Source organism: Rickettsia endosymbiont of Cardiosporidium cionae, from assembly GCF_015476335.1.
Taxonomy (GTDB): domain Bacteria; phylum Pseudomonadota; class Alphaproteobacteria; order Rickettsiales; family Rickettsiaceae; genus JADHZC01.
This window is the reverse complement of sequence record NZ_JADAQY010000002.1, coordinates 144,578-250,385: the sequence shown is the minus strand read 5'-3', so window position 1 is coordinate 250,385 and position 105,808 is coordinate 144,578. Positions and strand designations below refer to the sequence as shown.

Genomic DNA, 105,808 nt, shown 5'->3' with positions numbered 1-105,808 from the left:
AGCAGAAGGTAGGAAAAGAGAAGAAGCAAGGCAAAATGTAGGCCCGGAGAGATCAACAAGCTCAGGCTCAAATTCAGACTCAGGCTCAGGCTCAGAATCAACCTCAAGAAATAGAGGTTCAGACTCAAAAAATGACAACAACTCAGGCCCACAACCAGGCCCAGAAAATGACAACAACTCAGGCTCAGAATCAACCTCAAGAAATAGAGGTTCAGACTCAGAAAATGACAACAACTCAGGCCCACAACCAAAAAATGACAACAACTCAGGTTCAAACCCAGACTCAGGCTCAGAAGCAGAAGGTAGGAAAAGAGAAGAAGCAAGGCAAAATGTAGGCCCGGAGAGATCAACAAGCTCAGGCTCAAATTCAGACTCAGGCTCAGGCTCAGAATCAACCTCAAGAAATAGAGGTTCAGACTCAGAAAATGACAACAACTCAGGCCCACAACCAGGCCCAGAAAATGACAACAACTCAGGCTCAGACTCAGAAAATGACAACAACTCAGGCTCAAACCCAGGCTCAGGAGCAGAAGCAGAAACTAAGAAAAAAGCAGCAGAAGAAGCAAGGAGAGCAGAAAGACAGAAACTAGCAGAAGAAGAAAAAGCAAGGCAAAGGAAAGAAGCAGCGAAGAGTGAACTCAGGAATAAATTATCGAAAGATGGTTCTGAAGGCAATATAAAGAAAAAAGATAGAAAAAATATTCAACTATTAGAAAAAGCCTTATCAGAGAATAATGGAGCAAAAACTAGATTAACTAAATTAGCTGAACTGATATATAATACAGAGTTGGATGCAGAAGAAAGATTGGCAATCCTAAGAAAGGCTCAAAATATATCTAGGGAAGAGTCTTCTCTAATAGAAAATATTAATGAACAATCCCTAGTGACAAGAGAACGTATGTTGGTGACTTCTGTAGCATCTAGGTCATTCATCTCATATCAACTAGCCGCAGCCAATAGAGCATTATTTAGTACAAAAAATATCCATAATGATGGCACAGATTATAAAAATGGTATTTGGTTCAAGCCAACATATTATAATGCAACACAAAAACAGTTTAAAAATGAATCTGGATATCAAGCTAAGGGGGTAGGTGTATCCTTAGGGTTTGATCACAGCTTCACTAGGGCTATGCTAGGGGCAACTGTGTCTTATATTTCAAAAAATGTAAAGTATGATGATCTAAAAAAAGGAGATAAGTCTAAAATCAATAATATATTATTCTCTCTATACGGCAAGCTAGATATTACTGATAACTTATTCTTGGATTCTATCGCAAGTTTTGGATTAATTAATGTGAAAAAAGAAGAACAAGATATAGAAAGTAAAATAACTAATAATGATAGCGATATCCTAATTTCTGAATATAAAAATAGAAAGCTTTATTCAATAGAGTCAATGCTAGGATATAACTTTATAGGAGATAATTTGATGTTTACTCCTATGATTGGTGCAAGATATGTACATATCAGTGCTGTTAAGTATAAAAATTTGAATAGCAATTCAAAAGATGAAGCATCTGTAAATAATGTTAAGGCATCAAATGCACTATCTGGAATATTTGGATTGAAACTACAATCAAGGCAAATAGAATTATCTGAGAACACAGCATTTATACCGGAAGGACATGCTTTCTTAGATTATAAATTTACTAATAAAGTGGGGCCAGCTCAGATATTGATGGATGGAGGAGAATTGTTAGATAGTAAACCAGAGGATTTGAAATCAAAGATAAGGTATGCCATAGGGCTTAGCGCTAACCTAATATATAAAAATACAAATTTTGCTCTGGGATATGATATAAATTTCAATAATAAAAAATATACAGCTCATAAACCTTATCTCAAAGTTAGATTTAATTTCTAAAGAAATGACAGGGTCTCACGACAGGAAAGATAGTTAACTATTTTGGGTGAGTAGTTAAAACATATATTCTCTGTTATAAGTATATCTCAAACGAGACTTATGCAAGAATTATAGTAAATGATCTTTCCTTCTCCTCACCCCTTTCTGCGATCATCAGTAAGCAGGCCCTGTGATCTCTAAACAATATATGGTATTAACTAGGCTTTTTATTTATATAACTTAATACAGAAACATTTTTAGTATTTCTATTACTATAGAACCCTTCTTCTAGTATTCTTTTTTATATTATTTGATTCGCTATCAGATTCGTTATTACTTTTGTTGTTAGCTCTTTTTTTATTTTTATCCTTCAATTGCGTTGTCTGCTTCTTACTAACTTTCTTATCATTTTGATTACTTTGTACTCCGTTTTCATAATACATATCCGAAACATTTTGTAGTGCAGGTACAGCTTTATTGAATTGTGAACCTAACTTAGTAATACGTGATATTTTTTCTATAGAAAACACATCTGACATAGACATACTATCAATATAAAAATTAAGCTTTACTGAATATTTATTTTCGATGAACGATATTTCAGTACGTTTACTATTTAGTATATAAATGATAGTAGAAGAATTTGTAAAAATATTTAATATTTCTATAGAATCTAAATATAGTTCATGTTCTATAGTACGGAAAATCAACATAGCATTAGCATCATCTGCTCTTACTATACCCTTACCGCTACATTGATGACAAATTTTAGAATTATTTTCAAGAAAAGATGATTTAAACCTTTGTCTAGACATCTCCAATAGCCCAAATTCACTAATATTTTTTATCTGGATTTTTGCTTTATCTTCTCTAAATAATTCACGTAAAGATCTTTCAATAATTTTCTTATGTTGTAGATCATACATATCTATAAAGTCAATTACTATCAAACCTGATAATTGCCTAAGTTTCACTTGTTTTGCTATTTCTTTGCTTGCTTCTAAATTATTTTTCAAAGCCATTTCTTCAACATTACGTTCTGAAGTATCTTTACCAGAATTAATATCAATTGCTACCAGTGCTTCTGTAGGATTAATCACGATATATCCACCAGAAGGTAAGGTAACCACTGATTGGTATAACTTTGATAACTGCTCTTCTATACTAAATTCTATAAATATAGGAGCATTAGAATCATATTTGGTTATACAATTAATTTTATCTGGCAATATATCATTCATATAGCTTATAAAATCATTATATACCTGATCACCTTGTATGATAACTCCACTTACATTGTAATTTACAAGATCCCTTATAGTTTTTAGTAAGATATTATCATTTTGATATATAAAACATGGAGCATCAGATTTTAGCGTAACACTTCTAATATTATTCCATAACTTAACAAGATACATATAATCCCGCGCTATATCAGCAGATGACTGTGTAAAGGCTGCAGTTCTTGCTATAATACTAGAACATTCTTTATCTTCATTAGAATTAAGGCTATCTATTATATCTTTAATTCTTTTTCTTTCATCTATATTAGATATCTTCTTTGAAATACAATTATTACTTTCTTTATTAGGCATAAACACGCAATATTTCCCTGCTAACGATATATAAGTGCTAAGAAAAGCTCCTTTATTACCACGTTCTTCTTTTATAACTTGTACAACTATTAAAGAACCTTTTTTTATAACATCTTGTATAGAGTGATTTTTCTGATAATCAGTTGTAATATTTTTATTTTCCATAATAATATCATGATCAAAACCACTTGCTTCTATATCTATACTTGGCGCAATATTATTCTGTACCATTGAATCAATTTCATTAACATCGATATTTTCAATATCTGGTAAGTTATTATTATTAGATAAATTATTATCCAATTTTTTGAAATCAATATTATTAGCTGATAATTTCTTATTTCTTAAATATGCTATCTGCTCTTGATTATTCACTAATATATTGTAATAATCAGGATGTATTTCACTAAAAGGTAAAAATCCACTTTTTTCATTACCATAATTTACAAATACTGCTTGTAATGAAGGTTCTACCCTGCCTATAGTAGCTAGATATATATTCCCTACTATAGATCTATTATCGACTTGTTCAGATTCAAAAACTTCAATATTATTATTTTTATCTAACATTACTACACGTATCTCTGTAGGAAAAGCTGCATCAATTATTATTTTTTTACTCATAAATAAAATCCCATAAATTAAAATATAAAAAAAATAAATTTTTTACTAAAACTATTTGCTATGCACTACTTATAGCGCTATATAATATAGATTTACATAAATTTAATATAAACGCTATATTCAAAATGATATCTAATTAAAGATGATCAAAATGTAAATTTAATGATCAAATTAGAAAAAAGAACAATTAAATCATCCAATAGTTATATCATATATCCACAATTATAACATTATATGTTGTAAGATTTTTTGATGGATATCTTCTTCACTACAATCATTACAGTCAATTTTAATAATCCTAGAAGGATATAAATTGGCAATTGTTATAAAATTACTATGTATTTTCTTATAATATTCGATACCTTGAGCATCAAACCTGTTAACATTTCCTAAATTTTGTATTCTACATTTAACACGCCTATATGCAACTAGTGGATCTAGATCCATTAAAAATGTTATATCTGGTATAACTGGTTGATTATTAAATTTTTCATATAATTCGGTATTAATATACGAAGAATCACTTATTTCTAAATCATCCAAGTTACATTTCATTAACTCCTGATGTAACTCATACACTTTATTTAACAGAAAACAACCATTAGAACTATCACTATTATAACAGGCAGTAGAATCAACGAATCTATCACAAATCACAGATATATCTGATAACAAACTAGGTAAAACCTTCTTATGAATATGCTCATATCTTGCAGCCATAACAAGCATTATCTCGGAAGTTTTTAAAAAATTATAATTCAAAAATAACTTTCTAATATCCTCTCCAGAATCTATACCTCCTATCTCCCTAGTAAGAATCGCCTTCACCTTGTGATGTAATAAATAATTATATAACAACCTAGATTGGGTAGATTTACCACTACCCTGACCTCCTTCAATAGTAATGAACGTCGGCCCATTATTTAATTTTATCATATTACATTTTATATAACATATACTTACGATTATATTACATTATCAATCTAAATTAATAAAAATATATGCAAACTATATCTAACATATTAAATAAATAAGATCTTTACAAACTCACTTAATGGATTATAGTTTATATTATCTCGGTAACAGCTATATTATATACTTTCTTTTATCAATTTAATAAACAATAAACAGATATTTTGATAATATATACCTAAATTGTTAAAAACTCTAGCTAATTAGAATATTTATAAATATATTAATATCTACTTTAAGTTTATATATTAGATAATCTAGAACATAGAATTTAATAATGTGAAAAATAGATCTATCCAGTAAACATAATTAACAAATAAAACATGATAAAAATTTATACAGATGGTGCATGTGCAAATAATCCAGGCCCTGGAGGATGGGGAGCATATTTAGAACTTGATGATAAAACGACACTCAAAATATCTGGATATGAACTCAATACAACAAATAATCAAATGGAAATCACTGCCGCTATTGAATCACTAATGCAAATTAAAGAATCTTCTAACATAATAATTTATACAGACAGTAAATATCTACAACAAGCAATGACAAGCTGGATATATAAATGGCAAAAAAATAATTGGTGTAAAAGCGATAACAAACCAGTAAAAAATATAGAGCTATGGAAAAAATTAATATTACATACAAAAAAACATAATATAGAGTGGATATGGGTTAAGGGGCATAATGATAATTACGGAAATATCAAAGCTGATCAACTAGCTGTTACTGCTAAAGATATTGCAATACAAAAACTCCGTAATCAAGTAGCAAAAAATAATACTGAATATCATACTGAACATGAAACTGCATTTAACTAAATAGAGCAAATTATCAAAAAAACCTAGGATACAATAAAACGTTACAATAAAAATTTATTATATGCTAAAGCTTATTGACTCTAGCTCTATGCCTTCCCCCTTCAAATTTGGTACATAAAAATTTATCTACCATTGCAGCAGCATTATCTATCGAGTTGATACTTGCCCCTAACACTAAAACATTTGCATCATTATGCAACCTAGCCAACTCTGCCATTCTCAAATCAAAACATAGGGCGGCTCTAATTTCAGAATATCTATTTGCAGCAATCGACATACCAATACCGGTATCACATATCAATACTCCAAATTCTACAACTTCATTAATTATCTCATCCCCTAACTGCTTAGCAAGGTCTGGGTAATCTATTGGTTCCTTATTATGGGTACCTAGATCCAAAAATTGCTGTATCTTATAACCAAATCTAACACTGGTAAATCTTCTTATAATCTCTGTTTTTAGATCAAACCCTCTATGATCATTTGCTATTGCCAAATTATACTGATTCATATTTTTTCGCTTTGCCTTTAACTAAAGATTCATATAATATAATGCTAATAACTTTTACACTTGAGTACACTTCTATTCATCACAGAAGCTAATTATAACAATGTCTAAGATTACCCATATTAAGGAATGTAAACATGATTCACATGAAATTTACTACATTGGCAATAATATCCTTCTCCATATTAACAGGATGCATGTATGGGATCCAAGAAGCACCCATAGTACATCATAACATTAAAATTTCAGATAAGATAGATAGATATGAGCAAAACAAAAAAAAAATAGTACCCAAAGATAATAATATTAGCAATAATCTATATGATACAACAACTAATGAGAGCAATATATTTGAGCTAGGGAATAATATAGCAAAAGAGATAGATACAAATATCATTTACCATGAAGTTCAATTCGGTGAAAATATAGAGTCAATAGCCTCAGAATATAATCAAACCGTACATGATATAGCAGAATTAAACCAGCTTACTCCTCCGTATATATTAAAAGAATTACAAATACTAAAAATTAATTTAGATAACAATTTTCCAGTAAATCAAACATCAGCAGATAAAAATCTTTCTCAAAATAAACAAAACATTCACGAACAAAATATTAATAAACAAAACGTCAAAGCAGAGTCTGTAAAACAAAAATTAATTAAGCCTGTGAATGGAGCTATCTTATCAGCATTTGGAGAAAAAACATCTTATGGTGTCAACCCTGGTATAAATATATCTGCTAAATCAGGTACTGAAGTGAAGGCCGCTGCAAGCGGTAAAATAATATATGCTGATTTTGATGCTACCTTTGGCAACTTAGTAATTATAAAAATAGATCATGCAGATATAGTGCATATATATGCACATTTACAAAAAACTAAAGTAACTATCGGGGATATAGTCCAGCAAAGCTGCCTAATAGGCTATGTAGGCAGCACAGGCAAAGTTAAACAATCTCAGTTACATTTTGGTATTAAAGAAAATAAAAAATCAATAAATCCTACAAAATATCTAAAATATAAGTAATTTGTTTAAAATAACAAATTCTTACTATTATTGCTATAAATATTTATAGCAATATCTTAAAGATCAGTTATATATAGGTGTTTCGTGTTGTGAATCGCCACCCATCACTTCATGATCTTGCTCAATGTCAATGGTAGAATGCTCAAATAACTTATCTTTTATTGCCAAATCCTGATTTTGATTATCTTCATTATTCTGAATATTAGTTACCATTTCATCAATAAAAACAATAAAATCTAATACAAGATTGATAACAGTCAAAACTTTTTGGATAATTACATAAGCAGCTTTTAGAATATTCATATTATTAACAATTTAATATTAATTAGATAACGAGTTAATGTTATATTTATTTTTAATTATTAGCAAGAGTTATTTTTAAAAATTTTATCAAATATATAATCAAAGATTTGACATTAATAAAAATAATGTTATTATCCGTTCTTCTAGTAGAAATTTATATGTCTATCTGATAACGAGTTAAGGTTTTATATAGAATAGTTGATATGTACCAGAAAATTTGTTACCTATCTAGCTGAATTTATTATTAAATAATATGTTAGGTTAACTCATTTTTGATCAGGGCCTGTAGCTCAGCTGGTAGAGCACTTGACTTTTAATCAAGGTGTCCTGGGTTCGAACCCCGGCAGGCTCACCACATATTTTGCATTGAATTTTAGTATAACTCTATAACCCATAGATTTAATTTACTCAGTAATCAAAAGGATCTAGTATCTTTGCTGTAGGAAAGTATTTTGTAATGAGTGATTGATGATGTCTTAAAAAAATCAATTTGATATTTGCTCCAGCATCTTGTGTGAAAAAAATTTTGGGACCTATTTTATTTCTGAGTTGTAATATCTTCTGTATATACTTTACAGTACCTGCTGTAGAATACATAATGCTTGGCTGAGAGGTAAGCATCGTTGCATGCATTGCTAATGAGTTAGATTCTACTATCTTACCAAACTCTACAAAATTTTGCCCTATTATCATATCTTTAAGCTTTACTACATCAAGCTCAGTCTTATTGATCCAAGCCTGATAAAATGGAGAAGTATTCACTGTACAATGCATTGCATTTCTAGAACTAATATTTTTTTTTGTAGTGGTAATTACTAACAATCCCATCATTAAATCATCAAACTTATAATTTAATGGTACAGCAAAACTATCCATACCATTATCATCTAATCCAGAACACCACTCTACAAATCCGTAATACACAGATCTAGAGGCACTGCCACTACCCAACCTGGCAAGTATTGATAAATCTCTACCTAGCAAACCCCAATTAAGTAATTGGTTTAATGCTAATATTATCGATGCGTATATAGCAGAAGATGAGGCTAACCCTGCAGAAATAGGAACATTAACTTTCAAAGTTAGCCTAAAATATATCGTATTACAACCTATAGTATTAAACAATGATACAAAATTCATTAAATTCTTACTCCAAACAGCATCGGGTAAAATTTTTTCATTATTAATAAAAATTTCGTTACATAGTAATGAAATATTAGTAGAAATACTTGCATGAGATCCATAGCTTGGTATGGATAAAGATATACTACTGGTATATGCTATATTTAATTCTGAATCTTTTTTCCCCCAATATTTACATAATGCAATATTAATAGGTGCAAATGCTTCTGCATAAAAATCTCTGTTATCACGAAATATTGAACAATGATAATGATTCCTTAGAATATATTTGACTACATCTATTTTATTCATAACAAAATCCTTTAAAACAGACTTCTACTTCCTGAGAAGATAATTTCAGTAAGTCATACTCCAATATGATATCTGGTACATCTTGAATAACAGCAATAATAGAATCTCCCATACCAGAGCCTGAAATTTTAACACCACATACATCAGGGTTTGTAGATAATCTATCAATAAGGTGGTTTATTAAACCTGTACTAAGATTTAGTGAATTCATAATACCTTGTTGAATTTTTAATATTCCACCCACTTGTAACCAATTTTCTTGCGCAATAAAAGTAAAACATTCCCCTACCGATATATCAATGGTATTATATAACTGGTTAATAATATTTGGATATCTTAGATATAGTTGTTTTACTCTGGATATCACTTCAGTAGTGAGTGTCTTGTATCCTGTATACACCAGTAGGATAGGTATTTTTTTCTCTAATTTACCTAATATATATGGAGGATTTTGTTGATACATAATAATACCTCCATAAACAGCTGCAGCTACGTCTGCTCCTGAAGACATTTTTTGCACTTTATTTACTATATATCTTGCCTTTAAAAATAACTCCTTACGAAAACCAATATTATAGTTAAGGTCATCCAATGAAAGGCCATACATAATACCAAAGTTAATAAATTGTTCTAACACAGCAACAGTTGCAACTGTAACTGCAGCAGAAGAACCCCATCCTAATTGGTGAGAAAAATCTGCAGTAATTATCAACTCAAAACCCCTAACCAACTTTTTTTGATAATAACTAATAGACTCAATAACAAATTTGAAAGATTGGTTACATATAATTTCTTCAATAGTAAATTCTACACAACCAATACTTGATTTAATAATAATTCTTCTATCGGATCTTGGTAATAACCTAACGGTGATTCTTTTATTGATTGAAAAAACTATAGCACGCTTATTATTTAATACCGCATGCTCTCCTAATAACATTAAATTAGCAGGAGCAGAAGCTTGGTAGCATTCCATATATCAAAACCATATAACATTTAATTTATCATCTAATACAAACGAGCTTTTTTATAACTTAGTTAGGGTCACTAGTGTATCAAAATTTTCTTAATACACTCACCAAATTATGCAGTGAAATTATAAACTCCTTTAGCTACAATAATATTAGATAAATAATATCTGTATTGGTATTTTGTAACAAGATCTGATATATCAACATTAGATATAACCAATACTATACCAGCACCTACACCACGAATAGCACCAGAACCAGAAATTTTTGCTGCTCCTCCTCTAGCCTCTATATCAGAGATAAAATTCTTGACCTTATCAGGCACTACTCCCAAATTAACTAATAATTTATGATTTAACTTCAAATACAATAGTAGATCTTTTAAGTTATTGTTAACGATACTATAATCTATTAACCGAGTAACATTTGCAAAATCTTGCCAAATAAATTCAACACTACTAAAATTACGATTGACAAAATCCACTGCCTCACCTGTAGTGTTATAAGACATACCTGTATTAATTATCAAAATATTTTTTATGATATCATAACTGTTTCTTTCATATATTTGATTATTTTCAATTTTAATATATCCTCCATGTATAATGGACCTTATATCCAACCCACTAGAAATACCATGCTTTAAATCTTCAATTTTTCTTGATAAGTTACATATTTGATTTTTATTAATCGTAATATCAAAAAAGCCATATAATGAATAAACTACACCCAATATTAACGATGCAGAAGAACCCATACCAGATTTCATCACAATCTCTGAATCAATTACAATATCAATATTGCATTCTAGGTTCAAATTATGATATTTCAAAAACGATCCAATTATATACTGACAAAATTGGCAATCAGTTTCTAGTACCATATCTATACATAACTCAGACTTTAGAAATCTGTTATATCTCTCATCAATTATACTACATATTGAGTATAGATCTGATAACCTAACACTAGACTTATAACAAAGATTGATAAAATTAACATTTATAACAGGATCTAATTTTTTAGATATATTGGTAGAGTCAGATGACTGCAATATATAAACCTTAGTATAGCGTGCAACAGCTACCGTAATAGCTGCGCCTCCATATAGGGCGGAATATTCTCCAGAAATTATAACTTTACTAGGAGATAAAGAACATGTATTACGATAATTATTATGATTTAAATACATCATTAATTTAAGATTTCATATATACGTTTATGCTCTCTGATTTCAGCAAGCCGAGCACTACCTGAACTATAACGATCTAATTTTAGATTTTTTTTATCTAAAAAAAATAAAGAATGAGACCTATAAAAATATTCATATTGTTCTACATTAATTTTAACTCTCTTATTGAACATATCTTCAATAGAATTTATATATTCTTTATTAAATATATCCTTGTAATTTTGACTGATAATACCACTAAAAAATTCAGCTATACAACCTGAACCATAACTATAAAACCCTACCCTATGATTTGCTAAATCCTTACTGTTAGCATTAATAATTAAAGATATCAAGCTTAAGTATAAAGATGCAGTATAACAATTACCCACGATACTGCTATATTTAATTACAGGTAGTACAGAATCCTTCACCTGAGATTCTAAAAAATTTCCGATCTTATTCTTAATATTATCCTGAAATAACGAAATATGAGCTTTTTCTATCAAATGAGGTACCGATACATGATAGCAAAACCACTGGTGATCTGATAAAGCACGTCCAGAAATTTTTGAATATTCTGACCATGTATATTTAAGTAATTTTAGATATAAACTACAAGATAATTTACTATTAATAATTGAATAATCTAAATAATTTGGCCTCCAGAAATCCATTTTATCACTTGTATAAAAGCTACTTTCTCTTTCTATTGAAACCAACTGAGGGTTCTGTGATATTATCATTGCAATAGCTCCACTACCTTGAGAAGACTCACCTGTACTACCAAGCCCGTACCTAGAAATATCAGAAGCTACTACTAAAATTTTTTTATTTTGTGCATGATTATTACGCAATATCTGCAATGCCATCTGAAGTGCAGCAGTAGAACTATAGCATGTTTGTTTTAATTCTAATACTCTACACTTACTGGATAACTTAAGTAATCCATGCAACACATTAGCCGCTGATCTGGCTTGATCTATAGAGCTTTCTGTTGCAAAAAGTAGTAAATCTATATTGGCCTTATCTTGTTCACTCAGTATTTTAATGGCTGCATTATACCCCATAGTCACTATATCTTCATCTGGCGGTATAACAGACATAAATAACTGACCAAAATTATTAAATATCTTGGGATCTACTGACCTAGCAAATGCTAATAATTCTAGTTTCAAACAATAACCCGGAGTATAAAAACTGATCGTATCAATGCCTACCCTAGGAAAACCCAAACTATTCATAACAGTCTAAAGTGGTACTTACCTCTGGAAATCAAGTTATTTTGATAGCAATCACTGCCAAAATAACAAGGATAGAATATATATCACTATAATCTAAACAAGTCAAACTAAAAACTATTTAATAAATGCTGACAAATATAGCAAAACATGTTAGATTTTGTCCATGAAAAATATATATGATCTTTTAGGATACATAAATAAATACTTACTAGTATTCACTATTAAATAAATTTAATAAACCACAATGATTATACAAGATAGTATCAAATTAGCATCTGCCACTTTATTATCCAGAGCTCTAGGGTTAGCAAGAGAACTTTTCATAGCAGCAACCTTCGGGACAAGTTTAATAGGAGATTGTGTGAACTTAGCATTTAGATTACCTAATCTATTTCGTAAATTATTCGGAGAAGGCGCTATGTCTGCTGCATTTATACCCTTATTTAACGTGAAGATATCCAAATCTATCTCGGATGCCAGAAATTTTTCTAGTATTGTATTTATACTATTACTAAGTATCTTGATAATTTTTACTATATTACTAGAATTAGTAATGCCATATTTTATTTATCTTATTGCGCCGGGTTTTACAACTAATCCAGAAAAATACCATTTGGCGATATTATTATGCCGTATTACTACCCCTTATGTCATTTTCATATCTATCGTGGCATTATTTGGCGCTATAACAAATTCATTCGGAAAGTTCTTACTATTTTCTGCTACACCAATAATAATGAATATTACAGTTATTACTATCACCGTAATAATGGGAATATTATACCCAAAACACTATTCGATAGCTACTGCATTAGTCATATCTGGTGTACTGCAATTAATTTTTATGAGTTATTGTCTAGGTAAAATAAAATTTACTATAAATCTGCCTTATATATTTAGCAAAATAAATGATTACTATAAAAGATACTTTAGTAATAATAAAGTAGCTACTACAGCTACTACAGCTACTACAGCTACTACAGCTACTACAGCTACTACAGCTACTACAGTAGATTCTAAAACAGTAAACACTGATAAAGATATTAAATCTTTACTAAAAAATTTAAGCTCTGCTACGATGAGTTCTGGATTACAACAAATAAGTTTATTTATTTCGCAATCCATTGTAAGTTTTATACCAGGAGCAATATCTATTTTGTCTTACGCGGATAGATTATTCCAATTACCTTTATCAATAATAGGGGCAACGCTTAGTACTGTTCTTCTTCCCCAATTATCCAGAATATTTAGAATAGATAACATAATAAATGCCAACATGTTAGGAAATAAAGTAATTAAAATTGCCATTTTATTCTCCATGCCATCAATGTTAGGAGTATGCATAATATCCAAACCTATAGTTCATACTATATATGAAAGAGGCTTATTTACTGCTAATGATACAGATAATGTACGCCTTGTATTAATAATCTCTATGATATCTTTACCGATGATGGTGGTATCAAAAATACTAATGACTATATTTTATGCTTATCGAGATTTTAAAACTCCATTAAAAAACTCCATTATATCAATTATCGTAAATATTGCAGTAAGTATCACTCTGATCACAAAATTAGGATATTTAGCAATACCTGTTGCTGCGATTTGTTCTTCAATAGTAAATTTAACAACAAATTATATCACTTTATCCCGTCAATGGCACTTCCAAATAGTATCCTCTACAAAAACTTTATTCAGGAAAGCAATATTCGGAAGTATGCTAATGTCTGGCTTTACTATAACTATGAATTCATACTGTGAAGATGTGATTTATGATAGTAAATTATCTGTGAAAATTGCTGCATTACTAATGACAATAATATTATCTATTCTGGTATTTATGATAATATCTATATTTCAAGGTACACATAAAATGGTACATAGAAATGAGGATTGAGGATTGAGTTTCTAAATTAATCTGTAAAATGCATAATAACAATTATACTAAAATACCTACAAAAAATATAGGTCCTATAAATATCTCTGGCCCTATTGTTAGAGAAAAAATTATAGTACCTCTGGCTACATTTGAAACTCCTTTGTGGGCTTCTGTAAAACGAGGAGCTAACATATCCAATATGACTGATGGCATCAAATCAGTAATATATAAAAATAGTAATATGACAAGGTCTGTACTACTAGAATCACATAGCGTGGATTACCTAATTGAAACAGCAAATAAATTAAAAAATTCTAAACAAGAACTCAACAAGATATCTAAAAATACTAGTAATTTTGTAGAGTTAGAAGATCTATATATTGAAATTGTTGGCACCTTAATATACATAAGATTCAGTTTTTATACAGGAGATGCTGCAGGACATAATATTTCAACAAAAGCATCAGATGCTTTATTAAAATACATACTAGAAACATATACAAAATTACAATATGTATCTATTAGTGGCAACATATGCACAGATAAAAAAAATTCTTGTATCAACGGTATATTAGGTAGAGGTAAATATATAATATCAGAAATATTAGTGCCAAATGATATCTGCATTAGTCAGCTTAATACCACAGCTGAACAGATAGTTAATCTAAATATAAAAAAAAACTTAATAGGAAGCATTTTAGCAGGCTCAACACGGAGTGCTAATGCACATTTTGCAAATATGTTATTAGCGTTTTACCTAGCGACAGGTCAAGATGGCGCAAATATAATTGAAGGTTCTCAGGGTGTGACATACGCCAAAGTAACAAATGATAATAGTTTATATTTTTCTGTTACCTTGCCAAATTTAATTGTAGGAACTACTGGCAATGGAAAAGATTTAGAATATGTAAAAAATAATTTAAACTTATTAAAATGCATCAAGACACCCAGTATAGGAGAATCATCTATCAGACTTGCTATAATAGCTGCAGCAGTTGTACTATGTGGAGAATTATCTTTACTAGCTGCACAAACAAATCCTGGCACATTAACTAGGAGTCATATGTTATTAGAACGTAATAATAGAAAATCTTAAACTGTAATAAAAAGACATTTAGTAATATATGATATATTGACCAATTACTGTCTATTTTTTTAAGATAAAATTATTTGACACAGACCAAAATACATAGTATTAACATCTGGTACCTAGATATTGATCTAACTAATATACGTTTGTTAGATTGTGCTAAACTATGTTGAACTAAATATTGTTGCTAGCATTTTTAATAATGTCGATATGCCCGCGTGATGAAATTGGTAAACATAACGGACTTAAAATCCGTAGGACTAGTCCTTGCCGGTTCAAGTCCGGCCGCGGGTACCACAAATTCTCAAAATTCTACAATTAACAGATAATTTTTAATTAACAAAAAGTAAAAAAGTATTAAATATTTGTTGCAAAAAATATGTGTATACAGTATAATCCGTACTGTATTAAGCAGTTCGAGGTCCGATTTTTTGAAATATATATAAATTAAGTATTAAATTTATGGCACGTAAAAATAGTTATATACAAGAAATAGATAAGTTCATTGGAGAAAAAATCTATTCTTTAAGATTGGCGAAGGGGTTATCACGTCAACAATTAGCAAAAATGATAGAAGTAACACACCAACAACTACAAAAATATGAAAAAGGCTTAAATAGAATTTCTGTAGGCAGGTTAATCATGATATCAAATGCTCTGGAAGAACATTTTAGCCATTTTCATGAGGGGATAGATAATATGAGTTCACATCCAGTAGCTACTAAGCATCAAAGAATGTGCATAGAAGTATCTAGAAATTTTATGAAAATACCTAACCCAGATCATCAAAGCGCAATCAATAGTTTAGTCAAGTCTTTACTAAAGCCCCCTTATAAAGAATAACACAGTTTATAGTTAGCTCTATAAACTATACAATTCAATTTCCTACATATCGAGTTTTTGTTAAAAAAAAACAGACTGTAAGAGATTGTTATAAATTTAGTTGCGATATACAATTTGAATTATTAAACTAGTGCTAGTGTACATATTAGTATAACATAAGCTATAGACGCCGGTGTTAAGGTAAGTTGAGAATTGGTTGTTTGGTAAAATAATTAACTACATAGCAATAGATATTTTCATATACTCCTATCAACTCTCTTTCTGCAGATCACATATTAAGTGATTATAGTAATTGATTAATACTAAGTACTTGCAGATTATTGCTTTATAATATAGATTTATTATCAGTATAATACATGCTGTATGGATTATGCTCAAATGAGATTTTTTTCACTAGAAATTAGGATTAATATGAGAAATTATAAAGATTTATCCAAAATAATACACCCGGATGGATATATATTCATTATTATACTTGCTGTTATAACTTTGATACTGTGGTCAATGAGCATAGTATTGGGTGTAATATGCAGTACAGTTACGCTATATTGCGCATATTTTTTTAGAAATCCGGATAGAGTAATACCAATTAATCCAGGGCTAGTAGTAAGCCCGGCTGATGGTATAATCCATTCTATCCAAAGTGTAGAACCCCCTTGCGAACTTTCCGAGATAATAGATACAGAGACAAAAATGATTCGGGTAAGTATTTTTTTGAATATCTTTAACGTGCATATAAATAGAGTAGCTATAGGAGGTAGAATACTAAATTTACGTTATAAACCAGGAAAATTCATCAATGCCTCCCTCGATAAATCAAGTACAGATAATGAAAGACAATCAGTGGTAATAGAAACTAATACAGGACAAAAAATTATTCTGGTACAAATAGCAGGCTTAATTGCTAGAAGAATTATATGTGACCTTGAAGAAGGTAATGAGGTACTAACTGGGCAAAGATATGGTCTAATCAGATTTGGTAGTAGAGTAGACCTATATTTACCAGCAGATACAAAAATACTAGCAGATGTTAACCAAACTAGTATAGCAGGAGAAACAATAATAGCAGACCTATGTTCTGAACATATTAGCTCTGATAGAAATTTTGATATAAGATAATTTTAAGCATTCATTGCTATATACACTGATGAAACGTAAGAAACCTTTAATATTATACTATTTATTACCTAATATATTAACAATACTAGGGTTAATAATAGGAGTAAGCGCAATTAGATTTGGATTAGAGAGTAAATGGGAAATTTCAGTATATTGTACAGTTATTGCAGCAGTTATTGATGGGATGGATGGTAGAATAGCTAGAATATTAAATGCATCCAGTGAATTCGGTGCAGAATTAGACTCTCTATGTGATTTCGTTAATTTTGCTATTTCTCCAACCCTAATCATATATTTATGGTCATTTCAGCAATATGAATTTAAAATTTTATCATGGTTATCAATGATGATCTTTATAGTATGCATGGCAATAAGATTGGCAAGATTCAATGTTAAAGATACTAGAAAAAATACTCTGAATAATAAAACTGTACAAATATTTTTGACAGGCATCCCAGCACCTGCAGGTGCATTATTAATTTTAGTACCTATGATGCTAAATTTTGCTCTATATAATGTAAGAAAATATACATTATTCATTGACATATATATCATATGTATAGGCTTACTTTTAGCAAGCAAAATACCCACGATATCTATAAAACATATCAGAATTAATAGAGATTCCATTTCAACTTCTATGATGATAACTTCTATAATAATAATAGTAACTATTATATACCCATGGTATGCATTACCAGTGATAGGAGTTGTATATCTATTAACCATACCATGCTGCTACTACTTCAAAAAAAAATTAATCCTTAATTAGTATACATAGTTAGCATATATGATCTAGTTCAACTAGGTATCTCTAAATATTTTATTAACCTTAAATTACTTATTTTTTCTATGATTTGTTCATTTATCCATTCAGGACAACTATATTTTTTGATAATCCAATCATATAACTCCATATCTGTACAAGAAACTATAATATCTAAATCCTTTAATTCTGCGTAACTCATATTTTCTAGAGATTGAAATACAAAATTTTGTAATATAGTCTCTGTTTCCTTTGTACCTCGATTAAGGACCTTATAAATAATTTTCTTTTTTAATAAAACTTTATCCTGAATATTTATCATGAATTGCTACTATAAATGGTTTATATAATAATATATTATAAACTCTTGCAAAAAATACATTTTATAACTATCATTGGTCGGTGATTAATATTGAATCCGTAGGTGTTTTTTCTGAACATTTGGGTAAAATGCTTTGTTACTAACAATATATGAGATATTAGTGTATGTCCAGCGCAGATAAAGCATCATTAATAGAAAATAATAAAAATTATCACATCAATCTTTGGAAAACTGTACAAAAGGATTTAACAAAATCCTTTGGAAATAGAGCTTATCAAAACTGGTTTAGTAAGATATCTTTTTACGAATTCTCTAGCTATCGGTCTGTAATTCTATTCGTGCCTACAAATTTTATAAAGGATTGGATCAAGTCTCATTATCTAACTGAAATACATACATTATATAATGAATACGATATTTCAGTTAAACATGTAGAAATAATTGTAAAAAACAAACTATCAAATATACCAGTAAATATTTCTAGTATAGAGGAGAGTGAAGAAAATATTCATGATTCTTCCCCACAAATGGAATTGGTAAAACAAGTCGATAAAAATACCATCCAAGATAATGTAATAGATAAACAGAATGAGATATCTGTGATAGACGACTCTATATCATATTTAGACCACAGATTTACTTTCAAAAATTTTGTGATAGGTAATCCTAATGAGCTCGCATATTCAGCATCATTAGCTGTTGCAGAATCTAAAACAGCTATTGCAGAATCTAACCCTCTGTTCTTATATGGAGGGGTAGGATTAGGGAAAACTCACCTGATGCACGCAATAGCTTGGCATGTACATACAAATAATAAACAACGTAAAGTGTTATACATGTCAGCAGAAAAATTTATGTATTGCTTCATAAAAGCATTGAGAAATAAGGATATTGTATCCTTTAAAGAAGAGTTCAGATCTGTTGATGTCTTAATGATAGATGATATACAATTCATATGCGGTAAAAACAGTACTCAAGAAGAATTTTTTCATACTTTTAATGCCATTATAGATAATAATAGACAAATTGTAATTTCCTGTGATAGATCTCCTTCTGACTTAGATAACATAGAAGATAGAATTAAGTCGAGGTTAGGGTGGGGTTTAGTAGCAGATGTACATAGTACAACATATGAACTTAGGTTAGGTATATTACAATCTAAAATAGAACAAATGTGTTTACATATACCTCAAAACGTAGTAGAGTTCCTGGCTGATAAAATCACTTCAAATGTTAGAGAACTAGAAGGAGCTCTAAACAAAGTGATAGCCTACTCCACTTTAGTGAAGAAAGAGATAAACTTAGATAACACTAAACTAATACTAAAAGATCTATTAAGATCTAATGAAAAAGTTATAACAATACAAGATATTAAATCTAAGGTAGCTCAAAGATTCAATATTCAAGCATCTGATATTAAGTCTGATATTACAAGATCTAGAAAATATTCAAAACCAAGACAAATAGCAATGTATTTATCAAAGCACCTTACTTCTAAGAGTCTTGTAGATATAAGCAGAGATTTTGGCAAGAAGGATCATACTACAGTAATACATGCCATTAAAAAAATAGAAAATCTGATTGAAGTAGATTGTGAATTAAGAACAATAATTGACTCTTTATCAACAGAATTACAAGGAGTTTAATAATATTAATATATGATCAACATATCTCTTAATAAGATATACACGCACTCAATACTAATGAATCCGGAGCATGAAAGAAGCTGTTATTGAAAAAAATAAACAAAATATCCCTGGTGCTAGCTGCATTGTAGGTAGCAAAATACTGTATGCTGCATTAAGTTTTATGAATCTTGTTATTGAAAAGAGAAACATACTGAAATCCCTACAATATATAAAGATAAAATTATCTAATACCACTCTAACTCTAGAAAGTACGGATATGGATATCTACTTATATAATGAAATTGAAGCAAAAATTATCAATGCAGGATATTTTTTAGTACATTCTCAAGTCCTACTGGATATTTTAAGAAAAGTAAATACTCAAGAAATAGAAATCAAACAAGATACTAATTTATCTAACATTCAGTTATTAACTAAAGAATGTAGTTTTAATTTATTTTCTTTACCCGTAGACCAGTTTCCTAATATTGACTATTACAGTCCAGACTATAATCAAATCATTGAAATAGGATCAGACAATTTGTTAAAAATAATATCAAATACCATCGCTTCTGTATCGTATGAAGATACAAGATATAATATCAATGGGATATTCTTGCACATATTAGATAATAAGATATTAAGCGCTTCTACTGATGCACATAGATTTTCGCTATCATCAGCTACCATTGACTCTAATATAAATAAATTTGAAATAATATTACACAGAAAAGCTGCGCATACATTATTAAAAATCCTTAAGGATATCTCAAAACAAAATATATCAATAAAAGTGTTTTTAGGTAAACATAAAATTAAATTAAATTTTAACAATTTTATATTGATATCAAAATTGATTGATGCGAAATTTCCAGATTACAATCATTTTATTCCTAATGATAATAATAACATACTCTATATTAGTTCTAAACTGATCTTAGAAGCTATAAATAGAGTTACTACTGTAGTATTAGACAATTTTTTAGCAGTAAAAATCATTATTGATAATGAATGTGTAATGATATCTGCTTCAGGAGAAGATATAGGAAATGCTACAGAAAAGATATATTTTAATGAAAATACAGAAAATATATGTAAATTCCAAGGTACAAAATTATCAATTAAATTAAATCCTAAATATATTATAGATATACTAGAAGTAATTAAGGATCAAAATATTAGACTTTGCTTTAAAAATTCATCATCTTCTGTGCTAATTAAAGATGATTCTGACAATATTTTTGTAATCATGCCACTTAGGGGATAATTAAATTCTAAATCATAAATATAAAAACATATCCTTTATTAATAAATTCTATTATATCTGTTGTTTAGTTATTTTGTTTTTTTTGATTTTCTTAATCTACTAAAAAAATCTTTCAGTAAAATGGATGCCTCCTCTTCTTTTATACCAGAATATATATTAGGTTTATACAAGCAATAGTCTGTATTAAAATAACCAATATTACTCTCAATAGAGCCTTGTTTAGGTTCTAATGCTGCAAAATATAAATTTTTCAACCTAGCTTTAGAGATAGCTTGAGAACACATGATACATGGTTCTAAAGTCACATACATACTACATTCAGTGAGATATTTTTGTTTAAGTTTTCTTGAAGCAAAATAGATAGCTAGCATTTCTGCATGAAAAATTGATACATTATATGACTCTACTAAATTATAAGACTTAGATACAATTTCTTTTGTATTATTATTAACTATAATACACCCTACGGGGACTTCATCCTGATTCATAGCATTTCTGGCTTGCTCCAAAGCAAGATTCATAAATTGAGCATTAAACATAAAAATTCTCAAATATAAAAATCATCACCTATTCTACTATGTGAATTAAAAATTTCTGCTAAATTTAGTATTAAATATTTTCACGATAATTCACATTAGTTTCCACTCCTACAGGATCCTGATGAATTATGATTTCTGATGATGGAAAAACTACTGTTAATTCTTCTGAAATTTTATCAGAGATATCGTGAGCTTTACGTAAAGACATATTGCCATCCATTTCTATATGAAATTGAATAAAAGGCTTATTGCCAGCATATCTAGTTTTTAATTCATGCAATCCTTTAACTGCGGTATATTTGCCTATAATTTTTAATATTTTATCCTTATCTTGCTGCAAAAATTCTGTATCAACTAAATTAGATAAAGATATCTTAAATAACCTATATGCAATCCACATAAAATAACAAGCAATAATTATACTAGATACTGAATCAATATACCAAAAATCACTACTAAAATTGAGTGAAACAATGATAGCAATATTAAGAAATATATCTGAAGCATAATGTACCCTATCTGCAGCAATGACATTAGACTTAGTAACTTTGTGTACATAACTTTGGTAAACTACCAATATTAAAGTTAGTATCAAAGATATATAAGTAAGTTTTAATCCTACATCTGTATTATCTAAATAAAAAGCTTCTTTCACAAATAAAAGATTTTTAAAAGAAATAAATAAAATTAATAAACAAGAAGTAAGAAAAAAAATCGATTGAGAAAATACTGCTAAATCTTGAAATTTATTATGACCGAACCTGTGTTTATCATCTGGGGGGAGCAAAGATATACGTACTATAATCAAATTTATACAAGAAGTAGAAATATCAACAGCTGAATCTATAAGGGAAGTAAGAACAGATTGCGAATCAGTGATAAACCAACTGAATAAACGAATTATCATTATGAGAACTGCAACAACAATAGAAGCGTAAGAAGAGAACTTAATCAAGTAATTTTGTTTTAAAATATCCTGCATGGTTTGTTGTATAAATAAAAAATTAGTGCTACTCAATCTTTATGATACTGCTAGCTAATGCGCAAAGCTTATTCTATAAATTGGATTTTTTTTAATTAAGAATCACAGTATTTACTAAAATCTAATCATAACATACCAATATGAAATTTTTACTAATAATAATATTTACTACCATCAGTTCATGCTATAATATGAATTGCAAGAATAATCAAAATAGATTTGACGACATAAAAATAACAGATACCATACATCCTAATTTAAAATTTAAAAAAAATACAGAAAATAACAATAAAGAACAAGCTAAGCGATATCTAATGCTCAATACAAAAATTGGGCAAAAAGCTGGTTACTTCATAAATAATAAAAATCACTCAATATATATAACAAATACTAATATAAACAAAATCATAGAATACACTCAATATGCTCTTGAATTCCTCCCACAAGGACAATCTATAAAATATTACTATTTTAATCATAACTATGTTATAATCACCGTCGCTGAAAATTTTACTAAACATAGTGAATCAAAAAAAACTCACTGTAGAAGATACATACAAACCATACATGATATAAAATCATATCAACTACGTGCCAATGCTTGTCGCCATAAAGAATGTAATTGGCAAATAGAAGATGTTAATATAAAGTAATAGCTAAATTTCTATCAAAAGATCTATGAATTTACAACCTATAATTAGATTTAAGTCTCTGTCCAAATATTTTGATCAAAAACTTATATTAGATAAAATCAATATAGATATAATCCCAGGAGAAATCACAACTTTAATAGGGCAAAATGGTTCAGGTAAAACTACGATAGCAAAAATTATTCTAGGATTAGAAACATCATATTCAGGAGAATTTTATAAAAAAAACAACTTGAAAATAGAATATCTACCACAAAAATTGGATATGAACTTCAATATGCCAATTAATGCAAAAACTTTGATTAAAATATTAACAAAAACAAATCTAGAATTATCTGATGAATTACTAAATTTTATATCTTATAAAAAAATTAAAAATCAAGATTTATCAAAATTATCTGGAGGAGAACTACAAAAACTTTATCTACTATGTACCATAGTAAACCAAGCAGACCTAATAATACTAGATGAACCTACACAATATCTAGATCTTACAAGTCAGCAAAATTTTTATAAAATTCTAAAAAACAGGAAAGCAATAAGTCAAACTTCTATACTGATGATTTCACATGATTTATTTACAGTAATGAAAAATTCTGACCGCGTTATTTGCCTCAATAAACATATTTGTTGTAGCGGAAAACCATCAGAAATGCAAAATAATTTAGATTTTAAAAAAGCTTTATCCGAGATAGGTATGTATATTCATGGACATGATCATGAACACTAAATAATTCAGAAACATATATTATAACTAAACTTCATATCTATCTATAAAAATGTTAATTATATTTTTTGTATCTCTTTTTGTATCAGGAATCATGGCATCGTTAGGGTGCATGGTGCTATGGAAAAGATATATATTTTTTGCAGACGCACTATCACATGCTAGCATGCTAGCTTCTGCTATCACAATTATTTTGGATATATCTTTGATATATACTTGGCCATTCATTGCAACAATTTTTACTATTGCGATATTTAAACTAAAAAATTATTCTGATAAAAATATTGCAAGTACCTTTGTGTCAGGGATTATGGTATCTATAGCTTTATTACTTGTATATCGGTATAAAACAAATATTACATTAAGTAGTTTACTATTCGGTAATATTACATCTGCAAATAGCAATGATTTAATAATATTGATGTTACTATCATTTGTAATATCAATATTTTACATATTAAATTATAAAAAATTAATTATCACAGTAATCAGTAGAGATATAGCAATATCTAAATTTATCAATGTTAATTTATTAGAAATAACATTTCTTTTACTTTTATCATTTGCAATACTAATTTCTATGAAAATTGTAGGATCCTTATTCACAACAAGTATTATATTAATCCCTTCAATGATAGCCAGGTTAATAGCTACTTCTCCAAAATCTATGATATTTATATCAATAATTTTTGCGCTGTTTATGAATTGCATAAGCATTTATATTTCACTAGCTAATAATATAAACTTTGCTCCTATTATTGTAATAATTAGTTCAATTACATATATAATACTAATAATATTTAATAAAATAAAATATAAGTATAATTTATACTCAACTACAAGATAACTTTAACAGGTAATTGATATTTACTAATTAATCAATATTTTAACAATTGTAAAAATTTTTAATGAGTTTAAACATGGTATTTGCGAATAGATTGCTCAGAAATAAGTGCAAAAAATGGCTAAGAGATATAAATGCTGAACATAATTTACTAGCTGAAGATTTAATCTTACCCGTATTTATTACAGAGGGTAACAATATAAAGCAAGAAATCAAGTTTATGCCAGGTATATTTAAAATATCTATAGACAACCTGTTATTAATAGCTAAAGAGGCAAAAGAATCAAATATAAAAGCTTTAATGATCTTCCCTAGTATAGAAGAACATCTAAAAGATACTGAAGGCAGTGAAGCATATAATAACAATAATTTATCATGCAGAGCTATAAAAGCTATTAAAAATTCAGTCAATGATATAGGGGTTATAGCAGATATAGCACTTGATCCATACACATCTCATGGGCATGATGGCATATTATTCAATGGACAAATAGATAATAATAAAACAGTAGAAAAATTGGTAAAACAGTCTCTCACATTGGCAGCTGCAGGAGTTGATGCTTTAGCACCCTCCGATATGATGGATAATAGAGTAATCGCTATTAGATCAGCTCTGGATAACCTTGGATATGACAATATCAATATATTTTCATACTCAGCAAAATATGCTTCTAACTTTTATACACCATTCAGAGAGGCAATAAATATTGCAAAAAATAAATATTTATCTAAGATGACTTACCAACTAGATATAAAAAATTCTAAAGAAGCTATCAAAAAAGCTATCTATGATACGAATGAAGGAGCAGATGCAATTATAGTAAAACCAGCAATTTTTTCACTGGATATCATACACAAAATACATAACACAATCAATATTAACACCTGGGCCTACCAAATAAGTGGAGAATATGCAATGTTAAAATTTACCGCTATGGAAGGAGTATTGAAATGGCAAGACGCTATGATAGAATCGCTAATATGCATAAAAAGAGCAGGAGCAAGTTGTATAATAACGTATGCAGCACTAGAAGTAGCCAAATATCTTAATGATAATAGATAGTGATCATAGCGTTAGATTCACTCACTGAGGATTAACAATACAAGAATCAATAATATTATTTACTGAGGATTAACAATACAAGAATCAATAATATTATTTTGGTTAACAATATTATTATCATTAATGTGTGGCATATTAATATCTTGTTTAATTTCTTCTTTGGTATCTTTGCTATTATGCTGGTTATGGTTAATATCTGCACTAATATTATCGTCAGGTAACACTTGCATAGACTGGGCTTTATAAGCTTTTATCTCATTTTGTAATGAATCAATTTTCTGCTGTAAAATTAAAATTTTTTCTTGAAGATGATCTTTATTTTTTTTATCTTTAACCTCCAATTCATTATTATCACTATCTATCAGATTCCGATACATATCATTATAATATTTGGCGCTCTGCTCAGAAGGGGATTTTTCTAGCTCCTCCTCGTCTTCAATATCATCATTTTCGATATCACGTTTACTCTTAACATTATGTTTAGCTGCATCAATGTATTTTTTATTATATAAAGGTAAACGCTTATCTTCAGAACTGATAATACGTTCAGGATGAACGAATCTCAATGCCGAAATAGAACAGGATGAAAAACAACATAAGACACAGAAATATAAAACAAATCTTAGGTTCATTACTTGCCTACAAAAATCAAGGAGATCAATAATAGATTGTAATATAATACAGCATGATTTACAACTAATCTCACTAATAAGCTTATAATTTATTTCATATATTCTATAATATGGCTTACAAAAGCCTCTTTTTGAGAATATGATGCGCTCAACAATTTTTTTGATGCAGATACTAATAACTCTCTATTACACATTAATTCGTATATCTTCTTAGCTAAAATATCTGGAGTAACAAATTCTTGATTATAACACCAAGATGCTCCCTGCTCTGACAATATACTAGCATTATGGTATTGGTGAGAGTTAGTAGATGTAGGCAAAGGTATAAAAATTGTTGGTAACCCTAATGTTACCAATTCTGCTATAGTAGAAGCTCCTGCACGAGAAATAACTAGCATAACACTAGGTTTAGAATAAATTTGATATATATCTGTAAAAAATTCCTGTATATTATATTTGATCTGAAGATTTTCGTAGATCTTAATTAGCTTTTCCTTTTCTCTATTATTCCTGACTTGTTGAGAAATTTCTATCTGAATAGAACTGTCTATACTGTATAAATACAATAATGTATCCGGTAGTAAGGATGCAAATATACTAGCTCCCTGACTACCTCCAAGTACTAAAATATGGAATATTTTTGAATCAAAATTAGCTTTTTTAGGCAATGATATAATTTTATTTCTTACTAAATGCCCTACATAAAAATTGCGATCCTTATATTGATCAGACATATTACTCACGTTTGTATATGCTAACCCTATCATTTTTGCAGAAGATTCAAAAAATTTATTAGCCTTACCTAAAATCGCGTCAAACTCATATAAAACTATAGGAATAGCTAAATATTTACTAATAAACAAAGCAATAAAACTAGCATAAGAACCAAAACCTACTGTAACATTAGGCCGATAATGCAAAATAAAAAATAATGTTTTAAAAAAAGCTATAAAATTCACTGCAACTGTAGTTAATAGCTTAAAAAAATTAGAAAAGTTAAATAACACCCTAATAACTTTAATATGAATTTTATTATGCTGTTGAAGTTTTTGATCTAAGTATTTTATACACCGATGATCTGTAAGTAGGTATATCTCTATATCATGCTGTAATAATTCTTCAATCAATGATATGGCAGGAAATAAATGCCCCCCTGTTCCACCAGCAACCAATAAAATTCTTTTCATATTAATGAATTTAATTTTGATTTTGCGTAATATTACTTCTTATGTGAGATATAGCGTGTTTGGTTAATAACCTACCCTTTGAAGTACGGCTTAAAAAACCTATTTGTATTAGATAAGGTTCTATAAAATCTTCTATAGCATCTTTTTGTTCAGATAAGCCAGCTGCTATAGTATCCACGCCAACAGGCCCTCCTTCATAATTATCATAAATAAATCTCAGATATCTAAAATCATTTTTATCCAACCCCACCTTATCTACTTCAAGATAATTCAATGCCATGTCAGCAACAGATTTATCTATAAAATCTTTCTTATACACCAATGCAAAATCTGCTGTACGCTTCAGTAAACGTAGAGCAATTCTTGGAGTCCCCCTTGATCTCAAAGCAATTTCTTTTGCAGCATCTAGATCTAAAGCTATAGAGAAGATTTCAGAAGATTTACAAATTATCTTAATAAGATCTTGATGATGGTAATAATCTAATCTTATCGGAATAAAAAACCTATCTCTTAAAGGATTACTCAAAAGCCCTAATCTTGTAGTGGCACCTATCAGAGTAAATCTATCAAGATCTATCCTCAAAGACCTTGCAGAATGCCCCTCACCTATCATAACATCCAACACAAAATCTTCCATAGCAGAGTATAAAACTTCTTCGATATTAGTATTTAACCTATGAATTTCATCTATAAATAATACATCGTGATTGCTAAGATTAGTTAAAATTGCTGCTAAATCTGCTGCTTTAGATAAAATTGGGCCAGATGTAGTTTTCAAATTAACACCTAATTCCCTAGATACGATATGAGCTAGAGAAGTTTTACCCAATCCTGGAGGTCCATATAACAAAATATGATCTAAAGATTCAGACCTAGATTTGGCTGCGCTAATAAATACCGATAAATTATGTTTAATATGATTCTGACCAATAAAATCAACCAAAGTTTTAGGACGTTGAGAATAATTTTTATCCTCATTCATCTCTTGTTGAGGTAAAATATTTCGCATATCACTTGCCTTTTAATGCTAACTTAATCAAATCTTCGAGAGATATATCTTTATTCTGGATAAATAATTTATGAATTACACTATGAGCAACATCAGCTTGCATACCTAAATTTGTCAATGCAGATATAGCGCTAGATAGCATTGTCATATCATGTGGGTTAATAGAAGCCACTTGTAAATTAGCTGCAATTTTTGGATTTGATGGGGTACTTACTGCAAAACGATCCTTCAATTCTATTATAATTCTTTCTGCAAGTTTTTTACCAATGCCAGCTATATCATGGAATATTTTTTTATTATTAGTACTTAATGCATAACTAATTTCTTCAGGTGAGATAGAAGATAATATGTTTAGACCCATTTTATTACCAACTCCTTTAACAGATGTTAATAGCAAAAAGCTATATTTTTCTGAGAAGTCATTAAAACCATATAAATCAAAATTTTCATCTCTGATATATGTATGTATAAATAATATTTTCTCCTCATTCAATACAAGATTAGCCAAGGTTTTACTAGAACAAAACACCATATAACCAATTCCAGAAACATCCAAGATCAGATGATCTGCATATACTGAATCTACTCTACCTACAATCTTGCCAATCATATTTGATACAAAAATTATCTACAATCCTGTAATATAACAAAATATTATGTAAAAAATAATAACCTAATACTTTAATATTGTATATATAATTTACATACATTGTTTCTATAATAGAACAGTATAATGTATATACTAATCATTATTATTAATATTTTGTTCATTATTTTTTTTTACGATAGTGGATCTTACTTTTTGATCATAATCCTTAAATATTTTTGGAATATTTATCTCTATTTTTTTATCCCTATGTGCCTTTACGATTCTTTTACCTGCTTCTAAATTAAACCCTTTATTAATTTTATTACTACCTAGAAATTCTGGTAGATCCATATAATTTACAGATGTGGTTTGATTGACTGCATTAATCATCTTTGAATCCCTATCAATAGGGATTTCACGTGATTCTATATTATTCTTGTCAATACTAGTGTCTGACGATGATTTATCTCCTCCTATACCTCCCATATCAATACTAGTGTCTGACAATGATTTATCTCCTATACCTCCCCTATCAATACCAGTGTCTGACAATGACTTATCTCCTCCTATATCCTGCATCATCTCAGTTTTAGTCAGATCTTTATTAGTAGAAACCTTTATCGATTCTGTACTGCTTACATTTTGTATTGTTTTACTTTTATCATCTTCAAATATTTTTGGAATATTTATCTCTATTTTATCCCTATGTGTCTTTACGATTCTTTTACCTGCTTCTAAATTAAACCCTTTATTAATTTTACTACTGCCCAGAAATTCTGGTAGATCCATATAATTTACAGATGTGGTTTGATTGACTGCATTAATCATCTTTGAATCCTTATCAATAGGGACTTCATGTGATTCTACATCACCACGTACTTTCTGAGCATTTGCATTATTATCGATAGGGAATTTCGACAACTCTACACCACCACGCGCTTTCTTGGCATTTGTATTATTAGTACTAGGTTTTTGTAATACTGATTTATTAGAATTTGGTTCTGGTATTCCCTCCATAATTCTACTCCTGCCTCTTAATTTATCAATTACTCCACGTTTAAAATTATTTTTAGCTTTTAAGAATTTTTTATAGATACCGCTAGATCTAACATTATGAGATATAGTTCTTTCTGGATCAGAGGAGGATATTACATTTGATAATGCATTTGCTAAAAATCTTGCAGATTTTACAAATAAGTATAACAAAAATATACTAAAATATATTTTAAATATACCATTCCAATGTAGAAAGTTACCTTGATGAAATTGCTCTATTCTATATTGATCATTAGGATTTTTAGGGTCAAGAAATGGTAAATCTGGATATCTCTTATCTATACACTCATATGGCGCACAAAATATTTTATCTCCAGTAACAGAAGTCTTCACATGAGATATAGGAACAACAATATCTGAAGTTTCCTTAACGAAATCTGATGATTTATAAGGTAAAGGATACCAATAGTGAATAAAAGGTAAAAGAGAAAATTTACATACTCTAAACCCAATTGAACTGTAAACTTCTTGCACTACTAAATTTGAAATTAAATAAAAACCTGTAAATAATACAATAGGCTGCAATGCATACATTACTAAATATTTTATCCAATTCATAAATAAATCACGAGTTATACTGAATAAAACACATGAGATAAAAATTGGTGCCATAGTAATAGTAATAGACATAAATATCAAAGATATCGTATATTTATACATAGCATCCATGAAAATCCACACTATTAATATGAATGCTACATATAGTGCTATAATGTATATTATCCCTGCTGCATTGACAAATATCAAAGCTTGCAACCTAATGGCTACGTTCTCTGAAAATATAAAGCCAATCACACCAGAATCTGATATCCCTCCAGCATTAAAAGATGACACCATAGATATTATCCATTCTACACCTTCTGTAAATATTATTAAGAGTTTATTATAAAAAAAATCCCAACTCTCATTAGTATTGACTAATAGTGATAATGCAGCAATTTTTATCAATCTCATTACTAGATCTTTATTAGAGATATCAATATTTCCAATAAAATATAACAAAAATGTCCAAATAACATACAGAGTAATCAATATTGTTACTAATCTGGTATATTGAATATTATTAATAATTCTGTTATATAATTTGTGCACAACACCATCTTCACTACTAAGTAGAAAATTTTTTATTAATAAAGCTACTCCATTATAATCCTGTGAAGCGGTTGTATCACCCACTCCAGATTTGACAATAAGACGATATTTACCAGAATTAGTATCATAAAAATTACTAAAAAATTTAAATAATAAGCTACCTTGTTTGAATCCCTTCATTTCCTTTTTTGTATAATAAATACCAGAAACTTTATGAAGTTTAGAGCTGCGACTATTTGGATAATTAAAAAAATTATATTTTTTATTGTCCAAGTTATATAAATAAAATATCTTAAATTGGTTACTATTTGTACTATTGATCTCATAAGGAGATAACCCCCCATATAATCCTAACCCATCAGTGAATAAACATAATTTATTCTCTAATCCAATATTACCACCCAGTGCAATAGAATTTGTTATAAGGTTACATTTAGGTAATGTTTTACAAAATTTCGATAAACTACCATCAGCATTCATATAGCTTCCATACCAACTACACCAAGCTGAAACTTCTGTATTATTATCATCTTTATTATAAGAATTAACAGTAATAACTAGTGGAGCACCATTCAATACCAATCCATTAGGTGCATACCACGGCATATATTCTGATGAATATATCATATGATCATTCAATACTGTGGGATATTGTGCATTCACATCAATATATTTATATTGACCAAAATCTTCAGCATCTATGCACGGCTCATAATAACAGGATTCTAATAGTAAAAATAATATTAATATTATTAACTTAAAATATGACATATAACCGAAATTAACCCTTATTCCTCATATTATCTACTTACCTTGCTTATCACATCGTCAACCACGGCTGCATTTTGCATTGAGGTAATAACAGTAACGATTGATCTAGTGTACTCTGGTAAAACGGATGATATTTTACCAAAAATATATATAATGAATGTTGATAACATAATATCTATGTAATTTATGTACAGCATATTTGCGTTAATAAATTCTTGAATAGTACTAGGAGTAGTAACTATAGGTTGGTATTGTATATATTGTTCATGCAAAATTGCTATCCCAGCAACATTGAGCTCCAATGGATTAATTGACAATTGTTGTGAAGAAACCGCCTGGTATAAAAATACTGATATATGCTGTTCTAAAAATAATAAAAATAGCATGAGTATTATTGCATTAAGCATAATAGCAAACATGACCCCAAACCAATTTGATAGCATAATTTGTGTATGTTCAAATAACATAAAAACTGCAAAAAGTGGAAATAACACTATCAATACAGACAAAAATAGAAAGGATAATGTGTAATTTACTATAACGCGCAATACAAGAACTAAAATACGATACATCGAGATAATTAGCATAATAGTGGTAAAAAACATTATACTAAAAAGCTGATATATAAGTAATTCAAGTACGTATGGATTCAAATATTTACTCAATATTAAATCGATCCAAGAAAAAGGATTACTTGAATCTACCAATTGATCACTATTTACTATATTAATAATTAATTGATTAATGGATTCAGTAAATATACGAAACAAATAGTTATTAAAAAAATCCCAACTGGCATCACTAACTAAAGTTATAATAATTGCAATTTTCATAACTCTTATTGCCAAATCTTCAACTGATATTTCTACACGTCCCATTAAAAATAATAATCCGTAAATTGTGATATATAATATTAAAGTAGTATGTACAATATTCTTAACATTATGATTGCCTATAATATAGTGATACATGATATTTGTTACAGAACTTAACTGCTGTATTAAGGACTGGATTATTGGGTAAATCATATCTTGAAAAAAGCTACTTGCGGTGTAATTACTTAAATTAACTACGATATTACCTGCTATATTGCCATTATCTTCTGCATTGACAACCTTTAGCCATATATTACCGGAAGTAGTAGCATTAATTGTATTTTGGTCTGCAGTTAATATTGTACCTACTACATCATCATCGGGTGGAGTATCAGAAATACTATATGAAACTTGATAATCATTATTAACTATTTTGTGATATATATCCAATTTCATGATATACCCTCCAAAATGCAAAAATTTCACATGATCTACTTGATTCAAACGTAGTCTCTCATCAAAAAAATTAATATTTTGACCAGCTAAATTCCAATCTGCAAATAATTGAAAATAATCTTCTGCTGAAATCATACCAGATATTGGCCTAGAATTATCAAGATCAAAAATCAATGTCTTATCAGAATCAATTTTATTATAGTGAAAAAAAGCTCCTATATTAGAACCATTCCAGTGATTGATAGGAAATTTTTCATTACTATCTTTTATTACATCACCACCTAAAATAATTTTCATACCTTGCCCATATTTATTAATACATAAACCAGAACTTCTATTAGTACATTCTGGTATATTTCTAGTATTTGGTATAACAATTTGATTATAGGAAGAATTTTCAGGCTTTGTAGTGATTGGGTTCCCAACCAATATATTATATCCTATATCTGTTCCAATGATTCCATCTGGTATAATTTCCGGACAATGATCAGGCAGTGTAATATAACCAGTAACCCTATTTCTACTATTATGAATAGCAGCTATAGATTTATTAGTTTTACTAGTTTTTCTAGGAAAACTCTCAATATTCAAACATCTAAAACATAATGCATCATCCCCTAAATCCGCCATATCTTTACCGGTATTTGATGCTGTACACACATTACTACAGTAAGAATTATTGATTTCATCAGGAGTAATAATACCCCTATTACATACATTACAAGGACCTTCTATATTAAATTTTTGATTAACTGTAATAACATTATCACCAGCGTGATCTAATTTTTCAGAATTAGAAGAAACAGAGTTATTTTCATGTAGGACATGTTTTAAAACCAATTCTTCATTATCTGCTACGTTAAATTTATTATAATCTATATGCCATTTTCTTACATATCTACATTGAGCAATATTGATTACTTGCCCTCCAAGCAGTCTATTAGTTATTTTATGCCCTATTATACTACCCAATGCAGTATCAAATTTTAATGTATCCGGATGCACTACACGAAATAAGTTAGGGAATAACTTTCTAACTATAGACCAATTTTCTATTAACCAATCCCAATTACTAATAGTCCAATTCTGGCTACCTGTATATTCTGCTTGCAAAAATGACCATAGCACGTGAGCATTAATATAATTCCAAATTTTACAACTATGTTGATTATCTCTACATGATTCCCATGTTTGAGATACTGTCCAATTGAACATATCTTTATACTTACTAAATGTAGTATCTGAAGCAATATAATAGGTATAACCAGTATTAGTACCTCTATACCTGTTAAAAGCAGTTAATATTTCTCCTGCAATATTTTTCCAACTCTTTTTAGGAGGAGTAACAGGAAAACTATAAAGATCTTCTGAATAAGAACCATAAACATCTGGTACCCAAAAGGTTGTAGGTATAGGAATAGCAAAAGGAGGAATAAACTCCCAAGCTAAATCAATGGTACCTCCACTATTTCTCGCTACACATTGGTACTGGTAAGCATTTGTTACTGATGGATCATAAAAATCTTCAACTTTTCTATCATAATATTGGTCAACTACAAATTTCATTTTAGTATTATGATCCGCCCAATTATCTATATCGATACCCAAGCAATTATAACAAGCAGAGTCACTTATATTATTTGTTAAAGTAGCTAACTCATTATCATTTCTAGAATCAGAGATTGAGTTACATGATGTACAATGTTTGTATATACTACTTAAATCTTCATAGGTGATTTTATGATGGCAATGTTTACCACTATCTTTAGCCCTACCAGGAATAAATAGCTTGTTATAATAAATAATACCTGACTTTAATATGTTCCTAAAATTAGGTTTAGCTACATAATTTTCAGAAGGTTCTATAGGTAAATTATCTTTCAAAGTAATTACCAATGTATCACCTTTAGTAAGTGGAACCTGATTAGAAACAGGCAAAAATGCTGAAGGATTAATTGTATCTATATCTTGCTTTTCTAACGCAAGTAAATTTCCAGCAAATTCCTCATATGAAATGTTTTTTTGGCTGCGTACTACCTGGGGCTTAGCAAATCTAGGATCTATACGAAATAATACATAATATGTTTCATCAGGCTCAGGGTTATTTCTAACCTGAGATATATCTTCAGATGGTAATTGATTTTTATCTAACTTAATCTTAACATTATTACCAGCATTTACATGTAATGTTGAATCTATCCAATTAGCGTTAGATACAGCTAATGAAATAACCTTGTTGTCAACTACCCCATACCCTGGTACAGTAAGGGTTGCAGGAGAAGATACTGTTTGATTATTAGTAAAAATATTAGTTGGAGAATCAATATTCTCAGCACTACCTAAAATAGTAAAATCAGTAATAACAAATATTATTATAAATAATATAAAGTAGATTTTGTTGTATCTTATTACTTTAAACATATTAATATTCATGAATTATTATCTTTACTATCTTTAGTATTAGATTGTAATTTTTTACTATTATCTTTACTATTTTTAGTATTAAATTGTAATTTCTTACTATTATCTTTAGGGAATTCTGTCAATTTATTATCAATGAACTTTCGTGGGGCATGATACAGATTTTTACTAAATTTATATAAATTACGCCCCACGTTATAAGATGTTTTCACGGTTGTATTATTAGCTTTAAAAGCCCTAGTTTGAATAACATTATAACCAAATATATTTTTTGTAGATTGATCTATAGAATTAACAGCGCTTCTAGCATAATTATTAATTCGCACTTTTTTAGACGTAAATTTTTCCTTCATGGATGCTCTAATATTAGAGACAGGCTGTGATTTCCATATTTTGTTACCTGCAAATTTTATAGCCTTGTAAGAATATATGGCTGTTGTATGTAACGGATGGCTTATCATATACCCCACAGCAGCATAAGTATTGGCAGTATTTTTAAGAGATACAGATAATCCTTTAGTACGTGATGAAAATCGTAAGCTCTTATCAGTGATAGATTTAGATAAAAAATTAGGAGTTAGCCTTGTTTTTATTGTGCTCTCCTTACCAGAGATTTTATTGAATATTTTTTTTGCTCCATATTCTATACCATATAACGAGCTCTCCACTGGCTTAACTAATTTTGCAGCAACATTACCAGCTATTTCTACAGATATTCTGCTAGCATTTACTATCCTGGCCCTTCTTCGCTTAGCGGACGACATAGCTAATGGGATTTTGCTTAATCCTACAAATGGAGCTTTTACTATTTGTGATGGACGTTTGATAATATGTGTTAAAAAAGCATTTTTTACATTACTAAACAAATCATTCCCATCATTATCTAACAGAGAATTGAGGGTATTAGAAATAAATCCAGTATATTCAAACATTACAACCCCTATCATGATCAGTGTTACTATTTCACCAAATGAAATATTCATTACATCTGTAAATTCTAATCCCCATGGCATGAATAACTGTAAACAAAATAATGGGTGGCCTGCTGTTATAAACTCTGCAATATCTACAAGAACAGGTATACCTAATACTATATCACTCAAATATATAGGGAGAGCACATTTAATACATACGCTATAACCTAGAATAGAATCTAAAAAATACATAAATAATTTCATTAACATAATCACCCCTGTAAGCATAATTACAGGTTCTAATATGTAATAGAAAATTCTATTGACCCAATTATAAAATAGAGATTTAGTAGTATCAAATAACAAAAATACTAAGAATATAGGAGATAAAGTTAATAATACTCCTAAAACAAAAATTGCTGCCAGATAAGAGACAATCACCTTAATAGAAACATAACTAACAATTCCGACAATAGATAAAACAAGCGCCACGTAAACTACTCCATGTATTCCTATAGCAAATAATGCAAAAATCTGTTTCCAAAATACTTCACTAAAAAATATTTGGGTAAAAATGCTTGTCAGAAAATCAAAAGGATCACCACCTGTCTGACCATTAATACTTTGTATAAGTTCATCACCTGCCTTAATTACCAAATCAAATATATATTTATTAAAAAATTCAAAAGTTTGACCACTTATTAATCCAGCTATGATAGCTATTTTACTGATATGGATTATTAATTCAGTAGTATTAATATTAACCATTGCAAATAGAAACATTACAGTGTAAACAATGATATATATTGTTAATATATTTTTAATATACAAGAAAAAATCGATACAATCAGAAGTAACCTCTTCTGTAGAAGTTACATCAGAATAACAGGTTATATTCTTAAAATAATTTCTTACGTTATGTTGTATTATATTAATAAAATCTTCTTTAAGGGGTTTAAATATTGATGTCACCGGATTCAATAAAGCAGTGTTATCACCCCAAGAGATAGCATACTCGCCTTCGCTGTGAATGTAGTTTTCTTCATCATTTTTGATTCTAAGAAAAATTTTACTATTATCATCAGTAATATTAATGGATCCTTTATTATCTGAGTTCAATACAGCGACATTGCCATTAATAGATGATGATATAAAATCTGTACTACCATGTTTTATAAGATATTCTATTTTACCATTATTACTTAATCCATCATCAATACCCTTTCCATTTAAACTCTGACATGTAGAATGCTGAACATATAATATATATCCTCCTGTATTTGCAGAATTATTATTATGAATATTATTAAGAAACTTTAACTGTAAATATTTATTACTAACTTTACTAACAGAATTCTCAATTGAATCTTGTTTATCAAAAAAAATAGGTATTTTACCTTTGATTCCAACAGTATCAGAAGAAAAATTTTTTGTAGTGACTATATCATACTCGCTATCATCCTTAATATTTATGGTATCTGAATCTGCAACTGTAAATAATAATCCTGCTGCATCATTTGCAGAATACCAAGACTTAATGCTATTGCTATAATCTGAACTATTAATTGTATCTTGATCATTCATGCAATCTAAATCACGTTTAAAATCCAGCTTATTTAATAGCTGACTCCATGAATAAATATATTGATCCTGATACGGGATAGGGAGTCTTGCTAATTCATTAATCCCTCCTGTTCCACAGCTTTTGATATAGTGCCCAGAGTACCTGCTATACCTTCCACACACCGGATGATATATAATTTTGTTATTAGTACAATCTGCTACTATCAACTCTTTATCAAATTCACTAATATAATGTACTTGGCTTAAAGATTTTTGATCTGGTTTTATATATACAGATATTAAATCATTTTTATTTAACTTTAATAAATTACGCTGAAGATTTTTTGCATCAAACACCAGTGATATTTGCTTATCGCTGCCTACTGGTGGTATATAGATTATATTACCATCTCTATCAGTATTGGTATTTGATTCCAAATTATTATTAGGCAATCTAGATCTACACAACCCTACTCTACCACTAACAGTAAAATCAAAAACATCTCCACGTTGAAATTGCTTATCTACATTCAGCCATTGCCCGTAATGAATAGGGTTGGCTTTAGAATCTGAAGATAAATCTTTATATAAGCCATTGGCTTTCAAAATTAGGGTACTATAGCTTAAAGATACAAATTCAGAATTTGTTGAACCATCCTTACCATATCTCATATAGCAAGAACGCCCATGAAAAATTAGAAATATGATTTGAAATATAAAAATCAATATTGCCCCAAGGAATACCAACTTATACAGGATAAGAAATAACTTCATGGCAACTACAATTATATACTTATTTACTATTCATCTATTAATTCAAATCTTAAAAAAACTTCATATAACCACCTCCACTCACACGCAATGCTAGGCCAGTAAATGTCTTAAATAAAATTAACATTACAATATTTAAGACAATAATCTTTAATATGTATATATCCAAAGATTGGTTATAGGATAATTTTTCTTGCTGCCAATCATATCCATGATAGTATCTCATTAATTGATACATCACACTTTGTTCTTTACAGACACTAATATCAGTATCTGGCAAAATCATTTCGAAACTGCTAAAATATTTAGTGATATTATTCCCTGATTGATCTACATTAATCCTATAGTCATGTTTAAGGATCTCACAATTTTTCATTAACTCTTTATTCTCGAATAGTAAAAAAAAACCAATAAAGGTAATAAATACTACTGGTTGCACAACAGCAGATATCATTAATTTTAACCATCCATTAAAATATTCCTTAGTTTGTTCAAACAATACCATTGGTATAAAAATAGGCGATAAATACCCGAGGACATAGATCGTCATGATTGATATAATATATATAGCTGTATAACTAAAAATTAAAAATAAAACAGAAGATATAAAAATCAATAGACCGATACAAAATAATAAGGTCTTTGTTCCTGAACGAAATGCGGCCCATATTACAGTAAATATATTAAAGGAATCTATAGTATTAATAGATATTGGCATATCATCGGAATCAGAATTTCTAGATAATCGCCTATCATCACTGACAGAATCAGTATTTAATTTTGCTAACCCCGATTCTAAAGCACCATCAAACATACTATGATTACCATAAATAAAATTTGCTCCTAAATAGTAAGAGATGATACACTCAAATTTATCCCATAATAGCATACCCTGATGTCCTGATTCATACTTGCTTATATCGAAATTACATAACTTATTATTATTAGATTGCATTGCAGTAAGAATTCTTGTAGTAAGGTAATTGGTAAGCTCAATCAACATTGGTAATACATGATCTATTAACGCATTTGCATTGGTGCTTTCTGATATATCATCACTAATACCAGTTTTGCCTATACCTATAGAAAGATAACCTACTAAAATAATTGTTAAAACAAATTTAGCAATTTCTGCAGTTGACATGTAATGATTTCTAGAATTTATATGTAACAAAATATTAATACCATAAATTATCACATATAAAATTAATGCTGCTTTAACTGCATATTGGATCCAACCTTGAAATTTATAAAAAGAATTTAATAAATAATCATTAGAAGAGCGTGATGATATTTTATCAACACCATCTGAAGAGATATCAACACAACCATCATATTGATAAAAACTATTGTATATAGATTTTACAAGACATTCCATGAATCTACCTATAGTGTTCAATAGGCTCTGGCTATAGTGATTTGTTCTATAACATTGTATGAAAGACTGGCCACATTTTGTACCCAACTCCTCAGTACGCAAATTATCATGCTTAATACGTGCAAACAGCGGTATATTGCCATCTATTGTTGAGAGCACAATATAGCTACCAATAGCATTAGAGATATTTTTAATATATCTTTTCTCTAAGACATTACCATTCATACTAGAAATATGATCTAAATCTAAGACTTTAATGTCAATAGACTGATTTTTGTTTAATACATGTATATCACTATTACAATATTTGTGTCTATCTTCAGTTGGTATAAACTGATTATATAAAGCATCCCCTATAGTATTTTCAGAAATACAAAAAATAAATTTTTCATTATTACCATTAGTACAATCAGCCTGATCATTAGCAAATATTAGAATTTTTGGATAAATATTTCTATATGCCAGATCAAAACTCTGATAAACACTAATTAAAGGTCTTTTACAGATGACCATTTTTTCAGAATTCAAAGCAAAAGAAATAATATGGGAATAAACTATAGCTGATACAATCACTATATATTTAGTCATAGAAATATCAAATTATCACTATCATCAAAAAATTTTTGAATTGGTATGATATATATTATAATATTAATTATTAGTTAACTATTTAATTATATATAAATAATCTAATATTTCTTAAGCTTGATACATCAAAGCCACTAACGAAAAGAAAAGATGAATAAAAATACTATGAGTTACAAAACGTAAAACTGCGCACCAAAAAATGATGCACAGTTCAGTTATACAGAATGGAATAGGATAAATTACCCTATAAAACACTATTATAATTCTATTTCCACTACAGGTCTGTTAATGTTGTAGTATTTAAATTCAAGCATGCACTGTCGTCTTGACCAGTAACCGCAACTTGCGTGAGGCAATCTTGAACGGTAGTATACTCAACATTCTGGGAGTAAGAATTATCAAATTCCTGATTAGTAACAAGTTCCTGATTAGGAAAATATCTGTCAAAGCTTTCAGAAACAGCAGGCATTAAGTCAGATACCATTAAATGAACTATATTAAACAATATTGAAACAATATCATTTAGTTGTTTGTTATTACGATTACCATGCTCTTTTGTTATTTCAGATGCTATTCCGGGATTACTACAATATGCAGTAACAATTGCATCACCATTAACTTCTTCTACTTGCTCCGCATTAACTGACATATTATTAAACTGTTCTATGTATTCATCTCTTACATTTATACCGAATAGAGAATTAGAAACCTTAGCAAACAACAATTTCATACGAAAATACTGAGTATCGGTATTTTCAATAAGATTATTAGTAATACTCTTAAGAATACTCTTACTATCAGTATTAAAACCAGCACATAATATCTTCAACCATTCATCGGTATTATTATACAAAACGCTTTTACCTAATTCACTATCATTTATGAGAGATTTCGATTCATTAACAAAATGATATAATGTACTGAATTTGGTAAAGTCTTCAGCAAGAATATTCTTTAGAGATTTACTCAAAATAAATAATTTTAATAAATCACTTACTATATGATACCCATGAGTAAGATCACCTTCAACAAATTGCATCTTAGTCAAGATTTGTACACTATTACCAGATAAAATCTCAAGTGTTTTAAAACAAAATCTTTTAACGTTTTCTCTAAAATCATCCAAATCTTCTTTAATATTATCTAGAGAAACCTGCGAATCTTTAATAAACGCTGCATATAATTCCTGTAATATTTTACTGTTTTCATTAGAACTGATATGAAGGAGTTGCTCAGTCATCCCTTCCAAAATGGATTGATTCCAAGTAACTTGTGAGTTTATGATATCAGAAGGCTTATATATAAAATCTTTAAAAAATTCACTCAAACTGGAAATAAAAAAAACAGTTCGCAAAGCTGCTTGATAACAATGAAATTGAGCGTCAAAATAATATTTCATTGGAGAAATTGAAGGGTCAGGCAAAGTTTTCTCCTTTATGTTGGTCATTCTTTTAATATTTTCAAAGTTTATGTAATCGTAATTAAAACACTGACCACCTTGATTATCATTTACAAAACAATCATTATGGATATCCATCTGGTCACCATAAAATTGCTTCAAAATGAACATCATCATTGCTTTATATTGATTAACAAATTTTTTTTCAGTAATCCCTTTCTTTGACAGATTCTGGGTTGGTGTCACTGTAGTCAATTTATTGAAACATTGCCTAAGAATATCCAAAGGATAGGAATATACTTCTTTATACAAAGCAAAGTATGATTTCTCAGAAATCATAGTAAACTTAGTACTTAAAAATTCTTCATCCTGCAATGGCAGTACGTGCAAGAATAAGAAATCTAATAATGAAGATAGTCTAAAACCTGAAGCAACTCTGTTATCCCCTATAGCACTTTCTACAGAGTTTAATGCTACTACATCTGATGTATTAAACGCCCGATTTTCTATATTACGAAATAATTCTTTAATAGTAGATATCATATCAAAAGTTACATTGAATGGCTTAACATAATCAACTACTCTAGCAAGTACTTCCCCAATTGGAAACAGTTCTTCAGATAATGAGTTTATAGAATAACTCTTGTTAGTATTCTTTAATACTTTGGCATAATCAATGTTAGAAATAATACCATATCTCAGAACATGTGAATTAAAGCTAAAAATATTTTCTTGCATAGCGTCCTGATACCTGTCCGCGGTATACTTTAATCTCAAATACATATCCTCCATTATTTTTTCATATTCAATAAATCTGTTTTTGGCTTCTTGATTAATATTGGCATTTTGCGTTATACAACGGGCTATTTCACTTACTAAAGTTTGCAAATTTGAAGTAGAAAACGATATATCAACTTGAGCTTCAGATACTTCAGCATTTTGAGGACTTTTAGGTATGTCACTAAACACACGTATATGATTAGCACACCTCATAACATTCCCTAGATCTGCTAAATTCACTATGTATTGAACGTTTGATGATTTTAAAGCCTCTGTTAAGGATGCAATTACCCTCTGGTATGCATTTTCGATATTATCATTACTGCTAACCACTTTAATTGATCGATCTACTTCATCTATCAAAAAACTTACAGCTTGATTTTTTAAGTTATGTATAATAGAAGAGTAATTACTACTTGCTACAAAGGATATACTATTAGTACTATCAATCACATTTATCCTATCTAAAACAGCCAACCTGTCGTTAGTTTCAGTATTTGCAAGAACCAACCCTGCTCTTGCAGTATTTCTAACAACCAACTCTCTGCTGCTTGATGTAGTACTACTTGAGCTTTGTCCATTTACAGTATTTCTATTATTTCCCATAACACACCTTTATTGCATTAATATTAATAAATATTAATTTAATATATCATAATAATATATTAAAATCTAGTAATAAAACTGCAATAGTATGTTTGAAAGCAGTATACCAATTTAATTAGAAAATACTTGTTATCAACATATATTACTCTATAATAAGCAACACTGGAGTTAACTGCTGACTCTAAGCGCATTTGTTTTAATCACATAAGTGAAATAGTTACTGTATTAGAAAAAAAATAAAATTCAGCAGATACAGATTCTTAAGTATTACAAATTTATCTAAGTAAGACGTTAATTGATGCTTCTATCTTTAGTATAATCGAGCTAAAATCAATAAAATATATGTATAAACCAGTAGAAATAAGATATCTACCATTAATACTCGCAATATCATTAATTCCTCCCTGTGTTGAAGTAGATATTTCTGTCCCAAGCTTTGCTGTAATGTCCGAGTATTTTAATACGTCTGATAAAATGATTCAAATGACCATGTCATTAGATTTTTTAGGATTTTTCATATCTAGCATATTTATTGGCCCTATTTCTGAATCATTCGGTAGAAGAAAGATTATGATAATTGGTAATATCATAATGCTGTTAGGAGCACTAGGCTGTGTATTTGCTGAATCTATTACAGTATTATTGATATCTAGGTTTATAGAGGGGTGTGGTTCTAGTACATCAACAATAATAACATTCGCAATAATAGCGGATATATATTCAGGTAGAAAATCTACACATATAATAAGTCAGATCAACTCATTAGTACATGTGTTTACCGCAATAGCACCTATAATAGGAGGTATCATTAATGAATTTATTGGTTGGAGAGGCAATTATTCATTTATAGCTATTATATCATTCATCTCGTGCATAATACTTTTGATTGCACTACCAGAAACCAAAAATATATATAAAAGATTTTCAATTCAAGAAATGCTAAATGACTATAAATTATTATTCCTAAATAAAAAATTCATATCTACATCCCTAATAATGTCTATGTATTTTTCGTCATATCTGACTTTCATATCTTGTGCAACATTTCTATATACTACCACATTTAAACTTTCTACAATACACTATACCATTCACCAAGCTGTAATAATACTTGCATTTTCTTTAGTAAGTATATATGTAAACACTGTAGTAAATTACTTTGGAGAAAAAAAAACAGTAATTTATTCTACAATACTAACAGTAGTGTCATGTCTTGCAATGTTATATTTAGGCATAATTGATATACAACAAGCATCCTTCATCACGGCAGCTATGGTAGCGTTTTCTGCTGCTGATGCAATTATATACCCAATTCTTTTAACTAAAACCTTAGAGATTGCTCCTAGTATCAAGGGTACAATATCGTCATCCCTATTCACGCTACGAGCTCTAGTTTCTGCTATATTTGTTATAATCACTGGATACTTATACAATGGTACCATGTTAACGATTGCATTAGTGATATCATTAGAGGTTTCAATAATTACATTTTTTATATTGATTACCTTAAAAATCATTTTATTTGAGGATAAGAAATAGTATAATTCTCAGAAGTCTAAGAACATAATAGATATTGGTTATTTAATGAAAAAGCAAATTGTTTACTCAAAATTTTTATCTCGTATATTGGCAGTATCTATAGATCTATTAATTTGCAATATGATAACGCTAGTGCTAATGAAGGCTTTTGCTATAAATTACGAACCAAAAATTACTGAATATATAAATAAGAAATATTCACATGATACTAACAAACATCATATGTTAGAAAACATGTTATCGAACATTGATATAACACATATAGTACGTGAAACTTTATTCAATATTATGTTAAATATGTCAATATTTATGCTTTACTCTGGATTGTTTTTGATGTATTTCAGTACTACTCTTGGAAAATTGCTTTTTAATATGAAGATATTGGATGCTAAGAACTATAAAAACACTACTAAAGTTCAATGTATGAAGAGGATAGTAATGTATCCTCTATTTTTGATCAATATATTTGTAATGCTTTATGATAAAAAAACACAAGGGCTACATGATAAATTTGCTAACACAATAGTTGTACAAAGATAAATTTCTTAAATAAGCAAATAGTATAATATTGTTTATTCATATAATCCGTCTCACAAGAGTTTAATTAAGTAATGTTGGATATATTCTATACTGTTCTACCGATATTTTTGATAGCATTTTTAGGAAGTGTTATAAAGAGAAACTGGTTAAAATCTGATGAGTTTTGGCGAGGTCTTGAAAAGTTATCTTTTTACCTTGTTTTTCCTATGGTTCTTTTTGAAAATATTCTGAAATTATCTATATGCCCTTCAGAAATAACAAAATTAATCATATCACTGATGATATCTGTACTAATAATTGCTGCAATACTTATGTTACACAGGTATAAAACTGGTTACGATAAAATACAATTCAGCTCAGTATTTCAAGGATGTGTCAGATATAATAATTATATTCTATTCGGTTTAGGCACAGCATTATTAGGAGATGAAGGTTTAGCTATTATATCTATAATAGCTCCATATATGGTAGTATTCGTTAATATTTCTGCCATTATTATGTTTAATTTTTATACTATGAATAGTCACATAAATAAGAGACAGCAATTATTAGTAATAATACGATCTATCATTACCAATCCTATGATTGTATCCAGTTTAATAGCTGTATTATTCTTGTATTTTGAAATTGAAATAAATATTGGGATCAAAAAAACTATAACACATATAACAAATTCTGCATTGACAATTAGTATGATGGTAATAGGAGCAAGCCTAAAATTTAAAATTAATAAAAAATATTATAAGCAAGTAATATGTACATCATTAACAAAATTATGCTTGTTACCCATCATTACGTATATTACTATGAAGCTGATGTCTGTGAATGGTATAGTGAATCTAGTAGGATTGCTGTTCAGTTGCATGCCGTGCTCTAGTTCTGCTGTCATTTTATCTAGACAATTAAATGGAGATGTAGAAACTATGTCATCCACTATAACATTTTCTACCATATTTTCTATTTTCTCATTATCAATCTTACTATATTTATTCAGGTAATTACATAATGCAAAACCTAAATAAAAGTAATTCTTTTTACATTACTACTCCTATATTTTACGTGAATGATAAACCGCATATAGGACATTTATACAGTTGTATAATTGCAGATGTAATAGCTAGATTGATGAGGATGCAAAATAAAGAAGTATTGTTTTTAACAGGGACAGATGAACACGGACAAAAAATTCTAAAATCTGCTACTGAATCAGGGAAAAAGACTTATGATTTTGTTACAGAAAATTCAGAATTTTTTAAGAAATTAACCAAGGATTTTGATATAACAAATACAGATTTTATCAGAACAACAGAAGAAAGACATAAAAATACTGTCCAATCTCTTTGGAAGAAACTTTTAGATAACGGAGATATATATCTCGGAAAATATAAAGGATGGTACTCCCTAAGAGATGAATCTTTTTATAACGTAACAGAATTGGATAATAATGGATTGGCTCCTACAGGATCAACAGTAGAATGGTTAGAAGAAACTAGTTATTTCTTTGCATTATCTAAATGGCAAGATGCATTAATTAAGTTTTACGACAGTAATCCAGATTTTATTAAACCTAAACAATACATGAATGAAGTAAAAAATTTTGTTAAATCCGGGTTAAATGATTTATCAATTTCTAGACTAAAACTAAAGTGGGGTATAAAGGTCCCTAATGATATCAGTCACGTCATATACGTGTGGCTAGACGCACTTACAAACTATATATCTGCTTTAAACTATGGTACAGAAGATGCATCATTATTCTATAAATATTGGCCAGCAAATTTACATATAATAGGAAAAGATATACTAAAATTTCATGCTATCTACTGGCCAGCATTTCTTATGTCTGCTAAAATAGCACTGCCTAAAACAATATTTTCTCATGGTTGGTGGACAAATGAGGGGCAAAAGATTTCTAAATCTTTAGGTAACGTCATTGATCCATGTGAATTGTTAGAAAATTTTGGTATAGATTTAGTTAGGTATTTCATGATAAGAGGGATTTCTTTAGGTAATGATGGAGATTATTCTAAAAATAAAATACTCTTAATGAATAATACAGAATTAGTTAACAAGATAGGAAATTTAATTCATAGAACATGCGTATTTGCATATAATAATTGTAATCAAGCTATACCAGAAATTCTAGAATATAGTATTACAGAGATATATAACAAAGAATTACTAACACAAGTAGGTAAATATTTATCGAATTTGGAAGAACTAATTACAAATTATAAAGTAGATACCATATTAGAGTATATACTAGGAATTGTTGAACTTGGTAATAAATTTATAGATAATAAAGAGCCTTGGAAATTAAAAAAACATAATAAGATTTCAGATATGAATTTGGTGATTTATCAATTGTTAGAATTAATTAGATGTGTATGTATAGTGATGCAAGCGTTTACTCCAAAATTTGCAGAAGTAATATTGAATCAGATATCAGTCCCAAAAAATGAACGCAAAATACAACATCTAAATTACAAATTTGCACTGAAATATAATACAAAAATTTCTGAGCCTCAGATTATTTTTCAACGGCTATAAACTCAACTTGGTAATATAAAAAGAAGATTCGTGTTGATAATTCAGTGCGGAAATAACTTTGTTATTAACATTGCTTCTCTATAAAAAATAGAAACATATGATTCATATCTTAACAGCTAACCAGCATATTTTATTGTTAAATAATAGAATAATTGATGGATGAATTTAAAACTTCTAAATTAAGAGCTGCAGTAAACTGCATAACATGAGCAAACAAACTGATAACAATTTTTAAAATTCATGTTACAGAATATAGATTCTATATCTTTATCATTCTTCATATTAAAGTAAAATTAAATCTTATATATTATGCATATTATCACTGATATACAACAAGCGCTAGATGATGATTTACAAAAAATCCATACTGCTATGTTGAATAGTTATAATCTGAAAGAAGAGTTAATCAAATCCATAGGAGAACACATAATAAATTCAGGAGGTAAAAAAATAAGATCTATCCTACATATACTTACATCTAAAATGTTTAACTATGAAGGATCAGATCATATACTAATAGCAGCAGCTATTGAATCAATGCACATAGCAACTCTACTACATGATGATGTAATAGACGAAGGTACTGTAAGGAGATTCTTGCCTTCAGCAAATATAATCTGGGGGAACAATGCTAGCATATTAGTAGGAGACTTTTTATTAAGCCAATCATTCAATTTTTTGGTTTCAACTAAATCAATAAAAATATTATCTTTATTAGCAGAAACTTCTTCTATTATCATAAGGGGTGAAGTACAACAATTGGCAAAGCTACAACTAAAAGAAATGTTAGATAAAGATGATTACTATAAGATTATTCAGTCAAAAACTGCTCAATTATTTAGTGCTGCTTGCGAAACTGGATCCATTATTACAAAACAATCAGAAAAACACCATGATATTATGAAAACCTATGGCCTATTACTAGGGATGATTTTTCAAATTACAGATGATATATTGGACTATTGCGGTGAAAGCTCAGATATTGGTAAAAATATAGGACAAGATTTCAAAGAAGGAAAAATAACATTACCAATAATTACACTATATCAAATTGCTAAACCTAATGACAAAAAAACATTGTTAGAAATAATGTTAGAAGGTAATAAATCAGAGGTTGATTTGCGATGGGTTCAAGAAAAATTATATACCCTGAAAATTAAAGAAACAATTCATAATAAATTAACTCTTATGAAGAATCAGGCAAAGTCTGGTATCAATAAATTAAATATCAATGATGATAATATATATAAACAATACTTATTACAAATTGTAGACTACATCACTGATAGAATCTACTAAACATAAAACACCCAATAATTATACTTTAGTGAGTCTAGCCCATATTGTATTCTTAGCTATATAAAACACTAAAGTAGAGATCATCAAATACAAAACCACCTTTAACCCTAAAGATTTACGATGTTCCATTTCAGGCTCAGCAGCCCACTGGAGAAAAATAGTTACATCACGCGCCATCTGTTCTACTGTTGCATTTGTACCATCAATAAATTTCACCTGATCATCCATTAATGGCTCTGGCATTGCTATTTGTGATCCTTCAAAATAAGGGTTATAAGATAATCCTTCACTCAATATATAATCTTTTGGAGGTTCAAGATACCCAGTCAATAATGAGAACAAATAATTTGCTCCATCGGGTCTAGATTTTACAATGAGTGACAAATCCGGAGGCAATGCGCCATTATTAGCCATTTTTGCTGCCTCAGCATTCGGGAATGGTGGTACTATTCTATCAGATGGTAAGGCACTTCTTTCAAACATTTCTCCTGTATCATTAGGGCCATCAATAATTTTATAAGACTTACTTAATGCTGATATTTCATTTTCAGTAAAACCTATATCTTTTAAGTTACGATAATATAAATAATCTAATCCATGACACACAGAACAAACCTCAAAATACACCTGAGCTCCCCTTTGGGCAGATTGCCTATCAACACTACCTAAAACACCTTCAAAAGGCCAAACCACTCTTTTATTTGGTAACATTTTACTATCACCACTATTACCGAAACTATTGTTAGCACTACAAATTACTAGTAAAATCACTACAAAATTAAAAAAAACTCTATTGCACACAACATAAAATCCAATTATTTTATAATAAAAACACAAATTAAATATATCTTACTCAAATAAATGTTCTATATTTTTCTCACTATAAGAAACAATAGGTAATATTATTAAGAAATGAAAAAAATAATACGCAGAAGCCAACCTACTAATAAGTATATAAGGTTCCTCTGCTGGCATGCCTCCAATATACCCTAAAATCAAACAATCTAATAAAAAAAACCAAAACATCCACCTATATATTGGCCTATTACTAGTAGTTCTGATTTTTGATTTATCAATCCAAGGCAGAAAAAATAAAACTACTATACTACCAAACATAGCGATAACACCTCCTAATTTTGAGGGTATAGCTCTTAATATTGCATAGAACGGTAAAAAATACCATTCAGGCACTATATGTAAAGGAGTCACCATCGGATTAGCAGGTATATAATTATCTGGATGCCCCATTAAATTAGGTTGATAAAACACAAAATATGCAAATATCAGAAGATATACACCAAAACCAAAAAGATCCTTCACAGTGTAATAAGGATGAAATGGTATCATATCTTTATCATCTAGTTTTTTACCGGTAGGATTATTAGAACCATGTGTATGCAACGCCCATATATGTAGTAATACTAAAAACACTAAAATAAAAGGCAGTAAATAATGTAAAGCAAAAAATCTATTTAGTGTAGGATTATCAACAGCAAACCCTCCCCAAAGCCAAGATACTATACTTTCACCTATTATAGGAATAGCAGAAAACAAGTTAGTGATGACAGTTGCCCCCCAATAACTCATTTGCCCCCAAGGTAAAACATACCCCATAAATGCGGTTGCCATCATAGTAAGAAAAATAATTAATCCTATATGCCATAATAATTCTCTAGGAGCTTTGTAAGAACCATAATAAAGCCCCCTAAGTATGTGCAAATAAGTAGCAGTAAAAAACATTGAGGAACCAACTGCATGTGTATAACGTATTAACCAGCCATAATTAACATCTCTCATAATTTTTTCAACGCTCAAAAACGCATGATCAACGTGAGGAGTATAATGCATAGCTAACAATATCCCTGTAATAATCTGTATCACCAAACCAAGACCAGCAATAGAACCTAAATTCCACATATAATGCAAATTCCTGGGAGTTTTATAGTGAGTGAAATGCTCTAAAAATGAGAAAATAGGCAAGCGATAATTGATCCATGCAATAATTGAGTTATTAGCCTTTTTATTAGTTACTGCACTAGATTCTCTTAATCCCATATTTGCAAGATTATTATTTTTATGATCATCAGCCATTTTAACCAATTCTAACTTTATTATCATTAATAAAATTATACGGAGGTACTATTAAATTTTTAGGTGCAGGACCTTTTCTTATTCTACCAGAGCTATCATAGTGTGAACCGTGGCAAGGGCAAAACCATCCTCCCATATAATCCCCCTTATTTGCTACAGGTATACACCCTAAATGGGTACATATACCTATTACAATCAACCATTGACTATGGCCTTCTTTTACCCTATTGCTATCATATTCCGGATCAATCAACTTATCTAACCTAGATATCTCTGCCTCATGAATTTCAGATTTTTTTCTATGCTTAATAAATACTGGTTTGCCTTGCCATTTCACCGTTAAACTCTCTCCGGCAAGGATACTAGATAAATCTACTTCTATTTCTGATATTGCTAATATATCTGCAGCAGGATTCATAGAATCCACTAAAGGCCAAATAGTACAAAGAGCCCCTATAGCGACCATGCCAGTAGCTGTTAATACAATAAAATCTCTTCTATCTAACTCCATATACAATAATTATTTTAAAAATAAATCAGAATTAATAATTGATTCAGTTTGAATAAGGATCATTTGAAAGCTCATTTTCTTGTTTTTCTAACAATTTGTTAATTGATTCAGCAGATATTGCCTTATTTATTAAAGAATTAAGTTCTTTTTCTGAATCTGATTCCACATATACAGCTGGGTTATCTAGACAATAAAAAAAATCATTCAAATTCTTAATTTTAGGAGTGCAATAACGCGCAACCGATTTCGCATAACTGGTAACAGAGTATAATTTACCAAAAATATCACCTAATATCCCTGTTGTCTCTAACCCCTTAAAAACCCAAAACACTACAACAACTGCTGTTACCACTACTACGATATACCATTTGGCAAATATACCAAATACAAAAGACACCATAGGATTTTTAAAAATCTTAGCTATGAATGATATAATATAACTTATTATGGACACGATCAAACTATATTGCAGACACTTAAATAATTAACCTACCTTCACACACTGGATATTACCATATTTCTCTAACTTAGCACATATAATTATAGTAAACACAAGTTAATTTTATAATGTTATATGTTATAAATATTTTTTATTAAATAACTAGAACCAACTAATGCTATTGGTATAGTAATCATACTACTACTAATAATAAGTAATAGATAACTTAACTTATCACTATCTATTAGTATGCCTGATAAGATCATATTTGGTATTAAAATAGGGATAATAACAAGTGAAACATAATTTTTTCTACCAGAAAAATAACATTCAATTGAACTGGATAGTAAAAATAGAGAAATAGTTACAAAAATCAATAATACTGATATTACATATAAAATAAGGACCTTATATAAAGTAAAAGAAAAAACCAAATAAAAAAACAACATATATATAAAAAAAGCAACAATATTATATAAAGATAATACAATATACTTAGATATAACTATCTCTATAGGGGTAAAATGAACCATTAATAACTCTAAGCAACCATCAAGAAACTCAGTTTTTAACATATTTTGTAAATTAAGAAACAGCATCGGAATAAACAGTATAAATAATGCAGTGATCAATTCCTCTAACCTATCAGGAGTAATTATCAAAACCGATGCTACAGAATTGAATAATAAAAATATTCCTAAATATATCGGAGTATTATAGACACGATATTGTAATTTAAGATCATGTCTGATCAATACAAATATACTAGGCATACTACTAGGCACACTACTAGGCACACTACTAGGCACGATACCCACCAGAAAAAATAGTATTTAACACAAAACCTAATACACTTCCATGTTTCAGATATTCTACTTCTATTTCAGTATAAATTTGTAATACCACAGGTAACTGTAAAAGTTTTTTATTATTATGACTAATTACACATAATGCTTCATGATAAGGTTTAATATTGGAATTTAGGTTCATAATACTAATATCTTCTTCACCTAATAATTTTAGATCTTGCCATTTTACATTATCCTTAAACTGTATTGGCAACACCCCCATCCCTATGAGATTTGATCTATGGATCCTTTCAAAACTCTCTGCCACTACTGCTCTCACTCCAAGTAATTTAGTACCTTTAGCAGCCCAATCCCTAGAAGAACCTGTACCGTATTCTTTACCAGCAAAAATTATCAGATCTATATTGCGCGACTTATAATCCATCGCAGCATCATATATTGAGGTAATCTCTTTAGTAAAATGATTAACCGTCATACCTCCATCAATATTTTTGCATAATTGATTTTTAATTCTCAAATTTGCAAACGTACCACGTACCATAACATGATGGTTTCCTCTACGGGAACCGTAAGAGTTAAAAGCCTTAGCATCTATATTATGGTTTAATAAATAATCTGAAGCAGGAGTACCCGGGCTAATAGTACCAGCTGGAGATATGTGATCTGTGGTTACAGAATCTCCAAATAATGCTAAAATTTTTGCTTGATTTATATCACATAACTGTGATGTGCTACTTGCAGAATCAAAATACGGAGGGTTAGCAATGTAATTACTGGATATATCCCATGGATATAGAGAACTGCGTTGTACAGTTGCATTATTCCAACAATCATCACCATCAAATATCTTATCATATTTAGTTTTAAACATAGAACTAGTGATATATTTTGCTATATATAAATCAATATCTCCTTTATCTGGCCACAAATCACTTAAAAATACGTTATGCCCTTCTTCTGTCATTGCAATGGGCTCATCTAATAAATTAATAATTTTGCCAGCTAAAGCATAAATCACCACTAGTGGAGGAGACATCAAGTAATTAGCACGTACTAAAGGATGTATCCTACCTTCAAAATTTCTATTTCCTGATAATACTGATGCTACTACTAACTGCTGTTCAGTAATCAACTTGCTAATTGAAGAATTCAGAGGGCCTGAATTACCTATACAAGTGGTACATCCGTAGCCTACTAAATTAAACCCTAATAAATCTAAAAATTTATTTAATCCTGACTTAGATAAATAATCGGTAACAACTCTTGAACCTGGTGCAAATGATGTCTTGACCCAAGGCTTAGTTGTTAAACCAAGCGATACAGCTTTTTTAGCTACTAATCCTGCAGCGATCATTGCAGCGGGGTTAGAAGTATTAGTACAACTAGTGATAGCTGCTATAACAACACTACCATCTGATATAGAATGATCATCATTTTCAATTTTACATTCAATATTTTGTAAATTATTAGATTGTTTTGTGATTTGTGTTAAAAAAGCATCGAAATTTTGCTTGATATTATTTAAAGGCACTAGATCCTGAGGCCTAGTAGGGCCTGCTGCTACTATATCAACATTTGATAAATCTATTTCTATTATATCAGTATAAAGAGCTTCCACACTGTCTGATAACCAAAGATTTTGTAACTTAGAATATTCTACTACAATCTCTATATCAACTTTATCTCTGGCAGTAGAATCTAGATACTGAATTGTTTCCTGATCTATTGGGAAAAAACCACAGGTTGCTCCATATTCAGGGGACATGTTTGAAATAGTTGCCCTATCCGCAGCTGTTAATGTACCAACTCCGGGGCCAAAAAATTCTACAAATTTCCCTACTACTTTATAATTTCTTAATATATTGGTGATGCTCAACACCAAATCTGTAGCTATTACGTGCTGTTGTAACTTCCCTATTAGTTTAACTCCCAATACTTCTGGCAATACCATAGGCAATGGCTGGCCGAGCATAACTGCCTCTGCTTCAATACCTCCTACACCCCAGCCGAGAACAGAGAGCCCATTTACCATCGTAGTATGGCTATCTGTACCTACCAATGTATCGGGATATAAGGTTTTTTTATCATCATTATCTACCCAAATAGTTTTAGCCAAATATTCAAGATTGACTTGATGACATATCCCTGCACCAGGAGGAACTACTCTAAAATTTTTAAAATTCTTTTGTCCCCACCTTAGAAATTCGTATCTTTCGCTATTACGTTTGAATTCATTTTGGGTATTAATATCAAATGACTTTATACTAGCATAAGAATCCACCTGAACAGAGTGGTCAATAACTAAATCTACTGGTACTACAGGATTTATTATATCAGGATCCCCACCTAATTTTTGCATAGCTTCCCTCATAGATGCCAAATCTACAATAGCAGGTACTCCTGTAAAATCCTGCATTAGTACCCTGATAGGCCTATACTCTATTTCTTGATTAGAAGATCGATTTTTGATCCAATCTCTAAAAACATGAAGCCGAGAAATATCTGTGCTATTCCTGACAATATTCTCAAATAAAACTCTAAAAGAATAAGGTAATTTTAAAATACTGAAACCTGCATCTGAAGCGGCTTGATTAATATCATAAATCACATAATCCTTTCCAGATATTTGAATATTTTTTTTATATTTATTACTACAAAATTTATCCATAATTAAAATGATATTTCTATTATACTACATGAAGATACCCATAACTGAGCAATATTACTAATAAATAATAACATATAAGTAAAGTTATATTTAAGATTTCAGATATTATTTCTTATATACCAACCAATGACTGTACAAAATCTCTTATTACAAAAGATTTCAGGTCAGTATATAATTCACCCATAGTAATAAAATACACTGGTAGTCCGAAGTTATACATAATTCCAATAACAGAACCTGCTTTAGCTGTCCCATCTAACTTTGTAATGATTAAACCCCCAATATTTATACAATCATTAAATATACGTGCTTGAATAACTGAATTTTGTCCTATACTACTATCTATCACCAACAGCGATTGAAATTCAATATTATCATCAAATTTTTTGGCTATACGCCCTATCTTAGATAATTCATCCATTAAACTAGTGTTATTATGCAATCTACCAGCGGTATCTAAAAACAGTATATCTGTAGAATCAAGTATAGACTGGGATATAGCAAAATGTGATATAGAGGCAGGATCTTTATGCTTATCTGAGGCGGTGTAGATGCCGATATTAAAGGATTCTAAAGAAATAAATAACTGCTCAACGGCAGCAGCTCTAAAAGTATCACAAGCAGCTACTGCAACTTTTTTACCTTCATTAACATATTTATGTACCATTTTTACAATACTACTGGTTTTACCACTACCATTTATTCCACATAATAAAACCACATTAAGTTTAGAATTATTCAACAGAAACTCCTTATGCTGAGGATATAAAATATCTTGAATAACATTAGATAATTGTAATTTAATAAAATTTGGATCCGACTCTGCAGGTATTTTAGATTTCTTAATTTGTTCTATTATATAAGAAGACATATCCACACCAACATCTGATAAAATCAAAATTTCCTCCAATTCTTTTAGTGTATTCTCATCAAACTTAGAGTGTCTAATAAATATTTTATCAATTTGATTCCCAATACTATTAGCTGTTTTACTAAATAGAGTTTTTAGACCAGATAAAAAATTATTCATTAAAATTCTTTGCTAAATTTTGTTCTTGGTATTTCTGTAGTAAACCACTAACAGATGAAATTTTAAAATTATCCTCTAAGATATTAGTATCTTTGAGTAATATATTATTGTTAACCATAAAATTTACTAAATTCTCTAGCATAGGATTTTTATTGAGTAATGATTTCTGTAACATGTATAGTTTATCCTGAGAATTAGTTTTATAATAGGCAATAGCCAAACTTAAAATATCTTGCTGATTTTGAAATAAGTTAGTATTAGAAATCATCTTATCGAAATCTTTTTCTGCTAAAGCAATATACTGAGATAATTTATTCGACTGAAATAGAGCAATTTTTCTTAGATTATTTGCCTCATCACCATATATGTTATGCAACATATTAAACATATCAGAATATTTTTTTAAATATAAAAAGTTATTTGCCTTCAACAAAATACGTTTTTGATGTTCACTAAACCTAATATTTTCTAAATCAGTTATATTAAGCACAGATATTGATTCCTCATACTTTCCTAATTTAGTTAATAACATAGCTAATTGATTAGCTTTTACAATTTTTTCATTACCCTTTAGCCTATATTTTATCTGATGCATTAATAAATTTGATGCCTCTGATAACAAGTCAAGCTCTATTAATTTATCTATAACATTCATTACTATTCTATCTCCTACTGAACCTATAGGGCTTAGGTCTTTAAATTCATAAAATAGCGCGATAAATTTTATGTTGTCTATTTCTTGAGTAAAACGATCAAATAAAAATATTTTTTTAAACAATTCTTTAGATTTATGATCTATCTCTGAGAGATTTTTTGTATTAAAAAACATTTTCATCACATACTGATAGGTCCTCAAAGAATTGATAAAATCACCCTGATTCTCATAATATCCTGCTAATGTAGTCAATATATCATATTCTAAATCTCCACCACGCCACGATAATTTGATACTATTAAGTAACTGAATAGCATCTTTATAATTAATAACTTCACTAATAACTTGTTGTTTTAATAAATCCAATTTTGCCTTGATAACAAAAAACTGAGATTTATCTCTTATAATAATATTCTTAAGCAATTCTTCATATTTTGATAATTTTTTTTTAATTAGTTGAGCACTCCAGTATAATACAAAATCTGTATAATAGTCAGTATTTGGTTCACGCACAGATTTTATAACATTTTCTAGAGATTTTAATTGATTATTATTAAAGTAGTAACGAGCAATGTTCGAAATCATAACCCAATACAGATCATCTGGGTATATATTAATAATGCTATAAAAACTAGCAAAATCCACTATTTTTGGACTGTGCTGATATAGTAAAATATTATTATACTCTGACCATAATTTAATTTCAGGAATATTGTTTGTATATGTACTGTCTAACAAAAAACTATATTCTAGTTTAGCCTTATCATAAATACCTACTATAGAATAATTAACTGCGGTTAAAAACCTTATATAAAAATAATATTTGTTATTTTTATCCAAATCTGATTTTAATAATAGCAATGTAGATAAAGATTCATGATATAAAGAATGCTTAAAAAAGAATATCGCAAGTAATAAATGCCTGTATAATCTTTCTTCAGAGTTTTTCGCGAAAGCTGCTGAAGCCAATAGAGATGATTTTTGGTTATTGAAATTTGATACATCTAAATTAGAGTCTAAAAATGCTAAGTTAGTAATTTTAGTATTATCAAACCCAGGAGGTAAAATATAAGATTCACCATAACTTGAAGGTGCAGGTTTAATAATAAATCCTTGATACTGTTCATCAAATATAACACTAACATCATTTCCGTCTATTACTACCCCAGATACAGATGGCAGAACCCTAAAATCCAATAAATTCAACACCTTATCAAATCTGTATTGATCCTCAGCAAATGTTATAATATTCAGTGTATCACCAACATCCGGATCTTCAAACTTCACTATGTCATAATTATATTCATGATTTTTACTTTGAACTAATAAACTATTCATATCATCAAGCTGAGTAGCGGACATAATATTTGCATTACTGACTCTTTCACTAAGGGATAAAACGATACTCAACCCACTGCCATGCTGGGATTTTTTCTTAATGAGCTCAATATATTTATAATCCTTATTAATTTCCAATCTAAATACTGCTCCTGATTCGGAGCTAACTCTAACAGAATTCTTTATGACATTGTTAGTAGGAATATTGAAATTATCTTCTTTATTTAATACTATCCACAAGTACTTATCTCTGACAAAGGCTGCAACTTTAGCATCTGAATTATTAGTAATATCCAGAGTAAATGGGCTGCTATTGTTTCCTATATTTTTAGTAATATTGCCTTTATCAATATTTTCTATATTACTAAACTGTTTCAATTTTTCTTTTAAAATAGTAAATTTTACAGCTGTAAGTCTTTCTCCATTTATCGTAGTATTATATTTTAACTTTGTAGTATCAAAATTGAATTTTATGCCGTTCATATCTGAGGTCGTAGTGATACTATAAATGTCACTAGATGCAGATAAAGAAGAATCTAACACTCCATAATTAATGACCTCACCTGCATCAGCAATAACAAGATTTTGGGAAACATTAATATCTAAATTTTTATCCTGATTCTCATGATGAATAATAAAAAAAATATCATTACCTGAAGCCTTAATTTCAACCCGAACATTAAATGCAGCATACGCATTAATGCAGAGTATAATAAGAAAAAAGAATAGACTTGTGGTTATTTTAAACATTTATCACAGGACTCATTTTTATACCAATAGTCATACCCAATAAAATCACCAACTTAAAATCTTCGACTCATTACTACAAAAATACTAACATAATCATTATTAAATCAAAAGCTATTCAAATATAAGTATAAGTAAAAATAATTATTTAGTAATTTTATATATGTAACATTTTATGTTGTATCATTGCATCTGTAAAACCTAAAAATAATGGATGAGGGTTCAGAACTGTACTTTTCAATTCAGGATGAAATTGGGTTGCAACAAACCAAGGGTGATCTCTTATTTCAATTATTTCCACTATATTATTTTCAGTATTCATACCAGCAAATACCATACCATATTCTTTATACAATTTTAAATACCGATTATTAAATTCATATTTATGTCTATGCCTTTCATAAACCAAATCTTTTTTGTAACATAAAGCAGATCTGGTATCAGCAAAAATCTCACAGTTATATGCTCCCAGCCTCATATTAGATTTTAATGATTGTATATTGGTAGTATTTTCAATAATGTCAATTACAGGAGTTTTAACATCCGGAAAAAACTCTGTAGAGTGACTATCAGCTAGTTTAATCACATTTCTACTATATTCTATTATTGCACACTGCATACCAAGACATATACCAAAAAATGGTATATTATTAACTCTAGCAAATTTTATGGCATTTATTTTACCCTCAATTCCTCTATAACCAAAACCTGAAGCTACTAGTATACCGTCCAATCTAGATAATGCATTATCTAGATAAGCATCTTCTTCACATAATGAAGAATCTAAATACTGAATATTTATTTTACACCCTGTGTAAGCCGAGGCATGAATTAATGATTCACGCAGAGAGATATAAGCATCTGACAATTCTACATACTTCCCTATTATTCCTAACTTTACATCATATTTAGGATTTTCTAACTTTTGAATAAAATAATTCCATTGTCGTAAATCAGGTTCTGTAATATTGCAGAAATTGAATTTTTTTAAGATAATGTAATTCAGATTTTCTTTTAGAAGCAGTATCGGTACTTTGTAGATACACTCTGTATCAATTGCCTCTATCACATCTTCAATATTCAGATTACAGAATAGTGCTATTTTTTTACGTAATTCTAAAGAAATACATTGAGATGCACGACAAACCACTATATCAGGCTGTATACCATAAGATAACAAAGTTTTGACAGAGTGCTGAGTAGGCTTGGTTTTTAATTCTTTAGTAGAACCCAAATATGGCAAAAGAGTTAAATGTATATTTAATAAATTTTTAGAAGTCAACTCCAATCTAAACTGTCTCACTGCTTCTATAAAAGGTAAAGATTCTATATCTCCTACTGTTCCCCCTATTTCGACTATAATGATATGATTATCATCAGTATCATTACTCAGAAGTTTAAAATATTCCTTAATCTCATCAATAATATGAGGAACAACCTGTACAGTTTTACCCAGATAAATCCCTTTCCTTTCCTTTGCAATAACATTTTGATAAATACTACCTCCAGTGGTATTATTGGCATAACTAGTTGTGATATCAAGAAACCTCTCATAATGCCCCAAATCGAGGTCTGTTTCCATACCATCATCAGTGACATAACATTCTCCGTGTTCATATGGGTTCAACGTCCCAGGATCTACATTAATGTATGGATCAAATTTCTGAATAGCAACTTTATAACCGCTGGATTGCAAAAGTTTCCCTAAAGATGCAGCAACTATTCCCTTACCTAAAGAAGATGTAACACCACCAGTTATAAAGATATACTTACTCATAATTTTATACTACAAAATTAAAACAGATATAAAACAATAAAATACTTACTCAGAAACAAATAGAACAAAATTCTACAGCGGTACAAGATTATAAGTACTAAATAACAGCATTGAATTGCTATAAAATATAAAAAATAATGCAACATCAAATAAATTGATTGCAGCTATTAGACTCAAAATAACAGAACACCAACACCAGCAGCTCTGTACTGGTTAAAAAACAGTACTACTACTGTATAATTTTTATCAAAAATAAAAAAAACACTATCTATTTTGTAACACAATAAATGCAGAACCAGACTCATATCTCACATTCAGTAGTAGAACTCTATAATCTTTTTTATTTACTATATCTTTAAACTCCTGTACGTTAGCAACGTTTTTCTTGTTAACAGATGTGATAATATACCCTTCACGCAAACCTAAACTCCAAGCGACTGAACCCTTAGCAACTGATGTCACAAAAACCCCTTTAACATCTCTATACAAAGGATGAGAAGAAGGTATATTTGAGATAGAAACACCTTGTAATAAAGATATATCCATATCAGAGTATGTCTGAGAATCATTTAATGCTTTATCTATTTTTACATCAACTTCTTGATATCTTTTATTACGTAGAAATCTAACTCTAATTTTTGCACCAACATCCTTAAGACTAACCATACTTTTCAGCATAGAAACGCTTTCTATCTGATGACCATCTACACTGACAATTATATCCTCTGCTGCTAACCCTGCTTTATCTGCGGGCCCGTTTTTAACTACACTAGAAAGCAACACTCCTCCACTCGCTAGCATTTCACTAACTCCCATCTCTTTTTTCACTTCTGGTGTAAGATCTTGGATCAACACACCTATAATACCTCTACTTACCCTACCATCTCTTACTATTTGCTCATAAACTGACTTTACAATATTGATTGGAATAGCAAAACCTATACCACTACTTCCGCCACTCCTGCTAGTTGCTATGAGAGCATTAATACCAATTAGCTCGCCTTCAAGATTAATCAGAGCCCCACCTGAATTACCAGGATTGATCGAAGCATCTGTTTGTATAAAATCTTCTATACCTCCTAGCCCCAAATTTTTTCTGCCCAAAGCACTTATAATTCCTGAAGTCACAGTATGATTAAGACCCATAGGATTGCCTATAGCTACTACAAAATCTCCTACTTCTAATGCTTCTGCATTACCAAGCTTAAATGAACTCAATTTACTACTATTCACCTTTAACACAGCTATATCTGTTTCTTTATCTGAACCTATTGTTTTAGCATTTAGAGTCCTTTTATCCTGAAGTGTCACTAAAATTTCGTCTGCATTATTTACTACATGATAATTAGTAACTATATAACCTTTATCACCATCTATTATTACACCTGAACCTATACTCTTAGTTTCTCTAGATTGAGGAATAAAATTTTCTAATCCTTCGAAAAAATTCCTAAATATAGGATCATTGAACAATAAATCATTCTTATCTATCGCTACCTTGCTGGAAATAGATAAGTTAACTACTGAAGGTAAAACATTTTTTAAAATAGGGGATAAACTTTTAGTACCACTAGGTATAACTCCAGAGAATGCAGAAACACTAAAAATACATAACAAAACTCCTATTAACAAAGGAAAAACGGGATACCAAATCACTTTACTCAAATTTAATATATTCTTCATTCTATATCAATATCACTTTATAATTAAAAATTCCTCACAAAACCAATATAAGGTAGACTAGTAAGGGCACCTACTCACCAAGTGAGTATATTAATAAGAGGAGATGAAATCAATAAAATATTGATTTTTTATCACTTATATCTAAGATAAGAGATCTTAGTAACAATAGAAATTTAAATTACTTTATTAGTTGATAAAAATATGGCTCATAACTCAATATTATTAAAAAAGGCATTAGAATTGGGTAAGCAAACTATGCAAAATATTGATTCAAGAGCTATTGATACAGAATTAATTTTATCAAATGCTATAAAAAGGCCACTGGAATTCATTATCACAAACCCTGGCTATGAACTAACTCCGTTGGAAACAACAAAATTTCTTTCGATGCTTAAAAGGCGTATAAAATATGAACCAATGGCCTATATATTAGGATATAAGGAATTCTATAATAGATTTTTTTTTGTTAATAATAAAGTTTTAGTGCCTAGGAATGATTCTGAAATTCTTATAACATCCGCTATCAACGAGTATAAAAAATATTCAAATGACCAAGAAATAAAATTATTAGAAATAGGTACAGGTTCAGGAATAATATCGATTACCCTAGCTCTAGAACTACAAAATCAGAGATTAAAAATTACTTCTACAGATATAAGTAATAAAATATTAGAATTAGCTAAAAAAAATGCTAGATATCATAATACCAAAAATATTCATTTTATAAAAAGTAATATTTGGCAGAAAATAAATAGTGAAAATAAATTTACAGCTATCATCACAAATCCACCATATGTAGCAAGAAACGAAAAGAACTTAATGTCAAAAGAAACAAAACTATATGAGCCTTCAAATTCTCTATATGCTAAAAATAATGGAATATATTTTTATCAAAAAATAATATCCAAAATAGATTTATATCTACAACCAAAAGGGTTGTTATATTTAGAGATATCGTTTAATAAATTAACTACGATACTAAAATTATTGAAGGAATATAATCTAGAAATATTAGATATACTATATGATATACAAAACCATCCAAGAGTTATCAAATCCCAATTAAAACTATAAGATGGCCAATATATAATCTAATATTAAATACAAAAATTACTGCTGCTCAAGATCTTTTTTAAACAATGCATTAACTGTTATAGCTATTTTATCTCCTCTAATCACAACCTCTCCTTTACCTATAGCTTTATTATTAACATATATATCCACTGATTCTCCAACATTTCTATCCAAAACAATAGAAGAGCCTTTAGTTAATTGCAAAATTTTGTTCAGACTCATTTTAGTGGAGCCCAAAACTGCTGATAGCGTTATTGGTATATCATAAAGAGACTCCATATTTAATTCTTTCCTTTCATCTTTTTCATCCTGAGATTCATTAACTTCATTTTGTACTGAATCTATTGTTTCTATTATTTTTTTTTCCATATATTTATACTTATTTTATTCATTAATACTATTAATAACCATCCATTATATAAGTGTTATTAGCTGTTTTATAACATTTTCAACAGCTGATGTTAATTCATGCTGATTATACCGAAAAGATACACTAGAACACTTTACATCGATATTACCAACTTCCTGAGATACATCTGTGCTAAGCACAATGCTATCTTTATTGTTTAATTCACTAAAATTTAAAATTTCTTTAAATAACTCATAATTCACAGGATTCACACAGATTGAGACTTGACGCTTTTCTTGAATTTTATCTAATTCCACAGCAATATACTGATTAAATATCTTATTAAAATCTACAGGTAAAATCAAATTTAATTTTTTTACCAGTATTTGCAAAATAGCAATAGAGAGTTCAGTAATTTTTGGTACTATATCATTTTGAATATCCTGATTAATAATTAAGTCAAATTTTGATTTAAGCTCTTTGATAATAGAAAGTTTGACTTCTAAAGATTCAATAATATTCTCATAGTGATATCTTACTCCTTCTAATTCTGCATCATGTTCAGATTTAGTTATATAATCTTCTCCAGTTTTTTTTTCTTCATTTTTTTCAGGTAAAAGATTGTTAATATCTTGCTGATCAATATTATCAATTTTATCATATACTACATCACCATCTGCTACATTGGCATTTGTTACATCAGTATTTTCAGTATCTTTTTCTGTAGGCAGTAACTCACTAATATTGAATTTATCTACCATACCACTATCTGATTCAACTAACTCAGAATCCAAAATTGATACAGAAGAATTATTTAAAAAGGCAATATCATCCAAAACCTTACTATATTTTATAAGTGAATCGCTTGCTACTCCAACTCCACTACCAGTAACACCTGAACAGCCCTCTGTAACACGCTTTGATGAATCATCATACTTCTCCTTATTGATATTTTGTTTATCAAATTCTTCTAACAATTGATATAATTTTTTCATATTGTCAATCAGCACTTACGTAATAAATTCATCATCACCAGCATTCATCATTACTTCTATTTCACCACTATCTATTAAGGATTTAGCCTGTGCTACTAATTCTGCTCTTGCACTATCTACTGCTTTTACTCTAATAGGGCCAAGTGTCTGAATTTCTTCTTCTATAATTTTTGCTGCCCTCTGAGACATACTTCCAAGTATTACTTGTTTTATTTGAGTTGTAGCCCCCTTGAGTGATTTAACTAATTTGCTTCTATCAAATGACCTCAGTAACACTTGGATATACTGGGAATCGATTTTTACCAGATCAGCAAAAGTAAACATTTTATCTTTTACTTTAAGCGCTGCTTCTGGTGTAATTTCACTCAATATAGACATAAACTTATCTTCACTATTACGATCCAACTGATTAAAGATCTCTGCGAGCATCTCAATGCTATCGCATTTTTGTGTTTTACCTATACTATGGATAAACTCTTCTCTTAAAACACTCTCTACCCTTTTTAATGTCTCTTGTTGTACAGAATCTAGATTCAGTATCCTACTAAGAATATCTGATACAAAATCGTCTGAAAAATAGCCCATAACTTTTGATGCATGCAATGGAGAAATCTTTGACATAATCAGCGCTACTGTCTGAGGATGTTCTTGCATACAATAGGTAGCAAGAGATTCTTCACTAACATGTGATAATTTTTCCCAAGTATTCTTACCTCTAGGCCCTCTAATTTCTTCCATTAGATGGCTTAGTTGATCTTGATTCAAGAATTTTTTTAATAATCGTTCTGTAGTATCAAGGTTTCCTAAAAAATTAGAGTCTGTCACAAGTTCATAAGCTAACTGTTTTAGCAAATTATCTACTATTTCATTGCTAACCTTACCTAAATTAGACATAGCATGAGAGACAATTGTAATCTCATCATCATTCATATAAGAAAATACTTTTATTGCATTATCTCCAGATAAACTAAGCATTACAATTGCAGCCTTCTGATCTCCAAGTAATTGGAGCACGTTATCTACTTTAACCACTGGTATATCACTTTTTTTATAGTTAATTAAACTTAAACATTTATAATATATCCAATTAATATATACGAATATGCAATTTTACTCAACATATGACTCATTAATTACTATATTAGTCTACTATATTAATCTTTATGAATCCATCTTCTAATAATATTTACAAGTTCCTCAGGATTATTACTAACTATATCATTAATTTTTTGTCTAATACCCACAAGCTGCTTACCCTCGGTGGTATTACTATTGATTTTTTCAGGAGACTGAGAAGAAACTCCAGAATCCTGCAACTCAGTATCTACATTTGTTTTCTTCTCTACATCCCCAGAAATATTACTACCAGTACTACTATTACTGCCGAATAAACCAATATTTCGCAATTTTTTTTCTTTTTCCAAAGGCCTTATTATCAGCGGCTTTATAATAAAAATAAACATCAACATTATAATAATTAATATAATTATATTCTGTAATAGCTTAGGTATCTGATATTTATCAACCCAATATTTATTATCATCTTCTTGCATTAAATCACTATTTAAAAATTGCATATTAATGACTTCAATTTTATCTTCTCTTTCATTACTAAACCCTACTGTGGCCTTGACTAAATTTTCTATTTTTCTTACTTCTTCTTCTGTTCTAGGTGTGTATTTTAATTCTTTGGTTTGGCTATTAGATTGATAAGTACCATCTATCAATACCCCAACAGATATTTTAACTATGCTACCAGGCTCAATTATATGATTTTTAATAGTCTTTGAAATTTCATAATTAGTTTGCTGATCACTTTTTTCAGTGATTGATAAAGATGAATTTTTATTAGAGCTCTGGCTAGAATCACTACCAGGTAAATTATTACTGACTGATATATCAGAAGCTTTAGATCCTTGTGAAGGATTCTGCTCTCTTTCATCGGTAGTTTGATTAGATCTAATAACAAAACCATCTGGATCATATATCTCAGAGTTAGTAACTATCTTATCAAAATTCATTTCCACTGAAACATTAGCCTTAACTTTATCATATCCTAAAATATTACCAAGCAACTCCTCGATATTATTCTTTAATCTGGTTTCATGATATATTCTAAACTGATTATTTTGTTCATTATTACCATTAAATGCTTCTGATCCTCCTGCTTTCAGAATTCTACCCTTATTGTCAACTATAGTGATGTTTGTAGATTCCAATCCTGGTACTGCTGTCAATATTAAATGGGTTATAGCCTTAGTTTCAGAATGATTAAGAGTATAATTATGCTTTAACTTTAACATAACTGAAACTTTGGGTTCCAATTTTTCTTTAGAAAACAATTCTCTTTTGGGGATTACCAGATGAACACGAGACTTTTGAACATTATCAAAAGCATTAATAGTTCTACTCAATTCTCCCTCTAGTGCCCTTAATAACTTAATATTCTGAGTAAAACTCGTAACAGATATACTATCTTCTTTATCAAAAATTTCATAGCCGACAGCAGCACTACTACTAGGTAATCCTAACTGTGCTAAATCTACCCTTATTGCTTCTACGTTACTAGTTTCGACATGAATAACACTATTATCCCTAGACAACCTATATTTTATATCTTTTGCACTGAGCTCATGCACTATCCTATTACTGTCCTGAGGGTCAAGATCATAATATAATAAAGAATAACTAATAGTAGAATTTGAGTAATATATTATTGTAATTAATATTAAAAAAAATACAACAGATATCAGAATAATCACCCTGATACTCAAATTACTCAATAAATATTTTACATGTTCATATGATGAAGAAAGCGACAAGGACATTTTAATTTTAATTGTAAAAGTTTAACAATCTAAACTACACAGATATTTATCAGTTAAATGCAATTTAATTTACACAAAAATTTATAAACATCTCATTGATTTATGCTATTAATACTATAAAATCAATATTTTTATTCTATCAAATAATATTAATTAAAATCTAACGAGCAGATTCACAATACTATAAACCCAATCTAAATAATTAAATACACTTATATCACAATCAAAAACTATATAAAACAGTTTAAAATTAACATGATCAACATCAACAATTATCTAAAAACAAAAATCACAATAAAAAATATAATAACATGAATAATTTTATCAACTAGCTGGCTTACTATAAATTATTTCAGATTATTTAACAAATTTTGTAAATCAGCAGCTGTTAACTTTTCGTAGTAATCATCATTTATTAATACTACTGGAGCATTAACACATGCTCCTAAGCACTCAATTTCAGAAAGAGTATATAACCCATCTTTGGATGTCTCGTTAAGCCCAATACCAGTGATTTTTTTACAAATATTTGTTATATCAGATGAACCTCTTAACCAGCAAGGTGTAGTACTACAAATTTGTATATGATACTTACCAACTGGTTTAAGATTAAACATAGTATAAAACGATACTACTTCATAAACACTGATAACAGAAATATTGATGAAATCAGCAATATATTCCATAACATCTTTTGAAATCCAATTATGATTTTGCCTCTGAGCTAATTCTAAAAGCGGTAATAAGGCGCTTCTCTTTCTGTCAGCAGGATATTTACTCATAATCTGCTCAGCTAGTTTTAAATTTTCATTACTGAAAGCAAAAAATCCCATAATCACCTTAACATATCATTATAAATTAATTATAACAAAACACATTTCACTACCTATCGACTTCACCAAACACTATATCCAAAGTAGATATAATAGAAACTACATCAGCTAACAAATGACCCTTCACCATAAAATCTAATCCTTGAAGATGAGCAAAGCCAGGAGCTCTAATACGACATCTATAAGGCTTGTTAGTACCATCTGAAAATAAATACACACCAAATTCTCCTTTAGGAGCCTCTACCACGCCATAAGCTTCACCTGGTGGAACATTATAACCCTCTGTATAAAGTTTAAAATGATTAATAAGAGCTTCCATAGAATTTTTTATATCATACCTACTAGGGGGAGTAATAGAGAAATTCTGAACTTTCACTTCACCATCTGGCATTTTGTCAATACATTGATGTATTATTTTGATAGATTGATACATTTCTGCTACACGTACATTATACCTATCATAACAATCCCCATTCTTACCTATGGGGACTTCAAAATCCAACTCCGAATATATTTCATAAGGATTCGACTTCCTAATATCCCAACCTATACCAGAACCTCTTAACATAGGGCCAGAAAAACTCCACTCCATTGCCTCTTTTGCTGTAACAATACCAATATCTACCAATCTTTGTTTCCATATACGATTATTAGTGAGCAAATTTTCAACATCACTCAATTTTTTAACAAATTTTTTTGCAAATTCATCTATATCGTCTAGAATACCAGCAGGTAAATCTGCAGCAACACCACCGGGCCTAAAATAATTGGCATGCATTCTAGAACCAGAAACCGCTTCATAGAATTCCATAATTTTCTCTCTTTCTTCAAACAACCAACATAAAGGAGTGGTGGCTCCAAGGTCAAGAGCCTGAGTTGTAATATTCATTATATGATTTAGTATACGCGTTAACTCTGCGAATAATACTCTAATATACTGTGATCTTTTTGGTATAGTAATGTTTAACAAAAGCTCTACAGCAAGGGCAAATGCATGTTCCTGACACATAGGAGAAACATAGTCCAACCTATCAAAATACGGTATGGCTTGTGTATAAGTTTTATGTTCTATAAGTTTTTCAGTACCGCGATGTAGCAGCCCTATGTGAGGATCAGCAGTATTTACTACTTCACCATCCATTTCTAATATTAGCCTTAATACACCATGGGTTGCGGGATGTTGAGGTCCAAAATTAATTTTAACATTTTTCTTATTATCCATTTGATCCATAAAAAACTATAACTTCTACTAAACTGGATACCAAAATATTACTAAACATGATTATTAATGCCTAAATCCCAAATTGCTTCACCTAAGGATTACCAAATCATATCAGTCAAACTCTAATTATAAAAAATAAATTAAAAGTAGATACTAAATTATAACAACTATTCATATATAAATATAAATTCATATTTATTACTTAATTTTATTTAAATCACTAGCTATCAACTCAACACCAAATATTACAATAACCCAAATAAATAAGAAAGGATTTTTATTTGAAACTATCGTACAAATCTCAGCAGTAAATTAATTAATTTACTTATAATTCAAAAATGATAAACTGTAGGCGTTTGTATGTAACCAATACTAGATTAGATTAATATATTGCTATAAACATTTAAAATAAAATCTTACATATTGCATATTTTTATTTTAAAAACTACAAAATACATGATTAACAAATGATACAGAATAATCTGAAATATCAGCAGCTTCTAGAAAAAAAGAGAAATGCAGCAAGGATAGGAGGGGGGGAAGAAAAAATTAATTCCCAATATCAAAAAGGTAAACTTACCGCTAGAGAAAGAATAGAAGTACTACTAGACCCTGATAGCTTTGAAGAAACAGGAATGTTTATAGAACATCGTTGTGATAATTTTGGCATGTCAGAAAAAAAATTTCCAGGCGACGGAGTGGTAACAGGTCACGGAACAATAAATGGAAGATTGGTATTTGTATATAGCCAAGATTTTACAGTATTAGGTGGTTCTCTAGGAGAATATCACGCAAAAAAAATATGTAACTTAGTTAAATATGCAATCGATGTAGGAGCACCAGTTATAGGCATTAATGATTCAGGAGGAGCAAGAATTCAAGAAGGGGTAGATTCTCTAAGCGGTTATGGAGAGTTGTTTTACCTAAATGTGATAGCATCCGGAGTGATACCACAAATTACTTTAGTTATGGGGCCCTGCGCAGGGGGGGCGGTATATTCACCAGCTTTAACAGATTTTATATTTATGGTAAAAAATTCTTCTTACATGTTTGTAACAGGGCCAGAAGTAGTAAAAGCCACTACTACAGAAGATATAACAAAAGAAAAATTAGGTGGAGCAAAGGTCCATACACAAATCTCTGGAGTAGCGGATATGGCATTTAATAATGATATAGAGTTACTGCTCGAAACTAAAAGATTTTTAAATTTTTTACCCCTTTCAAACAGACATGATTTACCAGTACGTAGTACAAAAGATCCTGCAGATAGAGTAGAAATGTCACTCAATAATTTGGTACCGGATATCCCTAATAAATCTTATGATATGAAAGAACTCATAATAAAGATAGTAGATGAGTATGATTTTTTTGAGATCCAATCTGAATATGCAAAAAATATTATTATAGGATTTGGATATATTGAAGGTTCCCCCATAGGTATTGTTGCCAATCAACCATTACACCTGGCAGGATGCTTAGATATAAAAGCTTCAAGAAAAGGAGCGAGATTTGTTAGATTTTGTGACGCATTTAACATTCCAATAATTAACTTTGTAGATGTACCAGGGTTTTTACCAGGGTCTGATCAAGAATACAGCGGGATAATTAAACATGGAGCAAAACTATTATATGCCTATGCAGAGGCTACAGTCCCTAAAATTACAGTTATTACTAGAAAAGCATATGGGGGAGCGTATATAGTAATGAACTCTAAGCATCTACGTGGGGATTTTAACTACGCGTGGATTAACTCAGAAATTTCAGTGATGGGAGCTGAAGCAGCAGCAACAATAATATTTAAAACAGAATGCAAAGATGAAAACCTAAAACAGCAAAAAATAGAGGAATATAAAGAAAAAGTAACATCGCCTTTTGTAGCCGCATCCAGAGGATATATAGATGATATAATTCAGCCTCAAAATACTAGATGGAAAATCTCTAAAGCTTTAAAATATCTTAAAAATAAAAAATTAAATCTCCCTTGGAAAAAACACGATAATATGCCTCTTTAAAAGAGTTTTAAAAACTTATTGAAATTTAAAATTCATATTACACTCTAAAATCCATGACAATTAATTGTAAGCATCTAAGAATTTAAGAAGTTTTGTTGATTAATTTTTATTAACATATTAACATCAATACCAAATAACTTATACCACTAGAACACTATGGGAAACAAACTATTCGAAAAAATATTGATATCAAACAGAGGAGAAATAGCTTTAAGAATAATAAAAACTCTAAAAAAAATGGGTATAAAATCTGTAGCAGTCTATTCTGAAGCTGATACAAACTCAAAACATGTACAATACGCAGATGAAGCACATTATATAGGGAATTCTCCAGCAACATCTAGTTATCTTTCAATAAAAAATATAATAGATGCAGCACGTAAAAGCGGAGCACAAGCTATACACCCAGGTTACGGATTTTTATCAGAAAATCCTAATTTTGTAAATGTACTCAAAAGAGAAGGAATAGTCTTTATAGGGCCAAGTGCTCAAATAATAAAAAAAATGGGTGATAAAATTGAAGCAAAAAAAATTGCAATTGATGCAGGCGTCACCACAGTACCAGGATATATAGGAATTATCAGTAATATATCGGATGCCACAGATATAGCAAAAAATGTAGGCTTTCCTGTTATTATAAAAGCAGCAGCAGGAGGGGGAGGAAGAGGTATGAGAGTAGTGAATAATGCAAAAGAAATGCATAAGGCTTACTTATCAGCAAATATTGAAGCAGAAAATTGTTTTAATGATGGTAGGTTATTTATTGAAAAATTAATAATGGCTCCAAGACATATAGAAGTGCAATTATTAGCAGATCAATATGGTAATACCGTATGCCTTGGAGAAAGAGAATGCTCAATACAAAGGCATCACCAAAAAATTATAGAAGAAGCTCCAAGTAGCTTTGTAGATAATATACTTAGAGAAAAAATTTATTCTGAAGCCATAAATTTATCAAAAAGAGTAGGATATTACTCAGCAGGCACAGTCGAATTTATGGTAGATAAAGATAAAAATTACTATTTCCTTGAAATGAATACTAGGTTACAAGTAGAACACCCCATAACAGAACTTATTACAGGGGTAGATATAGTAGAACAAATGATTAGAATAGCTGCAGAAGAAAAATTATCTTTCAATCAAAATGATATAAAACTCAATGGCTGGGCAATAGAATCAAGGATTTGTGCAGAAGATCCTAGTAGAGGTTTTTTACCTTCTAGCGGTAGAGTTTTAGGTTATAAAGAGCCTCCTAAAGATACAAATATCCGAATAGATAGCGGAATAGATGAAGGAAGTACAATTAGCATGTTCTATGACCCTATGATAGCAAAATTATGCACATATGGAGATACAAGACAAAATGCAATAACACAAATGACTAACGCACTGAGCTCGTTTGTAATTCAAGGTATTTCACACAACATTAGCTTCTTAGAAGCTGTAATTAACCATCAAAGATTTATGCTGGGTGATATCAATACCAGATTTATAGAAGAAGAATATCCAGATGGATTCTCTGGTGCTACATTAACCTCAGAAACTACTAAAATATTCTTAGCTTCAGCTATTTTTATACATATCTCAGCACAAAAAAGAGCAGCTTCAATCTCAGGCCAAATCAATAATCAGCTAAATAAAATAGGTACCAGATGGGTAGTCAGTATTGATAATAAACAGTTCCCCATCATAATAAAGCCGATACAAGATGATACATATAATATAAGATATAGATATGAAAAAATACACATAGAAAGCAAATGGCATTTGGGGAATCCCCTATTTACAGCAGTAGTCAATGGACAAAAAGTTAATGTAAAATTAGAAAATATATCTACCGGATATAAGCTCACTCATTTAGGTAGCACCGTAAAAAGCTTTGTAAGATCACCCAGAATTGCTGAGCTAGAAAATTTAATGAAAAATATCGTAATACAAGAAAAACAAGATACCATATACTCACCTATTTCTGGAGAAGTGATTTCTATTAATATAAAAGTTGGTGATAAAATTAAAACTGGTCAAGAATTATTGGTTATTACCGCAATGAAAATGGAAAATATAATCATTGCAGAATCAGATTCAATAGTTAAAAACATTTTAATAACTAATGGAGAACATATTATAACAGAACAAAAATTAATAGAGTTAGAATAAAGTAAATAATTCTGATATTAAAAAATCTGATAATTTAAAAACATCAATAATAGCTATTGTGAGATATAGTAGTAAAATAAAATTTTGTAGTAGTGAAGTAAATTTAAAAACTTGTATTGAGTACAGACTCAATATAAACTGCATCTGATCAATATTATTAAACTATCCAGTAATTTTATATTAATTACCCGTATGAATATAAAACAAATAATATATCATGCTCGCTCTATACAACATTTAATAAGGCGTGATCAATTAAAATTGGGTAAAATACTACAAAGAAATGTTGAATCAAATGAGAAATTTAACGATATTTCATCTAAAGAATTATACGAAGATCTTTGTAATCACCTAAAATACATGAGAGATCTATTTATAGAATTTAATCAAAAAATTCTTAGCTCCAAAATATTAGATCAAATATCTTTTGACGTACGTACTAACAAAATGGTTGAGTGCTATAATTTTGTACTAGATATACTAAAAGGCACTAATCCCGAAATACTCGATATAAATCCTACAGACGCAGGAGAAGATTTTTTAGCTTTATTAAATGAAGCTAAAATGCCATTATTTGACAATTCAATTGTTAAAAATGCATTCAATAATAACAAAATACTCAATACTGCTTTTTGGGGAACATCAAACACCAGCTTTCTATCATTGATACTAATTTCTACTGTAGAAATGCTAACTAAACAATCTATGTATGACATTACAGGAGGAGATTGTTATATTGTAAAATGTTTTTCTTTACCAAAAAGTCTAAATATCGATTCTGTATTAGTACACAAAAATTATATGGATAGCATTTGTACTATACCTATAGTCCATAGTTGGTATAGTTTTGGCGGTTCAAGAAAAGAACAGTATAAACCATGCAATCCGCAAGATTGTTCTTCTAGTATTGAATTATATTATGCTCATAATAAGCCACAAAATATAAATTTTACTACATTTGACTTATCTATGATAGGTAACAGTTTAAATCCTGCAGCTTGTAACAGTAATAGATCATTAAGTATAAATTACTTAAGAAAACTGTTTGATACGACTGATACCCCCAATCCAGGAGATATTTACTGCCATAGACAATTCAAAGATAAAAATTTATCTGGTATAGGCCATGCAGGACACGCTGCGATAGTGCTCGATAATAAAATTCAACATGGTAAAATTCAAACTTTATCATTTAATAGAAATCAGCCTAAAAAAGAAGGTATACTTGTAGAAGAATTTGATGTAATACAAAAACCGTTATATCAAAAATGCTTTTTGAAGCCAAAATATGATGTATACAAAACAGATTTACTAACAAATATTTGGGATGATAAAATAGATGCTAATATTTTGGATAATTATCAATACGAAAGTTTTAAAGATTTAGGTATAATATTAGGAGACTGTGACCAGTTAATCGAACAACAAATTTAATTAGCAAAAAACTACATTAGCTTAAAATATCTGGAAGCATTAAGAAAAACAATAACAGTAAATAATTTTTATGCACTCACGATGAAAAGCAATATAGCATTATAATGCTAATAATTGTAATTAACTGAAGTGCAATCCTAAGTGACATCAATCTGGTGGAACTATACTTCAAATTTTGTCTAAATAATATTGATACAACACCAAATACAACCGAGAGTAAAGTTAAACCAGCTAATACTAGAGCAATGATCATAAAGAGAAAATCATACAATTCACCTAATAAAACACGCAATAAATTATATCAAGTAATATCTAAAGAATCTATCAAAGATTTTACCGATTCAACAGACTTAGAGAATAATTGAGATTCATTCTCGTTAAGAGGCAACTCAATAATTTTTTCTACTCCCTGATCCCCTATGATAACAGGGACACCAACATAAATATTATTATATCCATACTCTCCATCTAGATAAGCAGAACAAGGGAGAATCTTTCTTTTATTCAACAAATAGCTTTCAAGCATCTCAAATATAGCAAACGCAGGAGCATAATATGCAGAACTAAATTTTAATAGTGAAACTATTTCACCTCCACCATTTTTAGTACGTTCTATAATCTTATCAATTTTTTCTTGAGTACTCCAACCCATTTTTAGAAATTCACTAATAGGTATACCACTAATAGTAGTATAGCGTATCAATGGCACCATAGAATCACCATGCCCTCCTAGAACAAAACCATCTATATTCTCCACTGAAACATTAAATTCTTGCGCAATAAAAGTTTTGAATCTTCCAGTATCCAATATACCAGCCATGCCCACTACTTTTGATTTATGCAACTTACTCAATTTATGCACTGCATAAACCATAATATCTATAGGGTTGGTAACTACTATTACAAAAGCATTTGGAGAATATAAGCTCAACGCCTCTGAAATAGACCGCATGACAGCAATATTTGTTGTTAGCAAATCATCTCGACTCATATTAGGTTTTCTGGAGATACCAGCTGTTATGACAACAACATCTGAATCCTTAATAGACTTATAATCAGTACTAGCATCTATGTTAGTATCAGAATTATTAATTGTAATAGCTTGTGATATATCAAGTGACTTACCGCAAACCAAACCCTCATTAATATCGCATATCACTATATCCCCAAGATTTCTTGCGGCAATAATATGCGCTAATGTTCCTCCTATATTACCTCCTCCGATCAATGCAATTTTTGTTCTTCTACCCATAATATATAAACTTAACTAAATTATCTATAATTATCAATGAAGTTCTCTATAACTACGAATTCATAGATTGGAAAAATTCTTTGTTAATATCAGTATCTCTCAATTTTTCTAAAAGAAATTCCATAGCATCCACACTCCCCATTGAACTGATAATACGCCTCAACACCCAAGTTTTAGAGAGGTCAGACTTACTCACCAATAACTCTTCCTTACGCGTACCAGATTTATTAATATCGATAGCAGGGTATATTCTCTTATCTGCTACCTTACGATCTAATACGAGTTCAGAATTACCTGTTCCCTTAAACTCTTCAAATATTACTTCATCCATTCTAGAACCTGTCTCTATTAAAGCAGTAGCAATCATTGTTAAAGAACCTCCATTTTCTATATTCCGAGCAGCTCCCAAAACCCTTTTTGGTCTTTGTAAGGCATTTGCATCCACTCCTCCTGTTAATACTTTACCTGAAGATGGGACAACATTATTATAAGCTCTTGCAAGCCTGGTTAAAGAATCCAATAATATTACTACATCCATTTTATGTTCAACTAGCCTTTTTGCCTTTTCGATTACCATTTCTGTGAGCTGTACATGCCTTGATGCTGGTTCATCGAAAGTTGAACTTACCACTTCTCCGCGGACTGATCTTTGCATATCAGTTACTTCTTCTGGTCTTTCATCTATTAAGAGTACCATCAAATATATATCAGGATTATTACTAGTAATAGCATGTGCTATATTTTGCAACAGTACAGTTTTACCAGTTTTAGGAGGAGCAACGATAAGTGCTCTTTGTCCCTTCCCCATAGGAGCTATAATGTCAATTACTCTAGTACTGATATCATGCTGTACACCAGAGCCTTTCTCAGTTTCTAATACCAACCTATTATCTGGAAAGATCGGTATCAAATTATCAAAATGCACTCTATGATATGCATTATCATTATCTTCGAAATTGACTTTATAGACCTTCAAGAGAGCAAAATAACGCTCACTAGATCTAGGAGCCCTAATCTGCCCTTCTACGGTATCACCCTTTTTCAAGCCTAATCTTCTAATTTGACTAGGTGATACATAAATATCATCTGGCCCGGGTAAATAATTAGTATCCGGTGATCTCAAAAAGCCAAACCCATCGGGTAAAATTTCTAATACTCCATCACCATAGATCACACCACCTGCATCGACTGTATATTTTAGTATTGCAAATATCAGTTCTTGCTTAAGTAATGAGCTAATATTTTCAATTTTAAGTTCCTCTGCTTTTTTCTGTAATAACTCTGGTGATTGTTGTTTCAAATCCTTCAATACTACATAACTGCTACCAGATTTATCATCTAAATTAATAGACTCCTCAGTACTGATATCACTGTTGGTTTTGTTATTCTGAGCATGAGAGGAGCGTCTTACCCCTTGTATGCCTTTACGTTGAATTGTCATAAATATTTATCGTATAATTTAATATATTGTAATCGCTATTTAATTAACCTTTACTAGACACTGTAAAAAATTTATCAAACACATAAAATCCTATTAAAGACTGATTTAGAATATACAGCTTAACAAAACACCAAGCTCAACTCCTAAAAACTACAATCACAAGGGCGGATAAAACGATCGATACACAAACAAGAATATAAAAGAAGACTAAAGATAGGAGCCCTCCGACAGGAATGATATCACTATACGAGTATCCTGTCAACCGGAACTCACCTAATTAATTGCTCCTCTATAAAATAAAATGATAAATCTACAATAGATGTTGCCTTAATTCCAATATTTTAAATAATTCTCCCATATACTGCTTACTTATCAACCTTTTAACCTGATTGACTAAAATATCTTGCACGTGTTTATTATGTTTATGTGCTATTAACTTATTAAGCCTCATTAAGATACCGTATTTTATCAAAAAATCTTTCTGAGTATAAAATAAAATATCTGTTATTCCAGCATTCATTGCTGCTTGTTTTAATTTATAAAAATCAACATGCGCACTCAAATCAGACTGACCGATACAAGTGAATATCGGTGAATACTGATGATTAAGTAAAGATTGTAAGCTATTATTAAATGTGAAGCTATCTCTAATTTTAGGTATATAATTATACCCATAATCGATAAATAATGCGGATCCACTATTTTTCAATAAATGTTTTGATAATAACTCTACAAATTCCAGAGCAATATTAGATTCTTCAATTATAGCTCCATCCAGCGCATTAGGATATATTGCAATAAATCTGTTGCATAAAAATTCTTCACCATAGAATTTGTTATAAATAATATCAAAATTATCAGTGGAAATTCCACATGTCATCTCATAATAATTTCCACCAACTTTGATATATTGTTTAATGGGCATAGAATCTAGAAACTCGTTTGCAATAACAATTGTCGGAATATTTGGTAATGAATAAATATTTTTGATCCAATGAATTTTATCATGATACCTGAATAAAAGTTTTTTTTGCTGTAATATCAACTTATTATTGATGTCTAATAAATAAATCTTTAACCCATTAAATAATGAATCATTTAACTGCAGAGTTTTCAGTATATCTCTTTGTAAAACTCCACTACCAGGTCCAAGTTCAAGTAATAAAATTTCTTTAGGGGATCCTAACATTTGGTACTGCTCTATAATCCATAATCCAATAATCTCACCGAACATCTGAGAGATTTCTGGAGCAGTAATAAAATCTGAACCGATAGTATCGATACAACGATAATAAGAATCTGTTGTATTATTCAGCGCAATAGACATTAAGTTGTCTATTGTTATAAAACCATTATTCTTTATATATTGCCTTACTTCAAGCTCTGGTAAAGAATTATTCATGATTTTCATAAACACACAGACACATAAATCAAATAATAGTGATAGCTGTGAATGAAACTTCTCACAAACAAAATCAATATAACATAAGATAGAAGATCACGTAAAACATTAAGAAAACACGGCTGATTAACTAAATAGATATCGCTGCTCCAAGGCAATTGATAAAGTACCTTCATCAAGATAATCCAATTCACCCCCAAAGGGTATACCATTTGCTAATCTAGAAGTCTTAATAGAATGCTCTTTGAAATATTCTGTAATAAAATATGCCATTGTTTGCCCATCTAAGGTAGAATTCGTTGCTATTATTATTTCTTGTGTATTTTGAGATTTACACCTATCTAACAATTTTGCTAAACTGGCTGTAGTATGATGATTATCACTAATATTCTTATAAGATTTACCTAGCACGTGATAATATCCCTTAAACACCTCACTTCTTTCTATAGCCCACAGTTCTGATACTGTTTCTACTATAGCTATTACAGAAGTATCACGATTCTTTGAAGAACAAATATTACAGATCTCATTATAATCAATATTATTACAAATAGAACAATTTTGTATCTGCTCAGCCGCACTTATTAAACCTTCTATCAAACTCTTCAATCTTAGATCCTTTTCTTCTAACAAATGTAGAACTATCCTGCGAGCAGAACGATTACCCAGACCTGGTAATTTTGAAAATAAATATATTAGCTGATCTATACTGGTATTCTCTAACATCAAATAGCTTTTAATATTTATTTTAGTTATATTATAAAAATGGGAATTTAAACCCCTGAGGCATCCCGGAAATATTAGTAAAATTCTTAGCAAATTGATCTTTAGACTCAAGATTCAACTTTGATTTAGCATTATTATATGCTGCAATAATCAGGTCTTCTAAAATTTCTTTTTTTTCAACATCTAATAACGAATCATCTATCTTTAAAGACTTGATTTCACTATTCCCAGAAATAGACAAATTAACCAACTCTCCTCCTGAAGAGCCAAAAAACTCTTGATCTACTAAATCCTGCTGTATTGCCTGCATTTTTTTCTGTATATTCTCACCTTGTTTAAGTATTTGGCTTATATCCATCACGTCCCACGATTTTAAAATTAAACTAAACTGAATTAGGTATGAAGCAAGATATCCTGTACAGTAACATGAATAAAATTCCGTTCTAATAACTTAAAACACTTACTAGATTTAACATCAGAAACAATCTTATCCTTAATACTAATTATATCCTTCTTGACTAAATAATGCAACTCCCACATACCATTACTCCACCCTTCCAGTATCTTTTTGAACATAGACAACTTATCATGGCTAAGTTCACCAAATATGCAAACCTTATTATGCTCTACCATAGTAATCTCAATCTGATTCATAATAATATAGTATAGATCAAAAGCTTTAAGCTCATAGCAATAACGGATAAAATTAATTAAAGAATCCAAATCATTTCTATCATCAAATAGAGCCTCAGACTCAACATGAACCTCTGTGTTAGATATTGTAGTATTTTTATGGAGACAATCAATCTTATTATCAATATCATCCTGGTATTCAGGGTGAATAGAAGCATTAAGGTTAGAACTGTTACCTTTTTGATGAATTACGATATTAGATTTCGCTTGATCAGTAGACTTAATATTAGATTTGTCCTGATCAATAGACTTAATATTAGATTTGGCTTGATCAGTAGATTTATAATATTTCAAATCAATTTTAGTATCAATATCTGCAATATCTGAATTATCCTCAATTTTCACTGCACAAGAATAAATAGCTTTGACAATCAACATTTCTAAAAATACTAACATATTATGAGTAGATTTGATCTCCATTAAAGCTTGAGTAAAAATTTGCCATAATATACTTAAATGCTCAAGCGAAACAGTATTTAAAATATTTTGTATCTTATCCAAATAATTTTCATGTATTATATTATAATAACTATCTAGTAACTTATATTTAACCAACTCTGCTAAAAAATCTGCTATATTAGCCAAAAAAATCTCAATATTAGCAGTATTCATATAAACATTATTGATATTATTAAGTGCAGAAGTAATATTGCCACATATAATATTTGCGGTGACATCGATCACATCAGAAAAAGATCCTAGAGATAAAACATCAGTGACTATCTCAATAGTAACATGATTAATTTTATTAATATTACTGTAAACCACAGATTGTTCTAACATTGTCAAAGCATCACGTACTATGCCTTCTGAATTTTGTACTATAAGCTCTATAGCCCCTTTATCAATACTCATCTCTTCAGATTTTGCTATATCACTAATCAACTGGTATAATGCTGTATTTGTACAACGCTTAAAATTATAGCGCTGACACCTAGAGACAAAAGTCAAAGCTATTTTGTGTATTTCTGTTGTGGCAAATATAAATACAACATGGTTAGGAGGTTCTTCTATAATCTTAAGTAAAGCATTAAATGCGTTTTTAGAAAGCATATGCACTTCATCTATTATAAACACCTTGTATTTGGATAACATAGGTAAATACTCTGCAATAGATATAATATCACGGATATCATCAACACTAGTTTTACTTGCAGCATCAAATTCTAAAATATCTGGGTGAGCATTATCATTAACAGCAATACAATTTTTACACGAACCGCATGCTGTAGCACATCCGGCAACATTACTTATATTTGTACAATTTACAGCCTTTGCCAATGCTCTAGCGGCCGATGTTTTACCTACACCCCTAGCCCCAGTAAACAAATAAGCACTAGCTATTTTGCTACTTAATACAGAATAGTTAAGTATCTTGGTTACAATTTCTTGCCCTTTAATTTCACTCAAATTCTTTGGTCTATATTTTTGGGTAATAGAACCATACCTTGAATTCATACTAGTATTTATGATTGAGTGAAACGCTATACCCAGCCGAGCACAGAACAAGCAAAATTCACTATATAATATTTCTATTGTTACATATGAATGCCTTACGGTCAACACTAACCCACACAGCAAATTCTGGCTGCTTCTTTCCAGACCTGACCAACTAAACAAGCATCTATGCCTAATGTTAACCAAGGACCATAATAATATTATTTACTACTTACTACAAGGATTAAATTACTCCCTATATAATCACTCCCTATATAATTTTGACAATTGGCTTTTATTCAATCTTTCTGGTACTGCAAATACTTCAGGGTCTCTAATTACAAACAAACTATCAGAAATATATTGTAATTTTATAACATCATTAATTTCTATAGTGACTAAATTATCAAATTCAGTTACTTCTATTTTTTCTAACTTTTTATTCACACTATTAAACTGCAATGATAATACATAATCACTTGAATTATTGTGAATTGCTTTCACTATATATTTATCATCTACAATAGCTTCATATATTATCTTGATTTTCTGATTTAAATAATCCTTGTCACATAACAAAAGCAAGTTAATATATTCTACAGTTTTGATCCTAGATAAATGCTTCATATCATAATCATATATCGAAATATAATCTTTATCTCCCACTATTAGTAGGGGATATGGTTGATAATAATTAAAGCGAAAATTATAATTTTTATTAATTAATAAGGATCCATAATATTTATCTTTGCTTGTACTATCATAATGCACGAAATCCATAACGCAAGATTGCATAGCATCAATATACTCAGCAAGCATGGTATGACTATTTTTGTAACGTGAATCAGTCTCTTGATGAATATCACTGAAACAAGCATTATTAGATATAGTTAAAAATATACTTAAAATCAAAAAAACAAAGGACCTAACAAATATTCTCATTTACTAAACTTATTAATCATGATATCAATTTACTTAACATATCCATTATTGTATAAAATAGATTTTTACTCAATTTATTAAATTCATATATCATGAAGATAATAGCATTAAAAGAAAGAGAAAAAAATGAAATCAGATGCGCAATTACTCCAGAAACTGCAAAATTATTTGTAAATAACGGTCACGATGTATATTTAGAACCGAATATTGGTATTCAATCTAATTTTTTAGATCTAGAATACGCAGCAAATGGAGCAATTATAGTAAAAGATATAAAAGATGCAATCTCTAAAGCAAACATTATATTAAAAGTCAGACCATCCCCTATGAATTCTGAACTAAATGAATTACAGTTCGCTGCAAAAAATACGGCAATCATTGGGATGATATCTAAATATAGAGACGTTAATTATATAAAACAAGCAGTTAATAATGATATTACTCTAATTTCAATGGAACTGCTACCCAGAATAAGCAAAGTACAAAATATGGATGTACTATCTTCACAAAGTAACTTATCAGGTTATAGAGCAGTAATAGAAGGAAGTTACCATTACAACGGATCCATCCCAATGATGATGACATCAGCAGGTAGGATAAATGCTACAAAAATCCTAATAATAGGGGCAGGGGTAGCAGGGCTACAAGCAATAGCCACAGCAAAGAGGCTAGGAGCAATAGTTTCAGCATATGACATAAGAAAAGAAACAGAAGAGCAAGTAGAAAGTTTAGGCGCAACATTTTTATCACCTGAAAAAAATCATCAAGAAATAAATACCCCAGGAACAATAATCAATTCTAAAAACTTGGATGCTAATGATCAATCAATACAAGAAAATTTTTTATCTAGTATCATAGAAAATTTTAATATAGTAATCACTACAGTACAGATAGCTGGTAAAAGAGCTCCTTTAATCATTAACAATAATATTATAGATAAGATGAAACCAGGGTCTGTAATAATTGATACAGCGTGTGATTATGGAGGTAATGTGGAATCTTCTGATATTGAAAATATTATCATAAAAAACTCAGTAAAAATTATAGGATGTAGTGATCTTGCTAATAAAACACATTTTGATAGTTCAAGATTATATGCTAAAAATCTATTTAACTTTTTAAATTATGCAATAAAAGAGAATACAATTAACATGCAAGATGATATGATTTCATCAATGCATTTGGAGAATATTGAATAAAAGTCTTTGTATACAACATGTTAAAGAATTATTGTATGAAATTATAAATTGCTGATATAAATATTAATTAATGAATGGTTAAGAATGTCCATTATTTTGAATATTCAAATACTAGAAAAGGCATCTGAATTTGAGATACCTAAATATGCAACAGAAGGTAGTGCAGGGTTAGATCTATACGCAGCTATAGATAAAAATATCGTTATGTTACCAGGTACAATAGAATCAATAGATACGGGTATAATACTTGAAATACCAAAAGGATTTGAAGGTCAAATAAGACCAAAATCAGGATTAGCAATAAAACATGGAATTACTGTATTAAATTCCCCAGGTACAATAGACTCAGACTACAGAGGTGAAATTAAAATTTTGTTGATTAACCATAATAAATATAACAAGTTTATAATAACAAGAGGTATGAAAATAGCACAATTAGTTATCACAAAATATTATAGAGCCGATATTGTAGTATCAGAAAATCTGTCTAACAGTAACAGAGGAAAGGGAGGATTCGGGTCAACAGGATATTATTGAATAATTTTGCATAACTCTGATTCATCAATAATTTTTTTGATACCCAACTCTTTAGCTTGCTGTAATTTCTTCCCAGCATTGCTTCCTACAACTATGATATCGACATTTTTACTGATAGCACTAACTACCCTAGCTCCCAATTTTAATAGTTTAGATTTCGCTTCTTCTCTAGATAATGTAGATAAACCACCTGTAAAAATAACCTTCTTTCCATAGAAAATTGACTCACTGGCAATTGCCATATCTTGGATATTCAAGATATGCAAAAGCTCATCCAGTATTTTAATATTATTTGCTAATGAAAAAAAATCTTGAATTGCTTGAATAATTTTATTACCAAAACCCTCAATTGTACTCAACTCATAATACAGATCATTCTTATTATCAATATTTAATGCCTTCATTGATTCTATAAATTTAACAGCAGTTTTATATTCTTGAGCTAATAATCTGGCATTATTATCTCCTACATGTCGTATACCTAAAGCATATATAAATTTATCTAACCTAACATTTTTAGCATTTTCAATATTAGTTAGCAAATTATGTATGGATTTACTCCCCCAACCTGATAACATCATTATATTTGATACATAATCTTTAAGTAAAAATATATCTAAAACAGATCTAATAATATTTTGTTGAAATAAAAACTCTATTTGTTTACTGCCTAACCCCTTAATATTCAAAGCATCAGTACTAACGAAATGTAATATAGATCGCTTAAGTTGGCTATCGCATTGCAAAGAATTACTACAATATAATATTATTTCAGATGCATGATGCTTTATAGCTGTACCACAAGAAGGGCAAGCAGCGGGTATAAGATAAGGCAATAAATTTTTTTCTCGTTTTTGAATATTTACAGAAATTATTTTAGGTATTATTTCCCCTGCTTTTTTAAGCATGACGTAATCGCCTATTCTAATATCTTTTTTAATAATTTCTTGATAATTATGTAGTGTAGCTTTAGTAATTTTACTACCATCTATAGTGATAGGTTCCATCAATGCGAGTGGCGTAACGGCACCGGTGCGCCCCACCTGGGATATAATATCTATAATTCTAGTTTCCATAATTTTTTCAGGAAATTTATAAGCAATAGCAAATCTGGGGCTTCGTGATACATAACCCAACCTATTTTGTAATGAAAAATCATTGACCTTGCATACGATACCATCAATATGGTAATCCAATTTTTTTCTTATTGAATCCATATAATGATAAAAATCTAGTAAATCTTGTTCAGACTTTGCAAGTTTTCCGATATTATTAACCTGAAACCCTAATTTGCGTAGAAGTTTTAATAAATCTTCTTGGTTACTTACAAGCTTAGAATAAGGATCTCCTATAGCATAAACAAAATATTTTAATGGCCTTTTAGCTGTAACATTACTATCCAGATGTCTTACAGACCCTGCTGCAAAATTCCTGATATTAGCAAATTTAACGCTACCAGATGTAGCCTGCAACTCATTAATTTTTATGAAATCTTTTTCATCTATATATATTTCCCCTCTAACCTCTAGATTGTCAATATACGGGTCAATTTCGTGCGGAAGTAATCTTATTGTTTTAATATTATCAGTAATATTTTCACCAATGTATCCATCACCCCTAGTTGCCCCTAGAACCAGTTTCCCATTTTTATAAATTGCAGCAAAAGATAATCCATCAATCTTAGGCTCACAATAAATATCTATAAATGGTTCACTATCCTGATAATTGAGAAATTTACGTATTCTAGATATAAAATCCATTGTAGATTTCACAGAAAAGCTATTGCTAAGTGATAGCATAGGATAGCGATAATGATATTTTCTGTAATTTTTAGAAACAGCACTACCCACTTTACGTGTAGGGCTATCATTACTGATATATTGGGGAAATTTTAGTTCTAAAATTTCAAGATACTGAAATAATCTATCATATTCAGCATCAGTAATGACAGGGCTATCATGCTGATAATATAATATATTATGTCTATTAATTTCTTTAGATAAATAATCTATAGCTTTTTTTGCTTCTATTTTATCAATTTTATCAAAATCCAAGCTGTCAACATTCATAATCTAATCCAATCCATGTGAGTTTATTTCACTAGTTTCACACCTTAAACTACACACATGCACCCACCGCTAACCTAGCTTCTATACAACAAAGACATAAGGTACACAGCCCATGCCCGATTTAATTATATAGCAATTTATATGAACTAGCTACTCAATTAACAATCAATCTATTTTTCCCTAAAAACTTGGCTTGGTACAATGCAGAATCTGCCCTATCTATAAAAGATATCAACGACTCCTGATGCCTATATTGAGCTATACCTATAGAAATAGTTTTACTAATTTCAATATTATCTTTAGGTAGTATGAATTTTGTATTGCTTATAATATTTCTAATGTTATCTGCTACTTTCACTGCCTCATCTAACAAGGTTTGATCTAAAACGATAATAAATTCTTCACCGCCATAACGTGCTAATAGATCTGTAACCCTGATATTATCAGCGATATTAGATATTAGCTGCTGTAGTATAGCATCACCTGATTGATGACCATATTTGTCATTAACCTCTTTAAAATCGTCAATATCTATCATTATAATAGAAAGATTCGCCCTTAATTGTTTACAATCCTGAATTAAAGAGCTTATATAGCTATCAAAATATCTACGATTAAATACTCCTGTTAACCCATCTTTAGTTGATAAATTAAAAGATTCATTAATTTCTTGTTTTAACTGATCTTGATAAAATTTACGCCGTAATTGAGTTCTAATTCTTGCTTGTAGTTCACTTGCATCTACAGGATAAATAAAATAGTCATTTATCCCCAATTCCATAGCTTTCATAATAATATGCATAGAAGCATCTTCTCCTAGCATCATCAAAACAGAATTTTTAAACTTTTCCTTAGATCGTATGATACCAACCAATCTAAGAGGATCTATAAAATCGATCTGACAACTTACAATAATTAGATCCGGAATATCATTTATATAATCTAAATTACTAATTTTATTTAAAATACTAATTGCATCATATACATGTTCAAGACTTTTAGTAATATACTTAATCTGTACCAAATCATCATCTATAACCAATATTGTACTATCACTATACTCGTGCTTTAAGTCCAACAACTGCTTACTACCTATTCCAAGAGCTCTCCTTGTACTACTACGTATCTTTAATTCATCAATAATCATTTTAATACGGACAAGAGATTTAACTCTAGTAAATAAAGCCAGATCGTTCACAGGCTTAGTAAGGAACTCATCTGCTCCCACCTCCAAACCTCTAACCCTATCCTGAATATTATATAACGCAGTGACCATTATGATTGGAATATGAGAAGTTTGAGGTGCAGATCTAACCCTTAAACAAAATTCAAACCCATTCAACTCAGGCATCATAATATCTAAAAGAATAACATCTATACTATAAGTGTCAATTAATTCTAGCGCTTCTAAGGGGCTACTAGATTTTAGAACTATATAATACTCGCTCAACAACTTATCTTCTATCAACTTTAAATTGATAGCTGAATCATCTACAACCAGTATAGTTGCTGTCATATATTTATTGATTTTGTCTATCTAATGAACATATTAATGATATTATAAAAATCACTAATGTCAAACGGTTTTGCTAAATATATTTCACACCCAGTTTTCATAACCAACTCTTTGTCTTGTTGTATACCAGAAGCACTAACTGCAACAATTGGTATGTTTTGTGTAATAATATCTGATTTTAATGACTTAATTAATGTAATACCAGAAACTACTTTAAGTTGTATATCCATCAATATTAAACTAGGTTTTTCTTTCTTAACAAAATCGACTATCTCATATCCATCTTGAGATAATATTACTGCACAATGCTTAATTGCTAAAAGATCATAAAATAATTTATAATTCAGTTTATCATCCTCTACTACCAACACTTTCTGCATAACTATTTACTATGTTAATTATTACTAAATATTTAACATAGTAACATTAATATCAAACATTGTATATATATTACTAAATGCTCTTTGCACTGAAGTGGCGAAGCTCTTAACATCTTTAACAGCTAACTACCATCATTTTTTTAAGAGCCTTACACAGATTCAGTTATCTGAGAAGGACAGCCATCCTTTCTTTGCAACTTGATAATCATACAATTTTTTATATTTATAATAGTATCTGTATCTCACCATGTACAGATTTACATCTATTGCAACTCCATTTTTTGTTCAATTTTAATTCATTATTAATTTCCTGCATACAGACCCTATCTTAGAATTCACAAAAAATTGACCTAATTTTATAATCTTTTACCTACATTGTTAACTTTATACGATAATTTTTTGATAAAACTATGCCAAAGCATCTCACATATGTTTTGATAAATTTCTGTTTTTTACTATATTTTTTACCATAATACACTAATTAATATAAACTAAAGATAAGATTACATCTATTGTATTTGATATTAAACACTGTATAATCTAGCGTAGAATAGTAGGAATCACAGTAGTGACATTATTGTATCAATACAGTAACAAAATGTAGTTTAGATATAATACTAGCTAAACTTTAGTAGATTAATTTTAATGTATTTTAATCTTTGATACTGATACTGCACTGATTAAACAATTTTTTGAATCAGTTAATAGAATTGCAAAATAAAAAATTTCCATTAATAGAACTAAAAAATATTTATAAAAGCTATAGAAATGATTTAATATTAAATAATTTCAGCTTTACAGTAAATCAGGATGGGTTTATCACAATATTAGGCCCATCTGGATCTGGCAAATCTACCATACTAAAACTTATAGCAGGGTTAGAGTGTGTAGACCAGGGAGAAATAGTCATGAATGGTCAAAATATTACTAAATTGCCTCCAAATGCAAGGCCAGTTAACACTGTATTTCAAAATTACAGCCTATTCCCACACATGAATATATATGCAAATGTTGCATTTGGTCTAAAAATAAAAAAAATTCCTGATAATATAATCAAACATAAAGTGGATGAAGTCTTACAATTGGTCCGAATGCAAAAATATGTAAATAAAATGCCTGATCAACTTTCAGGAGGAGAAAAACAAAGGGTGGCAGTAGCAAGAGCTATTATAAATAAACCAGCAATATTGCTACTAGATGAACCCCTAAGTGCATTGGATGAAACGTTAAGAAAACAAATGCAAAAAGACTTAAAACAAATGCAAAAAGAGCTCGGGATAACATTCATACATGTTACCCATGATCAAGAGGAAGCACTATCAATATCAGATATTATAGTAGTAATAAATGAAAATGGGATAATAAAACAAATAGCAGATCCCAGAAGTATATATGAAAGACCTTCAAATATGTTTGTAGCAAATTTTATAGGAGAGATTAATTGCTTTGATTCAGTTATTACTTCTATAAATGAAAGCAATTGTGAACTAATATTAGAAAATGAATATCTGTATATCCTGTATTGGAATGCAGAAAATCATGCGAGAGAGATATCGATTAATCAAAAAATTAAATTATGTATCAGACCAGAAAATCTTCAGTTATTAGAAATAAAAGATTATACTGAACAAACTACAGTAAGTCTTACTCAGAAAATGATAGCTACCATAATCGATATAAGATATAGAGGAGCATTATTTGACTATATTTTATCACTTCCAAATAAAAAAAAAATTACCGCTACCATATCACAAAGATCTATGTTAGAATGCCCTGACCTAAAAATTGGTAAAAAAGTTCTAGTTACTTGGGATAAAACACATGAGGTAATTATTAGATAAATTAAAGTTTTAGTTATATCCTAAGTACTAAGTCTTAGTCTAGAAGCATTTGGTATTTATGAATATTTTAACAAAAATCTATAAAGAGTTATGTAATACGAAAAAATTAAGTCAAATAGTATTTTTTATATTAGTTATTATTTGGTTATCTATATCGTTTATTTTCCCTAATCTTACTCTATTATTAATAAGTTTTTTTGAAAGAGACGAATACTCAATATTTACAACAAATTTCACAATAAATAATTATCTAAAATTATTTTCTTCAGTATATTTTGTGATATTCAGCAAAACTTTTATCATTTCACTAACTGTCACTGTAATATGCCTAATAATTTCTTACCCTTTTGCATTTTATATATCGCAAAATATAAAAAATAAATCACTCAAAGACATATTATTCATATTAATAATCATACCCTTTTGGACAAGCCCATTGCTAAGAAGTTATTCTATTATGAGCATATTGAAAATCAATGGATTAATTAATCAATTATTAATTAAAGTCGGAATAATTCAACATCCTATAATGTTATTATATAGCTGGAACGCAATGATTATAGGGCTAGTATATTCTCTGTTACCACTAATGATTATGCCTCTATATATCATTTTTGAAAAGTTACAAAAAAATTATTTAGATGCAGCAAAAGATTTAGGAGCAACTAAGATAGATCTATTTTATTTTATCATTACACCATTAAGTAAACCGGGGATCATAACAGGGTCAATTTTAGTATTTCTATCTAGCATAAGTATGTTTTTCATTCCAGAAATGCTTGGAGGAAACAAAGATATTTTATTAGGAAACTTAATTAAAAATAAATTTCTGATCTCTTATGACTGGACATTCGGAGCATCTATAATCAATATAATCAATTTCACTATTATAATAACTAGTTATATATATTCAAGATTCTATAAAAAATCGTAATATAACCTCTGTCTAATAGTATTAAAAAATACTTATGTATTATGCTAAAAATTTTAATCAAGATATATATAGCATTTATCTATATATTATTTTATTTACCAGTTGTATTACTTATAATATATTCATTCAATGAATCACAATATAGTGAAGGAATATTTGATAAAAAAACTATATCCTGGTATATAAAGCTTTTAGATAACAATGCACTATTATCTAGTGCTCAAAATACTATACTCGTAGCAATAATCTCAGCATCTTTATCGGTATTGATAGCAATCATATTTGCTTTAGGATTAAATAAATATCAATTTAGTGGTAAAAATTTTGTTTTATCTATAATCTATGTTCTGATAGTATCGCCTGATATCACATTAGGGATAAGCCTACTTGCTTTATTTAAAATATTGCATATCAACTTAGGATTCACAACCGTCTTACTATCACATATCATTTTTAGTATAGCTTTTATATTAGTAATATTATTATCCGAAATAGAAAATTTAAATAAATCAATGTTAAGGTCTGCACAGGATCTAGGAGCGAATGAATGGCAAATTTTTAGGCTAATTATCCTACCAAATTTAAAGCCTACAATAATATTTAGTTGGTTTTTCGCGTTTACCATTTCGCTAGACGATGTTATAGTAAGTTTTTTTGTATCAGGGCCAGGGATTGAATTATTGCAACTGAATCTATTTTCAATGATGAGGTTAGGCATTAATCCGGAAGCAAGTGCATTATCTAGTATTATGTTTGTTATCACTCTTATATCGGTATGCATTTCATATTGCAATTTTAGAAAAAAATTATGAGAATTGTTATTATTTTATTCCTGATCTCGCTATATCTTAGTGAAATATCCTACGCAAAAGAATTAAATTTATTTATTTGGTCTGAATATATCCCAAACAGAATCATAAAACAGTTTACAGAGGAAACAGGGATAAAAGTAAATATATCAACCTATGAAGACAATGATTCCTTATATACAAAAGTTAAATTATTAGCAAATGATCTAAACAATAGCAACAATGGTTACGATATTATCATTCCTTCTGGTTATATGATAAATAAAATGCGAAAAGATAATTTATTATTGAAAATAAATTACAATAAAATTAGTAACATAAAACATCTAGATCAAAGATTATTAAACAAAGCTTTTGATCCAAATAACTTATATAGTGTCCCATATCTTTGGGGTAGTACCTCTATATGCTACAACTCTAAATACATAAAAACTAAGGTAGACAATTGGGAAAATTTATTTGAACCACAATATAAAAATCAATTATTATTAGTTGATGACATGATAGAAATATTACACATAATTTCTCTAAAACTAGGGAATAACAAAAGCAAGATTAACAAAAATAATATTGATCAAGTATATAATGAATTAGTGAAACTATTGCCAAATATTAGAGTATTTGATTCATCTTCTGTAAAATCATTATTCATTAATGAAGAAATCAAAATAGGCATAGTCAATAATGGAGATGCTTATATTGCATCTAAATTTAATCCAAATATTAAATATATATATCCGAAGGACTCAGCATTATTCTGGGTAGATAACTTAGCCATACCAATAAATGCAGCACATATTGATGAAGCCTATCAATTTATAGATTTTATACATAAACCAGAAATAGCCAAATATATCTGTGAATCTTTAGGTTTTTCTAGTCCTAATAAAACAGCATTTCTGCTACTAGATAAAAAGATACAAACAAATCATATCATTTATCCTGAAGATAAAATACACAACATAGCAGAATTCCAAGGAGATATAGGAGATGATATTCTACTATATGAAAAATATTGGGAAAAATTAAAATCTCATTTTTAACTTTTAGATATCAACAAAATTGCTATAACAGAAAAATGGCTCCCCGGGCTGGGTTCGAACCAGCGACCAAACGGTTAACAGCCGTTTGCTCTACCACTGAGCTACCGAGGATCTACAACAATCAGGTCGCCAACCACACCACCAAAGACCTTCCCTACCAGATAGGTAACAATAAAAAATCACCAAAAGCAACAATTATCTTAGAACGAGAAAAGAAAACAACTTAGATTATAAGCTTGACAATGACCTACTCTCCCATACTTTATAGCATAGTACCATCGGCGCTATGAGGTTTCACATTCGAATTCGGAATGGTATCGCGTGTATCACTCATGCTATTATTATCAAGCTAATAATTTAAGCCAAAAAATATCAATTTTTAACAACTCACAAATAAGAGTAGAACATAAACTAATTTTTACAATACAAATTAACCTGAGATAAAAATGTGGCAATATAAAGTTAGCACTACGCATAAACTAAATAAATCCCAGCAAAATAAATCAAAAAAGCTATTAGTACCAGTTAGCTGAATATGTTACCATACTTACACACCTGGCCTATCAAAGTGTTAGTCTTACACAGCTCTTAGAGAAGTCTAGTTTTGAGGCAGGCTTCTTGCTTAGATGCTTTCAGCAATTATCCCTCCCGTATTTAGCTACCCAGCAATGCTATTGGCATAACAACTGGCACACCAGGGATACGTCCACCTTGGTCCTCTCGTACTAAAGGCAGCTCCTCTCAAACTTCTTACACCCACGGCAGATAGGGACCAAACTGTCTCACGACGTTCTAAACCCAGCTCACGTACCACTTTAATTGGCGAACAGCCAAACCCTTGGGACCTTCTACAGCCCCAGGATGTGATGAGCCGACATCGAGGTGCCAAACGATTTCGTCGATATGAGCTCTTGGAAATCATTAGCCTGTTATCCCCGGAGTACCTTTTATCCGTTGAGCGATGGCCCTTCCACACAGAACCACCGGATCACTATGACCGACTTTCGTCTCTGCTTGTCTTGTCAGACTCGCAGTCAGGCTAGCTTATGCCATTGCACTCTAATAGTTGATTTCTGACCAACCTGAGCTAACCATCGCACACCTCCGTTACTCTTTAGGAGGTGACCGCCCCAGCCAAACTACCCACCATGCATTGTCCTTAATCCTGATTCAAGGATTCAAGTTAGAAATTAAAAATTAAAAGGGCGGTATCTCAAGGGCGACTCCACAGACACGGATGCCTGCTTCATAGTCTCCCGCCTATCCTGCGCATTTAATCCCTAATCACAGTACAAAGCTGTAGTAAAGGTTCACGGGGTCTTTCCGTCTAACCGCGGGAACTCCGCATCTTCACGGAGAATTCAATTTCGCTGAGTCGATACTGGAGACAGTGGGGAAGTCGTTACGCCATTCATGCAGGTCGGAACTTACCCGACAATGAGTTTCGCTACCTTAGAACCGTCATAGTTACGGCCGCCGTTTACTGGGACTTCAATTTAGAGCTTGCACCCCTCCTCTTAATCTTCCAGCACCGGGCAGGCGTCAGACCCTATACGTCGTCTATTGACTTAGCAGAGTCCTGTGTTTTTAATAAACAGTCGCTACCCCCTATTCTGTGCCACCTACAAATGGTTGCCCAAATATAGGCCATCCTTCTTCCAAAGTTACAGATGCAATTTGCCTAGTTCCTTCAATATCGTTCTCTCAAGCGCCTTGGTATACTCTACCTGTCCACCTGTGTCGGTTTGGGGTACGGTCTTCAAATGAAAAAATTATTTCCTGGAAAAAATTCACTGCATACTCAATCCAATAAGAATATACAACTTACTTTCTTCGTCATTTTTTCTAGGTTCAGGAATATTAACCTGATTCCCATCGGCTACGCCTTTCAGCCTCGCCTTAGGGGCCGACTAACCCTGCGCAGATTAACTTTACGCAGGAAACCTTGGACTTTCGGCGAGAATGTTTTTCACATTCTTTATCGCTACTCATGTCAGCATTCTCACTTCTGATATCTCCAATGACCCTTACGAATCATCTTCACAGATCTACAGAACGCTCCGCTACCACTTAAACAAAAACCACGTAACAAAATTTAATGAAAATAATTTCATTAAATTTAAGTAACATTAATTTTTAAGTGTTTAAATTCGTGTCTTCGGCACGTAACTTAAGCCCCGTTACATTATTGGCACAGAAAAACTTATTTAGACTAGTGAGCTATTACGCTTTCTTTAAATGATGGCTGCTTCTAAGCCAACATCCTAGCTGTCATGGTTTTCCCACATCCTTTCACACTTAGTTACGATTTAGGGGCCTTAGACGACGATCTGGGCTTTTTCCCTCTTGACCATGGATCTTAGCACCCATAGTCTGTCTGCTATGCTATAGAAATTGACATTCGGAGTTTAATTAAGTTTGGTAAGCCTGTGGGACCCCCTAGCTTATTTAGTGCTCTACCTTCAATATCGACTACATAACGCTCTACCTAAATAGATTTCGCGGAGAACCAGCTATATCCGAGTTTGATTGGCCTTTCACCCCTAGCCACAGTTCATCCCCTAATTTTTCAACATTAGTGGGTTCGACCCTCCAACAGATTTCACTCTATCTTCAGTCTGACCATGGCTAGATCACTCGGTTTCGGGTATAATCCATTGAACTAAATCGCCCTATTAAGACTCGCTTTCGCTACGCCTACACTTAACAGCTTAAGCTTGCTCAACAAATTAAGTCGCTGACCCATTATACAAAAGGTACGCCGTCACAAATAAGAATATTTGCATATCCTTACTGCTCCGACTGTTTGTAAGCATTTGATTTCAGTTACTATTTCACTCCCCTCTCGGGGTACTTTTCACCTTTCCCTCACGGTACTAGTTCACTATCGGTCGTCAGAGAGTACTTAGGCTTGGGGGGTGGGCCCCCCATATTCAGACAGAATTTCACGTGTTCCGCCCTACTCGAATACTTTAAAATTTTTTACTTATACAGGGCTATCACCTACTATTGCTAACCTTTCCATGTTATTCTAATTTATTATTTTTTAAAGTCATTGGCCTGATCCGCTTTCGCTCGTCACTACTTACGGAGTATCTATTTGATATCCTTTCCTTCAGTTACTTAGATATTTCACTTCACTGAGTTCGCCTTGTACAACTATTTTATTCACTGTACAATATCTGTAAACAGATGGGTTTCCCCATTCGGAAATCTTCGGATCAAAACTTATTCGCAGTTCCCCGAAGCTTATCGCAGCGTATTACGTCCTTCATCGCCTTCCAACGCCAAGGCATCCATCAAATGCTCTTATAATATTTACTTGCTTGAGATTTATACTAATTATATACGTAGAACTAACTTTATATAAAAATAGCACATATCAACTCAAATTCATTAAAATTTAGTATTACAATTATAGTAATATAAATTCTAACCTATTGCGGTATAAAAATTCGAATTATATCATTTACTCTTAAAACAACTACACAGTGGATAGATAATTAGAGCAGATACTACTGGACTGATACTAATTAGATATAAATGTGTAAACATACCGAAGAAAACGAAGTGACTCCCTTCTTACTAAAAACAAAGTTGTAAACGCCATACACTCGATAATTACCGGCAAGTGTAGTGGAAGCAACAATGATTGTCAATCATTAAAATACTCAAAATCACTCTATTATAAAATAATATGGGATACCTAAATCACCTAAAGGAATCTAAAGAAAATAAACATCTACTAACACAAAGAATGTCACAAATACCCCTATAACGCATAATGATTAATAAATCACACCTAAATATCTAATACACTAATCTAATACACTACCCAGCTAAAAGTAATGAAATGCATAAAACATGATGTTTAGATTAATTGAAACAAAAAGAAGCCAAGGAAGATCAGAGCTATAAGCATAACCTTAGTACAAAATCTCACTAAAACACAACAAACTTATGCTTTGATAAAGATATTTCAAATGAAATTAATGAAAAAGACAAGACAATCACAAATAAAAATTTATAACAAAATAGCTCTATTAGTGATTGAGGATATACTATATTACTGCGACAAATTTATTATTTCTTCTATTCATAAATTTTACTCTACCTTCTACTAAAGCAAATAACGTATGATCTTTCCCTATACCTACATTAGTGCCAGGATAAAATCTAGTACCTCTCTGTCTGACAATAATATTACCAGCTATAACAAATTGTCCATCTGATTTTTTTACACCAAGCCTACGCCCTACTGAATCTCTACCATTTTTACAACTACCACCGGCCTTTTTTGTTGCCATATAAAACCCAAATATTAAATCTTGATAATTTTAATCTTAGTCAAATTCTGCCTATGACCATTTTTTCGCCTATAATTCTTTCTGCGCTTTTTCTTAAACACTAATATCTTACGATCTTTAAAATGTTCTACAATACTTGCTTCTACAACCAGACCTTTAACTGCTGGATATCCTATCTCTAACTTCTTACCTGAAGACCTTAACAAAACCTGATCTAATTTTATCACGCTACCCACTGTGCGATCTAACTTTTCGACATCAATAACATCCCCAGCAGAAACCTTATAATCCTTACTACCACATTTTACAACTGCAAACATATATTAATATCCAATTAAAACACTCAAAAAAATATAAAATAACCCAGAATCGTAAATTCACTATAAACTATCGAATTAGCTAGGCACTTACTAAAAATACCGTGATTGTATAATAATAAGCTACTTAGGTCAACCAAATAAACTGACCTTTCACCTCAATTAGATAAATATGGTTTTAAGACATATAATAATTATAGAAATTTTAATTGTTAGTTTAAAATCAATCTACTCTATCACTAAAAGTAACATGTATAAATTTCGCTATATTTATGGTATAATTACCTGTGGTACAGATAGTAAATGGATTAAAAGAGCATTATGGAGCGTTATATTGCAGCAATACATAAAAAAGAAATTCAAAGCGGAATGCGTAAAGTAGTACGTGAATACATCTTTAATAAAAACAGTGATTTGTTAAGAACATATTGTGATGGCAAAAACTATTTACCTTCATTTGTTTTGTTAAAACAAATAAAAGAAAAATTAAAATTTTTCGTATTACATGATACGATATTAGGGAAGTTAGTGAATCAATCTATAAAGCTATCAGAAAAATTTTACTATAACTTAATTAATCTTAATGACAAGCCATCCCACATAAGAGGCGTTATATCCAATAACAACCATATAGAACAACTACAAAAATATGGACAAGATTTACTATATACTTTGGTAATGATAAAACAAAGACTCAAAATTATTAAAATCACTCTACGAATACAAAATTCTAAAACACAAGGGAAAATACTCAAAAATCAATCAAAAATTAATCATTTAGTAAAATATTTCACTATAATTTTATATTATAAAATATCTGAATTACAATTTATATACCCATTTCTAATAAATATCGCATATAATTTAATGATTTTATGCATGATGTCTGCGATATCACTCATCATATATTACACTCTATTTCATCTAATACATACAGCGTTCCTATTACTAATAAGTTTGATATGCAATACACTTATAGTCATTGCATCTATGATATACTCACCAATATATAATTTTGATAATAAGGATATATTTGGTAATAATATTGCAATACATAAGCACTTCATATTCGTTAATAATTACGTAAAAAGGCATTTATTCGATTAACTCAAATCCCTCTAATAAATTATTGATTCTAGGACAATTTGAATTTAATGTAATTCATTATCCAGGTGGGGTGGTATGAGAGTAAACCTAACAGAAACTCATGACGCGCTCTAAGCGCATAATATTTATTAAAATCATATCAATAAAAATAAAATTGATTTGCTATATTAGTGATCATGATATAATATAGCGCTGCTGAGGGCGTCAAATAAAATTCTATAAGTTAAATTTATGTTACAAATCATTAATGACAATGACTTTTATACTAAAATCGATAGCCCAAAACTTGTATTGGTAGATTTTTGGGCAACGTGGTGTAATCCTTGTCAAATGTTCTTTCCAGTACTAGAGAATGTTTCTAATGAAATGCAGGATGTGGTAGAGATATTTAAGATGAATATAGAGGATAATACAAAAATTCCTACTGAGCTATGCATAAGAGGTATACCTACTGTAATCATGTTTAAGGATAAATCTCAAATATCTGTCAGGTCAGGATTTCAAGATAAACAAAAATTAGTAAGCTGGATCAATGAACATCTAAAAACTACCAAATCATAATAAAATATATTCGGTGTCAATTTATATTCAAGCAATAAATATTATGCTGATATACAAAACGGAAGTCTAGGTTAATCCGATACGTGTGAATTAGTAAAAGTGAGTCATGATTAACGATTTTGAAATAACGTTCGATAATTTATATCAATTCAAAAATTTAAAAAAGATAGACGAGATCTTTCTTAGATATCTAAACTCTGTAAATACGAAGTTATGCTCTTCACTACATTCATTAAGGAAGAATTTTAATACTCAGTCTAACCAGTTACTAGATTCCGATTTTTTAATAGAATTGTCCTTGGTATTAGATGACTTCATCGCAAAATTATTTAACATAGAAAAAGAAAATTTTATACTTAAAACCAAGCATAAAGAATTTAATATTATATACGAATGTAAAAGGAAATTTATACAAAGAACTGTTCTACAAAATTATCCAATAGGATCTGTTACAAAACAAGAGTTTGACAATCTATCTAAAAAATTGGTTGGATTAATAGGAAAAAGAAATATTACAGAAAGATTATTTGCTACATATGTTATAAAATGCTGCAATGACCCTATAAAATATAAAAGAGAATTAGAAATAACAGCAAAATACGCATCATATATGATATCAAATAATAGTAGCTTATCGATATTCGATATACCCCTACCTAATCCAAAACACACTAAAATCAGATGCAATAAAATTGTAAAACTTAAAAAAAAACTGTATTAGGCTTTAATTATAGAAAACTATATAATAATAATTTATCGCACGCCTTAAGCAACGCGCACTACTGTATATATTGTCATAAAACTTCAAAAGATTCTTGCAGTAAAGGATTACAAATTGTCAATCCTGCTAAATATCAGAACATTGATATTAAACCATGTCCACTAAAACAAAAAATTTCTGAAATGAATCAATTGAAATCTAAAGGATTCAATATAGCAGCATTAGCAATGATAATAATAGATAATCCTCTGCTAATATTAACAGGAAATAGAATATGTAATGACTGTACAGCATCATGCATTTACCAAAAACAAGATCCTGTAGATATACCATTGATTGAGTCGAATATATTAGATAATATACTTGAATTACCATATGGAGTAGAAATATATCTATTATTAACTAGGTGGAATCCATTAAATATATCATCATTTTTACCTAAAAGTAATACAGGATATAATATTGCAGTAGTAGGGCTAGGGCCAGCAGGTATAGCAGCATCACACTATCTATTAAATCATGGGCATTATGTAACAGCTATCGAATCTGCAAAGATTGAGAACATATCTGAAGATTTTTACCAAGTTATAAAAAACTGGGATGAATTTATTAATCACCCCAAATACAAGATGCCACAAGGAGTAGGTGGAGTAGCAGAATATGGTATCACCAACAGGTGGAATAAAAAAAATCTCATACTAGCAAGATTAATGCTAGAAAGAAGAGAAAATTTTATAATGCATGGAAGTACAAGGGTTGGTAGTAACATCACTATAGAAGAATTATTTAACATAGGATTTGATCATATATCTCTATGCATAGGGGCTGGAAAACCTATATTTGATAATTTTGCTTCTTACTTCCTTAATGATATCAGAACCGCTACAGAATTTTTAATGATCCTGCATCAACAAACACCTTATTTATATAATAGTGGCTATCATCTAACAATAAGGTTACCTATAATAATAATAGGTTGTGGATTAACTGCAATTGATGCAGCAGTTGAATCAATAAATTATTATCCAGTACAAGTAGAGAAATTTTTAAAAAATTATGAACAAAAACTTAACACTATCACAAAAGAAAAACTGGAAGCAAATTGGAGTGAACAAGAAAAAGAACTAGCAAATGAATTTATCACACATGCTAAATTATTTAGAAATGCTAAAAATACTAAGCAAAAGTTAGCAATAATCAATCAATTAGGTGGGATAACAATATATTATCGTAATAATATTAAGAATTCTGCTGCTTATAGACAGAATTTTTGTGAAATAGAATACGCTATGTCAATGGGAGTGAATTTTCAAGAAAATACAAATGTTACTAACATTATTCCTAATAAACTTAATTTCAACAGTCAAGTTATAATAAATGACCAATATACAATAGATGCCAGCACTATTTTAGTAGCTATAGGCACTAAAAAAAATGAATACATAGATCTCACTAACAATTTTAATAGCGCCAGTAATTCAAAATTCAATAATTCAAAATTATTTAAAGATACAACACAAAAAATAAGCTTTTTAGGAGATGCTAATCCGGATTATTCTGGCAGTGTAGTAGAAGCTATAGCAAGTGCTAAAAACTCAGTACCAATTATTAATAATATACTAGCTATACAAAAACCTAAACATGCAACTAAATGCGGCAATAGCATACAAGAAAAAATTCAAGACTATATTTTTTCTCATATTCACGCAGTGAAAATACTATCTAAAAATTATATCGAAATTACTATTAACTCAAAATCTTTAGCCCATAAATTTAAAGCTGGTAATTTCTTTCGTCTTCAAATTTATAAAGCAAATTCTCATGTGAAATCATTATCAATTGCAGTCACCGCTTTTGATATAGACCATAAAAATAACTATATTTCACTAATTATATTCAAAGAAAATGGTGTAAATAATATATATGAACTACTAAAATCAGATAACAAAGTTAAAATATCCTTAACGGGGCCGCTTGGTTCAACAATAGAAAAGATAAAAAATAAAATCGTGGTAGTAGTAGCAACCAACAGATGGAACATAATGATGCTCTCAATATGTAGGCAACTAAAGGATGATGGATGCAAAATATTGTTTTTTTCTGGATATGAAAGAGCTGAAAATCAATTTTATCATGATAAATTTCAATCAGCGACAGACATTATAGTGTGGAGTGCAAAAGATAAACCAGTTGCTAACTCTCGGGATACAGATTATTCATTTCAATCCAATTTAATAGAAAGTATATATTACTATAACAATCAATCTAGTAAAAATATGCATCAACCCAATATATTGGCACTAGCAGATTATGTAATTTGTGCAATATCAGTTGAAGACTTAGCCCAAATCACACAAATTAGACATTTATTCACTAAACGACCAAAAATTATGTGTATGACTAATAATAACCCTTATTGTATGATGAAGGGTATATGCGGTAAATGCATAATAAAAGTTAATAGTCCAACTCAATATATATTCAGTTGTGAACATCAATACCAAAATCTAGATGATATAGATACTAATAACATAAAAAATAAACATATTGCTAATACTAAATATCCTAAATTATGAAAATAACACCAGCAATGGCTTTTATCTAAAACCATTAAAGTAACATCTATGGTAATTTATATCTAAATTCATTTGTCATTAAAATATCACCATTTTTTTTGATCACAACATTATTGATAAAAACTATTTCATTATTAATAGAATTATATTCTGCTTTATCAGAGGTAATATATATATTTTCATCAGTTTTGTACAAATTTAGTAGAGAATTTACTATAATCTTATCTATTACTTCTTTTTTACCAAGAGTTTTATAATAAATCACTAAATTATTTGTCTTTAATATATGATCTTGAAATACTAATTCAACATTATCAGTAAATGTTATAGAAGATGATTTTTGATCTAAGACAAGCTTATCAGAATTGATAGAAATATTCTGAGTAGCATAGGTAGTAAACGTAAAAATAACAGAGTTACACAAAGATATAACAAAAATTACTACCAACCTAAAAACAGCTAAATTCATAATTTTATACTATAAAGTAAAAAATCTTATTGAATAAAAATTATTGATTCATAATTTTTTAAAATTTGCTATAGAATTAAACATATCAATAGCTCTCATCACCATGTTAACACGATTCCGCTTTATGTAAATATCAGCATCGTTGACAGTAACATTATCTAAAAAATCTGATAACAAAGGAGTAAGTAACTCAATCCTATTTAATGCTAAACTATAATCATTATTTGCTAACATAAGAATTTGAATTGAATTATCTTCATATAAATAATTATAAAAGTTATGCTCATACTCTGATACAAAATATTTTTTAATAATTAAGGACTCCTTACTCGAATTAGCATGAACCAGAAAAAACTCAGTATTAAAATCTCCTAGTTTTTTTAGAGATATAATCATATTTTCACTTCTTTTATATAAATTCAATATATACTGACCTAAATCTGTAGTTAAAAAGCTAGTAAATAATGATACTTCATTATAAATTCTAACAATATTTAAATAACCAATCCTACGAGTTAAAATGGCATCAATATTTTTTTTTAAATACCCTTGCTTCTGAAGATAATATTTTAATTTATCTTGCATAAATATTATAATTGCGTTGCTGTCTCCAAACCCTAACCTATCTAGTATATTCTTAATTATGGGTATGATATCAATATCCAACTGATTTTCTAAAA

The 105,808-nt window shown here is 29.7% G+C and carries 84 protein-coding genes, 3 tRNA genes, 2 rRNA genes and 1 other RNA gene (1 of these 90 only partly in view); 35 read left to right on the top strand and 55 right to left on the bottom strand.

Translation table 11 applies throughout. The annotated features are described in order from the left end of the window. A partial coding sequence (locus tag IHI24_RS02355) for an autotransporter outer membrane beta-barrel domain-containing protein (RefSeq protein WP_194966461.1) occupies positions 1-1,867 on the top strand: 1,867 nt, incomplete at its 5' end. Between the two features lie 251 nt (positions 1,868-2,118). Here the strand turns inward: IHI24_RS02355 and IHI24_RS02350 are convergent. Together IHI24_RS02350 and IHI24_RS02345 are read right to left on the bottom strand one after the other, a co-directional pair. Continuing rightward, positions 2,119-4,065, bottom strand: a complete 1,947-nt coding sequence (locus IHI24_RS02350) for an Rne/Rng family ribonuclease (RefSeq protein WP_194966460.1) — start codon at positions 4,063-4,065, stop codon at positions 2,119-2,121. 222 nt (positions 4,066-4,287) lie between these two features. Then, positions 4,288-5,001 (bottom strand): dTMP kinase, encoded by a 714-nt coding sequence (locus IHI24_RS02345; RefSeq protein WP_194966459.1) that lies wholly within the window; start codon positions 4,999-5,001, stop codon positions 4,288-4,290. A gap of 359 nt (positions 5,002-5,360) precedes the next feature. Here IHI24_RS02345 and rnhA point away from each other — a divergent pair, with 359 nt between their 5' ends. Next, on the top strand, positions 5,361-5,861 hold the full coding sequence (gene rnhA / locus IHI24_RS02340) for a ribonuclease HI (protein ID WP_194966458.1): 501 nt from the start codon (positions 5,361-5,363) through the stop codon (positions 5,859-5,861). A gap of 64 nt (positions 5,862-5,925) precedes the next feature. On the opposite strand, the gene rpiB is transcribed toward rnhA, so the two are convergent. Then, positions 5,926-6,372 (bottom strand): ribose 5-phosphate isomerase B, encoded by a 447-nt coding sequence (gene rpiB / locus IHI24_RS02335; protein WP_194966457.1) that lies wholly within the window; start codon positions 6,370-6,372, stop codon positions 5,926-5,928. 134 nt (positions 6,373-6,506) lie between these two features. On the opposite strand from rpiB, the gene IHI24_RS02330 reads away from it, so the two are divergent. Continuing rightward, the gene (locus IHI24_RS02330; RefSeq protein WP_194966456.1) at positions 6,507-7,397 is read left to right on the top strand and encodes a M23 family metallopeptidase; all 891 of its coding nucleotides are present in this window, start codon (positions 6,507-6,509) and stop codon (positions 7,395-7,397) included. A 63-nt stretch (positions 7,398-7,460) separates the two neighbouring features. Here the strand turns inward: IHI24_RS02330 and IHI24_RS02325 are convergent, their stop codons facing one another. Then, entirely contained in the window at positions 7,461-7,700 is a 240-nt protein-coding gene (locus IHI24_RS02325) for a hypothetical protein (protein ID WP_194966455.1), read from the bottom strand. Positions 7,701-7,979: 279 nt separating this feature from the next. Between IHI24_RS02325 and IHI24_RS02320 the strand changes: the two genes are divergently transcribed. Next, positions 7,980-8,055 (top strand) — tRNA-Lys (locus tag IHI24_RS02320). A gap of 53 nt (positions 8,056-8,108) precedes the next feature. Here the strand turns inward: IHI24_RS02320 and mvaD are convergent. The 4 genes from mvaD to IHI24_RS02300 all read right to left on the bottom strand — a co-directional run bounded on the left by mvaD (position 8,109) and on the right by IHI24_RS02300 (position 12,520). Continuing rightward, entirely contained in the window at positions 8,109-9,134 is a 1,026-nt protein-coding gene (mvaD, locus tag IHI24_RS02315) for a diphosphomevalonate decarboxylase (protein WP_194966454.1), read from the bottom strand. After that, positions 9,127-10,110, bottom strand: coding sequence for a mevalonate kinase family protein (locus IHI24_RS02310; protein ID WP_194966453.1), 984 nt, complete (start codon positions 10,108-10,110; stop codon positions 9,127-9,129). The genes mvaD and IHI24_RS02310 overlap by 8 nt, the downstream gene beginning before the upstream one ends. 107 nt (positions 10,111-10,217) lie before the next feature. Next, complete coding sequence (locus IHI24_RS02305) at positions 10,218-11,300, bottom strand: mevalonate kinase family protein (protein ID WP_194966452.1); 1,083 nt, start codon at positions 11,298-11,300, stop codon at positions 10,218-10,220. Further along, positions 11,300-12,520: a hydroxymethylglutaryl-CoA synthase gene (locus IHI24_RS02300; protein ID WP_194966451.1), complete on the bottom strand. Its 1,221-nt coding sequence runs from the start codon at positions 12,518-12,520 to the stop codon at positions 11,300-11,302. Before IHI24_RS02300 ends, IHI24_RS02305 begins: the two co-directional genes overlap by 1 nt. A gap of 244 nt (positions 12,521-12,764) precedes the next feature. Between IHI24_RS02300 and murJ the strand changes: the two genes are divergently transcribed. The 6 genes from murJ (at position 12,765) to IHI24_RS02270 (ending at position 18,226) form a co-directional block, all read left to right on the top strand. Next, entirely contained in the window at positions 12,765-14,420 is a 1,656-nt protein-coding gene (murJ, locus tag IHI24_RS02295) for a murein biosynthesis integral membrane protein MurJ (protein ID WP_194966450.1), read from the top strand. 28 nt (positions 14,421-14,448) lie between these two features. Beyond that, positions 14,449-15,498: a hydroxymethylglutaryl-CoA reductase gene (locus tag IHI24_RS02290; RefSeq protein ID WP_194966449.1), complete on the top strand. Its 1,050-nt coding sequence runs from the start codon at positions 14,449-14,451 to the stop codon at positions 15,496-15,498. Between the two features lie 206 nt (positions 15,499-15,704). Next, a tRNA-Leu gene (locus tag IHI24_RS02285) sits at positions 15,705-15,789 on the top strand. Positions 15,790-15,954: 165 nt separating this feature from the next. After that, positions 15,955-16,335: a helix-turn-helix domain-containing protein gene (locus IHI24_RS02280; RefSeq protein WP_194966448.1), complete on the top strand. Its 381-nt coding sequence runs from the start codon at positions 15,955-15,957 to the stop codon at positions 16,333-16,335. Positions 16,336-16,746: 411 nt separating this feature from the next. After that, on the top strand, positions 16,747-17,454 hold the full coding sequence (locus IHI24_RS02275; RefSeq protein WP_194966447.1) for a phosphatidylserine decarboxylase: 708 nt from the start codon (positions 16,747-16,749) through the stop codon (positions 17,452-17,454). A gap of 28 nt (positions 17,455-17,482) precedes the next feature. Further along, complete coding sequence (locus IHI24_RS02270; RefSeq protein WP_194966446.1) at positions 17,483-18,226, top strand: CDP-alcohol phosphatidyltransferase family protein; 744 nt, start codon at positions 17,483-17,485, stop codon at positions 18,224-18,226. Positions 18,227-18,254: 28 nt separating this feature from the next. Here IHI24_RS02270 and IHI24_RS02265 read toward each other — a convergent pair whose 3' ends face one another. Beyond that, entirely contained in the window at positions 18,255-18,542 is a 288-nt protein-coding gene (locus IHI24_RS02265) for a succinate dehydrogenase assembly factor 2 (RefSeq protein ID WP_194966445.1), read from the bottom strand. Between the two features lie 164 nt (positions 18,543-18,706). Between IHI24_RS02265 and dnaA the strand changes: the two genes are divergently transcribed. Together dnaA and dnaN are read left to right on the top strand one after the other, a co-directional pair. After that, the gene (dnaA, locus tag IHI24_RS02260) at positions 18,707-20,188 is read left to right on the top strand and encodes a chromosomal replication initiator protein DnaA (protein ID WP_194966444.1); all 1,482 of its coding nucleotides are present in this window, start codon (positions 18,707-18,709) and stop codon (positions 20,186-20,188) included. A 70-nt stretch (positions 20,189-20,258) separates the two neighbouring features. Next, entirely contained in the window at positions 20,259-21,437 is a 1,179-nt protein-coding gene (gene dnaN / locus IHI24_RS02255; protein ID WP_194966443.1) for a DNA polymerase III subunit beta, read from the top strand. Between the two features lie 68 nt (positions 21,438-21,505). On the opposite strand, the gene IHI24_RS02250 is transcribed toward dnaN, so the two are convergent. Both IHI24_RS02250 and IHI24_RS02245 read right to left on the bottom strand, forming a co-directional pair. Beyond that, the gene (locus IHI24_RS02250; protein WP_194966442.1) at positions 21,506-21,976 is read right to left on the bottom strand and encodes a nucleoside deaminase; all 471 of its coding nucleotides are present in this window, start codon (positions 21,974-21,976) and stop codon (positions 21,506-21,508) included. 70 nt (positions 21,977-22,046) lie between these two features. Beyond that, positions 22,047-22,958 (bottom strand): cation diffusion facilitator family transporter, encoded by a 912-nt coding sequence (locus tag IHI24_RS02245; RefSeq protein ID WP_194966441.1) that lies wholly within the window; start codon positions 22,956-22,958, stop codon positions 22,047-22,049. 191 nt (positions 22,959-23,149) lie between these two features. Here IHI24_RS02245 and IHI24_RS02240 point away from each other — a divergent pair, with 191 nt between their 5' ends. The 4 genes from IHI24_RS02240 (at position 23,150) to hemB (ending at position 26,242) form a co-directional block, all read left to right on the top strand. Continuing rightward, complete coding sequence (locus tag IHI24_RS02240) at positions 23,150-23,611, top strand: hypothetical protein (RefSeq protein WP_194966440.1); 462 nt, start codon at positions 23,150-23,152, stop codon at positions 23,609-23,611. Positions 23,612-23,636: 25 nt separating this feature from the next. Next, positions 23,637-24,338 (top strand): metal ABC transporter ATP-binding protein, encoded by a 702-nt coding sequence (locus IHI24_RS02235; protein WP_194966439.1) that lies wholly within the window; start codon positions 23,637-23,639, stop codon positions 24,336-24,338. A 49-nt stretch (positions 24,339-24,387) separates the two neighbouring features. Continuing rightward, positions 24,388-25,182, top strand: coding sequence for a metal ABC transporter permease (locus IHI24_RS04795; protein ID WP_194966438.1), 795 nt, complete (start codon positions 24,388-24,390; stop codon positions 25,180-25,182). A 73-nt stretch (positions 25,183-25,255) separates the two neighbouring features. Next, positions 25,256-26,242, top strand: coding sequence for a porphobilinogen synthase (gene hemB / locus IHI24_RS02225; RefSeq protein WP_228777139.1), 987 nt, complete (start codon positions 25,256-25,258; stop codon positions 26,240-26,242). A gap of 59 nt (positions 26,243-26,301) precedes the next feature. On the opposite strand, the gene IHI24_RS02220 is transcribed toward hemB, so the two are convergent. The 9 genes from IHI24_RS02220 to IHI24_RS02180 form a co-directional block, all read right to left on the bottom strand. Then, entirely contained in the window at positions 26,302-26,874 is a 573-nt protein-coding gene (locus tag IHI24_RS02220; protein ID WP_194966436.1) for a hypothetical protein, read from the bottom strand. An 89-nt stretch (positions 26,875-26,963) separates the two neighbouring features. Beyond that, complete coding sequence (locus IHI24_RS02215) at positions 26,964-28,061, bottom strand: UDP-N-acetylglucosamine--N-acetylmuramyl-(pentapeptide) pyrophosphoryl-undecaprenol N-acetylglucosamine transferase (protein ID WP_194966435.1); 1,098 nt, start codon at positions 28,059-28,061, stop codon at positions 26,964-26,966. Positions 28,062-28,071: 10 nt separating this feature from the next. Beyond that, positions 28,072-29,070 (bottom strand): Holliday junction branch migration DNA helicase RuvB, encoded by a 999-nt coding sequence (gene ruvB / locus IHI24_RS02210; protein ID WP_194966434.1) that lies wholly within the window; start codon positions 29,068-29,070, stop codon positions 28,072-28,074. Position 29,071: 1 nt separating this feature from the next. Continuing rightward, the gene (gene ruvA, locus IHI24_RS02205; RefSeq protein ID WP_194966433.1) at positions 29,072-29,680 is read right to left on the bottom strand and encodes a Holliday junction branch migration protein RuvA; all 609 of its coding nucleotides are present in this window, start codon (positions 29,678-29,680) and stop codon (positions 29,072-29,074) included. Between the two features lie 132 nt (positions 29,681-29,812). Beyond that, complete coding sequence (locus IHI24_RS02200; RefSeq protein ID WP_194966432.1) at positions 29,813-32,578, bottom strand: TrbL/VirB6 family protein; 2,766 nt, start codon at positions 32,576-32,578, stop codon at positions 29,813-29,815. Positions 32,579-32,607: 29 nt separating this feature from the next. After that, on the bottom strand, positions 32,608-36,270 hold the full coding sequence (locus IHI24_RS02195; RefSeq protein ID WP_194966431.1) for a TrbL/VirB6 family protein: 3,663 nt from the start codon (positions 36,268-36,270) through the stop codon (positions 32,608-32,610). Between the two features lie 8 nt (positions 36,271-36,278). Next, a complete protein-coding gene (locus IHI24_RS02190; RefSeq protein ID WP_194966430.1) occupies positions 36,279-39,419 on the bottom strand; it encodes a TrbL/VirB6 family protein in 3,141 nt (1,046 codons plus the stop codon). Positions 39,420-39,570: 151 nt separating this feature from the next. Then, positions 39,571-41,484 (bottom strand): TrbL/VirB6 family protein, encoded by a 1,914-nt coding sequence (locus tag IHI24_RS02185; protein WP_194966429.1) that lies wholly within the window; start codon positions 41,482-41,484, stop codon positions 39,571-39,573. A 274-nt stretch (positions 41,485-41,758) separates the two neighbouring features. After that, the gene (locus tag IHI24_RS02180; RefSeq protein ID WP_194966428.1) at positions 41,759-44,269 is read right to left on the bottom strand and encodes a hypothetical protein; all 2,511 of its coding nucleotides are present in this window, start codon (positions 44,267-44,269) and stop codon (positions 41,759-41,761) included. A gap of 342 nt (positions 44,270-44,611) precedes the next feature. Between IHI24_RS02180 and IHI24_RS02175 the strand changes: the two genes are divergently transcribed. The 5 genes from IHI24_RS02175 (at position 44,612) to IHI24_RS02155 (ending at position 50,197) form a co-directional block, all read left to right on the top strand. After that, positions 44,612-45,808, top strand: coding sequence for an MFS transporter (locus IHI24_RS02175; protein ID WP_194966427.1), 1,197 nt, complete (start codon positions 44,612-44,614; stop codon positions 45,806-45,808). A 45-nt stretch (positions 45,809-45,853) separates the two neighbouring features. Further along, positions 45,854-46,348 (top strand): RDD family protein, encoded by a 495-nt coding sequence (locus IHI24_RS02170; RefSeq protein WP_194966426.1) that lies wholly within the window; start codon positions 45,854-45,856, stop codon positions 46,346-46,348. A gap of 71 nt (positions 46,349-46,419) precedes the next feature. Continuing rightward, positions 46,420-47,346 (top strand): AEC family transporter, encoded by a 927-nt coding sequence (locus IHI24_RS02165; protein ID WP_194966425.1) that lies wholly within the window; start codon positions 46,420-46,422, stop codon positions 47,344-47,346. 7 nt (positions 47,347-47,353) lie between these two features. Further along, complete coding sequence (gene metG, locus IHI24_RS02160; protein WP_194966424.1) at positions 47,354-48,898, top strand: methionine--tRNA ligase; 1,545 nt, start codon at positions 47,354-47,356, stop codon at positions 48,896-48,898. 309 nt (positions 48,899-49,207) lie between these two features. Continuing rightward, positions 49,208-50,197 carry a polyprenyl synthetase family protein gene (locus IHI24_RS02155; RefSeq protein ID WP_194966423.1) on the top strand — a complete coding sequence of 330 codons (990 nt, stop codon included), beginning with the start codon at positions 49,208-49,210 and terminating at the stop codon, positions 50,195-50,197. A gap of 18 nt (positions 50,198-50,215) precedes the next feature. Here IHI24_RS02155 and IHI24_RS02150 read toward each other — a convergent pair whose 3' ends face one another. From IHI24_RS02150 to IHI24_RS02105, 10 genes are all read right to left on the bottom strand, one after another. Beyond that, positions 50,216-50,998 carry a cytochrome c1 gene (locus IHI24_RS02150; protein ID WP_407690721.1) on the bottom strand — a complete coding sequence of 261 codons (783 nt, stop codon included), beginning with the start codon at positions 50,996-50,998 and terminating at the stop codon, positions 50,216-50,218. A 48-nt stretch (positions 50,999-51,046) separates the two neighbouring features. Then, the gene (locus IHI24_RS02145; RefSeq protein ID WP_194966467.1) at positions 51,047-52,252 is read right to left on the bottom strand and encodes a cytochrome b; all 1,206 of its coding nucleotides are present in this window, start codon (positions 52,250-52,252) and stop codon (positions 51,047-51,049) included. 37 nt (positions 52,253-52,289) lie between these two features. Continuing rightward, complete coding sequence (gene petA, locus IHI24_RS02140) at positions 52,290-52,799, bottom strand: ubiquinol-cytochrome c reductase iron-sulfur subunit (protein WP_194966422.1); 510 nt, start codon at positions 52,797-52,799, stop codon at positions 52,290-52,292. A 43-nt stretch (positions 52,800-52,842) separates the two neighbouring features. Next, positions 52,843-53,253, bottom strand: a complete 411-nt coding sequence (locus IHI24_RS02135; protein WP_194966421.1) for a DUF2670 domain-containing protein — start codon at positions 53,251-53,253, stop codon at positions 52,843-52,845. A gap of 116 nt (positions 53,254-53,369) precedes the next feature. Beyond that, positions 53,370-54,047: a hypothetical protein gene (locus tag IHI24_RS02130; RefSeq protein ID WP_194966420.1), complete on the bottom strand. Its 678-nt coding sequence runs from the start codon at positions 54,045-54,047 to the stop codon at positions 53,370-53,372. Next, a complete protein-coding gene (acnA, locus tag IHI24_RS02125; protein WP_194966419.1) occupies positions 54,040-56,715 on the bottom strand; it encodes an aconitate hydratase AcnA in 2,676 nt (891 codons plus the stop codon). The genes IHI24_RS02130 and acnA overlap by 8 nt, the downstream gene beginning before the upstream one ends. Positions 56,716-56,827: 112 nt before the next feature. Next, positions 56,828-57,745, bottom strand: coding sequence for a signal recognition particle-docking protein FtsY (ftsY, locus tag IHI24_RS02120; protein ID WP_194966418.1), 918 nt, complete (start codon positions 57,743-57,745; stop codon positions 56,828-56,830). Continuing rightward, positions 57,738-60,488, bottom strand: coding sequence for a hypothetical protein (locus tag IHI24_RS02115; protein ID WP_194966417.1), 2,751 nt, complete (start codon positions 60,486-60,488; stop codon positions 57,738-57,740). Before IHI24_RS02115 ends, ftsY begins: the two co-directional genes overlap by 8 nt. Before the next feature lie 154 nt (positions 60,489-60,642). After that, positions 60,643-62,262 carry a CTP synthase gene (locus tag IHI24_RS02110; RefSeq protein WP_194966416.1) on the bottom strand — a complete coding sequence of 540 codons (1,620 nt, stop codon included), beginning with the start codon at positions 62,260-62,262 and terminating at the stop codon, positions 60,643-60,645. A 264-nt stretch (positions 62,263-62,526) separates the two neighbouring features. Next, a complete protein-coding gene (locus tag IHI24_RS02105) occupies positions 62,527-63,945 on the bottom strand; it encodes a Do family serine endopeptidase (protein ID WP_194966415.1) in 1,419 nt (472 codons plus the stop codon). Between the two features lie 201 nt (positions 63,946-64,146). On the opposite strand from IHI24_RS02105, the gene prmC reads away from it, so the two are divergent. After that, complete coding sequence (prmC, locus tag IHI24_RS02100; protein ID WP_194966414.1) at positions 64,147-65,019, top strand: peptide chain release factor N(5)-glutamine methyltransferase; 873 nt, start codon at positions 64,147-64,149, stop codon at positions 65,017-65,019. A gap of 36 nt (positions 65,020-65,055) precedes the next feature. Here the strand turns inward: prmC and fliN are convergent, their stop codons facing one another. From fliN to IHI24_RS02070, 6 genes are all read right to left on the bottom strand, one after another. Beyond that, entirely contained in the window at positions 65,056-65,388 is a 333-nt protein-coding gene (fliN, locus tag IHI24_RS02095) for a flagellar motor switch protein FliN (protein ID WP_194966413.1), read from the bottom strand. A gap of 45 nt (positions 65,389-65,433) precedes the next feature. Beyond that, positions 65,434-66,363 carry a hypothetical protein gene (locus IHI24_RS02090; RefSeq protein WP_194966412.1) on the bottom strand — a complete coding sequence of 310 codons (930 nt, stop codon included), beginning with the start codon at positions 66,361-66,363 and terminating at the stop codon, positions 65,434-65,436. Between the two features lie 15 nt (positions 66,364-66,378). Then, positions 66,379-67,395: a flagellar motor switch protein FliG gene (locus tag IHI24_RS02085; RefSeq protein WP_194966411.1), complete on the bottom strand. Its 1,017-nt coding sequence runs from the start codon at positions 67,393-67,395 to the stop codon at positions 66,379-66,381. Positions 67,396-67,517: 122 nt separating this feature from the next. Next, entirely contained in the window at positions 67,518-69,191 is a 1,674-nt protein-coding gene (gene fliF / locus IHI24_RS02080) for a flagellar basal-body MS-ring/collar protein FliF (protein WP_194966410.1), read from the bottom strand. A gap of 347 nt (positions 69,192-69,538) precedes the next feature. Next, positions 69,539-70,024, bottom strand: coding sequence for an NADH-quinone oxidoreductase subunit NuoE (gene nuoE, locus IHI24_RS02075; protein ID WP_194966409.1), 486 nt, complete (start codon positions 70,022-70,024; stop codon positions 69,539-69,541). 49 nt (positions 70,025-70,073) lie between these two features. Then, positions 70,074-71,246: an NADH-quinone oxidoreductase subunit D gene (locus IHI24_RS02070; protein WP_194966466.1), complete on the bottom strand. Its 1,173-nt coding sequence runs from the start codon at positions 71,244-71,246 to the stop codon at positions 70,074-70,076. Between the two features lie 467 nt (positions 71,247-71,713). Here IHI24_RS02070 and IHI24_RS02065 point away from each other — a divergent pair, with 467 nt between their 5' ends. The 3 genes from IHI24_RS02065 to IHI24_RS02055 all read left to right on the top strand — a co-directional run bounded on the left by IHI24_RS02065 (position 71,714) and on the right by IHI24_RS02055 (position 76,849). Further along, positions 71,714-73,258 carry an acyl-CoA carboxylase subunit beta gene (locus IHI24_RS02065; protein WP_194966408.1) on the top strand — a complete coding sequence of 515 codons (1,545 nt, stop codon included), beginning with the start codon at positions 71,714-71,716 and terminating at the stop codon, positions 73,256-73,258. A 156-nt stretch (positions 73,259-73,414) separates the two neighbouring features. Next, positions 73,415-75,415 (top strand): acetyl-CoA carboxylase biotin carboxylase subunit, encoded by a 2,001-nt coding sequence (locus IHI24_RS02060; RefSeq protein ID WP_194966407.1) that lies wholly within the window; start codon positions 73,415-73,417, stop codon positions 75,413-75,415. A 192-nt stretch (positions 75,416-75,607) separates the two neighbouring features. Continuing rightward, a complete protein-coding gene (locus IHI24_RS02055; protein ID WP_194966406.1) occupies positions 75,608-76,849 on the top strand; it encodes a hypothetical protein in 1,242 nt (413 codons plus the stop codon). Between the two features lie 76 nt (positions 76,850-76,925). Here IHI24_RS02055 and IHI24_RS04790 read toward each other — a convergent pair whose 3' ends face one another. The 9 genes from IHI24_RS04790 to IHI24_RS02010 form a co-directional block, all read right to left on the bottom strand. Beyond that, positions 76,926-77,102: an HIG1 domain-containing protein gene (locus tag IHI24_RS04790; protein WP_407690723.1), complete on the bottom strand. Its 177-nt coding sequence runs from the start codon at positions 77,100-77,102 to the stop codon at positions 76,926-76,928. Positions 77,103-77,150: 48 nt separating this feature from the next. Continuing rightward, complete coding sequence (gene mdh / locus IHI24_RS02045; protein WP_194966404.1) at positions 77,151-78,101, bottom strand: malate dehydrogenase; 951 nt, start codon at positions 78,099-78,101, stop codon at positions 77,151-77,153. 52 nt (positions 78,102-78,153) lie between these two features. Next, positions 78,154-79,542 (bottom strand): transcription termination factor Rho, encoded by a 1,389-nt coding sequence (gene rho, locus IHI24_RS02040; RefSeq protein ID WP_194966403.1) that lies wholly within the window; start codon positions 79,540-79,542, stop codon positions 78,154-78,156. Positions 79,543-79,852: 310 nt separating this feature from the next. Next, positions 79,853-80,953 (bottom strand): SAM-dependent methyltransferase, encoded by a 1,101-nt coding sequence (locus IHI24_RS02035; RefSeq protein ID WP_194966402.1) that lies wholly within the window; start codon positions 80,951-80,953, stop codon positions 79,853-79,855. Positions 80,954-81,070: 117 nt separating this feature from the next. Further along, entirely contained in the window at positions 81,071-81,670 is a 600-nt protein-coding gene (gene recR, locus IHI24_RS02030) for a recombination mediator RecR (protein ID WP_194966401.1), read from the bottom strand. Positions 81,671-81,701: 31 nt separating this feature from the next. Continuing rightward, complete coding sequence (locus IHI24_RS02025) at positions 81,702-82,028, bottom strand: YbaB/EbfC family nucleoid-associated protein (protein WP_194966400.1); 327 nt, start codon at positions 82,026-82,028, stop codon at positions 81,702-81,704. Positions 82,029-82,063: 35 nt separating this feature from the next. Beyond that, positions 82,064-83,821, bottom strand: coding sequence for a DNA polymerase III subunit gamma/tau (gene dnaX / locus IHI24_RS02020; protein WP_194966399.1), 1,758 nt, complete (start codon positions 83,819-83,821; stop codon positions 82,064-82,066). Between the two features lie 93 nt (positions 83,822-83,914). Beyond that, positions 83,915-84,008, bottom strand: an RNA gene (gene ffs, locus IHI24_RS02015) — signal recognition particle sRNA small type. 56 nt (positions 84,009-84,064) lie between these two features. Further along, a complete protein-coding gene (locus IHI24_RS02010; protein WP_194966398.1) occupies positions 84,065-84,742 on the bottom strand; it encodes a LolA family protein in 678 nt (225 codons plus the stop codon). Between the two features lie 92 nt (positions 84,743-84,834). Here IHI24_RS02010 and IHI24_RS02005 point away from each other — a divergent pair, with 92 nt between their 5' ends. Both IHI24_RS02005 and dut read left to right on the top strand, forming a co-directional pair. Beyond that, on the top strand, positions 84,835-85,941 hold the full coding sequence (locus tag IHI24_RS02005; protein WP_194966397.1) for a Rossmann-fold NAD(P)-binding domain-containing protein: 1,107 nt from the start codon (positions 84,835-84,837) through the stop codon (positions 85,939-85,941). 84 nt (positions 85,942-86,025) lie between these two features. Further along, the gene (dut, locus tag IHI24_RS02000; RefSeq protein WP_194966396.1) at positions 86,026-86,478 is read left to right on the top strand and encodes a dUTP diphosphatase; all 453 of its coding nucleotides are present in this window, start codon (positions 86,026-86,028) and stop codon (positions 86,476-86,478) included. Here the strand turns inward: dut and ligA are convergent. The 3 genes from ligA to IHI24_RS01985 form a co-directional block, all read right to left on the bottom strand. After that, positions 86,472-88,547, bottom strand: coding sequence for an NAD-dependent DNA ligase LigA (gene ligA, locus IHI24_RS01995; RefSeq protein WP_194966395.1), 2,076 nt, complete (start codon positions 88,545-88,547; stop codon positions 86,472-86,474). The two genes, dut and ligA, sit on opposite strands and share 7 nt — an antisense overlap. Positions 88,548-88,701: 154 nt before the next feature. Continuing rightward, positions 88,702-90,063, bottom strand: coding sequence for a PleD family two-component system response regulator (locus IHI24_RS01990; protein WP_194966394.1), 1,362 nt, complete (start codon positions 90,061-90,063; stop codon positions 88,702-88,704). Between the two features lie 17 nt (positions 90,064-90,080). Next, positions 90,081-90,443: a response regulator gene (locus IHI24_RS01985; RefSeq protein WP_194966393.1), complete on the bottom strand. Its 363-nt coding sequence runs from the start codon at positions 90,441-90,443 to the stop codon at positions 90,081-90,083. A gap of 692 nt (positions 90,444-91,135) precedes the next feature. Here IHI24_RS01985 and IHI24_RS01980 point away from each other — a divergent pair. The 4 genes from IHI24_RS01980 to IHI24_RS01965 are packed head-to-tail and all read left to right on the top strand — an operon-like array spanning position 91,136 to position 95,070. Further along, positions 91,136-92,284: an ABC transporter ATP-binding protein gene (locus tag IHI24_RS01980; protein WP_194966392.1), complete on the top strand. Its 1,149-nt coding sequence runs from the start codon at positions 91,136-91,138 to the stop codon at positions 92,282-92,284. Positions 92,285-92,342: 58 nt separating this feature from the next. Then, the gene (locus IHI24_RS01975; protein WP_194966391.1) at positions 92,343-93,218 is read left to right on the top strand and encodes an ABC transporter permease; all 876 of its coding nucleotides are present in this window, start codon (positions 92,343-92,345) and stop codon (positions 93,216-93,218) included. Between the two features lie 41 nt (positions 93,219-93,259). After that, the gene (locus IHI24_RS01970; RefSeq protein WP_194966390.1) at positions 93,260-94,030 is read left to right on the top strand and encodes an ABC transporter permease subunit; all 771 of its coding nucleotides are present in this window, start codon (positions 93,260-93,262) and stop codon (positions 94,028-94,030) included. Further along, positions 94,027-95,070: an ABC transporter substrate-binding protein gene (locus IHI24_RS01965; RefSeq protein ID WP_194966389.1), complete on the top strand. Its 1,044-nt coding sequence runs from the start codon at positions 94,027-94,029 to the stop codon at positions 95,068-95,070. Before IHI24_RS01970 ends, IHI24_RS01965 begins: the two co-directional genes overlap by 4 nt. Positions 95,071-95,106: 36 nt before the next feature. Here the strand turns inward: IHI24_RS01965 and IHI24_RS01960 are convergent. The 5 genes from IHI24_RS01960 to rplU all read right to left on the bottom strand — a co-directional run bounded on the left by IHI24_RS01960 (position 95,107) and on the right by rplU (position 99,697). Beyond that, positions 95,107-95,181, bottom strand: a tRNA-Asn gene (locus tag IHI24_RS01960). Positions 95,182-95,304: 123 nt separating this feature from the next. Then, a 5S ribosomal RNA gene (gene rrf, locus IHI24_RS01955) occupies positions 95,305-95,419 on the bottom strand. Positions 95,420-95,565: 146 nt separating this feature from the next. Then, positions 95,566-98,393 (bottom strand): 23S ribosomal RNA (locus IHI24_RS01950). A gap of 738 nt (positions 98,394-99,131) precedes the next feature. After that, the gene (gene rpmA / locus IHI24_RS01945; RefSeq protein ID WP_194966388.1) at positions 99,132-99,377 is read right to left on the bottom strand and encodes a 50S ribosomal protein L27; all 246 of its coding nucleotides are present in this window, start codon (positions 99,375-99,377) and stop codon (positions 99,132-99,134) included. Positions 99,378-99,391: 14 nt separating this feature from the next. Next, complete coding sequence (gene rplU, locus IHI24_RS01940) at positions 99,392-99,697, bottom strand: 50S ribosomal protein L21 (protein WP_194966387.1); 306 nt, start codon at positions 99,695-99,697, stop codon at positions 99,392-99,394. Positions 99,698-100,015: 318 nt separating this feature from the next. Here rplU and IHI24_RS01935 point away from each other — a divergent pair, with 318 nt between their 5' ends. The 4 genes from IHI24_RS01935 to IHI24_RS01920 all read left to right on the top strand — a co-directional run bounded on the left by IHI24_RS01935 (position 100,016) and on the right by IHI24_RS01920 (position 104,659). Further along, positions 100,016-100,801, top strand: a complete 786-nt coding sequence (locus IHI24_RS01935) for a hypothetical protein (RefSeq protein ID WP_194966386.1) — start codon at positions 100,016-100,018, stop codon at positions 100,799-100,801. Between the two features lie 231 nt (positions 100,802-101,032). After that, positions 101,033-101,362: a thioredoxin gene (trxA, locus tag IHI24_RS01930; RefSeq protein ID WP_194966385.1), complete on the top strand. Its 330-nt coding sequence runs from the start codon at positions 101,033-101,035 to the stop codon at positions 101,360-101,362. A gap of 106 nt (positions 101,363-101,468) precedes the next feature. Beyond that, positions 101,469-102,083, top strand: a complete 615-nt coding sequence (locus IHI24_RS01925; protein ID WP_194966384.1) for a hypothetical protein — start codon at positions 101,469-101,471, stop codon at positions 102,081-102,083. Positions 102,084-102,265: 182 nt separating this feature from the next. Then, positions 102,266-104,659, top strand: a complete 2,394-nt coding sequence (locus IHI24_RS01920) for an FAD-dependent oxidoreductase (protein WP_194966383.1) — start codon at positions 102,266-102,268, stop codon at positions 104,657-104,659. A gap of 46 nt (positions 104,660-104,705) precedes the next feature. On the opposite strand, the gene IHI24_RS01915 is transcribed toward IHI24_RS01920, so the two are convergent. Both IHI24_RS01915 and glyS read right to left on the bottom strand, forming a co-directional pair. Beyond that, the gene (locus tag IHI24_RS01915) at positions 104,706-105,128 is read right to left on the bottom strand and encodes an LptA/OstA family protein (RefSeq protein ID WP_194966382.1); all 423 of its coding nucleotides are present in this window, start codon (positions 105,126-105,128) and stop codon (positions 104,706-104,708) included. A 48-nt stretch (positions 105,129-105,176) separates the two neighbouring features. Next, on the bottom strand, positions 105,177-105,808 hold the end of the coding sequence (glyS, locus tag IHI24_RS01910) for a glycine--tRNA ligase subunit beta (RefSeq protein ID WP_194966381.1). It continues 1,471 nt past the right edge of the window; 632 of the gene's 2,103 nt are visible here — the last part of the coding sequence; its start codon lies beyond the right edge, outside the window — the gene reads right to left on this strand; the stop codon is at positions 105,177-105,179.

Excerpts from the sequence above, each read along its gene's own strand:
- rnhA (WP_194966458.1), top strand. The coding sequence starts at position 5,361 with ATGATAAAAATTTATACAGATGGTGCATGTGCAAATAATCCAGGCCCT.
- ftsY (WP_194966418.1), bottom strand. The coding sequence starts at position 57,745 with ATGAATAATTTTTTATCTGGTCTAAAAACTCTATTTAGTAAAACAGCT.
- IHI24_RS02345 (WP_194966459.1), bottom strand. The coding sequence starts at position 5,001 with ATGATAAAATTAAATAATGGGCCGACGTTCATTACTATTGAAGGAGGT.
- IHI24_RS01915 (WP_194966382.1), bottom strand. The coding sequence starts at position 105,128 with ATGAATTTAGCTGTTTTTAGGTTGGTAGTAATTTTTGTTATATCTTTG.
- IHI24_RS02115 (WP_194966417.1), bottom strand. The coding sequence starts at position 60,488 with ATGTTTAAAATAACCACAAGTCTATTCTTTTTTCTTATTATACTCTGC.
- fliN (WP_194966413.1), bottom strand. The coding sequence starts at position 65,388 with ATGGAAAAAAAAATAATAGAAACAATAGATTCAGTACAAAATGAAGTT.
- IHI24_RS02215 (WP_194966435.1), bottom strand. The coding sequence starts at position 28,061 with ATGAAAAGAATTTTATTGGTTGCTGGTGGAACAGGGGGGCATTTATTT.
- IHI24_RS02180 (WP_194966428.1), bottom strand. The coding sequence starts at position 44,269 with ATGGGAAATAATAGAAATACTGTAAATGGACAAAGCTCAAGTAGTACT.
- ruvB (WP_194966434.1), bottom strand. The coding sequence starts at position 29,070 with ATGCGAAATATTTTACCTCAACAAGAGATGAATGAGGATAAAAATTAT.
- dnaX (WP_194966399.1), bottom strand. The coding sequence starts at position 83,821 with ATGAATTCAAGGTATGGTTCTATTACCCAAAAATATAGACCAAAGAAT.
- IHI24_RS02190 (WP_194966430.1), bottom strand. The coding sequence starts at position 39,419 with ATGAGATATGGTAAGGATGGTTCAACAAATTCTGAATTTGTATCTTTA.
- recR (WP_194966401.1), bottom strand. The coding sequence starts at position 81,670 with ATGTTAGAGAATACCAGTATAGATCAGCTAATATATTTATTTTCAAAA.
- IHI24_RS02220 (WP_194966436.1), bottom strand. The coding sequence starts at position 26,874 with ATGAACCTAAGATTTGTTTTATATTTCTGTGTCTTATGTTGTTTTTCA.
- mvaD (WP_194966454.1), bottom strand. The coding sequence starts at position 9,134 with ATGAATAAAATAGATGTAGTCAAATATATTCTAAGGAATCATTATCAT.
- rpmA (WP_194966388.1), bottom strand. The coding sequence starts at position 99,377 with ATGGCAACAAAAAAGGCCGGTGGTAGTTGTAAAAATGGTAGAGATTCA.
- IHI24_RS02275 (WP_194966447.1), top strand. The coding sequence starts at position 16,747 with ATGAGAAATTATAAAGATTTATCCAAAATAATACACCCGGATGGATAT.
- IHI24_RS02110 (WP_194966416.1), bottom strand. The coding sequence starts at position 62,262 with ATGAGTAAGTATATCTTTATAACTGGTGGTGTTACATCTTCTTTAGGT.
- IHI24_RS02170 (WP_194966426.1), top strand. The coding sequence starts at position 45,854 with ATGAAAAAGCAAATTGTTTACTCAAAATTTTTATCTCGTATATTGGCA.
- IHI24_RS02310 (WP_194966453.1), bottom strand. The coding sequence starts at position 10,110 with ATGGAATGCTACCAAGCTTCTGCTCCTGCTAATTTAATGTTATTAGGA.
- IHI24_RS01975 (WP_194966391.1), top strand. The coding sequence starts at position 92,343 with ATGAATATTTTAACAAAAATCTATAAAGAGTTATGTAATACGAAAAAA.
- IHI24_RS02250 (WP_194966442.1), bottom strand. The coding sequence starts at position 21,976 with ATGTTTAATGCTCAATTTATGAATCTTGCTTTGGAGCAAGCCAGAAAT.
- ligA (WP_194966395.1), bottom strand. The coding sequence starts at position 88,547 with ATGAATGTTGACAGCTTGGATTTTGATAAAATTGATAAAATAGAAGCA.
- metG (WP_194966424.1), top strand. The coding sequence starts at position 47,354 with ATGCAAAACCTAAATAAAAGTAATTCTTTTTACATTACTACTCCTATA.
- mdh (WP_194966404.1), bottom strand. The coding sequence starts at position 78,101 with ATGGGTAGAAGAACAAAAATTGCATTGATCGGAGGAGGTAATATAGGA.
- IHI24_RS02325 (WP_194966455.1), bottom strand. The coding sequence starts at position 7,700 with ATGAATATTCTAAAAGCTGCTTATGTAATTATCCAAAAAGTTTTGACT.
- IHI24_RS02305 (WP_194966452.1), bottom strand. The coding sequence starts at position 11,300 with ATGATGTATTTAAATCATAATAATTATCGTAATACATGTTCTTTATCT.
- IHI24_RS01965 (WP_194966389.1), top strand. The coding sequence starts at position 94,027 with ATGAGAATTGTTATTATTTTATTCCTGATCTCGCTATATCTTAGTGAA.
- ruvA (WP_194966433.1), bottom strand. The coding sequence starts at position 29,680 with ATGATTGGCAAGATTGTAGGTAGAGTAGATTCAGTATATGCAGATCAT.
- IHI24_RS02025 (WP_194966400.1), bottom strand. The coding sequence starts at position 82,028 with ATGGATATAAGCCAAATACTTAAACAAGGTGAGAATATACAGAAAAAA.
- IHI24_RS02055 (WP_194966406.1), top strand. The coding sequence starts at position 75,608 with ATGAATATAAAACAAATAATATATCATGCTCGCTCTATACAACATTTA.
- IHI24_RS02060 (WP_194966407.1), top strand. The coding sequence starts at position 73,415 with ATGGGAAACAAACTATTCGAAAAAATATTGATATCAAACAGAGGAGAA.
- IHI24_RS02010 (WP_194966398.1), bottom strand. The coding sequence starts at position 84,742 with ATGAGAATATTTGTTAGGTCCTTTGTTTTTTTGATTTTAAGTATATTT.
- IHI24_RS02195 (WP_194966431.1), bottom strand. The coding sequence starts at position 36,270 with ATGTTTAAAGTAATAAGATACAACAAAATCTACTTTATATTATTTATA.
- nuoE (WP_194966409.1), bottom strand. The coding sequence starts at position 70,024 with ATGGGATTTTTTGCTTTCAGTAATGAAAATTTAAAACTAGCTGAGCAG.
- IHI24_RS01990 (WP_194966394.1), bottom strand. The coding sequence starts at position 90,063 with ATGACAGCAACTATACTGGTTGTAGATGATTCAGCTATCAATTTAAAG.
- IHI24_RS02245 (WP_194966441.1), bottom strand. The coding sequence starts at position 22,958 with ATGCAGGATATTTTAAAACAAAATTACTTGATTAAGTTCTCTTCTTAC.
- IHI24_RS01935 (WP_194966386.1), top strand. The coding sequence starts at position 100,016 with ATGGAGCGTTATATTGCAGCAATACATAAAAAAGAAATTCAAAGCGGA.
- IHI24_RS01985 (WP_194966393.1), bottom strand. The coding sequence starts at position 90,443 with ATGCAGAAAGTGTTGGTAGTAGAGGATGATAAACTGAATTATAAATTA.
- IHI24_RS02155 (WP_194966423.1), top strand. The coding sequence starts at position 49,208 with ATGCATATTATCACTGATATACAACAAGCGCTAGATGATGATTTACAA.
- IHI24_RS02065 (WP_194966408.1), top strand. The coding sequence starts at position 71,714 with ATGATACAGAATAATCTGAAATATCAGCAGCTTCTAGAAAAAAAGAGA.
- IHI24_RS02270 (WP_194966446.1), top strand. The coding sequence starts at position 17,483 with ATGAAACGTAAGAAACCTTTAATATTATACTATTTATTACCTAATATA.
- IHI24_RS02090 (WP_194966412.1), bottom strand. The coding sequence starts at position 66,363 with ATGAAAAAATTATATCAATTGTTAGAAGAATTTGATAAACAAAATATC.
- IHI24_RS01970 (WP_194966390.1), top strand. The coding sequence starts at position 93,260 with ATGCTAAAAATTTTAATCAAGATATATATAGCATTTATCTATATATTA.
- IHI24_RS02035 (WP_194966402.1), bottom strand. The coding sequence starts at position 80,953 with ATGAAAATCATGAATAATTCTTTACCAGAGCTTGAAGTAAGGCAATAT.
- trxA (WP_194966385.1), top strand. The coding sequence starts at position 101,033 with ATGTTACAAATCATTAATGACAATGACTTTTATACTAAAATCGATAGC.
- IHI24_RS02070 (WP_194966466.1), bottom strand. The coding sequence starts at position 71,246 with ATGGATAATAAGAAAAATGTTAAAATTAATTTTGGACCTCAACATCCC.
- dnaA (WP_194966444.1), top strand. The coding sequence starts at position 18,707 with ATGTCCAGCGCAGATAAAGCATCATTAATAGAAAATAATAAAAATTAT.
- IHI24_RS02265 (WP_194966445.1), bottom strand. The coding sequence starts at position 18,542 with ATGATAAATATTCAGGATAAAGTTTTATTAAAAAAGAAAATTATTTAT.
- acnA (WP_194966419.1), bottom strand. The coding sequence starts at position 56,715 with ATGGATAAATTTTGTAGTAATAAATATAAAAAAAATATTCAAATATCT.
- IHI24_RS02235 (WP_194966439.1), top strand. The coding sequence starts at position 23,637 with ATGAATTTACAACCTATAATTAGATTTAAGTCTCTGTCCAAATATTTT.
- IHI24_RS02200 (WP_194966432.1), bottom strand. The coding sequence starts at position 32,578 with ATGTCATATTTTAAGTTAATAATATTAATATTATTTTTACTATTAGAA.
- murJ (WP_194966450.1), top strand. The coding sequence starts at position 12,765 with ATGATTATACAAGATAGTATCAAATTAGCATCTGCCACTTTATTATCC.
- IHI24_RS02105 (WP_194966415.1), bottom strand. The coding sequence starts at position 63,945 with ATGAAGAATATATTAAATTTGAGTAAAGTGATTTGGTATCCCGTTTTT.
- fliF (WP_194966410.1), bottom strand. The coding sequence starts at position 69,191 with ATGTCCTTGTCGCTTTCTTCATCATATGAACATGTAAAATATTTATTG.
- IHI24_RS01920 (WP_194966383.1), top strand. The coding sequence starts at position 102,266 with ATGAATCAATTGAAATCTAAAGGATTCAATATAGCAGCATTAGCAATG.
- IHI24_RS02185 (WP_194966429.1), bottom strand. The coding sequence starts at position 41,484 with ATGACTAAATATATAGTGATTGTATCAGCTATAGTTTATTCCCATATT.
- dnaN (WP_194966443.1), top strand. The coding sequence starts at position 20,259 with ATGAAAGAAGCTGTTATTGAAAAAAATAAACAAAATATCCCTGGTGCT.
- IHI24_RS02280 (WP_194966448.1), top strand. The coding sequence starts at position 15,955 with ATGGCACGTAAAAATAGTTATATACAAGAAATAGATAAGTTCATTGGA.
- IHI24_RS02350 (WP_194966460.1), bottom strand. The coding sequence starts at position 4,065 with ATGAGTAAAAAAATAATAATTGATGCAGCTTTTCCTACAGAGATACGT.
- IHI24_RS02005 (WP_194966397.1), top strand. The coding sequence starts at position 84,835 with ATGAAGATAATAGCATTAAAAGAAAGAGAAAAAAATGAAATCAGATGC.
- IHI24_RS02300 (WP_194966451.1), bottom strand. The coding sequence starts at position 12,520 with ATGAATAGTTTGGGTTTTCCTAGGGTAGGCATTGATACGATCAGTTTT.
- IHI24_RS02290 (WP_194966449.1), top strand. The coding sequence starts at position 14,449 with ATGCATAATAACAATTATACTAAAATACCTACAAAAAATATAGGTCCT.
- IHI24_RS02175 (WP_194966427.1), top strand. The coding sequence starts at position 44,612 with ATGTATAAACCAGTAGAAATAAGATATCTACCATTAATACTCGCAATA.
- rplU (WP_194966387.1), bottom strand. The coding sequence starts at position 99,697 with ATGTTTGCAGTTGTAAAATGTGGTAGTAAGGATTATAAGGTTTCTGCT.
- prmC (WP_194966414.1), top strand. The coding sequence starts at position 64,147 with ATGGCTCATAACTCAATATTATTAAAAAAGGCATTAGAATTGGGTAAG.
- petA (WP_194966422.1), bottom strand. The coding sequence starts at position 52,799 with ATGGAGTTAGATAGAAGAGATTTTATTGTATTAACAGCTACTGGCATG.
- rpiB (WP_194966457.1), bottom strand. The coding sequence starts at position 6,372 with ATGAATCAGTATAATTTGGCAATAGCAAATGATCATAGAGGGTTTGAT.
- hemB (WP_228777139.1), top strand. The coding sequence starts at position 25,256 with ATGGTATTTGCGAATAGATTGCTCAGAAATAAGTGCAAAAAATGGCTA.
- rho (WP_194966403.1), bottom strand. The coding sequence starts at position 79,542 with ATGACAATTCAACGTAAAGGCATACAAGGGGTAAGACGCTCCTCTCAT.
- IHI24_RS02145 (WP_194966467.1), bottom strand. The coding sequence starts at position 52,252 with ATGGGATTAAGAGAATCTAGTGCAGTAACTAATAAAAAGGCTAATAAC.
- IHI24_RS02330 (WP_194966456.1), top strand. The coding sequence starts at position 6,507 with ATGATTCACATGAAATTTACTACATTGGCAATAATATCCTTCTCCATA.
- IHI24_RS01925 (WP_194966384.1), top strand. The coding sequence starts at position 101,469 with ATGATTAACGATTTTGAAATAACGTTCGATAATTTATATCAATTCAAA.
- IHI24_RS02165 (WP_194966425.1), top strand. The coding sequence starts at position 46,420 with ATGTTGGATATATTCTATACTGTTCTACCGATATTTTTGATAGCATTT.
- IHI24_RS04795 (WP_194966438.1), top strand. The coding sequence starts at position 24,388 with ATGTTAATTATATTTTTTGTATCTCTTTTTGTATCAGGAATCATGGCA.
- IHI24_RS04790 (WP_407690723.1), bottom strand. The coding sequence starts at position 77,102 with ATGATCATTGCTCTAGTATTAGCTGGTTTAACTTTACTCTCGGTTGTA.
- IHI24_RS02240 (WP_194966440.1), top strand. The coding sequence starts at position 23,150 with ATGAATTGCAAGAATAATCAAAATAGATTTGACGACATAAAAATAACA.
- dut (WP_194966396.1), top strand. The coding sequence starts at position 86,026 with ATGTCCATTATTTTGAATATTCAAATACTAGAAAAGGCATCTGAATTT.